The 112,303-nt window shown below is 65.1% G+C and carries 109 protein-coding genes, 3 tRNA genes and 1 riboswitch (1 of these 113 only partly in view); of the genes, 57 read left to right on the top strand and 55 right to left on the bottom strand.

All coding sequences use genetic code 11. The features are described from left to right. Window positions 1–669, bottom strand: the 5' portion of a protein-coding gene (locus tag E4K64_RS24345; protein WP_135165762.1) for an alpha/beta hydrolase family protein. Its footprint begins 231 nt before the window's first position; only the first 669 of its 900 coding nucleotides appear in the window; it begins with the start codon at window positions 667–669; the stop codon falls past the left edge of the window. A 266-nt stretch (window positions 670–935) separates the two neighbouring features. Between E4K64_RS24345 and E4K64_RS24340 the strand changes: the two genes are divergently transcribed. Beyond that, complete coding sequence (locus E4K64_RS24340) at window positions 936–1,445, top strand: GNAT family N-acetyltransferase (RefSeq protein ID WP_126256791.1); 510 nt, start codon at window positions 936–938, stop codon at window positions 1,443–1,445. Window positions 1,446–1,622: 177 nt separating this feature from the next. Beyond that, window positions 1,623–2,165, top strand: a complete 543-nt coding sequence (ppa, locus tag E4K64_RS24335; RefSeq protein ID WP_135165761.1) for an inorganic diphosphatase — start codon at window positions 1,623–1,625, stop codon at window positions 2,163–2,165. Between the two features lie 149 nt (window positions 2,166–2,314). On the opposite strand, the gene folD is transcribed toward ppa, so the two are convergent. From folD to E4K64_RS24315, 3 genes are read right to left on the bottom strand one after another with little or no spacing between them, the layout of a single operon-like run. Then, window positions 2,315–3,199, bottom strand: coding sequence for a bifunctional methylenetetrahydrofolate dehydrogenase/methenyltetrahydrofolate cyclohydrolase FolD (folD, locus tag E4K64_RS24325; RefSeq protein WP_135165760.1), 885 nt, complete (start codon window positions 3,197–3,199; stop codon window positions 2,315–2,317). Window positions 3,200–3,208: 9 nt separating this feature from the next. Further along, window positions 3,209–3,553: a DUF167 domain-containing protein gene (locus E4K64_RS24320; protein WP_126256794.1), complete on the bottom strand. Its 345-nt coding sequence runs from the start codon at window positions 3,551–3,553 to the stop codon at window positions 3,209–3,211. A gap of 15 nt (window positions 3,554–3,568) precedes the next feature. Next, window positions 3,569–3,859 (bottom strand): YggT family protein, encoded by a 291-nt coding sequence (locus tag E4K64_RS24315; protein ID WP_135165759.1) that lies wholly within the window; start codon window positions 3,857–3,859, stop codon window positions 3,569–3,571. A gap of 217 nt (window positions 3,860–4,076) precedes the next feature. Here E4K64_RS24315 and E4K64_RS24310 point away from each other — a divergent pair. Then, window positions 4,077–4,152: transfer RNA gene (locus E4K64_RS24310), tRNA-Ala, on the top strand. A 102-nt stretch (window positions 4,153–4,254) separates the two neighbouring features. On the opposite strand, the gene E4K64_RS24305 is transcribed toward E4K64_RS24310, so the two are convergent. The 7 genes from E4K64_RS24305 to E4K64_RS24275 form a co-directional block, all read right to left on the bottom strand. Further along, window positions 4,255–5,067, bottom strand: a complete 813-nt coding sequence (locus tag E4K64_RS24305) for an enoyl-CoA hydratase (RefSeq protein WP_135165758.1) — start codon at window positions 5,065–5,067, stop codon at window positions 4,255–4,257. Between the two features lie 113 nt (window positions 5,068–5,180). After that, window positions 5,181–5,975, bottom strand: coding sequence for a glutamine amidotransferase (locus E4K64_RS24300; RefSeq protein ID WP_135165757.1), 795 nt, complete (start codon window positions 5,973–5,975; stop codon window positions 5,181–5,183). A gap of 125 nt (window positions 5,976–6,100) precedes the next feature. Then, a complete protein-coding gene (locus tag E4K64_RS24295) occupies window positions 6,101–6,880 on the bottom strand; it encodes an SDR family NAD(P)-dependent oxidoreductase (RefSeq protein WP_135165798.1) in 780 nt (259 codons plus the stop codon). Between the two features lie 220 nt (window positions 6,881–7,100). Continuing rightward, window positions 7,101–7,589, bottom strand: a complete 489-nt coding sequence (locus E4K64_RS24290) for a tellurite resistance TerB family protein (protein ID WP_135165756.1) — start codon at window positions 7,587–7,589, stop codon at window positions 7,101–7,103. A gap of 177 nt (window positions 7,590–7,766) precedes the next feature. Continuing rightward, entirely contained in the window at window positions 7,767–9,176 is a 1,410-nt protein-coding gene (locus E4K64_RS24285) for an adenylate/guanylate cyclase domain-containing protein (RefSeq protein ID WP_135165755.1), read from the bottom strand. Between the two features lie 51 nt (window positions 9,177–9,227). Beyond that, window positions 9,228–10,598 (bottom strand): cytochrome P450, encoded by a 1,371-nt coding sequence (locus E4K64_RS24280; RefSeq protein ID WP_135165754.1) that lies wholly within the window; start codon window positions 10,596–10,598, stop codon window positions 9,228–9,230. Window positions 10,599–10,631: 33 nt separating this feature from the next. Then, the gene (locus tag E4K64_RS24275; protein WP_135165753.1) at window positions 10,632–12,002 is read right to left on the bottom strand and encodes a hydrolase; all 1,371 of its coding nucleotides are present in this window, start codon (window positions 12,000–12,002) and stop codon (window positions 10,632–10,634) included. Window positions 12,003–12,138: 136 nt separating this feature from the next. Here E4K64_RS24275 and E4K64_RS24270 point away from each other — a divergent pair, with 136 nt between their 5' ends. Continuing rightward, window positions 12,139–13,827, top strand: a complete 1,689-nt coding sequence (locus E4K64_RS24270) for an MFS transporter (protein ID WP_135165752.1) — start codon at window positions 12,139–12,141, stop codon at window positions 13,825–13,827. Between the two features lie 94 nt (window positions 13,828–13,921). On the opposite strand, the gene E4K64_RS24265 is transcribed toward E4K64_RS24270, so the two are convergent. Together E4K64_RS24265 and E4K64_RS24260 are read right to left on the bottom strand one after the other, a co-directional pair. Next, complete coding sequence (locus tag E4K64_RS24265; protein ID WP_135165751.1) at window positions 13,922–14,137, bottom strand: cysteine rich repeat-containing protein; 216 nt, start codon at window positions 14,135–14,137, stop codon at window positions 13,922–13,924. A 174-nt stretch (window positions 14,138–14,311) separates the two neighbouring features. Further along, a complete protein-coding gene (locus E4K64_RS24260) occupies window positions 14,312–14,605 on the bottom strand; it encodes a hypothetical protein (protein WP_135165750.1) in 294 nt (97 codons plus the stop codon). Between the two features lie 253 nt (window positions 14,606–14,858). On the opposite strand from E4K64_RS24260, the gene E4K64_RS24255 reads away from it, so the two are divergent. Continuing rightward, a complete protein-coding gene (locus tag E4K64_RS24255; protein WP_135165749.1) occupies window positions 14,859–15,908 on the top strand; it encodes a polysaccharide deacetylase family protein in 1,050 nt (349 codons plus the stop codon). Window positions 15,909–16,045: 137 nt separating this feature from the next. Here E4K64_RS24255 and E4K64_RS40505 read toward each other — a convergent pair whose 3' ends face one another. From E4K64_RS40505 to E4K64_RS24230, 5 genes are all read right to left on the bottom strand, one after another. After that, window positions 16,046–16,438: a hypothetical protein gene (locus tag E4K64_RS40505; RefSeq protein WP_167772228.1), complete on the bottom strand. Its 393-nt coding sequence runs from the start codon at window positions 16,436–16,438 to the stop codon at window positions 16,046–16,048. Window positions 16,439–16,807: 369 nt separating this feature from the next. Then, window positions 16,808–16,883: transfer RNA gene (locus tag E4K64_RS24245), tRNA-Thr, on the bottom strand. A gap of 100 nt (window positions 16,884–16,983) precedes the next feature. Then, window positions 16,984–18,756 (bottom strand): heme biosynthesis HemY N-terminal domain-containing protein, encoded by a 1,773-nt coding sequence (locus E4K64_RS24240; protein ID WP_135165747.1) that lies wholly within the window; start codon window positions 18,754–18,756, stop codon window positions 16,984–16,986. Window positions 18,757–18,792: 36 nt separating this feature from the next. Then, complete coding sequence (locus E4K64_RS24235) at window positions 18,793–20,001, bottom strand: COG4223 family protein (RefSeq protein WP_135165746.1); 1,209 nt, start codon at window positions 19,999–20,001, stop codon at window positions 18,793–18,795. A gap of 64 nt (window positions 20,002–20,065) precedes the next feature. Beyond that, window positions 20,066–20,812 carry a uroporphyrinogen-III synthase gene (locus E4K64_RS24230; RefSeq protein WP_135165797.1) on the bottom strand — a complete coding sequence of 249 codons (747 nt, stop codon included), beginning with the start codon at window positions 20,810–20,812 and terminating at the stop codon, window positions 20,066–20,068. A gap of 158 nt (window positions 20,813–20,970) precedes the next feature. Between E4K64_RS24230 and tsaD the strand changes: the two genes are divergently transcribed. The 3 genes from tsaD to E4K64_RS24215 all read left to right on the top strand — a co-directional run bounded on the left by tsaD (window position 20,971) and on the right by E4K64_RS24215 (window position 23,617). Next, window positions 20,971–22,038 carry a tRNA (adenosine(37)-N6)-threonylcarbamoyltransferase complex transferase subunit TsaD gene (tsaD, locus tag E4K64_RS24225; RefSeq protein WP_209311988.1) on the top strand — a complete coding sequence of 356 codons (1,068 nt, stop codon included), beginning with the start codon at window positions 20,971–20,973 and terminating at the stop codon, window positions 22,036–22,038. A gap of 182 nt (window positions 22,039–22,220) precedes the next feature. After that, the gene (locus tag E4K64_RS24220) at window positions 22,221–23,201 is read left to right on the top strand and encodes an NAD(P)H-dependent glycerol-3-phosphate dehydrogenase (protein ID WP_135165744.1); all 981 of its coding nucleotides are present in this window, start codon (window positions 22,221–22,223) and stop codon (window positions 23,199–23,201) included. Between the two features lie 2 nt (window positions 23,202–23,203). After that, entirely contained in the window at window positions 23,204–23,617 is a 414-nt protein-coding gene (locus E4K64_RS24215) for an EVE domain-containing protein (protein ID WP_126256823.1), read from the top strand. Between the two features lie 4 nt (window positions 23,618–23,621). On the opposite strand, the gene E4K64_RS24210 is transcribed toward E4K64_RS24215, so the two are convergent. Further along, window positions 23,622–24,701: an adenylate/guanylate cyclase domain-containing protein gene (locus E4K64_RS24210; RefSeq protein WP_135165743.1), complete on the bottom strand. Its 1,080-nt coding sequence runs from the start codon at window positions 24,699–24,701 to the stop codon at window positions 23,622–23,624. Between the two features lie 101 nt (window positions 24,702–24,802). Between E4K64_RS24210 and E4K64_RS24205 the strand changes: the two genes are divergently transcribed. Continuing rightward, a complete protein-coding gene (locus E4K64_RS24205; RefSeq protein ID WP_135165742.1) occupies window positions 24,803–25,258 on the top strand; it encodes an SRPBCC family protein in 456 nt (151 codons plus the stop codon). A gap of 138 nt (window positions 25,259–25,396) precedes the next feature. On the opposite strand, the gene E4K64_RS24200 is transcribed toward E4K64_RS24205, so the two are convergent. Beyond that, window positions 25,397–26,563 (bottom strand): DNA topoisomerase IB, encoded by a 1,167-nt coding sequence (locus tag E4K64_RS24200; protein WP_135165741.1) that lies wholly within the window; start codon window positions 26,561–26,563, stop codon window positions 25,397–25,399. A 402-nt stretch (window positions 26,564–26,965) separates the two neighbouring features. On the opposite strand from E4K64_RS24200, the gene acs reads away from it, so the two are divergent. Beyond that, window positions 26,966–28,912, top strand: coding sequence for an acetate--CoA ligase (gene acs / locus E4K64_RS24195; RefSeq protein WP_135165740.1), 1,947 nt, complete (start codon window positions 26,966–26,968; stop codon window positions 28,910–28,912). 421 nt (window positions 28,913–29,333) lie between these two features. Continuing rightward, the gene (locus E4K64_RS24190; RefSeq protein WP_135165739.1) at window positions 29,334–29,849 is read left to right on the top strand and encodes a L,D-transpeptidase; all 516 of its coding nucleotides are present in this window, start codon (window positions 29,334–29,336) and stop codon (window positions 29,847–29,849) included. A gap of 54 nt (window positions 29,850–29,903) precedes the next feature. Here the strand turns inward: E4K64_RS24190 and E4K64_RS24185 are convergent, their stop codons facing one another. Both E4K64_RS24185 and E4K64_RS24180 read right to left on the bottom strand, forming a co-directional pair. After that, a complete protein-coding gene (locus E4K64_RS24185) occupies window positions 29,904–30,494 on the bottom strand; it encodes a thermonuclease family protein (RefSeq protein ID WP_135165738.1) in 591 nt (196 codons plus the stop codon). Window positions 30,495–30,564: 70 nt separating this feature from the next. Beyond that, window positions 30,565–30,768, bottom strand: coding sequence for a DUF1674 domain-containing protein (locus E4K64_RS24180; RefSeq protein ID WP_135165737.1), 204 nt, complete (start codon window positions 30,766–30,768; stop codon window positions 30,565–30,567). Between the two features lie 188 nt (window positions 30,769–30,956). Between E4K64_RS24180 and E4K64_RS24175 the strand changes: the two genes are divergently transcribed. The 3 genes from E4K64_RS24175 (at window position 30,957) to purH (ending at window position 35,935) form a co-directional block, all read left to right on the top strand. Beyond that, the gene (locus E4K64_RS24175; RefSeq protein ID WP_135165736.1) at window positions 30,957–32,303 is read left to right on the top strand and encodes an RsmB/NOP family class I SAM-dependent RNA methyltransferase; all 1,347 of its coding nucleotides are present in this window, start codon (window positions 30,957–30,959) and stop codon (window positions 32,301–32,303) included. Window positions 32,304–32,459: 156 nt separating this feature from the next. After that, window positions 32,460–34,178 (top strand): heparinase II/III family protein, encoded by a 1,719-nt coding sequence (locus E4K64_RS24170; RefSeq protein ID WP_164718500.1) that lies wholly within the window; start codon window positions 32,460–32,462, stop codon window positions 34,176–34,178. 57 nt (window positions 34,179–34,235) lie between these two features. Further along, window positions 34,236–34,317, top strand: a riboswitch (ZMP/ZTP riboswitch). A 25-nt stretch (window positions 34,318–34,342) separates the two neighbouring features. Further along, window positions 34,343–35,935 (top strand): bifunctional phosphoribosylaminoimidazolecarboxamide formyltransferase/IMP cyclohydrolase, encoded by a 1,593-nt coding sequence (purH, locus tag E4K64_RS24165; protein ID WP_135165735.1) that lies wholly within the window; start codon window positions 34,343–34,345, stop codon window positions 35,933–35,935. 195 nt (window positions 35,936–36,130) lie between these two features. On the opposite strand, the gene E4K64_RS24160 is transcribed toward purH, so the two are convergent. Further along, window positions 36,131–37,519, bottom strand: coding sequence for an MFS transporter (locus E4K64_RS24160; protein WP_135165734.1), 1,389 nt, complete (start codon window positions 37,517–37,519; stop codon window positions 36,131–36,133). A 103-nt stretch (window positions 37,520–37,622) separates the two neighbouring features. Here E4K64_RS24160 and ggt point away from each other — a divergent pair, with 103 nt between their 5' ends. Further along, on the top strand, window positions 37,623–39,371 hold the full coding sequence (ggt, locus tag E4K64_RS24155) for a gamma-glutamyltransferase (RefSeq protein ID WP_209311986.1): 1,749 nt from the start codon (window positions 37,623–37,625) through the stop codon (window positions 39,369–39,371). Window positions 39,372–39,456: 85 nt separating this feature from the next. Here ggt and E4K64_RS24150 read toward each other — a convergent pair whose 3' ends face one another. Continuing rightward, a complete protein-coding gene (locus tag E4K64_RS24150; protein ID WP_135165733.1) occupies window positions 39,457–40,122 on the bottom strand; it encodes a glutathione S-transferase family protein in 666 nt (221 codons plus the stop codon). A 179-nt stretch (window positions 40,123–40,301) separates the two neighbouring features. On the opposite strand from E4K64_RS24150, the gene E4K64_RS24145 reads away from it, so the two are divergent. From E4K64_RS24145 to panE, 4 genes are all read left to right on the top strand, one after another. Further along, window positions 40,302–40,898: a DUF2239 family protein gene (locus E4K64_RS24145; protein ID WP_135165732.1), complete on the top strand. Its 597-nt coding sequence runs from the start codon at window positions 40,302–40,304 to the stop codon at window positions 40,896–40,898. 87 nt (window positions 40,899–40,985) lie between these two features. Continuing rightward, window positions 40,986–42,335 carry an MATE family efflux transporter gene (locus E4K64_RS24140; RefSeq protein WP_135165731.1) on the top strand — a complete coding sequence of 450 codons (1,350 nt, stop codon included), beginning with the start codon at window positions 40,986–40,988 and terminating at the stop codon, window positions 42,333–42,335. Between the two features lie 103 nt (window positions 42,336–42,438). Next, window positions 42,439–43,053 (top strand): 2-hydroxychromene-2-carboxylate isomerase, encoded by a 615-nt coding sequence (locus E4K64_RS24135; RefSeq protein WP_135165730.1) that lies wholly within the window; start codon window positions 42,439–42,441, stop codon window positions 43,051–43,053. A gap of 105 nt (window positions 43,054–43,158) precedes the next feature. Continuing rightward, the gene (gene panE / locus E4K64_RS24130; RefSeq protein ID WP_135165729.1) at window positions 43,159–44,082 is read left to right on the top strand and encodes a 2-dehydropantoate 2-reductase; all 924 of its coding nucleotides are present in this window, start codon (window positions 43,159–43,161) and stop codon (window positions 44,080–44,082) included. Window positions 44,083–44,268: 186 nt separating this feature from the next. On the opposite strand, the gene E4K64_RS24125 is transcribed toward panE, so the two are convergent. From E4K64_RS24125 to E4K64_RS24115, 3 genes are all read right to left on the bottom strand, one after another. Then, the gene (locus E4K64_RS24125) at window positions 44,269–44,862 is read right to left on the bottom strand and encodes a c-type cytochrome (protein WP_135165728.1); all 594 of its coding nucleotides are present in this window, start codon (window positions 44,860–44,862) and stop codon (window positions 44,269–44,271) included. A 188-nt stretch (window positions 44,863–45,050) separates the two neighbouring features. Continuing rightward, window positions 45,051–46,331, bottom strand: coding sequence for a PQQ-dependent sugar dehydrogenase (locus tag E4K64_RS24120; protein WP_135165727.1), 1,281 nt, complete (start codon window positions 46,329–46,331; stop codon window positions 45,051–45,053). Between the two features lie 381 nt (window positions 46,332–46,712). Then, window positions 46,713–47,699: an NAD-dependent epimerase/dehydratase family protein gene (locus E4K64_RS24115; RefSeq protein WP_135165726.1), complete on the bottom strand. Its 987-nt coding sequence runs from the start codon at window positions 47,697–47,699 to the stop codon at window positions 46,713–46,715. Between the two features lie 193 nt (window positions 47,700–47,892). Between E4K64_RS24115 and E4K64_RS24110 the strand changes: the two genes are divergently transcribed. Both E4K64_RS24110 and E4K64_RS24105 read left to right on the top strand, forming a co-directional pair. Beyond that, window positions 47,893–48,153, top strand: coding sequence for a hypothetical protein (locus E4K64_RS24110; protein WP_135165725.1), 261 nt, complete (start codon window positions 47,893–47,895; stop codon window positions 48,151–48,153). 3 nt (window positions 48,154–48,156) lie between these two features. Next, window positions 48,157–48,807, top strand: a complete 651-nt coding sequence (locus E4K64_RS24105; RefSeq protein WP_235884765.1) for a nucleotidyl transferase AbiEii/AbiGii toxin family protein — start codon at window positions 48,157–48,159, stop codon at window positions 48,805–48,807. 157 nt (window positions 48,808–48,964) lie between these two features. Here the strand turns inward: E4K64_RS24105 and E4K64_RS24100 are convergent. Beyond that, window positions 48,965–49,039, bottom strand: a tRNA-Gly gene (locus E4K64_RS24100). A gap of 274 nt (window positions 49,040–49,313) precedes the next feature. Between E4K64_RS24100 and trxA the strand changes: the two genes are divergently transcribed. Then, window positions 49,314–50,237, top strand: a complete 924-nt coding sequence (gene trxA, locus E4K64_RS24095) for a thioredoxin (protein ID WP_167772226.1) — start codon at window positions 49,314–49,316, stop codon at window positions 50,235–50,237. A gap of 85 nt (window positions 50,238–50,322) precedes the next feature. Further along, the gene (locus tag E4K64_RS24090; protein WP_135165723.1) at window positions 50,323–51,000 is read left to right on the top strand and encodes an LON peptidase substrate-binding domain-containing protein; all 678 of its coding nucleotides are present in this window, start codon (window positions 50,323–50,325) and stop codon (window positions 50,998–51,000) included. 30 nt (window positions 51,001–51,030) lie between these two features. On the opposite strand, the gene E4K64_RS24085 is transcribed toward E4K64_RS24090, so the two are convergent. Further along, on the bottom strand, window positions 51,031–53,328 hold the full coding sequence (locus E4K64_RS24085; RefSeq protein WP_235884764.1) for a bifunctional diguanylate cyclase/phosphodiesterase: 2,298 nt from the start codon (window positions 53,326–53,328) through the stop codon (window positions 51,031–51,033). Window positions 53,329–53,337: 9 nt separating this feature from the next. Here E4K64_RS24085 and E4K64_RS41230 point away from each other — a divergent pair, with 9 nt between their 5' ends. Continuing rightward, window positions 53,338–53,586 carry a hypothetical protein gene (locus tag E4K64_RS41230; protein WP_235884763.1) on the top strand — a complete coding sequence of 83 codons (249 nt, stop codon included), beginning with the start codon at window positions 53,338–53,340 and terminating at the stop codon, window positions 53,584–53,586. 127 nt (window positions 53,587–53,713) lie between these two features. Here E4K64_RS41230 and E4K64_RS24080 read toward each other — a convergent pair whose 3' ends face one another. The 3 genes from E4K64_RS24080 to E4K64_RS24070 all read right to left on the bottom strand — a co-directional run bounded on the left by E4K64_RS24080 (window position 53,714) and on the right by E4K64_RS24070 (window position 55,222). Continuing rightward, window positions 53,714–54,307, bottom strand: a complete 594-nt coding sequence (locus E4K64_RS24080; protein ID WP_167772225.1) for a cytochrome b/b6 domain-containing protein — start codon at window positions 54,305–54,307, stop codon at window positions 53,714–53,716. Between the two features lie 58 nt (window positions 54,308–54,365). Then, on the bottom strand, window positions 54,366–54,644 hold the full coding sequence (locus tag E4K64_RS24075) for a PepSY domain-containing protein (protein ID WP_167772224.1): 279 nt from the start codon (window positions 54,642–54,644) through the stop codon (window positions 54,366–54,368). Between the two features lie 227 nt (window positions 54,645–54,871). After that, complete coding sequence (locus E4K64_RS24070) at window positions 54,872–55,222, bottom strand: hypothetical protein (protein WP_135165720.1); 351 nt, start codon at window positions 55,220–55,222, stop codon at window positions 54,872–54,874. A 93-nt stretch (window positions 55,223–55,315) separates the two neighbouring features. Here E4K64_RS24070 and E4K64_RS24065 point away from each other — a divergent pair, with 93 nt between their 5' ends. Beyond that, window positions 55,316–55,849 carry a TetR/AcrR family transcriptional regulator gene (locus tag E4K64_RS24065; RefSeq protein WP_135165719.1) on the top strand — a complete coding sequence of 178 codons (534 nt, stop codon included), beginning with the start codon at window positions 55,316–55,318 and terminating at the stop codon, window positions 55,847–55,849. Between the two features lie 59 nt (window positions 55,850–55,908). Further along, window positions 55,909–56,106 (top strand): Trm112 family protein, encoded by a 198-nt coding sequence (locus tag E4K64_RS24060; protein ID WP_126256848.1) that lies wholly within the window; start codon window positions 55,909–55,911, stop codon window positions 56,104–56,106. 225 nt (window positions 56,107–56,331) lie between these two features. On the opposite strand, the gene E4K64_RS24055 is transcribed toward E4K64_RS24060, so the two are convergent. Continuing rightward, a complete protein-coding gene (locus tag E4K64_RS24055) occupies window positions 56,332–57,552 on the bottom strand; it encodes a ubiquinone biosynthesis hydroxylase (RefSeq protein ID WP_135165718.1) in 1,221 nt (406 codons plus the stop codon). A 154-nt stretch (window positions 57,553–57,706) separates the two neighbouring features. Between E4K64_RS24055 and tesB the strand changes: the two genes are divergently transcribed. Beyond that, complete coding sequence (tesB, locus tag E4K64_RS24050) at window positions 57,707–58,570, top strand: acyl-CoA thioesterase II (RefSeq protein WP_126256850.1); 864 nt, start codon at window positions 57,707–57,709, stop codon at window positions 58,568–58,570. 40 nt (window positions 58,571–58,610) lie between these two features. Here the strand turns inward: tesB and E4K64_RS24045 are convergent, their stop codons facing one another. Beyond that, window positions 58,611–59,501, bottom strand: a complete 891-nt coding sequence (locus E4K64_RS24045; protein WP_135165717.1) for a DUF4339 domain-containing protein — start codon at window positions 59,499–59,501, stop codon at window positions 58,611–58,613. A 236-nt stretch (window positions 59,502–59,737) separates the two neighbouring features. On the opposite strand from E4K64_RS24045, the gene E4K64_RS24040 reads away from it, so the two are divergent. From E4K64_RS24040 to xth, 9 genes are all read left to right on the top strand, one after another. Further along, window positions 59,738–60,076 carry a P-II family nitrogen regulator gene (locus E4K64_RS24040; protein WP_027535359.1) on the top strand — a complete coding sequence of 113 codons (339 nt, stop codon included), beginning with the start codon at window positions 59,738–59,740 and terminating at the stop codon, window positions 60,074–60,076. A gap of 48 nt (window positions 60,077–60,124) precedes the next feature. After that, complete coding sequence (locus tag E4K64_RS24035) at window positions 60,125–61,426, top strand: ammonium transporter (protein WP_135165716.1); 1,302 nt, start codon at window positions 60,125–60,127, stop codon at window positions 61,424–61,426. Between the two features lie 310 nt (window positions 61,427–61,736). Beyond that, a complete protein-coding gene (locus E4K64_RS24030) occupies window positions 61,737–62,075 on the top strand; it encodes a P-II family nitrogen regulator (RefSeq protein WP_008142813.1) in 339 nt (112 codons plus the stop codon). A gap of 37 nt (window positions 62,076–62,112) precedes the next feature. Continuing rightward, window positions 62,113–63,561: an ammonium transporter gene (locus tag E4K64_RS24025; RefSeq protein ID WP_135165715.1), complete on the top strand. Its 1,449-nt coding sequence runs from the start codon at window positions 62,113–62,115 to the stop codon at window positions 63,559–63,561. Between the two features lie 203 nt (window positions 63,562–63,764). Further along, window positions 63,765–64,169: a GFA family protein gene (locus E4K64_RS24020; protein WP_135165714.1), complete on the top strand. Its 405-nt coding sequence runs from the start codon at window positions 63,765–63,767 to the stop codon at window positions 64,167–64,169. Between the two features lie 323 nt (window positions 64,170–64,492). Continuing rightward, window positions 64,493–65,704 (top strand): aminotransferase class I/II-fold pyridoxal phosphate-dependent enzyme, encoded by a 1,212-nt coding sequence (locus E4K64_RS24015; RefSeq protein WP_135165713.1) that lies wholly within the window; start codon window positions 64,493–64,495, stop codon window positions 65,702–65,704. An 8-nt stretch (window positions 65,705–65,712) separates the two neighbouring features. After that, the gene (locus E4K64_RS24010; protein ID WP_135165712.1) at window positions 65,713–68,184 is read left to right on the top strand and encodes a DNA translocase FtsK; all 2,472 of its coding nucleotides are present in this window, start codon (window positions 65,713–65,715) and stop codon (window positions 68,182–68,184) included. A gap of 151 nt (window positions 68,185–68,335) precedes the next feature. After that, window positions 68,336–69,094: an outer membrane lipoprotein carrier protein LolA gene (locus tag E4K64_RS24005; RefSeq protein WP_135165793.1), complete on the top strand. Its 759-nt coding sequence runs from the start codon at window positions 68,336–68,338 to the stop codon at window positions 69,092–69,094. A 163-nt stretch (window positions 69,095–69,257) separates the two neighbouring features. After that, window positions 69,258–70,073 (top strand): exodeoxyribonuclease III, encoded by an 816-nt coding sequence (xth, locus tag E4K64_RS24000; protein ID WP_135165711.1) that lies wholly within the window; start codon window positions 69,258–69,260, stop codon window positions 70,071–70,073. A 53-nt stretch (window positions 70,074–70,126) separates the two neighbouring features. On the opposite strand, the gene E4K64_RS23995 is transcribed toward xth, so the two are convergent. Continuing rightward, window positions 70,127–70,570: a cyclic nucleotide-binding domain-containing protein gene (locus E4K64_RS23995; protein WP_028133428.1), complete on the bottom strand. Its 444-nt coding sequence runs from the start codon at window positions 70,568–70,570 to the stop codon at window positions 70,127–70,129. A gap of 58 nt (window positions 70,571–70,628) precedes the next feature. After that, window positions 70,629–71,315 (bottom strand): response regulator transcription factor, encoded by a 687-nt coding sequence (locus tag E4K64_RS23990; protein ID WP_007598630.1) that lies wholly within the window; start codon window positions 71,313–71,315, stop codon window positions 70,629–70,631. 237 nt (window positions 71,316–71,552) lie between these two features. Here E4K64_RS23990 and E4K64_RS23985 point away from each other — a divergent pair, with 237 nt between their 5' ends. Together E4K64_RS23985 and E4K64_RS23980 are read left to right on the top strand one after the other, a co-directional pair. Further along, window positions 71,553–72,089, top strand: coding sequence for a L,D-transpeptidase family protein (locus E4K64_RS23985; RefSeq protein ID WP_235884762.1), 537 nt, complete (start codon window positions 71,553–71,555; stop codon window positions 72,087–72,089). Between the two features lie 6 nt (window positions 72,090–72,095). Then, a complete protein-coding gene (locus tag E4K64_RS23980) occupies window positions 72,096–72,881 on the top strand; it encodes a 2-keto-4-pentenoate hydratase (protein WP_135165709.1) in 786 nt (261 codons plus the stop codon). 139 nt (window positions 72,882–73,020) lie between these two features. Here the strand turns inward: E4K64_RS23980 and E4K64_RS23975 are convergent, their stop codons facing one another. Next, window positions 73,021–73,710: a YggS family pyridoxal phosphate-dependent enzyme gene (locus E4K64_RS23975; protein WP_126256864.1), complete on the bottom strand. Its 690-nt coding sequence runs from the start codon at window positions 73,708–73,710 to the stop codon at window positions 73,021–73,023. Window positions 73,711–73,818: 108 nt separating this feature from the next. Here E4K64_RS23975 and E4K64_RS23970 point away from each other — a divergent pair, with 108 nt between their 5' ends. Beyond that, the gene (locus E4K64_RS23970; RefSeq protein ID WP_135165708.1) at window positions 73,819–75,522 is read left to right on the top strand and encodes a diguanylate cyclase domain-containing protein; all 1,704 of its coding nucleotides are present in this window, start codon (window positions 73,819–73,821) and stop codon (window positions 75,520–75,522) included. Between the two features lie 67 nt (window positions 75,523–75,589). Here E4K64_RS23970 and E4K64_RS23965 read toward each other — a convergent pair whose 3' ends face one another. Continuing rightward, entirely contained in the window at window positions 75,590–76,636 is a 1,047-nt protein-coding gene (locus tag E4K64_RS23965) for a GGDEF domain-containing protein (RefSeq protein WP_209311987.1), read from the bottom strand. A 188-nt stretch (window positions 76,637–76,824) separates the two neighbouring features. Between E4K64_RS23965 and leuS the strand changes: the two genes are divergently transcribed. The 3 genes from leuS (at window position 76,825) to holA (ending at window position 81,138) form a co-directional block, all read left to right on the top strand. After that, window positions 76,825–79,449 carry a leucine--tRNA ligase gene (gene leuS / locus E4K64_RS23960; protein WP_135165707.1) on the top strand — a complete coding sequence of 875 codons (2,625 nt, stop codon included), beginning with the start codon at window positions 76,825–76,827 and terminating at the stop codon, window positions 79,447–79,449. Then, the gene (gene lptE / locus E4K64_RS23955; protein WP_135165706.1) at window positions 79,436–79,987 is read left to right on the top strand and encodes an LPS assembly lipoprotein LptE; all 552 of its coding nucleotides are present in this window, start codon (window positions 79,436–79,438) and stop codon (window positions 79,985–79,987) included. Before leuS ends, lptE begins: the two co-directional genes overlap by 14 nt. A gap of 122 nt (window positions 79,988–80,109) precedes the next feature. After that, a complete protein-coding gene (gene holA / locus E4K64_RS23950; protein WP_135165705.1) occupies window positions 80,110–81,138 on the top strand; it encodes a DNA polymerase III subunit delta in 1,029 nt (342 codons plus the stop codon). 215 nt (window positions 81,139–81,353) lie between these two features. Here the strand turns inward: holA and E4K64_RS23945 are convergent, their stop codons facing one another. The 7 genes from E4K64_RS23945 to hemJ all read right to left on the bottom strand — a co-directional run bounded on the left by E4K64_RS23945 (window position 81,354) and on the right by hemJ (window position 90,238). Continuing rightward, a complete protein-coding gene (locus tag E4K64_RS23945; RefSeq protein WP_167772222.1) occupies window positions 81,354–82,241 on the bottom strand; it encodes a ParB/RepB/Spo0J family partition protein in 888 nt (295 codons plus the stop codon). Between the two features lie 149 nt (window positions 82,242–82,390). Continuing rightward, window positions 82,391–83,257: a ParA family protein gene (locus E4K64_RS23940; protein ID WP_135165703.1), complete on the bottom strand. Its 867-nt coding sequence runs from the start codon at window positions 83,255–83,257 to the stop codon at window positions 82,391–82,393. A 30-nt stretch (window positions 83,258–83,287) separates the two neighbouring features. Next, window positions 83,288–83,929 carry a 16S rRNA (guanine(527)-N(7))-methyltransferase RsmG gene (rsmG, locus tag E4K64_RS23935; RefSeq protein WP_235884766.1) on the bottom strand — a complete coding sequence of 214 codons (642 nt, stop codon included), beginning with the start codon at window positions 83,927–83,929 and terminating at the stop codon, window positions 83,288–83,290. Between the two features lie 167 nt (window positions 83,930–84,096). Continuing rightward, entirely contained in the window at window positions 84,097–85,977 is a 1,881-nt protein-coding gene (gene mnmG, locus E4K64_RS23930) for a tRNA uridine-5-carboxymethylaminomethyl(34) synthesis enzyme MnmG (protein WP_135165701.1), read from the bottom strand. Window positions 85,978–86,619: 642 nt separating this feature from the next. Then, window positions 86,620–87,978: a tRNA uridine-5-carboxymethylaminomethyl(34) synthesis GTPase MnmE gene (gene mnmE, locus E4K64_RS23920; RefSeq protein ID WP_135165700.1), complete on the bottom strand. Its 1,359-nt coding sequence runs from the start codon at window positions 87,976–87,978 to the stop codon at window positions 86,620–86,622. A 310-nt stretch (window positions 87,979–88,288) separates the two neighbouring features. Then, the gene (gene rho, locus E4K64_RS23915; protein WP_135165699.1) at window positions 88,289–89,554 is read right to left on the bottom strand and encodes a transcription termination factor Rho; all 1,266 of its coding nucleotides are present in this window, start codon (window positions 89,552–89,554) and stop codon (window positions 88,289–88,291) included. A 249-nt stretch (window positions 89,555–89,803) separates the two neighbouring features. Next, complete coding sequence (gene hemJ, locus E4K64_RS23910; protein WP_135165698.1) at window positions 89,804–90,238, bottom strand: protoporphyrinogen oxidase HemJ; 435 nt, start codon at window positions 90,236–90,238, stop codon at window positions 89,804–89,806. A 451-nt stretch (window positions 90,239–90,689) separates the two neighbouring features. On the opposite strand from hemJ, the gene E4K64_RS23900 reads away from it, so the two are divergent. Genes E4K64_RS23900 through dnaQ form a run of 4 tightly spaced genes read left to right on the top strand, consistent with a single transcriptional unit; the run spans window position 90,690 to window position 93,548 of the window. Beyond that, window positions 90,690–91,529 carry a pyruvate, water dikinase regulatory protein gene (locus E4K64_RS23900; protein WP_126256874.1) on the top strand — a complete coding sequence of 280 codons (840 nt, stop codon included), beginning with the start codon at window positions 90,690–90,692 and terminating at the stop codon, window positions 91,527–91,529. Between the two features lie 8 nt (window positions 91,530–91,537). Beyond that, window positions 91,538–92,146, top strand: coding sequence for a Maf family nucleotide pyrophosphatase (locus E4K64_RS23895; RefSeq protein ID WP_135165697.1), 609 nt, complete (start codon window positions 91,538–91,540; stop codon window positions 92,144–92,146). Between the two features lie 23 nt (window positions 92,147–92,169). Beyond that, a complete protein-coding gene (gene coaE, locus E4K64_RS23890; protein ID WP_135165696.1) occupies window positions 92,170–92,769 on the top strand; it encodes a dephospho-CoA kinase in 600 nt (199 codons plus the stop codon). Window positions 92,770–92,825: 56 nt separating this feature from the next. Then, a complete protein-coding gene (gene dnaQ, locus E4K64_RS23885) occupies window positions 92,826–93,548 on the top strand; it encodes a DNA polymerase III subunit epsilon (RefSeq protein ID WP_135165695.1) in 723 nt (240 codons plus the stop codon). Between the two features lies 1 nt (window position 93,549). Here dnaQ and secB read toward each other — a convergent pair whose 3' ends face one another. Continuing rightward, window positions 93,550–94,041 carry a protein-export chaperone SecB gene (gene secB / locus E4K64_RS23880; RefSeq protein WP_028133448.1) on the bottom strand — a complete coding sequence of 164 codons (492 nt, stop codon included), beginning with the start codon at window positions 94,039–94,041 and terminating at the stop codon, window positions 93,550–93,552. Window positions 94,042–94,455: 414 nt separating this feature from the next. On the opposite strand from secB, the gene E4K64_RS23875 reads away from it, so the two are divergent. From E4K64_RS23875 to E4K64_RS23865, 3 genes are all read left to right on the top strand, one after another. Beyond that, complete coding sequence (locus tag E4K64_RS23875; protein WP_135165694.1) at window positions 94,456–95,163, top strand: Tim44/TimA family putative adaptor protein; 708 nt, start codon at window positions 94,456–94,458, stop codon at window positions 95,161–95,163. Then, complete coding sequence (mltA, locus tag E4K64_RS23870) at window positions 95,141–96,682, top strand: murein transglycosylase A (RefSeq protein WP_167772221.1); 1,542 nt, start codon at window positions 95,141–95,143, stop codon at window positions 96,680–96,682. Before E4K64_RS23875 ends, mltA begins: the two co-directional genes overlap by 23 nt. A 63-nt stretch (window positions 96,683–96,745) precedes the next feature. Continuing rightward, window positions 96,746–97,276 carry a Smr/MutS family protein gene (locus E4K64_RS23865; protein WP_135165693.1) on the top strand — a complete coding sequence of 177 codons (531 nt, stop codon included), beginning with the start codon at window positions 96,746–96,748 and terminating at the stop codon, window positions 97,274–97,276. Window positions 97,277–97,455: 179 nt separating this feature from the next. On the opposite strand, the gene E4K64_RS23860 is transcribed toward E4K64_RS23865, so the two are convergent. From E4K64_RS23860 to hslV, 5 genes are all read right to left on the bottom strand, one after another. Then, window positions 97,456–98,580, bottom strand: coding sequence for a hypothetical protein (locus E4K64_RS23860; RefSeq protein WP_135165692.1), 1,125 nt, complete (start codon window positions 98,578–98,580; stop codon window positions 97,456–97,458). Window positions 98,581–98,802: 222 nt separating this feature from the next. Continuing rightward, entirely contained in the window at window positions 98,803–100,107 is a 1,305-nt protein-coding gene (gene hslU, locus E4K64_RS23855) for an ATP-dependent protease ATPase subunit HslU (protein WP_135165691.1), read from the bottom strand. 53 nt (window positions 100,108–100,160) lie between these two features. Then, window positions 100,161–100,778: a DUF2585 domain-containing protein gene (locus E4K64_RS23850; RefSeq protein ID WP_135165690.1), complete on the bottom strand. Its 618-nt coding sequence runs from the start codon at window positions 100,776–100,778 to the stop codon at window positions 100,161–100,163. Then, window positions 100,775–101,260, bottom strand: coding sequence for a GNAT family N-acetyltransferase (locus E4K64_RS23845; protein ID WP_135165689.1), 486 nt, complete (start codon window positions 101,258–101,260; stop codon window positions 100,775–100,777). Before E4K64_RS23845 ends, E4K64_RS23850 begins: the two co-directional genes overlap by 4 nt. Before the next feature lie 244 nt (window positions 101,261–101,504). Further along, a complete protein-coding gene (hslV, locus tag E4K64_RS23840) occupies window positions 101,505–102,065 on the bottom strand; it encodes an ATP-dependent protease subunit HslV (RefSeq protein ID WP_126256883.1) in 561 nt (186 codons plus the stop codon). A 249-nt stretch (window positions 102,066–102,314) separates the two neighbouring features. Between hslV and hisB the strand changes: the two genes are divergently transcribed. The 8 genes from hisB (at window position 102,315) to E4K64_RS23800 (ending at window position 107,603) form a co-directional block, all read left to right on the top strand. Beyond that, a complete protein-coding gene (hisB, locus tag E4K64_RS23835) occupies window positions 102,315–102,908 on the top strand; it encodes an imidazoleglycerol-phosphate dehydratase HisB (protein ID WP_135165688.1) in 594 nt (197 codons plus the stop codon). 64 nt (window positions 102,909–102,972) lie between these two features. Continuing rightward, on the top strand, window positions 102,973–103,503 hold the full coding sequence (locus tag E4K64_RS23830; protein WP_135165687.1) for a DUF2628 domain-containing protein: 531 nt from the start codon (window positions 102,973–102,975) through the stop codon (window positions 103,501–103,503). Further along, the gene (hisH, locus tag E4K64_RS23825; protein ID WP_135165686.1) at window positions 103,500–104,150 is read left to right on the top strand and encodes an imidazole glycerol phosphate synthase subunit HisH; all 651 of its coding nucleotides are present in this window, start codon (window positions 103,500–103,502) and stop codon (window positions 104,148–104,150) included. Before E4K64_RS23830 ends, hisH begins: the two co-directional genes overlap by 4 nt. A 172-nt stretch (window positions 104,151–104,322) precedes the next feature. Next, window positions 104,323–105,060 carry a 1-(5-phosphoribosyl)-5-[(5-phosphoribosylamino)methylideneamino]imidazole-4-carboxamide isomerase gene (gene hisA / locus E4K64_RS23820; protein ID WP_135165685.1) on the top strand — a complete coding sequence of 246 codons (738 nt, stop codon included), beginning with the start codon at window positions 104,323–104,325 and terminating at the stop codon, window positions 105,058–105,060. Between the two features lie 3 nt (window positions 105,061–105,063). Beyond that, window positions 105,064–105,837, top strand: a complete 774-nt coding sequence (hisF, locus tag E4K64_RS23815) for an imidazole glycerol phosphate synthase subunit HisF (RefSeq protein WP_131870592.1) — start codon at window positions 105,064–105,066, stop codon at window positions 105,835–105,837. Between the two features lie 78 nt (window positions 105,838–105,915). Beyond that, complete coding sequence (locus E4K64_RS23810; RefSeq protein ID WP_135165684.1) at window positions 105,916–106,239, top strand: phosphoribosyl-ATP diphosphatase; 324 nt, start codon at window positions 105,916–105,918, stop codon at window positions 106,237–106,239. A 24-nt stretch (window positions 106,240–106,263) separates the two neighbouring features. Continuing rightward, window positions 106,264–107,220 (top strand): type I pantothenate kinase, encoded by a 957-nt coding sequence (gene coaA, locus E4K64_RS23805; protein ID WP_126256889.1) that lies wholly within the window; start codon window positions 106,264–106,266, stop codon window positions 107,218–107,220. A gap of 101 nt (window positions 107,221–107,321) precedes the next feature. Continuing rightward, window positions 107,322–107,603, top strand: a complete 282-nt coding sequence (locus tag E4K64_RS23800) for a hypothetical protein (RefSeq protein WP_126256890.1) — start codon at window positions 107,322–107,324, stop codon at window positions 107,601–107,603. Here the strand turns inward: E4K64_RS23800 and E4K64_RS23795 are convergent. The 4 genes from E4K64_RS23795 to E4K64_RS23780 all read right to left on the bottom strand — a co-directional run bounded on the left by E4K64_RS23795 (window position 107,564) and on the right by E4K64_RS23780 (window position 112,278). After that, window positions 107,564–108,532, bottom strand: coding sequence for an AI-2E family transporter (locus E4K64_RS23795; RefSeq protein ID WP_235884761.1), 969 nt, complete (start codon window positions 108,530–108,532; stop codon window positions 107,564–107,566). The genes E4K64_RS23800 and E4K64_RS23795 overlap by 40 nt on opposite strands. 203 nt (window positions 108,533–108,735) lie before the next feature. Then, a complete protein-coding gene (locus E4K64_RS23790) occupies window positions 108,736–109,365 on the bottom strand; it encodes a histidine phosphatase family protein (protein ID WP_167772220.1) in 630 nt (209 codons plus the stop codon). 104 nt (window positions 109,366–109,469) lie between these two features. Beyond that, the gene (locus tag E4K64_RS23785; RefSeq protein ID WP_135165681.1) at window positions 109,470–111,695 is read right to left on the bottom strand and encodes an ATP-binding protein; all 2,226 of its coding nucleotides are present in this window, start codon (window positions 111,693–111,695) and stop codon (window positions 109,470–109,472) included. A gap of 115 nt (window positions 111,696–111,810) precedes the next feature. After that, on the bottom strand, window positions 111,811–112,278 hold the full coding sequence (locus E4K64_RS23780) for a hypothetical protein (protein WP_135165680.1): 468 nt from the start codon (window positions 112,276–112,278) through the stop codon (window positions 111,811–111,813). Between the last annotated feature and the right edge of the window lie 25 nt (window positions 112,279–112,303).

The raw sequence follows: 112,303 nt of genomic DNA, 5'->3' as shown, positions 1-112,303 counted from the left end.
GATACGCGCGCCCGTGCCGAACTCCGCTGCGGCAGCAAGAAGCGTATGGGGTGCGCAGATCCGGTTCGGCTCATCATTGGCATGGCCGCCGCGCCCCGGCGCAAACGCTGCGATGGCGGAGATCGTCTTCGGATCGGCACTGGCAAGCGCCAGCGCGCCCCAGCCGCCGGCGGAATGGCCGATCACGATGGCGGCCTCCTTGCGAATGAAATCCTGCTTTCGCAAATGATCCAGCGCGAGCCGGATTTGCTCGGCCGTTGCACGGCCCGAACGCGCGTAATCGGCCTCGTCACATCCGCCCTGATCCTCGACATAGCGGCCGCCGGTCGCACCATGGCCGAGCCGCTCCGGCACCAGCACGGCATAACCGCGCGCGACGAGATAGGCGGCAAGCGGACGGTATTCCGGCTGCGGCATTTGCGCACGACGCAAGCCATTCTGCGTCGAGGCGTGCGCGATGACCGCAAGCGGGAACGGACCTGCGCCGGCGGGGCGATACAGCACGGCATGGGCGGCAATGCCGGTATCCAGCGATGGCAAAAGCCATTTCTGTCGGCGAAGCGGCTCGCCCTCTTCGCCCGACGGGCCAAACGTGACCTGAGCGCACAGAGGCGGCGCAGTCAGCAAGGCCAGCAGAGGCAGGAGCGCGATGATGTTGAGGAGCCGCATGAATGGCCGAGGGCGACACGGAAAGCGACCGCCACACTAGTCGGAACGAATCACCCTGGGCGGACTTTTTGCGCTGCCATTGTCGTTCATTCATTGGCGCAGAACGAGTTTTGCACCGACGCACGGCATGCCGATGCCCTTTGAGTCGGCGTCTTGTCTTTTTTCGGCACAACAGGGCCAAGATACTGATGCACAAAGTCCACACGTTAACCGATAATTAACGATAGGTCTTGCCGCCGAGGCGGCGACTTGGTTTGATTGTGTCCATGAGCACAACCCTGATCGAGGTCCGGCCGGCCAAAGCTGCAGATGCAACTGCGGTGGCGTCCACTCATGACGAAGCCTGGCGCTCCGCCTATCAGGGCATCATTCCCGGCGCCGAGCTGGAAAAGCTGATCAACCGCCGCGGCCCGCAATGGTGGGACAGTGCGATCCGCAAGGGCAGCCGCGTCAGCGTGCTGGTGTTCGGCGACAAGATCGCGGGTTACGCGAATTACGGTCGCAACCGCGCTCGCAGCCTGCATTTCGACGGCGAGATCTACGAGATTTATCTGCGCCCGGAATTCCAGGGCCTCGGCTTCGGCCGTCGCCTGTTCGCGGCCGCCCGCCGCGACCTGATGCAAAGCGGGCTGAAGAGCATGGTGGTGTGGGCGCTCTCGGACAACGATCCGGCGACCGAGTTTTACCGGGCGCTCGGGGGCCGTATGGTGGCGCGCTCGTCGGAGCGTTTCGGGCCGAAGGCGCTCGACAAGGTTGCCTTCGCTTGGACCAATTGAGCTGCTGAAAGCAGAAGCGGCAGCGTTTCCCGTCCGTCGATACCGTTGCCTTTGAGCCGGTGATTTCCGGATTCATTATTTCACAAGAGCGCGATGGATCAGCGGGCCAAGCCCGCGTATGACAGCGCCAAAATCGCTGCCGGGCGCGATTTATCCTCGGCAACAACGGAGCCTTGAATGCGTATTGATGCGGTCTCGATCGGAAAGAACGTCCCCCACGACGTCAATGTCATCATCGAGGTCCCCGTGGGCGGCGAACCGATCAAATACGAGATGGACAAGGAGGCCGGCACGCTGGTGGTCGATCGCTTCCTTTACACGCCGATGCGTTACCCCGGTAACTACGGCTTTATCCCGCACACTCTGTCGGATGACGGCGACCCCTGCGACGTCCTGATCGTCAACACCCGCGCCATCATTCCCGGCGCCGTCATGAGCGTGCGCCCGGTCGGCGTGTTGTTCATGGAGGACGAAGCCGGCGGCGACGAGAAGATTCTGGCGGTGCCGTCGTCGAAGCTCACGCAGCGCTACGACAAGGTGAAGTCGTACTCCGACCTGCCCGACATCACGCTGCAGCAGATCCAGCACTTCTTCGAGCACTACAAGGATCTCGAGAAGGGCAAATGGGTGAAGATCCTGCGCTGGGGCGGCCCGGAGGACGCGCACAAGCTGATCCTCGAAGGCATGGACCGCGAGAAGAAGAAGAAGAAGAAGGGCTGAGTCAGCTCCCTCGCCCCGCTTGCGGGGAGAGGGTTGGGGTGAGGGGGAGTCTCCGCGAGGACGGTGAGAGTTGAACGCGCGGAGAGTCCCCCTCACCCGATCGCTTCGCGATCGACCTCTCCCCGCAAGCGGGGCGAGGTGAAGAAAGCCTACACCGCCGGCTTCGGCAGCCCCGCGATCGCGCAGGCCGCGCGCAGTGTATTCACCAGCAGGCAGGCCACCGTCATCTGACCGACGCCGCCCGGCACCGGCGTGATCGCGCCGGCCACCTCGAGCGCTTCCTGATAGGCGACGTCGCCGACGAGGCGCGTCTTGCCGTCCTCCTTCGGGATGCGATTGATGCCGACATCGATCACGGTCGCGCCCGGCTTCAGCCAGTCGCCGCGCACCATCTCGGGCCTGCCGACCGCGGCATAGACGAGATCGGCCTGCTTCACCAGCCCGGGCAGATCGCGCGAGCGCGAATGCGCGATCGTCACCGTGGCGTTCTCGTTCAGCAGCAATTGCACCAGCGGACGACCGACCAGATTGGAGCGGCCGATGACGATCGCGTTCATGCCTTCCAGCGAAGCGTGCACGCTTTTGGTCAGGATGATGCAGCCGAGCGGCGTGCACGGCGACAGCGCCTGGAAGCCGCCGGCGAGCCGGCCGGCATTGTTCGGATGCAGGCCGTCGACGTCCTTGGCGGGGTCGATGGCGTTGATGACGGCTTCCGTGTTCAGCCCCTTCGGCAGCGGCAGCTGCACCAGAATGCCATGCACCGCCGGATCGCGGTTGAGCTTTGCGACCAGCGCCAGGAGGTCTGCTTGCGAGACGTCGGCCGGCAGCTTGTGCTCGAAGGAGGCCATGCCGGCGGCCTGGGTCTGGGTGTGCTTGGAGCGGACATAGACCTCGCTGGCGGGATCGTTGCCGACCAGAACCACCGCAAGGCCCGGCACCAGATTGTGCTCGCGCTTGACCCGGGCGACCTCGTCGGCGACGCGGGCCCGAAGCTCCGCGGCGATGACTTTTCCATCGATGATCTTGGCAGTCATGTCAGTTCCTCAATCTGTCGATTTGGCTGAGACGAGCTGGCGCAGGGCTTCGCCCAGCCGTGCCGGATCGCCGTCGACCGCGATCTGCTTCAGCCGCGAGGTCGCTCCGGACAGCAGCCTCACGCTGGCCTTGGGAACGCCGAGCGATTTCGCCAACAGGACCAGGACGGCCTTGTTGGCCTCGCCGCCATCGGCGATGGCGCGCACCCGCACCTTGAGCACGCTGCGGCCATCGGCCAGCTGCTCGATCCCGTCGATGTCGTCGCGGCCGCCGCGCGGCGTCACCCGCAATGCGATGCTGATTCCTGCGGCCGCGTAACGCCAAGGCTCCTTGCCGGCTTCTCGGGCAACCAAGGCGCTCCAGCCCGCTCAGATCACGTTGGGGTAGATGTAGTACAGGATCACCCGCTCGATGAACATGATGATCAGAATCAGGATGATCGGCGAGATGTCGAGGCCGCCGAGGCTGGGCAGGAGATTGCGAATCGGCGCCAGCACCGGCTCGGTGATCCGGTACAGGAACTCCGCCACCGCCGACACGAACTGGTTGCGGGTGTTCACGACGTTGAAGGCGATCAGCCAGGACAGGATCGCGGAGGCGATCAGCAGCCAGACGTAGAGGTCGAGCACGATGATGACGATGTCGAGAACGGCACGCATGATTTTTCAGAACTCTGGCTTTTGAAGACTCTGGCTTTTGGAAACTCTGGCTGCGGTCGGATTGACGCCTTTGCTAGATATCGGTTCCCCCCCGCCCAAACAAGGGAAGTCGCGCCCCGAATGGCTAAAACCGGGTGACACCCGTCCTTGACTTGACCTTGGCGGGGACTTAAATGGCGCCCGGTTGTCGGCCGCGTTTACCAGAGCGGCCAGCAAAGGGGCCATAGCTCAGCTGGGAGAGCGCGTCGTTCGCAATGACGAGGTCGGCGGTTCGATCCCGCCTGGCTCCACCAGCCTTCGCAGGCTACGCCTGCTTCGGCTCGGCAAGCCCTTTCGTAGCGAAGGCTGCCGCGGCGTAGCCCGAAAGGCGAAGCCGGGCTCTCTCCGAAATCCCCCTACCTCCCCGTAAACCTCGGCGGCCGCTTTTCCATGAAGCTCGCCACCCCCTCCCGGAAATCGCTGCCAGCCAGCGCCACCATCATCTCCCGGTTGGCTTCGATCGTTGCCTCGGCCAGGGTCTGGAACGGCACCTCGTAGAGCTGGCGCTTGATCACGGCCATCGCACTCGGCGAGACGAAATCGGCGAGATCGCGGGCATAGGCGTAGGTCTCCTCGCGCAGCTTTTCAGGCGAGCAGAGCCGGTTGACCAGGCCGATCCGAAAGGCTTCCTCGCTCGACACGCGCCGCGCCGAAAGCAGCAGATCCATCGCATTGGCATGACCGACGATGCGCGGCAGCATCCAGCTGATGCCGTGCTCGGCGATCAGACCGCGCCGCGCGAAGGCTGTGGTGAACACCGTATTGTCGGCGGCAAAGCGCAGATCGCAATAGAGCGCGTGGACGAGGCCGATACCCGCGGTGGCGCCGTTGAGCATGGCGATGACCGGCTTCCTGATCGACGGATAATAGCCGTAGCGCGTCTGCCAGTCCGGACGGCGGTTCATGTCGAAGGGCGGCAGGTTCGAGGCGCGCCTGACGTCATCAGGGTCGAGCCCCTTCAACGCATCCATGTCGGCGCCGGCGCAAAACGCGCGGCCCGCGCCGGTGAGGATGATGACGCGGACATCGTCGTCGGCGCTTGACGCGTCCATCGCATGACGCACGTCGCGCTCCATGGTCGGCGTCCACGCATTCATGCGATCGGGGCGATTGAGCGTGATGGTCGCGATCTTGTCGCTCACCTCATAGAGAATGTGCTCGTAGGCCATGACGCTCTCCCTTGTCTGCCGGCACGCATTGGTGCGCGCTCGTTGGCGGAGAGCCTAGCATATCGGGGGACGGCGCGAGGACTTGCGCCAAGAGCCTGCGCGAAAGGCGCGGGTTACTCGGCGGCTTGGGCCAGCACCGGCCGCCGCTCCAGCCAGACATTGATAAAGTGATCGAGCCAGGCGCGCTCTGCGGCATCGTAGACGGCACGATCCGCAAAATGATGGTGCCGCTGCCGCGCACCGGGCGCGCTGAAGCCGTCATAGCCGCGCGTGGTCCAGCGATGCATCATCGCGTAGGTCACATCGGGGTGGAACTGCACGCCGAAGGCATTGCCGGCGCGGAACGCCTGCACCGGAAAATCGTCGCCCTCTGCAAGCAGCTCGGCGCCGGCAGGCAGCTCGAATCCCTCGCGATGCCAGTGATAGACCTGAGCCGGCCAGGCCGGGCAGAGCGCGCGGCCCGCGGCGGTCGGACGGATCGGGTAGTAGCCGATCTGGGTCAGCGCATCGGCATGCGGCGCGACGCGGGCACCGAGCTGCATCGCGAGCATCTGGGCGCCAAGGCAGATGCCGAGGAACGGCCGCTGTTCGCGCAACGGAATTTCGAGCCAGTCGATCTCGCGCCGGATGTAATCGTCGGGATCGTTGGCGCTCATCGGGCCGCCGAAGAATACGGCGCCGGCATGTTCGTCGAGCGTCTCCGGCAGCGGATCGCCGAAGCGGGGACGGCGAATGTCCAAGGAGTGGCCAAGCGCGCGGAGCGCATTGCCGACACGGCCCGGGGTCGAGCATTCCTGATGCAGGACGATCAAGACCGGCAATTGGCTTTCGGAGGCGGCAGTGCTCGGCGCCTTCTTTCGGAAGGGCACCAATTCTGCGCCACCAAACCTGTCCGTCCGGAACGACATGGCCTCTGCGAGTGCTATCGGTTCAGACCGCCAGCATAGCTAAGCGATGGTTAACATCGTGTGAGTTCGCGCACACATCGAAAGTGAAGCAAGCTCCGGGCCACTACGGAAGCGCCAGGATTTCTCTAATTCCTGCGCCTCTGGAACCGGCTCGTCGCGGCCAGGATGAAGCCGCGCGGGAAAAAGCGCAGCGCAAGCGGCACAATCTTGATGCCGAGACCGGGCAGCACTGCCCGTTTGTTGGCCATCAGGCCACGGTACGCTTCCTGCGCGACATCGGCGGCTGAAACATTGAGAAGGGCCGTATCGTGTTGGGACCCGACGCCGGCGCGCGCCTGGAATTCGGTGGGCACGGGGCCCGGGCAAAGCACGGTGACGCGAACGCCGCGCGGCGCGAGCTCCGCCCGCAGCGCTTCCGTGAAGGAAATCACGTAGGCCTTGGAGGCATAATAGACCGCCATGCCGGGGCCGGGCAGGAAGCCCGCGACCGAGCCCACATTGAGAAGACCGCCCTTGTTCCTGATCAACTGATCGGCAAAGCGCAGCGACAGATCCGTCAGGGCCCGCACGTTGACATCGACGATCCCGATCTGCTCGTCGCGATCGCGCTCGATGGCATCGCCGAACACGCCAAAGCCGGCATTGTTGACGAGGTGGTCGAGCTCAACGCCTTCGGCGGCGAGCGCCGCCGCGATGGTCTCGCCGGCGGCGGGGTCCTCGAGATCGCAGGCGATCACGATCGGCCTCTTGCCGCCCTTGGCAGCTAGCTCGCTCGCGAGCGCCTCCAACCGATCCGCGCGCCGCGCCGTCAATGCCAGGCGATGTCCGTTGGCGGCAAATACGCGCGCCAGCTCCGTGCCTATGCCCGCCGAGGCACCGGTGATCAACGTTACCCGCTCAGTCACGATCGAAGTCTCTTGAATTGAAGTCCTTGGCCCCGCAATGGCTGAACGAGAGCATAAGCCGTGCGCGACAGGCAAGCGGCGCTGGCGGAATGGCGGCTTGAGCGGGCGACAGGGGAGCAGGAAGGACAGGTATTTTGCAGGCGAATCCGCCAAGAGCCGGGGTTACATTAAAGTTTCGTCATGTGGCTCGCGTGGGAGGCAATCCACCAGGCGAGAGAGGTCAGCCACCGACGGCACCATCCTTCACCTGGCTAGCGGCGCGCTCGGCCACAATATGCTTCAGCTCGATCCGGTCCCGCTGGGAAATCCCGAGCAGATCGGAGGCGCGCCAGACGACATTGTCCTCGAACTCGCTGACCTGGCCGTCGGCATAGACCAGCTCCCACATCATCCGGACGATGCGCTTGCGACCCTCTTCGTCGAGCGAGCGCATGATGATGCTGGTGAAGTGATAGAGGTCCACCGCCTCGCCCTCGACCTCGGTGGCGTCCGCGATCAGGCGATCGGCCGTGCCTTGATCGAGCCCAAAATGGCTTTCGATCAGGCTGTGCAGCTTGCGCCGCTCGGCGGCCGTCGGCTGGCCGTCCAGCGAGACCACGTGGACCAGCAGCGCGGTCGCCGCCAACCGATAATCGCTGTCACCGAAGGTGCGGTTCTGGTCATGGGGGGCGACAATGTCGGCGATGAATTGGCGCAAGCCGTCGAGCATAAAGGTCCTACCGAAATCGATGCAGCCGCGAGGAGCGCAGCTGTTACCAGCATTATATGAGCAGGAAACTCAACCGGCGCAACGTGCGTCAGTTCCCCGCGCCGCATTACGTTTCGGCAATCTCTTCACCGTCATTCCGGGACGCGCAAAGCGCGAACCCGGAATGACGATCCGAACTCACGGAATCTCGTACACCACCATCTTGTCGGCGATGCCGCGCAGCGCCGCCTGTTTCTGGATCGGCTTGATCGCGCGCTGCTCCAGCACCTCCGCAACCGCGGGCGCGTCGAGCACCGGGCCGGTGATGTGGATTTCCTGCGCCGTCGACAGGCTCTGCACGCGGGCGGCGATGTTGACGGTCTGGCCGAAATAATCCTGCCGCTCGTTGAGCATCACCGCAAGACACGGGCCCTCATGGATGCCGATCTTGACGATGAGATCGTCGGTGCCGCGCTGCTTGTTGAGCTCGTCCATGGCCGCGCGCATCCGCAAGCCCGCGACGATGGCGTGCTCGGGACGGACGAAGGTCGCCATCACGGCATCGCCGATGGTCTTCACCACCGCGCCCTTCTCGGAGGAGATGATCTCGAGCAGCGCATGGAAATGCGCGCGCACGAGGTCGAAGGCGGCGAGATCGCCGACCCGTTCATAGAGCGCGGTCGAGCCCTTCAGGTCGGTGAACAGGAAGGTGAGCGAGGTGATCTGAAGCCGCTGATCGAGACTGAGATTGTCCGCCTTGAACACGTCGCGGAAGGTCTGGTTCGACAGCATCCGCTTGGCGGTGAGGAACGGCTTGCGCTTGCCGATGAGATGGTGGAGCGCTTCGGCGGCGATGAAGACCGACGGCAGCACGCGTACGCCGGCCTGGTTCTCCAGCGACAGCCGCAGCGGGCCGGGCCGCATGGTGGTGGTCCCGGTCGGGGCCTGCACCTTGTTGTACATGATGGCGAGCTGCTGCCGGTCCTTGGCCGGCTCGCCCTGGACGTCGATGAAATGGGCGGCGTGCGTCACCGGCTCGAAGATGATGACGAAGTCGCTCGGCAGCTGCAGCGACATGGTCGCCTTCTCGCCTGCCGGCAGCTCCATCGTGTCGAGCGTCACCTCATTGGCAAGGGTCGCGAACGATTCCTTGTTGAAGTCGACGCCGGAGCTCCAGAACACCTGCTTGAAATATTCCCACACGGGAAGCGTATCAGGGTCGTGCGCCGCGATGCGCCGGACGCGCGGGTTGACGGTGAAGGAGACCTCGACCTGATCGTCGACGGAGGCCTTGTAGCCGCAGGCGCAGAGTGCGCAATGATAATCGTCGGGCTTGAGCGCCTTCAGCGTCGAATGCGCGCCGAGCACGCCGCCGCATCCCGGGCACAGCACGTTCCAGCCGAGATCGAACAGCCCGAGCCGCGCCGAATGCAGGAAGGCGGAGATCGCGCGCTCTTCGTCGAGGCCGTGCTGGCTGGAGAAATCGAGGACGTTGACGCGGTTGAGTTCGTGATCCTCGCCCTCCTCGATGAGGCGTACGATCGCATCGACCACCTTCGCGTCGGCGGTCTGCTTCAGAACGGAAAACTGGGCCTGGATGTCGCTCATGGCAGGACTCTATCTCGTGCGGATCACGCCGCGGGCCAGGCAATGAGCCTGTCACCGACGCGTGATGCGGAACATGGGTGAATGGTCCGGCTGGGTCGTGACGACGCCGAGCGGGACCACGGGATTTGCGGTATCGGCGAGCTCGACACGGAAGGCGCCGATCAACCGGGCCAGTGCCAGCACGGATTCGGCTTGGGCGAACGGCGCGCCGACGCAGACGCGCGGGCCCGCGCCGAACGGCAGGTAGGCGAAGCGATCGGGCGCCTCTTTCGACATGAAGCGCTTTGGAATGAACGCGTTCGGCTGATCCCACAGCTTCTCGTGCCGGTGCAGCAGCCAGGGCGCGATCATGATGATGTCGCCCTTGCCGATCTCGATTCCGGCCGCATTGTCCTTGTCGCGCGCGGCACGCGCGACCAGGAACGCCGGCGGATAGAGCCGCATCGTCTCCTCGATCACCGCACGGGTGAACTTCTGCCGGTCGATGTCGGCGATGCTGTCGAGATGCTCGCCGTGCGTCTCGGAGGCGACTTCCTCCTGCGTCTCCGGGTCGAGCGCGAGCAGATAGAGCGCCCAGAACAGCGCCGTCGCCGTGGTCTCGTGACCCGCAAGGATCATGGTCGCGACCTCGTCGACGAGCTGCTCGTCGGAAAAGCCCTTGCCGGTCTCAGGATCGCGCGCCGCGTCCATGAGATCGAACAGGTCCCGCGGCGGCGCGCCGTCCTTCTTGCCGGCCGCGCGCCGCTCCGCAATCAGCATGGCGACGAACTCGGTCCAGCGCTTGCGGAAACGGGCGCGGGCGAAATCCATCGGGCTCGGCCAGGACACCGGCAGCACCATGTCGAGGAGATACGGGCGCCCCAACCGCGCGGCATATTCCATGATGAAATTGCGCAGGGTCGCGCCATGCCGGTCCATGCCGAACGAGAACATCGTGCGCCCGGCGATCTCCAGCGTCATGCGCTGCATGATCTCGCGCAGGTCGATATCTTCCCCCACCCGCGCGTCCAGCTTGGCTATGGTCTCGTCGAGCACCGCCGTCATGTGCGGAACGAGATTCGCGGTGGCGCGCGGCGTGAAGGCCGGCGCGAGGGTACGGCGCTGGAACGTCCAGGAATGACCCTCCGCGATCAGAAGCCCGTCACCCAGCACCGGACGCAGCATGCGGATGCCCGCCGGGGTTCGCGTGTAGTTCTCGTAATTGGTGAGCAGGACGTGCCGGATCGCGTCCGGCTGGTTCAGGATGAAACTGTTGCGGAGAAAGAAGCGGCCTTTGATGACGTCTTCCTCATAGGCGCGCTGGCCCCAGGTCGCGATCATGTTACGCCGGATCACGGCGAGACGGCCGAAGAACGACATGTCGTCGGGCGCACGCGGAGGAGCCGGAGGGATGATGGGCCGACGCACGCTGGCGATATTCATGGCTCTCTCCCGCAAGATGTACGCAGGCAACAGCTAGTAAGTCAGCTCGGCAATCGCAATCCGGTTCTCCTGGGCGGCCCAGGCCCGCGCCACAATCCGTTCTTCGCCGAATTGAGCCACGATGTTACGTCCAACCTCGCCGGCTGCAAGCCGCAATGTTGCCGCCGAATCGGTCGGCACGCCCGGCTTGACGTCGGCGGGCTCCCTGCCGTCCAGCAGCACCACGTCCCGCGGCAGGCCGAAATAGCCGCGCGGCCGCGACATGATGACGACCGCGCCGGCGTCCTTGTCGGCCGGCCCCAGCGGCCGTGCGGCGCGCAAATGGACGACGTCGGACGAGCGCGGGAACGGCGAGCGATAGATGTGCGTGATCGGCGCGCCCGGCGACGTCAGAACGAACTCGAGCGACCAGGAGGGCTCGATCTGCGCCGGGCCCCAGCGGCCGTCGGCGCCCGTGGTCGCGCTGTGCACGGCGCCGCCCTTGCGGTCGCCGGTATCAGGATCGACGCGGAAGATGTCGACGGTTGCGCCCGCCACAGGCCGATTGGTCGGCACGCCACCGGGCGTGCCGGTGACGAGGCCGCTCAGCCTGACGACCGGCTCCGGCACGATCGCGATGCGCGCGGGTTCCCGGCCGGCGATGAACTTGTAGATCTCGCGGAACGCCCTGGGGTGAAAGGCCACCTCGCGATGGTCGAGCGCACCGAGCACGAGATTGGTGGCGCCCTTCAGCTCCGGCCCTTCATTGGTGACGCCGGTCGGCGTGCCGGGCTTGCCGATGAAGCGGCCGTCGGCCTGGGCATATTTGTCCATGCCGTCGCTGCGCAGCGTCAGGAAGGCGACGCCCGGCGTCACCTCGCTCTCGCCCTCGTTAAGCGCGCGCAGGAACGCACCGCGGCCGTTGAACTCGCTGTTGGGCTGATCGTCGGTTGCGAACACGCCGTGATTGGGCGTGCCGCACAGAACGGCGTGACTGACGTCGCCGGCACCGCCATTCTTGATCACGTTGCGAATGGCATAGCCGCCGCGCGAGCTGCCGACCAGCGCGACACGCGCCGCGCCTGTCCGGCGCTTGAGCTCGGCGATGGCAGCTGTGAGCTCGCGGCGCTGGTCCTCGGTCGAGGAGCGGTTCGCCTGCTCGACCTTGTCGTCGCTGCGCGCATTGGGATCGGTGAAATTGATCGCCGCCATGCGCTCGCGCGCGATGCCGTTGGATTCCATCCGCCACAAGGTCGTCATCCAGAGCGCGTCATAGTCGCCATTGCCGTGCACGAACAGGATCGGCGGCACCTCATTGCCCGGCGTAGCGGCCGTGGTCTGGGCGATTGCGCCCGTCCGCAAGCTCGCAGTTGCGAAGGGCAAGCTGCCAGCCGCCAGCAAAATCGTCCGTCGCGACAGCTTCATCTGTTCCTCCCCGGCAAACCGTCTCTTTGCACCGCTTATAACGGCCTAATCACTGGACAGCGAAGGACTTTCGCAGGCATCAAAGAATTTGCCGGAATCGCCTGCACCACTTCTGCCAGCCCATTTGGAAGAGGATATGACCGAGCAGCCAAACCGTCAGAAAATGGCCGCCGACGGCATTACCGCGCCGCTGCGGTACACCGTGTTCCGGCGCATCTGGCTCGCCAGCCTGCTCTCCAATCTCGGCCTGCTGATTCAGGGCGTGGGCGCAGCCTGGGCGATGACACAGATGTCGGCATCGGCCGACCAGGTGGCGCTGGTGCAGACCGCCCTGATGCTGCCGATCATGCTGATCTCGATGCCGGCCGGCGCCATCGCCGACATGTATGACCGCCGTATCGTCACGCTGATCTCGCTGTCCGTCGCCTTGATCGGCGCGAGCGCACTCACCGTGCTGGCCGGATTCAATCTCATCACCCCGGAATCGCTGCTGGCCTTCTGCTTCGTGGTCGGCAGCGGCAATGCGCTGTTCGGCCCGGCGTGGCAGTCCTCGGTCAGCGAACAGGTGCCGCCCGAGGCGCTGCCTTCGGCCGTCGCGCTGAACGGCATCAGCTACAATATCGCGCGCAGCTTCGGTCCCGCGGTCGGCGGCGTCATCGTCGCCGCGCTTGGCGCGGTGGCGGCGTTCGCCTGCAACGCGATCCTCTATCTTCCGCTGCTGGTGGTGCTGCTGCTCTGGCGCCGTTCGGTCGAGCCCTCGCGCCTGCCGCGGGAAAAGCTCAACCGCGCCATGGTCTCGGGCTTCCGCTACATCACCAATTCGCCGCCGATCAAGATCGTGCTGTTGCGCACGCTGGTGATGGGCCTGATCGGCGGCGCCATCATGGCGCTGATGCCGCTGGTCGCGCGCGACCTCCTGCATGGCGGCGCGCAGACCTACGGCATCATGCTCGGCGCCTTCGGCATGGGCGCCGTGATCGGCGCACTGAATATCCACGAACTGCGCAAGCGCATGAGCGGCGAGTCCGCGATCCGCGCCTGCACCATCTCGATGGCGTTCGCGATGGCCGCGCTTGCCCTCAGCACGGAGCCGGTGCTGACGGCAGCGGCGCTGGTGCTGGCCGGCGCGGTCTGGATGGCCGCGATTGCGCTGTTCAACATCGGCGTGCAGCTCTCGGCGCCGCGCTGGGTTGCCGGCCGCTCGCTCGCGGCGTTCCAGGCCTCGATTTCCGGCGGCATCGCCATCGGCGCCTGGGGCTGGGGTCATCTCACCGACTACGCCGGTGTCGAGGTCGCGCTGCTGACCGCGGCCGGCCTGATGCTGATCTCGCCGCTGCTCGGGCTTTGGCTCACGATGCCGCGCGTCGGTGCCCGCAACGAGGATGCCGATGTGCTGGCCGATCCCGAGGTGAAGCTGTCCCTGACGGGGCGCAGCGGCCCCCTGGTGGTCGAGATCGAATATCGCGTCGCGCAGGAGAACGCGCGCGCCTTCCACAACGTGATGCAGGATGTGCAGCTCTCCCGCCAGCGCAACGGCGCCTATGGCTGGTCGCTCGCCCGCGACATCGCCGATCCCGAGCTGTGGACCGAGCGCTACCACTGCCCGACCTGGTTCGACTACTTACGCCAGCGCAACCGCTCGACCCAGTCGGAACGCGCGCTGCATCAGCAGGCGATCGATTTCCACGTCGGTCCCGAGCCGGTGCGGATCCGCCGTATGCTGGAGCGCCCGTTCGGTTCGGTGCGCTGGAAGGACGATACGCCGGACCGCGCCGATGGCGAGGTGCTGCCGGTGGTCGCGACCGCGGCGGGAAGCAGCACGTAGGTCCTGTCAGCGCGTAGCCCGCATGAGCGCAGCGACATGCGGGGCAAGAAGTCCCGGATATCGCTTCGCTCATCCGGGGCTACGACGTTTCGTCTCACTGCCCGTGCTCGGTCAGCACCTTGTCGCAGCCCTTGCTGAGGCGAGTGCGGTTCTGCTTCAGGCAGGCGAGCACGGCGCCGTCGCCATTGTTCATCACGGCGCGGCAGAAGCGGCTGACATCGCGCGCGCAGGCATCGTGGCCGGGCTGCTGCTGCGCGGATGCGCCCGAGGCGCACAGGAGCAAAGGAATGATGAAAAGAAATCTGGTCATCGCGTAATGCCTCTTACCCGCAAAGATGTGCGGGGAAGCTAGTGCGACGATGCCGCACCCGCAACGGCTTTATTGCCGAGCGGGAAGGGTGCCGCCGCGTGGCCCCGGCATGACGCCGGGGCACATCGCGGTGGGGGAGCTGACCGATGCGATGATCGTTGTCGCTGCGCGGTGTTACTGACTGTTCTGAGCGTCAGCGACCTTGCGCGAGGCGCCCTTGGCGAGATCCTTGTCCATCACCGCGCGGCAGCCGGCGCTCAGATCCGAACGATGCTTGATCATGCAGGCCGTGATCTTCGGGATGTTGGGGATTTCCGACGAGCACAGGCGGAAGGCATCGCCGGTGCACATCTGCTGCGCCTCGGCCGTGAAGGCGAAGCTCGAGCTCGTCGATGCGATCGAGACGATGGCGGCAATGCTCAGAGCCAGGCTGGTGTCGCGGAGACGGGCAGAAAAGGACTTGGTCATTTGAAGCTCCCATTGGCACCGCGCAGAGCGGGCCCGTTGTTGATGGGAACTACGATGCTCCGGCAAAACAGTTTCCACCGTGATGACCGTCACGCGCCTCACCCCGACTGTGACTTCGGTCACGTTGGCGCACCGCCCTGAAATTCCTCCACAACCGCCGTCGTGTTGGTGTCACGTTAACTGTTACTTCGCATTAATGGCGCGTCGCGCGGGAAATTCCGCAGGTTTGGTTGCGTAATTGGAAAGAGTAGCGATGCGTAATGCGTTGGGCCTGATGCTGGCCAGTGTAGTTGCGGCGGTCGTGATCGCCGCCGGCGGTTGGTTTTATTATTCCGCGCGCGCCGATCAGGGCGCTCCCAAGACAGTTGCTGCCCGTGCCGGCGATCCATTGCCGGCACCGGCGAAGCTCGCCGCCAGGGATGACGTCGAGACCACCGCGACGGTGGCGGCCAAGCCGGCGGCAGCCGCGCCGGCGCCCGCTCCCGTCATGCCGGTACAGCCGAAGCAGGCCTGCGCCAATCCGAACGCGCTCGGCGTCTCCCGCGTGGTCGAGATCGACACGACAGGCGGCCCCGGCTTCGGCTTCGATCATTTCAAGCAGTTCGACTTCCTCACTGAGAAGGAGGTCGTGCTGACCTTCGACGACGGTCCCTGGCCGGTCAACACGCCCGCGGTGCTGAAGGCGCTCGCGGACGAATGCACCAAGGGCCTGTTCTTCTCGGTCGGCAAGCACGCCACCTATCATCCGGAAATCCTGCGCCAGGTGCTGGCCCAGGGCCATACGGTCGGCACGCACACCTGGTCGCACGTCAATCTGAATGGCAAGAAGATGACCGAGCAGATGGCCAAGGACGAGGTCGAGAAGGGCGTCAGCGCGGTGAAATTCGCGCTCGGTGCCAACCCGGCGCCGTTCTTCCGCTTCCCGCAGCTTCAGCATAATCCGGCGATCGTGAGCTATTTCGGCACCCGCAACGTCGCGATGTTCTCGACCGACGTCGATTCCTTCGATTTCCGCAAGGGCGCCACGCCGGAGAAGATCATCGAGACGGTGATGACGCGGCTGGACAAGCTCGGCAAGGGCATCATCCTGATGCACGATTTCCAGAAGAATACCGGAATAGCGCTGCCGGCGCTGCTCGCGCGCCTCAAGGCCGGCGGTTACAAGATCGTGCAGATGAAGGCCAAGACGCCGCTGCAGACGCTGCCGGAATACGACGACGCGCTGATGAAGGACATGAAGGTGCCGACGGCCGGCACGAATACGCGTCCGATCGGAAGCGTGGTGCAGACAGTCTCGCAGTAAGCGCGATTGGTCAAAGTCAAACTCTTGCGTCATGGCCGGGCCCGTCCCGGCCATCCACGTTCTTGGATCAGGGGCGAAGACGTGGATGCCCGGGCCAAGCCCGGGCATGACGGCGAGATTGGGTAAAGGTCTGCGGCTTACCAATAGATGCCGTGGCGGTGCAGCTCGCTGATGATGCGGCGCTCGGTCCAGCTGCGCTTGGGCTTCGGCTTGTCCGCCCCTGCGGTTTTCCTGATGGCGGGCTTGGCGGTCGCGACCGGCGCCGCGGTGGTGGTCGCAGGCGCGGCAGCCGCAGGTGCGGCTGTCGTGGCCGGCGGCGCGGACAGCGTCACGGCCGGCGGACGATCGGAATATTTCGGCGCCTCGGCGGCCGGCGCAGCTTCGCTCGCCTGCGCCGTGGTGCTGGTCGGCGCGGTCAGCGGAGCGGGACTCTGAGCGCCCGCCGCAGACAGCGACAGGCTGCGGGAGCCATCGGCCTGGGCAGATCCGGCACTCAGGACCATGGCGGCAACCAGAATGATCTTGCGCATGTGAAGTCTCCCCGTGTTGGCGTGACCGGGACATTACGGGCAATGTGCTCGGGGTTAAGTGATTGGCCTCACATAAACGCGGACAATTTCGAACCGGCCGGCCGCGGTCAACACCCGCGCCAATAGACCCGCAGCGTCACGTCCGGAAAACTCATGTTGTCGAGCAGGCGCACGCCCTTTTCCGCGTCCATGCGAGCGACGGATCGTCGCCGAGCCCACCGCACCAGAGCCGCAAACGCGATCGACCTGGAGTGAAAACACTTGGAGTGAAAGCTTTGAAACCTCTCGACACCCCGATCGGCACGAGGTTGTCACCCATGTCTCAGGTACGTTTCGCTACCTATGTGTCCGGGTTGGACAGTCAGGCGCTGGTGCCGCAAGAGGGATTCGAACCCCCGACCCCGTCATTACGAATGACGTGCTCTACCGACTGAGCTATTGCGGCGAACCCTGCCGGGGCCTGGGCGATGCCGGCCCCGATACGCGCGCTCCTGATATCGGGCATGGCCCGAATTGGCAAGGACAAGCCGGCTTCGAATTGCGGCTCACGCGCCCCAGCGCGACCAGAACCCGCGCCAGCCCCCCGCCTGGGCCTTGGGTGTGCCGATTTGTTCCGTGAATTCATCGCTCGGCCCCTCGTCGTCGATCCCGGGGTCGTCGGGGGCCCGGACGAGGGGGATGACCGCCGGAATCGGCGCTGGAGCGGGTTTGCCGAGGTCGGCGCGGGTCCGGAACACCGGTGTGGCCGCCAGCGGCGATGATTCGGCGGGCTCGGGAGCCGCCTGGACCGGTTCGGCGGGCGTGACCGCCGGCTCGTCCTTCATCGTTTCCTTGATGGTTTCTTTGTCGACTTCCTTGGTCTCGGGGGGCGAATTGTCCTGCGCGGCCAGCGCTGGAGCGGGGACCGTCACCAGCGGTTCCGCCGGGGCTTCGCTGACCGCCACCGTCACGCGCTTCGGCGGCGGCGCCGCCAGCATGGCTTCCTCGAAGGCCGAAGATTCGATCGTGGTGCCCCTGTCCGAGGGCAGGCTCGCGACCGGTGTCTGCCACTGGAACGCATCGAGGCGGCCGGTGACCGGGGAGACCGGGCGCCAACGGTCGCTGACGTAACCGTCCGCGGTCCAGGCCGGATCGTGACGGGCGCGCACCGCGCGCAAGGTCCAGGCGCGGGCGCGGCCGCTATCGCCATGCTCGGCGCGCTCGATCTCGGCCATCAGCAGCGCGACGCGCTGGGTCGGATCCTTGAGATAAGGCGCGAGCACCTCGCGCGCGCGGGCGAACTCCGAAGCATCTATCGCAGCGCGGGCGATCGCGAGCTGCCCTTCGAAATGACCGGGCTTGTCGGCTGGCGTCTTCGCGGCGAGGGTCTCGACCCGCTGCAAGCGGTGCCATGCGGTATCCCCGAGCTTCACATGCGCATAGGCGTCCGCGAGATCGGGATGCGGATTGGCGAGCCAGGCGGCTTCCACCAGCTTCATGGCGCGGCGCACCTGATGCGCCTCGCTCTCGAATTTCGCGGCGAGCACCGCGGCCGGCACCAGGGTCGGCGCGAGCTTGATCGCCTCCATCACGCTCTCGCGCGCGACGTCGCGGTCCATGGTTTCCAGCTCCAGCGCGCGCGCGGTGAGCAGGACGCCGCGCTGCCGGCGATAGGTCTGCTTATCGATCTGCCCCGCGCGCAGATTCGAGTCGAGGATCGCGAGTGCCCCACTCCAGTCGCCGCGCGCGCAACGGAAGCCGAGCACCGCATGCGATGCCCAGGTCGAGGACGGCGACAGCTTGATCGCTTCCTCGGCGATCATCACCGCGCCGACTGCATCGTCGGCGCGCTGCGCCTCGATGAACAGGCCGCGCAGGCCGAGCAGGCGCGTGTCCTCGCGCTCGGCCATGACGCGGAAGACGCGCTGCGCCTCGTCGCGGTTGCCTTCGAGCTGTGCCGACTGCGCGTGCAGGAGCAGCGCGAGCGGATCGTTCGGCGCATGCCGCCGCGCCGCCTCGGCATGACGGCGGGCGAGCGCGGTGTCGCCATGACCGATCGCGAGCAGGCCGTGAGTGATGGCGTGGCGGCCCTTTGCGTGGCGCTTGTCGTGGCGGCGGCGCCGCAGGCGCTTCGGCGTGCGCCAGACCATCGTCAAAATGCTCCAGACCAGCACGACAGCCGCCGCAAAGAGGCCGAGCAGGAACACGAATCTGGGAAGCGTCGTCGAGATCCGGAAACTACCTGCGGTCAGGATGAGATCGCCCGGCTGGTCGGCAACCCAGGCCGCGCCGGCCGCCGCCAGCGCGATCAGGACGAGAAAGAGGACGATGCGAAGCATGACGATCCCTATTACGCGCCGATTGTTGCGCGAACGTTATTGAGCAGGCTTGGCCGGATCAGATTTGGCGAGATCCGCCATCGCATCGTCGGCAAATTTGCGTGAAGCCGCGAGCGCGGCGTCGCGTGCATCGGCCTTGTCGAGCCAGGCCTGTGCCGCGGTGCGATCGGCCTCCGGCAGCGTCTTGAGCTCGCGCCGCGCTTCCACGAAATCGTTGCGCAGCGCCGCGGCCGTCACCCGCGCGACGATCGCGCCGCGGTCGTTGCCGACCCCGTCGGTGCGCTCGATGCGGACGAGTTTCGACGCGCCGGCCTGAAGACGCTCGACGATGCCGGCACTCGCGGCCGGAGCTTCCGCCGGCGGCGACAGTTTCGGCACGATGGTGAGCAATTCGCGGCTCAGCGCGACCGGCGTCGGGATGCCCGACGATGCAAACGTGTCGAGCGGCTTCAGCGTGTCGGGCCTGGCTGCCAGCGACCGCGCCGCGGCCAATTGCTGTTGATAGGGATCGCCATGGCGAACAGCGACGTCGAGCAAAGCGGCCGCCACCACGTTGCGCAGCGGCTTGTCGTCCTTCGCCTTTGCATCGGCGATCTTCTCGCCCTGCTGCGCGAGCTCGGCCCGTTCGGCCCTGCTGGCGCGTTCGAGCTGCGCGATGCGATCGCTGAGCGCGGAAAGATCGGGCGCGGCAGCACCTGGCGCGGACTTCACGTCGTTCAGTGCAGCCGCTGTCTTGTCGGACTGCGTGCGCAGATTGGCGATGTCGCCGCGCAGGCTGCCGATCGATTTCTCGATCGCGTCGATTCGCGCCGCCATCGCCGGATCGGCGCCGGGCTTGCCGGCCTTGGCCTCGACCGCGCTGACGCGCCCGCTCAGCGCATCGACCGTCGCGCTGGTGACTTGCGGTGCGGCAGGCGGCGCCTGCACCGCAGGCCAGCCCAGCATCCAGCCGACCGCGATCACGATTGCAGCTGCAACAGCGCCGGAGAACGGCGCAATGGCCCAGGGCGAAATCGACGACGCCGGAGCCTGCGCTTCGATACGCTCCGGCTCTGCGTCGGCCTTGCCGGATTCTGCCTGTTCAGGCGCAGCGTGCTCCGGCGCGGGCGGGGCCTCGGGCTCGACCGCCGTTTCCTGCGGCTGGGTCGCGACTTCGGTGGCTTCAAGATCAATAGTCGGCGGAGTGCGCTTGGCACGTCCGCTGTCGGGCGCCAATCCTGCGTCTTCAGGCTTGTCGTCGGCCATCGTGACGGTTCCTCACACTTCCATATCAAGGTGAACTAGATTGCGTCGGATTCGGCCCGACCTCTTACGCCAAACGGGTCCGCAAAGCACGCTCCAAGGTGGCAAATAAGGCACTTTCGTCCGGGGTCGCGGCAACCAGAACCTGCGACGCGCCGGCCTCGCGCAGCGCGCCCGCGACCGCCTCGGACAGACAGCATTGCGGTATCGCCAGCGCCGAGATTTCGACGCCCTCGTCCCTGGCCGCATCCAGGAACGCCCGGGCGCTGCGCCGGGAGTAGTGCAGCACCGCCTCGACGCCGTGGGCGGCAAAGCCCTCGCAGACCTCGCGCGGCAGATGCTTGACCGGCGTCATGCGATAGGTCGTCTGCGTGACCACGGAGAAACCCTCCGCATCGAGCTCAGCGCCGAGGTCACGCGATAGATCCGCGCCCGCGAGATACAGCAGTGTGCTCTTTTTCTTCAGCACCTTGTCGCGCGCGCCCTGCATCACCTTGTCGCGCAGGGACGCGGCATCGCCACCGGCGACGATCACCCGGGTAAAGCCGGCGTCGCACGCCGCGGCGGCGGTATGCTCGCCGACCGCAAACAACGGCAGCTCCAGAAGACCAAGGTCGCGCAATTGCGGCGCGACGGCACGGATCGCATTGGCCGACGTGACGAGGACGGCACCGTAGCGCGCTTCACCTTTGTCATGGAAGGCGACCGGCTCGAACTTGAGCGCCGGCGCAAGCAGCACCGCATGGCCCCGCGCGCGCAGACTTGCCGCCGTCGCTTCATTGTCGGGATGCGGCCGTGTGACAAGAATGGACATCGCTGGTGTTCCCGAACCACGTGGCGGTGACGCACGACCCGGACGGCTTGCTTCGTGACGATTGCGCAATCTGGCCCCGGAATGCTACCGGACGTACCAGAACTCTGCTTTACGGATGAGCGCAAGGGCGCAAATTGGATAACAATTCGCCAATGCTGGTGCTGGGCATCGAAACCACCTGCGACGAGACCGCCGCGGCCGTGGTCGAGCGCGCGTCTGACGGCAGCGGCAAGATCCTGTCCAACATCGTGCGGTCGCAGATCGAGGAGCACGCCCGCTTCGGCGGCGTGGTGCCGGAGATCGCCGCCCGCGCCCATGTCGACCTGCTCGACGGCATCGTCGATCGCGCCATGCGCGAGGCCGGCATCGGCTTCGGCCAGCTCGGTGGCGTCGCGGCCGCCGCGGGGCCGGGCCTGATCGGCGGCGTCATCGTCGGGCTCACCACCGCCAAGGCGATCGCGATGGTGCACGACACGCCGCTGGTCGCAGTGAACCATCTGGAGGCGCATGCGCTGACGCCGCGCCTCACCGATGGCATCGCGTTTCCCTATTGCCTGTTTCTTGCCTCCGGCGGCCATACCCAGATCGTCGCGGTCACCGGAGTCGGCCAATATGTGCGGCTCGGCACCACCGTCGACGATGCGATCGGCGAGGCCTTCGACAAGGTCGCGAAGATGCTGGGCCTGCCCTATCCCGGCGGCCCGCAGGTCGAGCGCGCGGCGGCGAGCGGCGACGCCACGCGCTTTGCGTTCCCGCGGCCGATGCAGGGCAGACCCGATGCGAATTTCTCGCTGTCGGGATTGAAGACGGCGGTGCGCACCGAGGCGAGCCGGCTCGCCGAGATCACCCCGCAGGACATCAGCGATCTCTGCGCGAGCTTTCAGGCTGCAGTGCTCGAATCGACGGCCGACCGGTTGAGCGTTGGCCTCAGGCTGTTCCGCGAAAAATTCGGCGCGCCGCGCGCGCTGGTCGCGGCCGGCGGCGTCGCCGCCAATCAGGCGATCCGCGGCGCCCTCGATGACGTCGCACAGCAAGCCGGGACACAATTGATCATGCCGCCGCCCGCACTCTGCACCGACAACGGCGCGATGATCGCCTGGGCCGGTGCCGAGCGCCTCGCACTCGGCATGACCGACACGATGGACGCGCAGCCGCGGGCACGCTGGCTGCTCGACGCCAGCGCGACGGCACCGGCAGGCTACGGCAAGACCCGGGCGGGATATTGAATGCCGTGGTGCCGCCACAAGCCCCGCTTCACCTCGCCCCGCTTGCGGGGAGAGGTCGACGCGCGCAGCGCGGCGGGTGAGGGGGACTCTCCGCGAGTCTCGCTGGCACCGTCCCAGCGGAGAGCCCCCCTCACCCCGACCCTCTCCCCGCAAGCGGGGCGAGGGGGTAGGGGGATCGCGCCATGACCACGTTCCAATCCGTCGCGGTGATCGGGGCGGGCGCCTGGGGCACGGCGCTGGCGACCGTGGCGGCGCGGGCCGGGCGCGCCGTGACGCTGTGGGCGCGCAATGCCGAACATGCCGCGCGGATCGCATCGACGCGCGACAATCCGCGGCTGCCCGGCGTGCGGATCGCGGCGGAGATCGTCGTGACCAGCGATCTGGCGCTCACCGCGCGCGCCGACATGTTGCTGATCGCAACACCGGCGCAGCATTTGCGCGGCGCGGTCAACATGCTGGCCTCGCATCTGACAAGGCCGTTGCCGATCGTCGCCTGCGCCAAGGGCATCGAGCACGGCACCCACAAGTTCATGACCGACGTGATCGCGGAGGCCGCGCCGCACGCGCAGCCGGCGATCCTGTCGGGACCGAGCTTTGCCGACGACGTCGCGCGCGGCTTGCCGACGGCGGTGACGCTGGCGGCAAGGGACGAGGCGCTGGCGAGCGGCCTGGTGCAGGCGCTGGGCTCGCCGACATTCCGCCCCTATCACTCCACCGACATCCGCGGCGTCGAGATCGGCGGCGCCGCCAAGAACGTGCTGGCGATCGCGGTCGGCATCGCGGTCGGGCGCAAGCTCGGGGCCTCCGCCCAGGCGGCGCTGACGACGCGCGGCTTTGCCGAGCTGACGCGCCTCGGCCGCGCCTTGGGCGCGCGCAGCGAGACACTCGCGGGCCTGTCGGGTCTCGGCGATCTCATCCTGACCTGCGCGAGTCCGCAATCGCGCAATTTCGCGCTCGGGCTCGCGCTCGGCCGCGGCGAGCAGCCGCCCGCCGGCAAGCTCGCCGAGGGTGAGTACACCGCGCCGGTGCTGATCGAGCTCGCAGCTTCGCGAAACATCGAGATGCCGGTATCAGAAGCGGTCGCCTCGATCCTGAGCGGCCGGAGCACGATCGACGCGGCGATTTCGGGGCTGCTGACGCGCCCCTTCAAGTCTGAGGAATGAACATGGCGTACTGGCTGGTGAAATCCGAACCGTCGGTGTGGTCCTGGGACCAGCAGGTGGCGAAGGGCGCCAAGGGCGAGGCCTGGACCGGTGTGCGCAACTACACCGCGCGCCAGAACCTCGTTGCCATGAAGAAAGGCGACAAGGCGTTCTATTATCATTCCAACGAAGGCAAGGAGATCGTCGGCATTGCCGAGGTCATCAAGGAGGCCTATCCCGATCCGACCGACAAGACCGGCAAATTCGTCTGCGTCGATATCAAGGCCGACAAGCCCTTGAAGAATCCGGTGACGATGGCTGCGATCAAGGCCGAAAAGAAGCTGGCCGACATGGCGCTGGTGAAATATTCGCGGCTCTCGGTGCAGCCGGTGACGGCGGAGGAGTGGAAGCTCGTCTGCAAGATGGGCGGGATGTAGTTCCTCACGTCTTTGGCAATGTGAACACCTGGCACGGCGCTGCAATGCCGCGCAGCGAATGCGACCCGAGCGCGACCAGCTTCATGTCCGTCTCGGCGGCAAGCGCGCCCGACACCAGCACAGCCCGCCCCAACGGCTTGCACAATCCTTCGAGGCGGCTGGCGAGATTGACGGCTGGACCGATCGCGGTGAAATCGAGCCGGTTCGCGGCACCGATATTGCCCCAGAGCATCTCGCCGAGATGGAGCGCAGCACCGAACGCCAGCGGCGGCAGGCCCTTGGCGCCGCGCTCCGCGTTGAGATAGGCCATCCCGGCCTCGGCTGCGCCGGCAGCACGCAGAGCGGCCTCGCAGGCAGGGCGCGGCGATGCCTCGACCACCGGAAAGATCGCGAGCACGCCGTCGCCGATGAATTTCAGGACCTCGCCGCCGAAGGCGTGAACAGCGCCGGCGATGCGATCGAACCAGGCGTCGAGCGCGGCGATGACCTCGCCAGGTGGTGAGGTTTCCGACAGGGTCGTGAAATTGCGCAAATCCGCATAGAGCAGCGCGGCCTGAATGGTCTCGCCGAGATCGCGCCGCAAGGGTGCCGCCAGCACCCGCTCGGCGCTGCGCCTGCCGAGATAGGCGTCCAGCGTTGCCCGCAACGTGGCGCGCGCGGCGAGCACGGCAAGCGGCGTTGCGGCGAAACGCGCGGCCTGGCGCAGTTGCCCGATTTCATCTGCGGTGAACGGCCGCGGCCCGATCCAGCTGAGCAGCGGCCCATCTTGCCGTCCGACGATGTCTTCGTGCAGCTCGCCGCGCACGATGTCGCGCAGCCAGCGGCGACCGGCATCGTTCGGCGGATCCGGAGCCAGCCCGCCAGGCGCGAAGCCGAGCGCTTCGATCACCTGGCCGCTGTCGGCCCGCCATAGCCATGTCCGCTTCGCGATCAGCGGATGCGGCACCTCCAGCGTGAGGGCGCCCGCCGCAAGCGGCACGCCGTCGGCCACGAGATGAGCGCCGAGTTCCGCGAGCAGGCGGTCGGCCCCGGCACTATCCGAGGCGACATCGACAAGCCAGGCGAGCGTCGGGGAGAGCTGCATGGCCCGATCATGGCGAAGGCGGGCCGGGTTTGTCACGGCCAATCCTTGACGGGCCGCCCACGCGCCGCCATGTCCCAGTGTCAGCGAAGGAATGATCGCCCATGACTGAACCGTTCATCGTGCGACGCGAGACCCAGATCGCGGCACCGCGCGCTACCGTTTTCGCTTACCTGACCGACCCCGAGAAGATCCTGAGCTGGATGGGGTCGGAGGTGACCACGGAGCCGCATCCCGGCGGGCTCTATCTGCTCAAGGGCGTCGGTCCGCGCGGCGGCGTCGCCCGCGGCGCCTTCCGCGAGGTCGTGCCGGTGCATCGTCTGGCCTACACGTTCGGCTGGGAGGGCGGCCAGGAAGTGCCGCCGGGCTCGAGCCTGATCGAGATCGACCTGATCGAGCGCGATGGCGGCACGCTGCTGCGCATGACCCATAGCGGCCTGCCGAGCGAAGCGCAGGCGGCTTCGCATGCGACGGGGTGGGCGCATTATCTGGAACGGCTGACGATCGTGGCCGCAGGCGGCGATCCCGGTCCCGATAACGGCGTCTCGACCAAGTCGTAGCTCTGTCGGGTGGGCAAAGCGAAGCGTGCCCACGTCTTACGTAATCACTGAGAGGTGGTGGGCACGCTACGCTTTGCCCACCCTACAGCTACGGCACTACGGCACCCGCGCCTATTTTCACCTCCAACGGCAGTGTCGTTACACCGCCGCCGTCGCGACCACCTGCTGCAGGAGCTGCTCGCGCCGCGCCTGCGAGCGCTGGCCCTTCATGGTCGCGGCAAAGCGTTCGAGGATGCCTTCCTCGAAAGCGGTGACGATGGTGTCGTGGACATAGCTCTTGCGGCAGATCGCCGGCGTGTTGGAGAGCTTGTCGGCGGCAGCGCGGATCGCGTCCAGCACCTGCTTCTTGCGGCCGCGCTGGCTGGTCGCCGGCGTGATCCGCGACAGGGATTCCACGACCACGGCGGAGGCCATCAGCGTGCGAAAATCCTTCAGCGAGATCTTGATTCCGGCGATCTCGCGCAGGAACGCATTCACCTGCGTGGTGCTGACCGCGCGCACGATGCCGTTGGCGTCCCGATACTGGAACATCCGCTTGCCGGGGACGCCCTGCAAAATACCGATGGCGCGCACCAGCTTGGCCGCGTCGCATTCCTTGCGCACTGCCTTGCCGCCCTTCGCCTTGAAGGTCAGCACGAAGCAATCGTCTTCCAGCGTGACGTTGGACTTGAGCAGTGTGGTCGCGCCGCGGGTGCCGTTGAGGCGGGCGTAGGATTCGTTGCCGGGGCGGATCGCGGTGCGCGCGATCAGCTCGATCACGGCCGAGAGCGCGAATTCACGCGTCGGCTCGTCGCCCGACAGGAACGCCGAGACCTTGCGCCGGATCTTGGGCAGCGCGCCGACGAGCTTCTCCAGGCGATGCGCCTTGCGATGCTCGCGGACCTTCTCCCAATCGGCGTGATAGCGATATTGCAGCCGGCCCGCGGCATCGCGGCCCACGGCCTGAAGATGCGAGCTCGGATCGGCCGAGTAGCGCACCTCGCGATAGGCCGGCGGCACCGCCATGGCGTGCAGCCGGCGGATGGTGCGGGCGTCGCGGATGTGTGCGCCGTTGGGGCGGACGAAGGAATAGCCCTTGCCGCGCCTGATGCGGCGAATGGTCAGCTCGTTCTGGTCGCCGAGCCGCAGGCCGAGTTCCCTGGCAAGCGCCTCGACCGTCGCCGGCGCCGTGTCAAAGGTCTTTTTGGGGCTGGGACGCCTGAAAGGGGCCGATTTGGGCCATTGTCCGAGGGCTTTGGCCAGCGCAATGGCAGCAGGATCGGCTGAAGCGGGCCGTATCGTCCCGAGATTCTGCTGATCCATCATAGTCTTATGCCTTAGCCCTGTCTGTTATCGGTCAATGCCGTAATTCTGATGTTTGTTCCGAAGGGCCTCTTTGGACCCGGGTTGGCCATTTAGGGTGTTCCGAACCGCATTGCGAGTCCCGAATCAGTGACGAGAGGTTGCCAAATACCGTCCGCGTCGCATGGGCGCCCTGCACCAGCTGATTCCTGAGAGTTGGGTAAAGGCCTCAACGCCGCCCGTGGGGCCTGTTTCAGATCTGCGACAGTCGCCGCAGGCGGGCTTGATCCTCCGCATGGCGGGCGGCCCGCCGAAGGTCCAGCTTGTGCTCCTTGTCGGGTCCGGTTAGCCCGACGCATAATCAGTCAATGATCAAGTCGGCTCGCCGGTCGCTAGCGTTCGGCCTGCCGTATGTGGAGGGAAAGCATGTCCGAGAAGATCTACGACGTCCCTGCGGAGTGGGCGAAGCGCGCCTGGGTCGACCAGGCCAAGTACAAGGAGATGTACGCTCGCTCGATCTCGGACCCGAACGGTTTCTGGGCGGAGCAGGCCAAGCGCATCGATTGGATGCACGCGCCGACGAAAATCGAGAACGTCTCGTTCGCACCCGGTAACATCTCGATCAAATGGTTCGAGGACGGCATTCTCAACGTCGCCTACAATTGCATCGACCGGCATCTCGCCAAGCGCGGCAACCAGACCGCGATCATCTGGGAAGGCGACGATCCCTCGCAGTCCAGGCACATCACCTATCGAGAGCTGCACGACGAGGTCTGCCGGATGGCCAACATCCTGCGCACCCGCAACGTCAAGAAAGGCGACCGCGTCACCATCTACCTGCCGATGATTCCGGAAGCGGCCTATGCGATGCTCGCCTGCGCGCGCATCGGCGCGATCCACTCCGTGGTGTTCGCGGGCTTCTCCCCGGACAGCCTCGCCCAGCGCATCAACGACTGCAAATCCAAGATCATCATTACCGCGGACGAAGGCCTGCGCGGCGGCAAGAAGGTGCCACTGAAGGCCAATGTCGATGCGGCGCTCGCCAAGGCCGACGGCGTCGACTGGGTCGTCGTGGTCAAGCGCACCGGCGGCAAGGTCGACATGAACCCGACGCGCGACCTCTGGTATCACGAGGCGGCGGCAATGGTGACGACGGAATGCCCGCTCGAGCACATGCACGCCGAGGACCCGCTGTTCATCCTCTACACGTCGGGCTCGACCGGCCAGCCCAAGGGCGTGCTGCACACCACGGGCGGCTATCTCGTGTTCGCCTCGATGACACATCAATACGTCTTCGATTATCACGACGGCGACATCTACTGGTGCACCGCCGACGTCGGCTGGGTCACCGGCCACAGCTACATCCTCTACGGTCCGCTGGCGAACGGCGCGACCACGCTGATGTTCGAAGGCGTGCCGAACTACCCGGATAATTCCAGGTTCTGGAACGTCATCGACAAGCACAAGGTCAACATCTTCTACACCGCGCCGACCGCGATCCGCGCGCTGATGCAGTCGGGCGACGAGCCGGTGAAGAAGACCTCGCGCGCGAGCTTGCGTCTGCTCGGCTCGGTCGGCGAGCCGATCAACCCGGAAGCCTGGGAGTGGTATCACCGCGTCGTCGGCGACGACCGCTGCCCGATCGTCGACACCTGGTGGCAGACCGAGACCGGCGGCATCCTGATCACGCCGCTGCCGGGCGCGACCAAGCTCAAGCCCGGCTCGGCAACCCAGCCGTTCTTCGGCGTGGTGCCCGAGATCGTCGATGCCGACGGCAAGGTGCTGGAGGGCGAAACCTCAGGCAATCTCTGCCTCACCCGCTCATGGCCGGGCCAGATGCGCACCGTCTATGGCGACCATGCCCGCTTCGAGCAGACCTATTTCTCGACTTACAAGGGCAAGTACTTCACCGGCGACGGCTGCCGCCGCGATGCCGACGGCTATTACTGGATCACGGGTCGCGTCGACGACGTCATCAACGTCTCCGGGCATCGCATGGGAACCGCGGAAGTCGAGAGCGCGCTGGTGGCGCATGAGAAGGTCTCGGAGGCCGCGGTGGTCGGCTTCCCACACGACATCAAGGGCCAGGGCATCTATGCCTATGTCACCCTGATGGCCGGCGTGCAGCCGACCGAGGATCTGCGCAAGGAGCTCGTCACCTGGGTGCGCAAGGAGATCGGCCCGATCGCCTCGCCCGACCAGATCCAGTTCGCGCCGGGCCTGCCCAAGACCCGTTCCGGCAAGATCATGCGCCGCATACTGCGCAAGATCGCCGAGGACGAGCCGGGCAGCCTGGGCGACACCTCGACCCTGGCCGATCCCGCCGTGGTCGATGACCTCGTCAAGAACCGGCAGAACCGGAAGCCGGCGTAACCAAAGTCTCGTGCCCCGGACGCAGCGCAGCACGTCAGTGATGCGCTGCCGAGTCGGGGCCCATCTATCCAAACGCGAAGAACTGGGTCCCGGATCGGCGCTCCGCTTCGCTGCGCTTGTCCGGGACACGAGAGCGGGTGTTGAGCTCGCCTCCAACCAACAGCCGTTCACAGCCTCACGCGCTTGTCAGCGCGCGCGGCGGCGCGCCCGCCTATTTCCCGCCGGGTGTTGTTTTCAGGTCATTTACTTTATTTCGAACATTTCCTTTGTTCCCCCTGCTGGCCGGCCTTCGGTGGCCGCGCGTGGAAACCATCCGGTTAACGAGCGCGGTTAAGAATGTCCCCTGACGAGGACTTGGCGCGGCGGCGATTGCGGGTTCTGCGTCATTTTGGACGATCCGATTGTGCAAGGGGGAAGATCGATGTCGATGAGGATTGCGGTGGCGATGGCCGCCACCATCGGAGCTGGGGTCTTGATGTCGACGGCGGCAGAAGCGCGGCCGGAAATGGTGGGCACGCACCTCGCGGACTATTCGCCGGGCACGATCGTGGTCAAAACCAGCGAGCGCAAACTCTATCTCATTCTCGATAACGGCCACGCCGTGCGCTATCCGGTCGGCGTCGGCAAGTCCGGCAAGCAATGGGCCGGCACCACGAAGATCGACGGCAAGTATCTCAACCCGGCCTGGGCGCCGCCCGCCGAGGTGAAGCGCGACAAGCCGAACATTCCCGACGTGATTCCGGGCGGCTCGCCGCGCAACCCGATGGGCGTCGCGGCGATGACGCTGGCCGGCGGCGAATACGCCATCCACGGCACCAACGTGCCGGGTTCGATCGGCGGCTTCGTCTCCTATGGCTGCATCCGCATGCTCAACGACGACATCACCGATCTCTATGGCCGCGTCTCCGTCGGCACGACGGTGGTCGTGACGCGCTGATCCCGCGATCGGCTGCGACAAGAACGAGCCGCGTCTTTGGACGCGGCTTTTTTGTTACCAGAAGCGCCAGCTGCGTGCGCACCAGCCGTCGCGATGGCCGCCGTTGTAGCTTCGCGCATAACCGCCGGCGAGCAACGCCGCCGCAACGTTCGCGGTCCGCCGCGTCGCGACGTCGGCAAGCACGCGGCCGTATTTGTCGGGGCCGAGATTGGTGATGGTCACCCCGCCCTGGCCGAGCAGATCGCGCAACGCGCGGGCCGCGGCTTCCGCCTTGTCCAGCTCCTCCTGGCAGGAGGCCTTCAGTTCGGGCGCATCGATGCCGCGCAGCCGAACGCGCGCGACGAGATCGCCGCCGTTGTGCTGGTGCACGCGCGCCAGAAACGTGTCGCCGTCGACGGTGCGAATGACCTCGACCGGTTGGCGGGCTCCGGCCGCGCCGGACTGCTGCAGGATGATTTCGGCATTCCGCGATTGTTCGTCATTCACTCGTGGAACAGGCCACATCGTTCCCTGGCGGAAGCCGAGCACGACGGCCGTCACAACGCCGACAACGAACATCCACGGCAACAGTCCGGAGAAGCGACGGCCGAACGGCGAGCCGCTGTATGAAGTCCGGTATGGACGGCTGGGATCGAAGCGCGACATCCGCGCACGCTAGGGCTGAGTCGGCTGAACCGGCAAGATAGCTTGTGAGGAGCGCGCGTAAGGCGCCACTTCAAAAGTCGGAGGCGATGCCCTTGCGCTCCCAGTCGCCGTAGCGGGTCGGCTCGGGTCCCTTCGGTCCCTGCAGCTCCTTCGCCTTGGCCTCGCTGCTGGCCTCCGCGGCGGAAGCCCGCCGGCGTGCCTCGGCTTCGGCCAGCGCGCGCTGGGCTGCCGGCGTGAGCGGCTTGCGATCGGGAACGGGAGGCTGGTCACTCATCGTCCGGTCTTCTAGCGCAGGAAAAGCCGCAATGCGACGTGCAATAACGCATTCCTGAAATCAGGCCCGGAGGGCTGAAAAAGCCGGAAGCGATTCTTACATTTGGCATATTCGCGTGTCAGAGATCAGTCTCTTGAGGCATGCGCCATTGCGGCGGAACTGCCGCTCGCTCAGAACCTTGCTTCCGCATGCCATCTCAACGTTTTGCTCCTCCGCCCGAAGTGCCAGGCCTTGCGGCACGACGGATTGCCGCCGATATCGTCGACGGCGTGCTGCACAAGCACCGCACACTTGACGATCAGCTCGACGGCAGCGGGGCCCATCCCGGACTGAAGACGCTGCCCGACCGCGACCGGGCGTTGATGCGTCGCCTGGTCGCCACCGTGCTGCGCCGGCTCGGCACGCTCGGCCACGTGCTGTCGCGGCTGCTCGACAAGGGCATTCCCTCCGACGCGCCGCGCGCGCAGAGCGCGCTGCTGATCGGCGCGGCGCAGATCCTCTGGATGGACGTGCCGGATCACGCCGCCGTCGACCTCTCCGTTCGGCTGGTACAGTCCGACCGGCGCGCCGCGCGCTATGCCGGTCTCGTCAATGCCGTGCTGCGCCGCTGCGCGCGCGAGGGCAAGGCGCTGGTCGAGGAAGTCGCCACGCAATCGCTGGACCTTCCGCCATGGCTGCTCGCGCGCTGGAGCGCGCATTATGGCGAAGCCACCGCACGAGAAATGGCGCTGGCGCTCGGCCACGAGCCCTCGCTCGATCTCACCGTGAAGTCGGATCCCGCGCAATGGGCGAGCCGCCTGCACGGCGAGACGCTGCCGACCGGGACGGTGCGGATGCTGCTGCACGGCTCGGTGACCATGCTGCCCGGCTTCACCGAGGGACAATGGTGGGTGCAGGACGCCGCCGCCGCGCTGCCGGCCCGGCTGTTCGGCGACGTCGAAGGCAAGTCCATTGCAGATCTCTGCGCCGCCCCTGGCGGCAAGACCGCGCAACTGGCGCTGGCAGGCGCGCAGGTCACGGCGATCGACCGCTCGCCGGCCCGGGTGGCACGACTGCGCGAAAACCTGGCGCGGCTGTCGCTCCAGGCCGAAACCGTCGTCGCTGACGCCGTGGAATGGGCCGGCCCCGCCGAGAGCTTCGACGGTGTCTTGATCGATGCGCCCTGCACCTCGACCGGCACGATCCGCCGCCATCCCGATGTGGCCTGGCTGCGGCAGGAATCCGACATCGCCCCCCTGACCGCGCTCCAGCAACGGCTGCTGCGAAAATCGGTGTCGCTGCTCAAGCCGGGCGGTACGCTGATCTACTGCACCTGCTCGCTGGAACCCGAGGAAGGCGAGCAGGCCGTGGCGACGCTGCTGGCGGCCGAGCCTGCGCTTCGCCGCGTCCCGATCGAGGCGTCGGAGGTCGCGGGCCTGGACGAAATCGTCACGCCGGAGGGCGATCTGCGCACCTTGCCCTGCCATTTGCCGAACCCCGATCCCAAGCTCGGCGGACTCGACGGATTTTTCGCGGCCCGGCTCGTTAAATCCTGATTTTGCACTGGATTTTGCGACGTGGCGCTGATTCGCGCCGTTCAAGGTGGTGTCAGACGACCGATTTTGGGATTAATAGGGATTCGTCGCTAATCCTCTCCCCCTTCAAGGCAAGGCGTGTCGGTCGCTCAACGCAGACGTATCTCGACGCTGGTCATGAACCGCTTCGCGCGGAACATGCTCGCGCGCGCGAGCGGCGGTTCGGTTGCGCTGTCGCGGGTCTGGCCCAGCCGCACCGACCGGCTGATCATCGCGCCGCACGATCTGCGCACCGCGGATGCGACCCGCGCCGCCGAAATCTATGCCGGCCGCTTCGTCTTCGCCGGCAAGATCGTCAATTGCCACGGACGCTCGATCTTCGATCTCGAGCCGCCGTCGGAGGATTGGGAGGTTGCGCTGCTCGGCTTCGGCTGGCTGCGCCATCTGCGCGCCGCCGACACCGCGCTGACACGGGCGAATGCGCGCGCCCTGATCGAGGACTGGATCGCCAACCCCGCCAACAAGCGTCGCCCGGTCGCGCGCCGCGCCGACGTGCTGGCGAGGCGCGTGATCTCGCTGCTGTCGCAGGCGCCGCTGGTGCTGAGCGAGACCGACAACAAATTCTACCGCCGTTACTTGCGCGCCCTCGCCCGCGAGATCCGCTTCCTGCGCTACACCATGGTCGACATTCCGGACGGAGTGCCGAAGCTGCAAGTGCTGATCGCGCTGTGTTACGCGGCGCTGTGCCTTGCCAACCAGACGCGTCACATCCGCAGCGCATCGAAGAAGCTGTCGGACGAATTGCAGCGGCAGATCCTGCCCGATGGCGGACACATCTCCCGCAACCCGGGCGCGCTGATCGAACTCCTGATCGACCTCTTGCCGCTGCGGCAGACTTTTGCCGCGCGCAACATCGCGCCGCCGCCGGCGCTGCTCAACGCAATCGACCGCATGATGCCGATGCTGCGCTTCTTCCGGCACGGCGACGGCAATTTCGCGCTGTTCAACGGCATGAGCGCGACATCCTCGGATCTGCTCGCCACCCTGCTCGCCTATGACGACACCCACGGCGCGCCGATGGCCAACATGCCGCATACCGGCTTTCAGCGCCTCGATGCCGGCCAGACCACTGTGATCATCGACACCGGCCCGCCGCCGCCGGCCGGCGTCAGTCACGACGCCCATGCCGGCTGCCTGTCATTCGAGTTGTCCTCCGGCATCAGCCGGATCGTCACCAATTGCGGCATGCCGACCACGGGACGCGACAATTGGCGGCCGTTCGCACGCGGCACCGCGGCGCATTCCACGCTGACCTATCACGACACCTCGTCCTGCCAGTTCATCGAGATGTCGGCGATGAAGCGCCTGTTGCACGGCTCGCCCGTCACCAGCGGACCCGTCGAGGTCGAGAGCTATCGCGAGATCGTGCAGAACGGCACGCTGCTCACGACCTCGCATGACGGTTACCTCTCGAAATTCGGCGCGATCCACCGCCGCGTGCTGATGATCGCCAATGACGGCGCGCGCATCGACGGCGAGGACACGCTGTCGCCGCCGCAGGGCGGACGCTTTAAGGGCGCGAATGCCGATTTCGCGCTGCGCTTCCATCTGCATCCCGCCGTGAAGGCCAGCCGGCTCTCGGACGCCCGCGGCGTGATGCTGGTGCTGCCGAACCGCGACGTCTGGACCTTTGAAGCATTGGACGACAAGGTCGACCTCGAGGACAGCGTATTCCTGGCCGGCAATGACGGCCCGCGCCGCACCGCGCAGATCGTGATCCGGCAGGATGCGCGGCAGGCGCCCTCGATCCGCTGGAGTTTTGTGCGTTCGACCGCCTCGCCGGCGGTGACCAATGCCCGCCGGAATGCGCGCCGCGAGCCGGAACTCCCGCTGTAAACGTGCGATTCAGTCCGATCCGGCCGTTGTGAAAACGGCCGAAAGCTGCTATCGAGCCGTCGCTCGCGCGACTGGCGACCTTGGATGGAGCACCATCGGGAAGCGCGGGCCACATCCGCCGCGCGCCTGGGCATAGACACTCCTTAAGACAGAGGATCTTGCTCATGACTGACCATCCCCGCCGCGTCACCCGCGCCCTTCTCTCCGTCTCCGACAAAACCGGCCTGATCGAGTTCGCCAAGGCGCTGGCCGCGCACGATGTCGAGCTGGTCTCGACCGGCGGCACCGCGAAAGCGATCGCCGCGGCCGGGCTGAAGGTGAAGGACGTCTCCGACCTCACCGGCTTCCCCGAGATGATGGACGGCCGCGTCAAGACGCTGCATCCGAAGGTGCATGGCGGCCTGCTCGCGATCCGCGACAACAAGGAGCATGCGGAGGCGATGAAGTCGCACGGCATCGCGCCGATCGACCTGCTCGTCGTCAACCTCTATCCGTTCGAAGCCACCGTCGACAAAGGTGCCGGCTTCGAGGACTGCATCGAGAACATCGACATCGGCGGCCCCGCGATGATCCGCGCCGCCGCCAAGAACCACGACGACGTCGCCGTCGTGGTCGAGGCGCAGGACTATCAGGCCGTGCTCGACGAGCTCGCCGCCAACAAGGGCGCGACCACGCTGAAGCTGCGCCGGCGGCTTGCGGCAAAGGCCTATGCACGCACCGCGGCCTATGACGCCGCGATCTCGAACTGGTTCAACCGGCAGCTCGAGATCGACGCGCCCGACTTCCGCGCTTTCGGCGGCAGGTTGATCCAGTCGCTGCGCTACGGCGAGAACCCGCACCAGACCGCGGCGTTCTATGCGACGCCCGACAAGCGCCCGGGCGTCTCGACCGCGCGGCAGCTTCAGGGCAAGGAGCTCTCCTACAACAACATCAACGACACCGATGCGGCCTATGAATGCATCGGCGAGTTCGACACCAGGCGCACCGCGGCCTGCGTCATCGTCAAGCACGCCAATCCCTGCGGCGTTGCCGAAGGCGCGAACCTGGTCGAGGCCTATCGCAAGGCGCTGGCCTGCGATTCCACCTCGGCCTTCGGTGGCATCATTGCGATGAACCGTGCGCTTGACGCCGACACCGCGCGCGAGATCACCAAGATCTTCACCGAGGTGATCATTGCGCCCGACGCCACCGAGGAAGCGATCGCCATCATCGGCGGCAAGAAGAATTTGCGCCTCTTGCTCGCCGGCAGCCTGCCCGACCCGCGCGCGCCGGGCCTGACCGCCAAGACGGTGGCCGGCGGCCTGCTGGTGCAGAGCCGCGACAACGCCGTGGTCGACGACATGACCTTCAAGGTCGTGACCAAGCGGGCGCCGACCGAGGCCGAGATGCGCGACCTCAAATTCGCGTTCCGCGTCGCCAAGCACGTTAAGTCCAACACCATCATCTATGCCAAGGATCTCGCCACCGTCGGCATCGGCGCGGGCCAGATGAGCCGGGTGGACTCCGCCCGGATCGCGGCGCGCAAGGCCCAGGACGCGGCCAACGAGCTGAAGCTCGCCGAGCCGCTCACCAAGGGTTCGGTTGTGGCCTCGGATGCCTTCTTCCCGTTCGCCGACGGCATGCTCGCCTGCATCGAGGCCGGCGCTACCGCCGTGGTGCAGCCCGGCGGCTCCATGCGCGACGACGAAGTGATCAAGGCCGCCGACGAGCACGGCATCGCCATGGTGTTCACGGGCACGCGGCACTTCAGGCACTGAATTTCGGTGCACTGAACTCTCAACGGGGTCGTCCCCCGCGAACGCGGGGACCCATAACCCCAGGGAGAAATTACGGTGCGAGCTGGCAACTGCGAGTCTTTGCCAAATCACGTCCTGTGATTATGGATCCCGGATCTGCGCTCCGCTTCGCTCGCTTGTCCGGGACGACGGCGGGGATTGGTGCGACAGCGGGTCTCAGGACTTCCTCACCCGCATCAACAATCCCAGCCCCGCGACGAAGAACACCACCAGCACGGCCATGCCGGCCTTCTGGCTAGCGGTCGCAGCCGTAATCATGCCGATCAGCAGTGGCCCGGTGAAGGACGTCACCTTCCCGGTCAGCGCGAACAAGCCAAAATATTGCGCGATACGGTCTTTCGGTGCGAGGCGGATCAAGAGCGTGCGTGAGGCGGCCTGGAGTGGACCGCCGGCCGCGCCGATGAGGCAGCCCAGCACCAGATAGGCGCGCTCGGCCGCGCTCGAGAACAAGGGCGCGCCGGCTTGCGGCGGCGCCACCTTGACGAACAACACGCTGTCCTTGTCGACCAGGAGGATCGCGGCCACCGACAGCAGCAGGACCAGCAGACTTCCGGCGATGACGCGCTTCGGCCCGAGACGATCATCCAACTTGCCGCCGAACCATGCGCCGAACGCGCCGGCGATCGCGAGCATGATGCCGAAGGTGCCGATCTGGATGGTGTGCCAGCCGAACGTGCCCGCGGCATAAATGCCGCCGAAGGCGAACAGCGACACCAGGCCGTCGGTGTAGATCATGTTGGCGAGCAGGAACGCCGCAAGCGACTTCTGCTTCGGCAGGCCTTTGATCGATCGCCTCAGCTCCGACAATCCTTCGTGCAGCGCGTCGCGCAGCGGGCGCTTCGCCGGGTAATCCGGCGTGAACAGGAACAGCGGCGTCACGAAGATCACGAACCATATTCCGGTCAGCGGTCCGACGATGCGATCGCCCTGATGGCTGACCGGATCGAGCCCGAACAACGGCGTCAGGCCCAGCAATGTGCGGCCGGTCTCGGGATTGGCGGCGAGGAGGCCGAGCACGATGATCAGGCTGACGATGCCGCCGACATAGCCGGTCGCCCAGCCGGTGCCGGAGAGCCGGCCGATTCGCTCCGGCGGCACCAGGGTCGGCATCATCGCGTTGTTGAAGACGGTGGCGAATTCCGCTCCGACGCTGGCGAGCGCGACCGCAGTGAGCAGCAGAGGAATGATGGCGTGATCGCCGGGCCTGCCGATCCATAGCGTGCACGATGCCAGCACCAGCACCACGCCGAATCCCGCGATCCACGGCTTCCTTCGGCCAGAGGCGTCCGCGATGGCCCCCAGCACCGGCGACAACAGCGCGATCGCAAGTCCCGCAGCCGCCATCGCAAATGCCCACAGCGATTGGCCGGCGGCGGGATTCGGCGCAATGCTGGTGGCGAAATAGGGCGCGAACACGAAGGTCGTGATCAACGTGAAATAGGGCTGCGCGGCCCAATCGAAGAAGATCCAGCTGACGACGGCAGCGCGTGGCGGATAGGTCCGCTGCGCATCGGCCATGCGCGCATCCGGGGCGATCGTCGTCATCACGCAGGCCTCATCACGAACAGTTTTGCCTCTGTGTAGCCAAACCGTATAGCATTGCAGCGAGGCGTGTGAACCGGTCCGAAGCCCCAGCGGAAATTTGATCATGTCGTCATATTCGACTCGGCGGACATTTTTCGCTTTCGTGGCCGCTCTGGCGTTCGGTCTCGCACCCGCCACAGCCCAGGATGCGCGACAGGCCTATGTTCCAGCCGCGCCCGACACGGTGCGCGCCATTGCCGCCGAGCACGGCATGGTGGTCGCGCAGGAGAAGCTATCCGCGCAAGTCGGTGCCGAGATCCTGCGGCGCGGCGGCAACGCGGTCGATGCTGCAGTCGCGACCGGCTTTGCGATGGCCGTGACCTATCCACGCGCCGGCAATATCGGCGGCGGCGGCTTCATGGTGATCCATTCCGCCGACCGCAATGAAGACGTCACGATCGATTACCGCGAGACGGCGCCGGCGGCGACCACGCCGCAGATCTTCCTCGGCGCCGACGGCAAGCCAGATCCGGCGAAGTCACGGGATTCCGCGCTCGGCGTCGGCGTGCCCGGCACGGTCGCGGGACTCAGTCTGGCACTGGAGAAATACGGTTCGGGCCAGCTCACGCTGGCGCAATTGCTCGAGCCTGCGATTGCGCTCGCCCGCGATGGCTTCGTCGTCAGCGACGACATCGCCGATACGCTTCCCGGTTGGCACCGGCGGCTGGCACGCTGGCCTTCCGCCGCCAAAATCTTCTCGCGGCCCGATGGCACGCCGCTTCGTGAGGGCGACAGGCTGGTCCAGGGCGAGCTCGCCGAAACGCTGTCGGCCGTCGCTGCACAGGGGTCGCGCGGTTTCTATGAGGGACCGGTCGCGGAAAAGCTCGCCAAAGCCGTGGCTGATGCCGGCGGCATCATGACGCCGGGCGATTTGAAGGCCTACCAGGCCGTGATCCGCGCGCCGGTGCGGGGCACCTATCGCGGCTACGACATCGTGTCGATGCCGCTGCCTTCGTCCGGTGGCATCGTCCTGGTCGAAACGCTCAACATCCTCGAGGGCTTTCAGCTTGCCGATTTGAAGCAGGGATCGCCGGCATCGCTGCATCTCCTGATCGAGGCGATGAAGCGGGCCTATGCGGACCGCGCGCGCTATCTCGGCGATCCCGCCTTCGTCAACGCGCCGATCGAAACGCTCACCGCGAAGCACTACGCCGCCAAGCTGCGCTCCAGCATCCCGGCCGATCGCGCCACGCCCTCGAAAGAACTCGCTGCCGCGGCCCCCTCGCCGCGCGAGGGCAGCAACACCACGCATTTCTCCGTGGTGGATTCCCGCGGCAACGCCGTCAGCAACACTTACACGCTGAACTTCAGCTACGGCGTCGGCCTCGTTGCCGACGGCACCGGCGTGCTGCTCAACAACGAGCTCGACGATTTCACCGCCGCGGTCGGCGCCTCCAATGCCTATGGCCTCGTCGGCTTCGAGGCCAATCTGCCCGGACCCGGCAAACGTCCGCTGTCGTCGATGTCGCCGACCATCGTGCTCAGGGACGGCAAGCCGGTGCTGGTGACGGGCTCGCCCGGCGGCAGCCGCATCATTTCCAGCGTGCTGCAGGTGATCGTGAACGTCCTGGACTTCAAGATGGATGTTGCCGCCGCCGTCGCGGCGCCACGGCTGCATCACCAATGGTTGCCGGACGAAGTGCGCGTCGAGCGCGGCTTTCCCAACGACGTGCTGCTCGAGCTGAAAGCGATGGGCCATGCGATCGTCGAGCCGATGGGGCAGACATCGGCCAATTCGATTCTCGTGACGCCGAACGGGCCGCTCGGCGCGCCCGACCCCCGCACGCGGGGCGCAGAAGCGGCCGGCCATTGACCACGTCCTTTTGCATGGCCAAGTGTGCAATTGCGCACCCTCTCGTTCGGTGCTGCGCACCGGCCCGGAATGACGGGAGAGAGACTTACCGCCCCACCTCGTACGGCCCACCCTTTTCCAGCGCACGCGCATAGGCCGGGCGTGCGTGGATGCGATCGAGGAATGCCATTGCCTTGGGATGACCCTGCTCGAGCCCGCCGCGCGCTTGCGCCGCTTCGAGCGGGAAGCTCATCTGGATGTCGGCTGCGGTGAATTCGTTGCCGGCGAACCACTCGCTCTTGCCAAGCTCGCCTTCCCAGTAATCCATGTGCTGCTTGAGCTGCGGATTGACCAGCGTGGTCAGCGCCTGGTTCGAGACCTTGCGCACCAGCGGACGAAGCAGCGCCGGCGCGCGCTTCGGCATCAGCGTGAACAGCAGCTTCAGCAGCAGCGGCTGCATCGCCGACCCCTCGGCATAGTGCAGCCAATAGGTGAAGCGCAGCCGCTCCGGCGTGTTCGGCGGCGGAATCAGCCGGCCATTGCCGTAAGTCGCGATGAGATATTCGATGATCGCACCCGACTCGGCGATAATGTTGCCGTTGTCGGTGATGACGGGCGACTTGCCGAGCGGGTGGATGGCGCGCAGCTCCTTCGGCGCGCGCATGTCCGGCTGGCGCTGGTAGCGCACGATCTCATAAGGCACGCCCAGCTCCTCGAGCAGCCACAGCACGCGCTGCGAGCGGGAATTGTTGAGGTGATGAACGGTCAGCATCGGTGTGGTCCCCAGGGCTGGACGTGGTGGCTAGGCGCGGTGGCCAAGCGTGGTCGGTCGGCGGCGCCGTTGGTGCCAGCCCGGGGGCACAATGTCGAGCCGTGGGTGCGGATATTTTCACCCGGGTATATTGACCTCGATAATTTACCCGGGTATAAAATAGCCCCGACGTCATCAATATGGCAATGATTTCAATGCAACGGACTTTCACCGCCTTCCAGGGACCGCGTCGCCTGGTGTCCGGGCCCGCAGGCGAAGTCGCGCTGGTCGTCAAGCGGGTGGCGCAACGGCCGAACGAGGCCATCGTCATCTTCGAGGACGCCACCGGCCGATCGATCGATTTCGATCTGCGCGGCGGGGATCGCGAGGTGCTGGCGCGGCTGGCCAAGCTTGTCCCGCCGCCGGTTGAGGAGAGCACGCCGCCGAGCGAGCCGCGCGGCCGCGGCCGACCCAAGCTCGGCGTCGTCGCGCGCGAGGTGACGCTGTTGCCGCGGCACTGGGAGTGGCTCGGCGCGCAGCCGGGTGGCGCCTCGGTCGCGCTGCGCAAGCTGGTCGACGAGGCGAGGCGCGCGAGCGGCGACAAGGACCGCGAGCGGCAGGCGCGCGATGCGGCCTATCACTTCATGTCGACCATGGCCGGCAATCTGCCGCGGTTCGAGGAAGCTTCGCGGGCGCTGTTCGCAGATGACCGGCGGCGCTTCACCGCAATGATCGCCGACTGGCCGGCCGACATCCGCGACCACATCGTCAAGCTCGCCTACAGCGACCGCGCGTAGCCGCGCGGCGCTCTTCACAAACCCATCGACGGCCGAGCCGCGCATTGTGCGGCAACGGCTCCGCACGCCCTGACGAAAGACACATTCATGTCCACCACCAAACCGCTTTGGAAAACATTCCTCCGCTTCCTCGCGCCCTTGATGCTGAGCAACGCGCTGCAATCGCTGTTCGGCACTGTCAGCAACGTCTATCTCGGCCAGATGATCGGCGTCGACGCGCTGGCGGCGGTCTCGGTGTTCTTCCCCGTGATGTTCTTCCTGTTCGCCTTCGTCATGGGCCTCAGCACCGGCGCGACCGTGCTGATCGGCCAGGCCTTCGGCGCGCGCGAGCTCGACAAGATCACAAGCATCGCGGGCACGACGCTTGCGATCGGCCTTCTGCTCTCCACTTCGGTTGCGCTGATCGGCGGGCTCTTCAGCCGTCAGCTGATGATGGTGCTCGCCACGCCCGCGGACATTCTCGATCAGGCCAGCGCCTATGCGCGGATCATGCTGCTCACCATGCCGCTCGGCTTCGTCTTCCTGCTGATGACGGCGATGATCCGCGGCGTCGGCGACGCGCTGACGCCGCTGCTGGCGCTGGCGCTGTCGACCGCGATCGGCCTGATCCTGACGCCGATGCTGATCCACGGGTCGTTCGGATTGCCGACGGCTGGCATCGCCAGCCCGGCATGGGCGGCCGCGATCGCGAATGCGCTCACGTTGATCGCGCTCGCCGTCTATCTGCTGCGGAAGAAGCACGCGCTCGCGCCGGACGCGGCTCTGCTGCGTCGGTTGCGGCTCGATGGCGCCATGCTCGGCAAGATTCTCGGCATCGGATTGCCGAGCGCCATCGGCATGGTGGTGATGGCGATCGCGGAGCTGGTCCTGCTCGGCCTCGTCAACGGCTTCGGGTCGGACGCCACAGCGGCCTATGGCGCCGTCAACCAGGTGATGGGCTACACGCAGTTCACGGCGATGTCGATTTCGATCGCGGTCTCGATCCTCGGCGCGCAGGCGGTCGGCGGCGGCGACAGAACCCGGCTCGACGGCATCGTGCGGACCGGGCTCGCTTTCAACTTCGTCCTGACCGGCGGGCTCGTGGCGCTGATCTATCTGGCGCCGCGCGCCATCCTCGGCATCTTCATCATCGACGCCACCGTGCTCGATCTGGCGAAAGGCCTGCTCGACATCGCCCTGTGGAGCTCGGTGCCGTTCGGCCTGGCCACGGTGTTCTCCGGGGCCATGCGCGCGGCGGGCGTCGCGCTGACGCCGATGCTGCTCTCGATCTTCGCCATCGTCGCGATCGAGCTGCCGGCCGCGGTGATCCTGAGCCGCACGATCGGCCTTGAGGGCGTATGGGCCGCCTATCCCATCGTGTTCTGCGCCATGTTCGTTTTGCAGATGGGCTATTACCTCACGGTCTGGCGCAAGCGCGCGATCCGGCGTCTGATCTGACGCTCAAAGTATTACGACCATCATTAAACGGTGGACCTGTGGCGCGCCCTGCGCCACAATAGAAGAAAAGCCAGACCAGAAAGTCAGGTCAGGGAGAAAGAGTTTGACCCGCATTGCCCCGCAGTTCCTGTTCGATTTCGGCAGCCCGAACGCCTATCTCAGCCATCTCGCGATCCCCGCGATCGAGCAGCGCATCGGCGTCAAGTTCGAATACGTCCCGATCCTGCTCGGCGGCATCTTCAAGGCGACCAACAACAGGTCGCCGGCCGAGACGCTGGCCGGGATCAAGAACAAGCGTGAATTCCAGCAGGTCGAGACCGAACGCTTCATCAAGCGCTTCAAGGTCCAGCCCTATGTCTGGAATCCCCATTTCCCCGTCAACACGCTGAACCTGATGCGCATGGCGATCGCGGCGCAAGCGGAAGGCGTGTTCGAGGCCTATGTCGAGGCCGCCTTCCACCACATGTGGCGCGAACCGAAGAAGATGGACGATCCTGAAGTCGCGGCGAAGGTGCTGGCGTCCTCCGGCCTCGATGCCCAGAAGCTGTTCGCCCGCGCGCAGGAGCCCGAGCTGAAGGGCAAGCTGATCAGGAACACCGAGGAGGCCGTCGCCCGCGGCGCGTTCGGCTCGCCGACCTTCTTCGTCGGCAACGAGATGTTCTTTGGCAAGGAACAGCTCCGCGAAGTCGAGGAGATGGTGCTGGAAGGGGACAAATAGGGAATGGCGAATAGCGAGTCGTGAAATTGTGACTCGTCATTTGCGGCCTCTCGCCCTATTCGCTATTTCCCACTCGCCATTTGCCTCGTTCAACGGAGCTCTCGCATGCGTATCCTCGTGGTCGGCGCCGGCGCCATCGGCGGCTATTTTGGTGGCAGGCTGTTGCAGGCCGGCCGCGACGTCACCTTCCTGGTCCGTCCGCGCCGGGCCGGCGAGCTCGCCAGCGCCGGGCTCGTCATCAAGAGCCCGAATGGCGATGTGACCTTGAAGAATCCGCCGACCGTGCAGGCCGACGCGCTCAAGGACAAGTTCGACGTCGTGCTGCTCAGCTGCAAGGCGTTCGATCTCGACAACGCCATCAAGTCGTTCGCGGCCGCCGTCGGGCCGAACACCGCCATCATCCCCATGCTGAACGGCATGAAGCATCTCGACATTCTCGACCAGACCTTCGGTGCCGAGCGCGTGCTCGGCGGCCTCTGCGCCATCGCCGCGACCTTGAACGAGCAGCGTGAGGTGGTGCAGCTCCAGCCGATGCAGGCGATCAGCTACGGCGAGCGCGACGGCAAGCTGTCCGACCGCGTCAAGGCGATCGACGAAGCCTTCAAGAGCGGCATCACCGGCGCCGCCGCCAGCCAGAACATCATGCAGGACATGTGGGAGAAGTGGGTGTTCCTCTCCTCGCTCGCAGCATCCACCAGCCTGATGCGGACCTCCGTCGGCAACATCCTCGCAGCGCCCGGCGGCCGGGATTTCCTGCTCGGCATGCTGGATGAGACCAGCGCAATCGCCACCGCGTCGGGCTACCCGCCGGGCGGACCGTTCTTCGAGCGGGTGAAGGGCAATCTCACCACCGAGGGCTCGCCGATGACGGCCTCGATGTTCCGCGACATCAAGGCCGGCCTGCCGGTCGAGGCCGATCACGTCATCGGCGACCTCATCGCGCGCGCCGACGCCGACAAGGTGCCGGTGCCGAAGCTGCGGATCGCCTACACGCATTTGAAGGCGTATGAGAAGCAGCGGGCGGGGTAGCTGAGGCCGCACACTCGGTGTCGTCCCGGGGCGCGCGGAGCGCGAACCCGGGACCCATAACCACAGAGAGTAGTTATGGAGCGAAGTGGTGACTCCGAGTCTTCGCAAAAACGCCATCCTGTGGCTATGGATCCCGGGCTCGCGCTTTGCGCGCCCCGGGATGACGAGCCGTGTTTGCAGGCCGCGCTATTTCAGATGCGCGAGATAGTGCGAGACGGCGGTGATCTCTTCATCGCTCATGCGGTAGGCGATGTCGGCCATCGCGGCGACGCCGCCGCCGACGCGCTGGCCTGCCTTGTAGTCGTGCAGCGCCTTGACCAGATATTCCTCGCGTTGACCTGCAAGCCGCGCGACGGCCTTGGTTCCGGCGAAGCTGTCCGTGTGGCATGAGGCGCAGCGGCGGCCGGCGGCAACTTGCGCGCCCTTTTTCGACAGGTCCGGATCGGCATCTTCCGGACCCTTCGGCGGCGCCATTTGCGAGAAATAGGCACCGAAAACGCGGATGTCCTCGTTGGTGATCTCCTCGGCGATCGGCTTCATCTGCTCGTTCTTGCGCGCGCCGGCGCGGAAGAACACCAGCTGCCACTGGATGAATTGATCGGGCTGCCCGGCGAGCGAGGGGACGTTCTCGGTTTGCGAAATGCCGTTCTCGCCGTGACAGCCGGAGCAGGCGGCGGCCTTCTCCTTGATCGCGGAATTCTCGGCAGCACCCGCCGGAACGGCACCGAGCGCCAGGAGCGCAAGCGCGCTGATTGCGTGCGAGATGAATGGCCGGCGCATGATGGAATTCCGATCTGATCAACGGCGTCGCTTCCGGGGCGTGCGGAGCACGCGCCCTGGATCCATAACCACGGCTTGGGGTTATGGGTTCCGGACTTGCGCTGGCGCGCAATCCGGAACGACGGCATCGGCTTTGAAATGAAGGAGGCTGCGACGGTCGCCCGCTCGCAGCCTCTCGTGACGTCGCGTTACTTCTTGCTGTAGCTGATGCGATAGATCGCGCCGGCCCAGTCGTCGGCAACCAGGATCGATCCGTCCTTGGCAAGAAGAATGTCGTTGGGACGGCCGAGATAGCCCTGGTCGCCCTCAAGCCAGCCGGAGGCGAAGATCTCCCGCTTGGGATTCTTGCCGTCCGGCCCGACGATCACGCGCACGATGCGCGCGCCCTGGTACTTGTGACGATTCCAGGAGCCGTGCTCGGCGATCAGGATGTTGTTCTTGTACTCGGCGGGGAATTGGTCGCCGGTGTAGAACTTCATGCCGAGCGGAGCGACGTGGGCGCCGAGATTCAGCACGGGCGGCGTGAACTCCGAGCATTTGTGGCCCATCGCGAACTTGTCGTCGGGCAGATTGCCCTGGTGGCAGTAGGGATAGCCGAAATGCTCGCCGATCCGGTTGATCATGTTCAGCTTGTCCGAGGGCAGATCATCGCTGATCCAGTCGCGGGCATTCTCGGTGAACCAGAGCTTGCCGGTGCGCGGATCGACGTCGCCGCCGACCGAGTTGCGCACGCCGAGCGCCCAAATTTCGGCGTTGCCGGTCTTGGGATCGACGCGGCGGATCTGCGAGACGCTGGTCGGCGGGATGCCGATATTGAAGGGCGGCCCGAACGGCAGGAAGAACCAGCCTTCCTTGTCGACCGCGATGTACTTCCAGCCATGCGCGGCATAGGACGGCATGTCGTCATAGACGACCTTGCCGTCGCCGGGATTGTCGAGCTTGTTTTCGATGTCGTCGTAGCGGAGCAGCTTGTCGACCGCGATGACGTAGAGCGCGCCGTCCTTGACGGCGAGCCCCGTGGGCATGTTCAGCCCCTTGAGGATGGTCTTGACTTCCTTCTTCCCGCCACTGTCCTTGATGGCATAGACGTTGCCGAGGCCGAACGAGCCGACGAAGAGGGTGCCCTTGTCACCCCAGGCCATCTGACGCGCCGCCAGCACGCCCGAGGCGTAGACCTCGATCTTGAAACCCGCCGGCAGCTTGATCTTCTTGACGATGTTGGCGAGCTCGGCGTCGGAGGCGCCGGTCGGCGGCCCCGAGGGCGGCGCGAGACCCTTCTGCGCCTCGGTCTCATCGCCCAGGAACCAGTCATCCGGCGGATGGGTCCAGAACTCCTTGGTCCCGGATTCGTATTTCTTCAGCGCCCGGTTCTTGTCCTGCTGCTGCGCATTGCCGGCGCTGGTCCCCGCGAGAAGAGCAGCCGCTGCAAGCGCCAGAACGGATTGAAAGACGGATCGATGGAATGTCATCGCGTCACTCCCCTGAGGCAGCCGTAAGGGCTGCGCATTATTTTCTTTTGCTAGTCGAGAGGCGAAGTTTTGGTCCGTCGTAACGACAGACGCAAAAAAGGTTAGCACATCTGCAAGCGCTGAGAAGCGCGGCACACGCACCGCGGTTGCGCCGCATAAAAATTGAGACGGAATGTCAACGAGGCCAAACGCGCGGCGAGGGCGCTCTCGCTGCAACGCGGAATCAAGACGGCGCACGCCTCATGTGCGGGGCAGGGAGGAGGCCGGGCAAACACAAAACGCGAAAACAACCCCATGCACAGTAGAACGGCGCAAGTCGCGCCGCTCGGGATGAGACCCGCCAGGCATTTGACTCGTCGAGCAAAATATCAATCGCGGCGCTTAGCTGGCGACCGGGTAGGGTCCATCCTCGAACACCGTGTCATGATAGCCTTTGGACCCGATCTCGCGCGCCAGCGCACTGCGAAAATCGCGCCCCTCGCGCAGGCTGCGTAGCACATGCGCGAAGTCGAATTCGGGCCGCCAGCCCAGCTCGCGCCGCGCGCGTTCGTTGACATAGACGCGGTCGATCGCGGCGAACAGGTTCCAGCCGTGCGCCGCATAGAGCCGCGCGCATTCCGGATAGAGCTCGCGCACGACGCTGGCGGCATCGCGTGCAAGCGCGGCGAGATGGCGCGGCTCGAACGGGCTGGTCGCCGAAATGATGTAACGGGCGAAACCGATCTTTGGCGCACGCTCGGCGGCGAGCAGATGGGCGCTCACCGCGTCCGCGATATCCAGCCGGCGATAGAGCAGCTCGTTGGCCTGCGCGTTGTCCAGCGCGTAAGCCGACCGCATAGCGGGATCGTCGTCGTCCTCCGGAAAGAAGCGCGAAGTCCGCAACACCACGACCGGCAATCCGCGCTCGCGGAAGAACAGCTCGCACAGCGTCTCCGCCATCAGCTTGGTGGTGCCGTAGATATTTTTCGGAACGGGCGGCAGATCCTCGGTGACCCAGACCGCCGCCTGTCCCGCCTCCGGCCGAAGCTGCGAGCCGAACGCGCTGGTGGTGCTGGTGAAGACGAAGCTCTTCACGCCGGCCGCCGCGGACGCCTCGAGCAGATTGAGCGTGCCTGATACGTTGGTGTCGACAAAATCCTGCTTGGAGTGGGTCGCCACATGCGGCTTGTGCAGCGTCGCGGTATGGATCACCGCCGCGACGCCGTCCATCTGGCGCCGCACGAAGCCGGGATCGACGATCGAGCCGACCGCGTCAGTGAAGGGCGATGGCTTCAGATCGAGCCCACGCACGGGCGCCCCGCGACCAAGCAGGGTGCGGATAATGGCTTCACCGAGATGGCCGGCGCTGCCTGTGACCAGAGTTGCCATTTAAGACCGATTGAACCCACCCGCCAACGACGGAAAACCGCCGTCCGTTCCGAGCATTCGATTGAGGCGTTACCGCAAATCTACCGTGCAGCCAGAACGAAAAAAGAACAAATTGACTGCGAAAGCTGTTGGGAGGAGTGTAGATGCACCCAAGTCGCTCCTATATTGATAGGGTACCGAGATAGTGACGCGGATGAAGAGTCCTCTTCTAGTTCTGTCGACTGTGAATGCGCCGTATAGCAAGAAGCTGGACGCGCAGCAGCTTGTCCATTGTCTGCTGGACCCCGCTTCGGCGAAGGCGGCGTGCGGTCCCATGTCGTCGTTTTTTGGGGATGTTGAACCCGAACTGCAAATCGCGTTCGCGGAGACATATGGCATCAGCCACGATCAACTGGTTGCCGCAGCGAAGGCCTTTGCCGAATTTTCGGGGCAATCCTACCCACTCGCGGCGTGACCGATGAGCGCTCAATCCGATTGGGCGCAACTTTTCCGCATTGCCTGCGCGATGATCCGGCAGGTCAACGCCGAACAGAACATCATTGATCGTTGGACGTTCGGCGGCGGCACAGCGATGATGCTGCAAATCGATCATCGGATAAGTCAGGATGTCGATATCTTTCTCCCGGACCCTCAAGTTCTGCCCTTTCTCGATCCACAGAAGCACGACTTCAATTTCGAGGTTAGGCCTGCCGACTACAATGGCGATGGCGCACGGTCTCTGAAGCTTGGCTTCGAATTTGGTCAGATCGATTTCATCGTCGCATCATCGCTCACGTCCTCGCCGACGACGCAAGCGACAGTAGAAGGCGAAATGATCCTTCTGGAGACAATTCCAGAGATCATTGCAAAGAAGATCTATCACAGAGGTAACAGCATCACGCCACGCGATATCTTTGACATCGCAGCGAGTAGCGAAGTGCACGCGGAATCCATAATCAAGGAGCTGGCGCGCTATCGCGACCGGGTCGCAAGTACGCTGGCCGCAATCGAAAAGCTTAAGCCGGACTTTGTGGGCGCGGCGATCAATCAGCTCGCGATCAAAGACGCCTACAAGCTGATCGCGAACACGGCGCTGGAAAAGACCAAGGGCCTCCTTCGCGCTGTATAGGCAGGGGCGAGGCGTCCCGAATTGCGGGGTGACGCCCATTGCAGCTTCTGGGACGTCGGGTAGCGCGACCTACGACCCCCACACCAAGAAATGGCGCGTCAAGCGCTCGCCCCGCCGAGGGCGATAGCCAACTCATTTTGGATGCTCTGGGAAAAATTGGAGCGGGCGAAGGGGCTCGAACCCTCGACCCCGACCTTGGCAAGGTCGTGCTCTACCACTGAGCTACACCCGCATCCTGTGTCGGTCGCGTGACGCGCCGGCAACGGCTGTCGTATGCCAAAAGCGGGAGGGGAATGCAACAGCTACCGGCGGCATAGATGCGCAATCCGGGGCCCAATATCGACCCTGATGCGGCCAAACAGCCCGAAAACGCCCCGGAACGGGCGAATCGGCCGCGGCGGATTGAAATTCGGCCCATTCGGCCCAATCTAGGAGCCGACAGCGCAGCACAGGAAGCGGCGGCGTGCTAAAGAGCCGCCATTCCGGACATCAGACGAGGGGATCCCGTGACGATCATCGACCAGGGTAACGGAGCCGCAAACCCGGCCGCCGCAGATCTGATCAAGGACACCACCACCCAGACCTTCGTGAAGGACGTCATCGAGGAATCGAAGCGCCAGCCGGTGCTGATCGATTTCTGGGCGGAGTGGTGCGGCCCCTGCAAGCAGCTCACGCCCGTGCTGGAAAAGGCAGTCAGGGCGGCCAAGGGCAAGGTCAAGCTGGTCAAGATGAACATCGACCAGCACCCGGCGATCCCCGGCCAGATGGGCATCCAGTCGATCCCGGCCGTGATCGCCTTCGTCAACGGCCAGCCGGCCGACGGCTTCATGGGCGCGGTGCCCGAGAGCCAGCTCAATGCCTTCATCGAAAAGCTGACCAAGGGCGTCGTCGCGCCGGGCGAGGTCAACGTCGCCGAGATCGTGCAGGAGGCCGAGGCGGTGCTCGCCGAGGGCGACGCGGCCGCGGCAGCGCAGATCTATGCCGAAGCGCTCCAGCATGATTCGACCAATATCGCGGCCCTGGCCGGCCTTGCGAAGTGCTACGCCGTCGCCGGCGCGATGGAGCAGGCCAAGCAGACGCTGGCCATGGTGCCGGAATCCAAGCGCAACGACCCCGCGGTGAAGGCCGTGCAGACCACGATCGATCTCGCCGAGCAGGCCCAGGCGCTCGGGCCGGTCGCGGAGCTGGAACAGAAAGTCGCCGCAAACCCGCTCGATCATCAGGCCCGATTCGACCTGGCGACCGCGCTCAACGCGCAAGGCGACCGCACTGCTGCCACCGCGCAGCTGCTCGAGATCGTCAAGCGCGACCGCAAGTGGAACGATGACGGTGCCCGCAAGCAGCTGGTGCAGTTCTTCGAGGCCTGGGGCGGCACGGATGATGCAACCGTCGAGGGACGCAAGCGCTTGTCGACGATCCTGTTTTCGTAAGGCCCTCATTTGAGCATGATCTGCTCGGAAAACCGCTGCACACTTTTCCGGATCATGCACTAGCAAGGCCAGGGGGACCGGGCAGATGCCGATCAACATCGAATATCGCGGCCCCGCCGACCTCCCGGAGATCATTCCGGTGTTTCCGCTGCCGGGCGCGCTGCTGCTGCCCCGCGGCCAGATGCCGCTCAACATCTTCGAGCCGCGCTACCTTGCGATGGTCGACGATTCCTTCCGCGACGGCCATCGCCTGATCGGCATGATCCAGCCCGACGTCGCGCACTCGCCGAAGGATTCCGACAAGTCGACGCTGTTCCGGGTCGGCTGCGTCGGCCGCATCACCCAGCTCGCCGAATCCGGCGACGGCCGCTACATCCTCGAGCTCACCGGCGTCTCGCGCTTCAAGGTGGTCGAGGAGCTCGACGTGCTCACCGCCTACCGGCAGTGCAAGGTGGATTTCTTCGCCTTCGCCAATGACTTCACCGCGCGCATGGGCGAGGAGGAGGTCGACCGCGAGGCGCTGCTGGCCGTGCTGGCGGACTTCCTGAAAGCCAACAATCTCAAGGTCGACTGGGAGGGCGTCGAAAGCGCGCCCAACGAAGCGCTCGTCAACGCGCTGGCGATGATGTCGCCCTATGGCCCCGCCGAGAAGCAGGCCATGCTGGAGGCGCCCGACCTGAAGACCCGCGCCGAGATCCTGATCGCGGTCACCGAGATGGACCTCGCCAAGAAGCGCACCAGCGGCGATCCGCCGCTGCAGTGAGGACGGCGGTCAGCGCTACTGCATCGCGCTTCAGGCTGCGTAGATTGCCGCTTCGGCCTTGCGCTGCGCCGGTGGCGCGATCCTGGAGGCCTGCAGGGGCCGGCTGAAATAATAGCCCTGCGCCTCGACACAGCCCTCCTCGCGCAGGATGGCCAGCTGCTCCGCGGTTTCGACGCCTTCGGCCGTGGATGTCTTGCCGAGGCTCGTGGCGAATCGCACCACTGCGCGAGCGATCCGATCAGACTCTTCCGTCGCACTGGCCAGCTCGCTGACGAAGCTGCGGTCGATCTTCACCTTGTCGAACGGAAACTTCTGCAGGAAGCTCAGCGACGAATAGCCCGTGCCGAAATCGTCGAGGGCAATGCGCACGCCGAGCTCGCGCAATTGGCCGAGCGCGGCGAATACAGCCCCGCTGTCGTGCATGATGACGGTTTCGGTGACTTCGAGCTCAAGCCTGTGGGAGGCAATTCCCGAATTTGCCAATGCGCCGACAATCGAGGAGACGAGCTCCTTGCCTCTGAATTGCGCGGGAGACAGGTTTATCGCGATCTTCAGATCGGAAGGCCACTTGGCTGCTTCGGCGCAGGCGGTCCTCAAGACCCATTCGCCAATGGGCAGGATCAGGCCGGTTTCCTCCGCGAGCGGAATGAACTCGCCCGGCAAGACCAGACCACGCTCGGGGTGATGCCACCGCAACAACGCCTCATAGCCGCAGATTCGTCCGCTCTCCACACTCACGAACGGCTGGTAATGGAGCTCGAATTCGCCCCGCGCCAGCGCCCTGCGCAGATCCTTTTCCAGGTTGCGCCGGACGTGCATGAGCTGATCGAGCTCCGGCTCGAAGAAGCGGAATGCGCCGCGTCCGCCGCCCTTCGCCGCATAGAGGGCAAGATCGGCGCTCTTGAGGATCGTGTCTGAATCGGCCCCGTCGCGGGGCGCAATCGCGATCCCGATGCTGGTGCCCACGACGACTTGGTGATCGCCGAGATCAAACGGTTCGCAGAGCGCAGCCTTGATCGTCTCGGCCAAAGCCGCCGCGTCCATCGCCGGGCTTGTCACGTAGTCGACGACGGCAAATTCGTCGCCGCCCAGTCGAGCGATGAACGACGTCTCCCTGCCACAATCCTGCAAGCGGGCCGCGACTGAACGTAGCAGCGAGTCGCCTGTTGGGTGTCCGAGCGTGTCGTTGATCTCCTTGAAGCGGTCGAGGTCAAGCATCAGGACCGCCAGATGGAGATTCCCGTCACGGGTGTCGGCCAGAGCATGCTCCAGGCGCGCTCTGAGCAGGACGCGGTTCGGCAGCTCCGTCAGGGCGTCGTGTTGCGCCATATAAGTGATCTTCGCTTCGGACCGCTGTTGCTCCGTGACATCGAGGTGCGTGGCCACCCAGCCGCCGCCTGCCATCGGCTGTCGCGTCACGCAGATCAGCCGGCCGTCGGCGAGCGCGTCGATCCGGCTCGAAACTGCATGGATCGGCAATGCATCGAGTTTGGCGATCTGCCGTTCGGCAGCAAAATCGCTGGCGTCCCCTTCGAGTACGCCGTTCATGATGCGATGTCTGATGATGTCGCGGTGCGCAGTTCCGGCGCGCAACAATTCCGGCGGCAGCCGGTACAATCTGGCGTAGCGCTCGTTGCATATGACGAGGCGCTTCTCGGCATCGAACATGCAAAGGCCCTCGACCATGTGGTTGATGGCCGTGTCCAGCCTCAGCTTCTGCTGGCTTAGATCGTTCTGCGAGCCTTCGAGCTGCTGACGGGCGACCGAAAGCTGGCTGATGATCTCCTCGAACCTGGCGGTTCTGCTTGCCAGGCGACGGTCGGCCAGCACGCCGATCAGGCTCATCCCCAGCACGGACAGTGCGACGCCGGCGATCGCAAGCGCGAGAACGGCCGGAGACAGCGACAGGGCGCTCGTCGCGCGCGTTGGATCCGGCGTGATATGCACCGCACCCATCGCCGTGAAGTGATGCGATATGATGGCAAGCGTCAGCAGGACTGCCGCCGCGAGCGTTCCCTGGTAGTTCCGATACTTGATCGCGACAGCCAAAGCGGCATAGCCGAAGCACATGCCGAGAACGATCGAGACGAGCACGAGATCCAGCGACCACGCGACTCGGCCCGGCACTTCGAGCGCCCACATTCCGAGATAGTGCATGCTGGCAATGCCGCCGCCGATGATGATGCCGCCTGTCCCCGGGCGCCACCGGCCGGAATCGCCGGCCGCAATGCCGAAGCCCATTGAAGTCAGAAACATTGCGGTAGCCAGCGAAAGCGACGTCAGCACGATGCCGTAGCCGGTCGCAACGCCCGGCTCGTAGGCGAGCATGGCGACGAAATGCGTTGCCCAGATGCCGTAACCGATGGCGGCGCCGGCAATCGCGATCCAGATCAGGCGCGTTCTTGCGCGCGCCGCGATCGCACGACGGAAAATACTGACCGCGACGATGCTGGCGACGAAGCAGACCAGGCCAGCGAGCACGACGAGCCGAAGATCATGCTCGACGGTAAGGCAAGACAAGACGCGAAACATCCGGGCCGCTCCATCCGCAACATTGTCGATTTAGAAACGGGCCAATCGCGTTAATTTTGTGCCGTGACTGATTGGATGCTTATCGACGCATTAAGCTCATCCGCGCAATTTGAAATTGCCGACCGTTGGGGGCGCGACGACGCCGCGCCGGAAGCGCTACGACGCGACCGGCAGCGAACGTCTAAAGGCGATTGCGAATGTGCTTGCGGCCGGTGAGCATTGCGCGGGTCAGATTCTCGCGCTGGAGCATCCCCATCAGCAGCACGCCGACCACATGCAGCACGACCAGGACGATGACCGCGTCCGACGAATAATGGTGGGTGTCCTCGACCCACCACACGCCGAAGAACGTGACGGTGACCGACATCGCGCCCGTGATCGTCGAGACCACGAGCGAGACCAGCAGCGCCACCAGCATCACCGTGCCGGCGGGATTGAGTCCGATATAGCGGCCGGTGATGCCGCGGCGCAGATTCCAGAGGTAGCTTGGCGCGGCCCGGAGCCTGGCCCTGATCATGCGGAAACGCGAATAGCGGCTTCCCCAGAAACCCCAGACGAGCCGGAAGACGAGGAGTCCGAGCACCGCATAGCCGACGATGCGGTGAAGCCGATCGTAGACGGTCGGCGTGAACCACGCGGCCAGAACGCAGGCCGCGAGGCTCCAGTGCCAGAGGCGCAGCGGGAGGTCCCAGACTGCGACCGTCCGCGAGGCGGTTCGATCTGCGGGGGTCCTGTCGGACGCCCCGCGCGCTTCTGGGATCGCTTCTTCAATCAAGCGAAGACCATCCTCGAGCCCTGCTTTGCGCAGTCGCGCAATCGCGCTACTTGACGATTTACTTCGCGACGGTCTTCTTCAGGCTGAGGTCTTCGGGGCTGTAGAACAGCTCGTAAAGCTTGCCTTCCTTGACGCCGTAAACCTCGTAGCACGAGCCTTCGATCTTCGAGCGCCGCACTTCGTAACCGAGCGCCTTGGCCTTGGCTTCGGCTTCGCTGGCCGGCTTCCACGACGCCTTGTCGAGCTTGGTGCAGTCCTTGAAGCCGTCGGCCATGGCGGCCGACCCCATGCCCATCCCGACCGTCAGTGCAATGGCAACAACACGAATGACCTTCACGAACATCTCCTCCTCTGTCGTGCGCGCTGCGCGAGCCGCGAAGCGGGTTCGAAGGAAGCAAAGGGGGAGGTGAAGTCAATCCGGTATGGGCCTCGATCACGTTAGATAAGTTCTAAGGAATCGTTTTAGACGAGTTCTAACGTGCGTGACAACGCGAATGCTGTCGGGGCGCAGCGTGGATTCGAGCCGCTGCTGCGGCCTGACGCCTCGCGGCCCGAGTGCGGGCGCTAGTAGCCGGCCACGGCGAGCGCGACGACGGCGCCCATGCCGACCCAGCCGAAATGCCGACCGCGCGTCGCGAGGGCGTTGGCCAAGGCCGCAGAGCCGAACACGACCGCGAAGGTGGCGACGATCCAGTGCCGGGCGGGGCTCGAGTCCATCCAGGGCGCGGCGAGCAGCAGCACGCCGCCGCCGATCCATGCCACCGTGCCGGCCTGCCACACCAGCCGGATCAGCGTGCGCAATCGCGGCGGCTCGATGCTGGCGCGCGCGAACACCTTCGTCTCGCCGAGCATGCCGTGGATCAACGCGATCACGATCGCCGCGAGGCCGGAACATTGCAGGAGCAGGTCGCGCATGGGAATATCTCCATACAGTGATGTATGGTTATGCACCCGTTTGCTTCGAACTGTCAATACACTAGTGTATGGTCGAGCCTTGGAAAACCCGACATGACCACCGAACAGCTCTCCGCCGACGACTGGATCAAGCAAGGCCTCAAGGCGCTCGCCAGGAGCGGCTTCACCGCGCTCAAGGCCGACCCCCTGGCAAAGGCCATGGGGGTGTCGCGCGGCAGCTTCTATTGGCATTTCGCCGATCTCGGCGCGTACCAGGCCGCCGTTTTGAAGCGCTGGCGCGAGATCGCGGCCGAGCAGATCATCGCCGACGTCGAGGCGGGCGGCGACGAGCCGCTGAGGGCGCTGCTGCGCAGGTCGTTCGGCGCGCAGCTCGATCTCGAACGCGCGGTGCGCAACTGGGCGGCCTTCGACGCGGCGGCACAAGGAGCCGTGCGCGCAATCGACCGCCGCAGGCTGGATTATATCGAGCAGCTGCTGGCCAGGCGCGGGCTCGAGGCGGCGATGGCGCAGGCCCGCGCACAGATCCTCTACTGGACGTTTCTCGGCTTTGCCCTGTCGGGCGCGCCGGTGCCGGCGGCACGGCTCCAGGCCCTGCTCGACGAGGTCCTCACGATGGTCTCGGCTTGAGCCCGCGATGGGCGGGCGCGAATTTCTGTGCTAGAGGCAGCCGATCGCCGGAGACCCCCATGAACGCGTCCACCGAACGTGCCGAAGCCAGCGTCGATCCCAAATTGCTGGAGATTCTCGTCTGCCCACTGACCAAGGGCCCGCTGGAGTTCGATGCCGCGAAGCAGGAGCTGATCTCGCGCAGCGCCAAGCTGGCCTACCCGATCCGCGACGGCATCCCGATCATGCTGCCGGAAGAGGCGCGGAAGATCGATTGACCTTGTAGTCCGGGCGGAGCTTCATCGTTTAGAACGGTGACCGCGCCACACTCTCGATGTCATCCCCGCGAACGCGGGGATCCATAACCACAGGAAGTGGTTGTCGGACGAAGTGGTAACTCCGAGTCTTCGCTAAATTCCTGCTGCGGCGTATGGGTCCCGGATCCGCGCGCGCTTAGGGCGCGCTTGTCCGGGACGACAGCGGAAATTGGAGAGCCAGCGCGGCTACAACGCCTCGCCCTTCAGCAATCTCGGCACCTCGCCCGTGAGTCCGGCGGCCTGGCGGATGAACAGGTTCTTCAGCGGCGGGGCGCGGTCGACCAGGCCGAGGCCGATGTCGCGGACGGTGCGCAGCAGCGTCGACTGGTTCGAGAACAGGAAGTTGAGCGAGTTGGTGGCAACGCCCATCGCCATGGTGTCGAAGCGGCGCCAGCGCTGGTAGCGCTCGAGCACGTCGGCCCCGCCGATATCCATGCCGAGCCGCGCGGCATCGACGACGACCTCGGCCAGCGCCGCGACATCCTTCAGGCCCATGTTGAGGCCCTGGCCCGCGATGGGGTGGATGACATGGGCGGCGTCGCCGACCAGCGCGAGGCGGGTGGCGATGAAGGAGCGCGCGACGAAATAGGACAGCGGGAACGCGCGCGGCTTGTCGAGCGCCTTCACCTCGCCGAGATGCAGGCCAAACCGCTGCTCGAGCTCGGCGTGAAATTCCTCGTCGCTGAGCGCAACGATGCGCGCGGCCTCGGCCCGGCGCTCGGTCCACACCAGCGAGGAGCGCTTGCCCGAAAGCGGCAGGATCGCGAACGGACCTGCCGGCAGGAAGTGCTCCTCGGCGCGGCCCTCGTGATCGCGCTCGTGGCCGACGGTGACGACGATGCCGGCCTGGTCATACTCCCAGCCATGGGTCGGAATGCCGGCACGCTCGCGCAGTTTTGACCGCGCGCCGTCGGCGGCGACCAGCAGGCTGGCGGCGATCACGCTGCCGTCGCCCAGCGTCACGTCGATACCCTCGTCACGCGCCTCATAGGACGCCACAATGGTGGCACGCAGGTCGATGCCCTCGGCCTCCGCGCGCGCCGTCAGCGCATCGATCAGGCGGCGGTTCTCGACCATATGCGCGAACGGCTCGCCCGGCGCGACGTCGCCGGCGAAGTTGAGGAACACCGGACGGGTGGCGTCCTCCAGCTTGGAATCGGTGACGACCATGTCGAGGATCGGCTGCGCCTCGCTCCTGACGTCGTCCCAGGCGCCGATCGCCTCGAACAGGCGGCGGCAGGCGGCCACGATCGCGGTGGCGCGGGGGTCGCGGCTCGGCCGCGTGCTGAGCGCGGGATCGGCGACGATGACGGGAATCTCGGGCCCGAGCCCCTGGCGCAGCGCCAGGGCCAGCGCGAGGCCGGCAAACGCGCCGCCACCAATGACAATGCTACCCTGTACCGACATACCCAAATTCCCGGTCAATTCTCGGTCTTGCTAGCAGACTTGAGCTGGGCGAAACAGTGCGGTGAAACGGGGGCGGCGAGCCCTTCGTTCCGTCATTCCGGGTTCTTCGCTGTCGCGATGCCCGGAAATGACGAGACATTTGAGAGTTCATTCCATGTCCAAAAGCCTGATCGACCTCATTTCGATCCTCGACCTCGAGCAGCTCGAGGTGAACCTGTTCCGCGGCAACAGCCCGAAGACGAGCTGGCAGCGCGTGTTCGGCGGTCAGGTGATCGGGCAGGCGATGGTGGCGGCCTGCCGCACCGTCGAGGGGCGCCTGCCGCATTCGCTGCATTGCTATTTCATCCTGCCGGGCGACCCTCAGATTCCGATCATCTACCAGGTCGAACGCCTGCGCGACGGCAAGAGCTACTCCACCCGCCGCGTCACCGCGATCCAGCACGGCAACGCGATCTTCTCGATCATGGTCTCGTTCCATGCCGAGGAGGAAAGCGCCTTCGATCACCAGGACAAGATGCCCGACGTGCCGCCGCCGGAGAAGCTCACGGCGGAGGAGGTGGCGAAGCAGCCGATGTTCAAGGAGATGCCGGAGTTCATCCGCCGCTACTATGAATCGGATCGGCCGATCGAGCTGCGTCCGGTCGAGCTCGGCCGTTATTTCGGCCAGAAGATCGACGACGGCCGTATCCATGTCTGGATCAAGACCGCGGCGAAGCTGCCCGACGATCCGGCGCTGCACATGTGCGCGCTGGCCTACGCCTCGGATTTCTCGCTGCTGGACGCCATCATGGCGCGCTATGGCCGCACGCTGTTCGACAAGCGCATGATGCCAGCAAGCCTCGACCACGCCATGTGGTTTCACCGCCCGTTCCGCGCCGATGAATGGCTGCTCTATGCTCAGGACTCGCCGAGCGCCCGCGGCGGCCGCGGCTTGACGCGCGGCTCGATCTTCAAGCCCGACGGCACGCTGGTCGCCTCCGTCGCGCAGGAAGGCTCCGTGCGCGAGCGCAAGGGATGATCACCTCGAACGCGAGGTCTCGCGTTCGAGGCTTTCCGGATCACGCACCAAGAGAGCCGCGCGGCGCGAGCACGGTCTGCGACGCAAACCAGTTCATGATCCAGCGATACACCCACGGAATCGGGATGATCAGGCTGAACAGGATCGCAGCGACGATCCCGCGCCAGAGGATGTCGAGACCGCTGCCCTTGAACACGATCTCGCGCCGGGTGCCTTCGATGCTGCGGCAGAACCAGCGCATCTGCGCTGCAGCGACCCAGGCCCAGCCGATGATGGTGATGATGGAAATCGCGAACAGCAGATTCCAGCCGATATAGGCCCAGACCGAGCCGGTGAAGCTCAAGCCCAGCGGCTGCCCGTTGGAGGCGAGGTTCGCGACCATCCATTTGATCAGCAGCCAGTAGAGCACGATCTGCGCGACGAACAGCAGGTTGCTCAAGATCTCGCTGCCGATGAAGCCGAGGGCGATCGCCAGAGCGATGAAGCCGAAGAACCAGGGCACCAGCGTCATCGCGTTGCCGGTGAAGCTGAGATTGGGTCGTCCCGGGACTTTGACGCAGGGCACGATCCAGTTCGTGTACCAGACGAACAGCCACGGCACCGGGATGATGAAGCACGAGCCGATCACCAGCACGAGCGTGCGCCAGGTGAACTCGAGGATGCCGAAATCGACGGCCAGCGATCCTCCGCTTCCGCCACCGGCATAGCCACCGGAGCCCGTCATCGGCGGGCCGCCCGCCGGCATCATCGGCGGCGCGCCGCCGCCCCCGACCAGGCCGGGAATTTCAGCGGCCTTCTGCCAGCCGGCCATGCCCTCGGTCCACACCAGGGTGTCCGGGCGCACGACCCCCTGGGCGACGAGATCGCGGAATTGCCCTTCCGGAAAGGGCCCCTGCTGCTTGCCCTCGGATGCGTAGAACCAACTCGCCATGAAGCGTCCCCTCAAAATACTTATGTCCCGCCTGGCCGGCCCGGGTTCACCGCATCCATGCCAAAAATGCATTGTGAAGGATGAACGGTTGCCCTGTACAGAGGCGGCCGTTCACATGGCCAAACGTTTTTCCGCTTCAGTCTGCAAGTTTTTTGTGCCATTTGCCCGGAAAGATGCCAGATTGACGCAGCGCCGGGGACATGCGGCGCAGCGCATCCCGGGGAATAGGCCTGACCATGAAACTCGTCGTCGCGATCATCAAACCCTTCAAGCTCGACGAGGTCCGCCAGGCCCTGACGGCGATCGGCGTCCACGGCATGACCGTGACCGAGGTAAAGGGCTATGGCCGGCAGAAGGGCCACACCGAGATCTATCGCGGTGCCGAATATGTCGTGAACTTCCTGCCCAAGCTGCGCATCGAGATCGCGGTCGCCTCCGACATCGCCGACAAGGCCGTGGGTGTGATCACCGCCTCCGCACGCACCGGGCAGATCGGCGACGGCAAGATCTTCGTGACGCCGATCGACCACGCGCTGCGCATCCGCACCGGCGAAACCGACAGCGACGCGCTCTGACAACGAGGCCATAGGCTGCGACGTCATTTCTATGCTGGGGGAAACGAGATGGCCGGATTGTTGCGCCGCGCGGCGTGTATCGCTGCGCCGATCGGGTTTGTGTCGGTCACGACATCATCGGCGCAAGCCGCGGCAAATGAGATCAACGCCGCCGACACCGCCTGGATGATCGTCGCCACCGCGCTGGTGCTGATGATGACAATCCCGGGCCTCGCGCTGTTCTATGCCGGCATGGTGCGCAAGAAGAACGTGCTCGCCACCATGGCGCAGAGCCTCGCCGCGGTCGCGCTGATCTCCATTCTCTGGGTCGCGTTCGGCTATTCGCTGTGCTTCGTCGGCGATGGCCCGTGGATCGGCACGCTCGACCGCTGGTTTCTCGCCGGCATGACCATGGACAGCGTCAATCCGGCAGCGAAGACCATCCCGGAAGCGCTTTTCATGCTGTACCAGATGACGTTTGCCATCATCACGGTGGCGCTGGTCGCGGGCTCGGTCGCCGACCGGATGCGGTTCTCCGCCTATCTCCTGTTCTCCGTCGCCTGGTTCATCTTCGTCTACATTCCGCTGGCGCATTGGGTCTGGGGCGGCGGCTTCCTCAACAGCATGGGCGTGCTCGACTTTGCCGGCGGTCTCGTGGTGCACCTGTCGGCCGGCACCGGCGGCCTCGTTGCAGCGAAGGTGATGGGGCGTCGCCACGGCTACGGTAGCGAAAATCTCTCGCCGTTCGATCTTTCGCTTGCGGTGATGGGCACCGGTCTGTTGTGGGTCGGCTGGTTCGGCTTCAACGGCGGCTCGGCCGGCGGGGCCAATTCGCGCGCGGTGATGGCGATCATCGCAACGCACCTCGCCGCCTGCGCCGGCGCGTTGACCTGGGGCGCGATCGAATGGTCGACGCGGCGCAAGCCCTCCGTGCTCGGCATGATCTCCGGCGCGGTGGCCGGGCTTGGCACCATCACGCCGGCCTCCGGATTCGTGGCGCCCTGGCACGGCATCGTCATCGGCATCATTGCCGGTGCGATTTGCTATTGGGCCTGCACCTGGCTGAAGCACCGCTTCGACTACGACGATTCCCTCGACGTGTTCGGCGTCCACGGCATCGGCGGCCTGACCGGGACCCTGCTCGCCGGCGTGTTCGCCACCAGCGCCATCGGCGGCACCGCCGGCCTGTTCGAGGGCCATCCGCAGCAATTGCTGATCCAGTTCTATGGGGTCGCCGTCACCTTCGTCTGGTCGGCAGGCGTGAGCTTCATCCTGCTCAAGCTGGTCGGCCTGTTCGTGCCCTTGCGCGTATCCCGTGAGCAGGAGCTCGAGGGGCTGGATATTTCGCAGCACGGCGAAGCCCTGCAATAGAGCGCCGACGCTACTTAATTACCATTTCGCTGCCCGACACATGAGCAACATTGTGTCGGCAGCCTGTCGTGCTTGTATTTTGAGCAGGCTTGACCACGTTTTGGGCGCGACGGAATAGCGCACCGCACCGCGATACCCGTCAAACGCGAAAACCCCCGTCTTCATAGTCCGTTAGGCAACACGCCCGATCTGGCACGGCATTTGATTCTAAGGGTCCTGGCTGTGCCCGCGTAGTGAACTTCTCCCTCGTGGCGAACCAGTCGAGAACGCCCGGCCATGTCCGGACCGGGCCCAAGCGGGGATAGGACCCATGAAAATTGTTATGGCGATCATTAAGCCATTCAAGCTGGAAGAAGTCCGTGACGCCCTGACCGCCATCGGCGTTCATGGTCTCACGGTGACGGAAGTCAAGGGATATGGCCGCCAGAAGGGCCATACGGAAATCTATCGCGGCGCCGAATATGCCGTGAGCTTCCTGCCCAAGATCAAGATCGAGGTCGCTGTCGCCTCCGACCAGGTCGACAAGACCATCGACGCCATCACGTCCGCCGCGAAAACCGGACAGATCGGCGACGGCAAGATCTTCGTCATCAACCTCGACCACGCGGTGCGCATCCGCACCGGCGAGGCCGATGCTGCGGCCCTCTGATTTCGCGCTCAACCTTATCCAAGCAGGAGTGAATATTATGACGTTCAAGCGTCCCTATGGCGCGGGATTGGCGGCTCTCGCAGTCGGCCTGTTCGCTGCGACCGCAGCCTACGCCGAGCCAACGGTCAACAAGGGAGACAACGCCTGGATGCTGACATCGACAGTGCTGGTGCTGTTGATGACGATCCCCGGCCTCGCCCTGTTCTACGGCGGTCTCGTCCGCTCCAAGAACATGCTCTCCGTCCTGATGCAGGTGTTCTACACCGTCTGCATCGTCACCGTGATCTGGGCCGTCTACGGCTACAGCCTCGCCTTCACCGGCGGCTCCGACTTCATCGGCGGCTTCTCCAAGGCCTTCATGATGGGCGTCACCACCGACTCGAAGGCCGCGACCTTCTCGGTCGACGCCAACATCTCGGAGCTCATCTACATGTGCTTCCAGATGACCTTCGCGGCGATCACGCCCGCCCTCATCGTCGGCGCCTTCGCCGAGCGCATGAAATTCTCGGCGATCGCCCTCTTCATCCCGCTCTGGGTCACGCTGATCTACTTCCCGATCGCGCACATGGTTTGGTACTGGCCGGGCCCGGACCTGATCCAGGACGCTGCCAAGGCTCTCGCCGCGGCCACTGACGCGGCGGCAAAGACCGCGGCGCAGGCCAAGCTCGACGAGATCAACGCCGACGCCGGCTGGATCTTCAAGAAGGGCGCGATCGACTTCGCTGGCGGCACCGTGGTGCACATCAACGCCGGCATCGCAGGTCTCGTCGGCGCTCTCCTGATCGGCAAGCGTGTCGGTTACGGCAAGGAGCTGATGGCCCCGCACTCGCTGACCATGTCGATGATCGGCGCCTCGCTGCTCTGGGTCGGCTGGTTCGGCTTCAACGCCGGCTCCAACCTGGAAGCCAGCGGCGGCGCTGCGCTTGCCATGACCAACTCCTTCGTCGCCACCGCGGCCGCCGCGCTGTCGTGGATGTTCGCGGAGTGGATCATCAAGGGTCATCCGTCGGTGCTCGGCGTCATCTCCGGCGCTGTCGCGGGCCTCGTGGCCGTCACCCCTGCCGCCGGCTTCTCCGGCGTGATGGGCGCGATCGTCCTCGGCCTGGTCGTCGGCGTGGTCTGCATGTTCTTCTGCACCGTCGTGAAGAACGCGCTCGGCTATGACGACTCCCTCGACGTGTTCGGCGTGCACTGCATCGGCGGCATTGTCGGCGCCCTCGGCACCGGCATTCTCGTCAACCCCGCCCTCGGCGGTGCCGGCATCATCGACTACACCGCGATCCCGCCGAAGGTCGCCGATTACGACTTCGCAACGCAGATGATGGCCCAGATCTGGGGCGTCGGCACCACGCTGGTGTGGTCGGGCATCGGCTCGGCGATCCTCTACAAGGTCGTCGACGTGATCGTCGGTCTGCGCACCAATGTCGAGAGCGAGCGTGAAGGTCTCGACATCACCGAGCACACCGAGCGCGCCTACAACATGTGACTCCTCCCGGGCGCGGTCTCCTTCGGGGATCGCGCCCATAACTACGGTTCGGGCACATACCCGGCAATGCCCTGACCGTCGAGGGGCTCCAGCGCAAGCTGGAGCCCCTTTCTTTTGCCCAGGACGCCGAAGAAAAGGATTGCCATTCCGCGCCGCCGGCGCAGAAATATCGACCACAAGAAACAACAATCGGGGAGGTTGTCATGCGTTTGGAAGGCGGATGCTATTGCGGCGAAGTGCGCTACGTGGCCGAGGGCGATCCGATGATGCAGGCCCAGTGTCATTGCCGCGAGTGCCAGTACATCTCGGGCGGCGCGCCCAACACCTTCATCGCGATGCCGGCGGCCGGCTTCAGCTACATCCTGGGGCAACCCAAGCAGTTCACCCGCAAGGATCTCGAACGCGCCGTCACGCGCGAATTCTGCGTCGAATGCGGTACCCACCTGGTGACCAAGGTCCCGGGCCTGCCGGCGGCGGTCGTGAAGGTCGGCACGCTGGACGAGCCAAAGCAGTTCCAGCCGCAGATGGCGATCTACACCTGCGACATGCAGGAGTTTCATACGATCCCCGCGGGGATGAAGACGTTCGGGAAGCTGCCGGGGCGCTGAGGCCGCGATGGCGGTGCTCTCCCTCCCCCGCTTGCGGGGGAGGGCCGGGGAGAGGGTGTCTCAACATAGGGACCAGTCCCTATGCGGAAAGAACCCTCACTCGCGCCTTCGGCGCGACCTCTCCCGCAAGCGGTAGAGGTGAGCAACCAGCCCCAACGGCAGCCGCACCCCGTTGTTATCGGGCCTCAATATTCCTGCTCTGGACGGAGGCGGCGGCCGATGGTTAATCGCGTCTTAACCTCGCCCTATCTATGGTGAACTGAACCGCTTCCCGCCGGCGCCGTGGTGCGCGACCGGCCGTTCCAAGAGTACTGGCGCCCAGAATGGTCATGACCGCTTCATCCCGCGCGCCGCAGGCCGGTGGAAGCTCCAACGAACGCTCGCCCTTCGTCCGGCTGAACGAGCTGCTGGCGCCGCATCAGCCCGGCAAGCCCTTGATTTCGCTCGCGGTCGGCGAACCGCAGCATCCCGTGCCTGATTTCGTCGGCCCGGTGCTGGCCAAGCACATCGCCGATTTCGGCCGTTACCCGATGAACCAGGGCACCGACCCGTTCCGCCAGGCAGCAAGCACCTGGCTGTCGTCGCGCTTCGAGCTGCCGCGGCCGCTCGACCCCAAAAGCGAGATTCTCGTCCTCAATGGCAGCCGCGAGGGGCTGTTCCTTGCCGCCCTCGCGGCAAAGCGCTACGTCGGCCCGCGTCCCGGCACGCCCGCCATCCTGATGCCGAACCCGTTCTATCCGGTCTATGGCGCCGGCGCCTTGGCTGCAGCCTGCGAGCCGGTCTATCTGCCGACCACGATCGAAAACGGCTTCCTGCCTGATCTCGACGCCATCGACGAGGCGACGCTGGCGCGCACCGTGGCGTTCTATCTGGCCTCGCCGGCCAACCCGCAGGGTTCGGTCGCCTCGCGCGATTACTTCACGCGGCTGAAGCGGCTCGCCGATCGCTACGGCTTCATGATCCTCAGCGACGAATGCTATTCGGAGATCTACACCCGCGAAGCACCGGGCAGCGCGCTCGAATGTGCCGGCCCCGATTTCACCCGCGTGGCCGCGTTCCAGTCGTTGTCGAAGCGCTCGAACCTGCCGGGCCTGCGCGTTGGCTTCGCCGCCGGCGACAAGACATTCATCGGCATGTTCCTGGAGCTGCGCAACATCGCCGCGCCGCAGGTGCCGGTGCCGCTCCAGCATGTCGCGACGTTTGCCTACGGCGACGAAGCGCATGTCGAGGAGAACCGCAGGCTGTACCGGATCAAGTTCGATCTCGCCGACCAGATCATCGGCAACCGTTACGGCTATCGCCGCCCCGATGCCGGCTTCTGCGTCTGGCTCAATACGTCCGCGATCGGCGACGACGTGTCCGTGACGCTCAAGCTGTTCAGGGAGGCCGGCGTCCGCGTGGTGCCCGGCAGCTTCCTGGCGCGGCAGCAGCCTGACGGATTCAATCCCGGCGCAGGCTACATTCGCCTCGCCCTGGTGCAGGATAGCGAGACCACGGCGCAGGCGCTGCATCGCCTGGTCGAGACTCTGGGTTAGGCGGGCCCATGAGCATGTCGGCAATCGAACGCGTCATTCCACTGGTCGGCCATCTGCCGCCATCGATCCGCGAGGGTCTGGCGCGGCGCATGCGCGAGCTCACCGGTCTCGGCCTGATCGCGCTCGCGGGCCTTGCCTCGGCCGCGCTGATGACCTGGTCGGTGCAGGATCCCAGCCTCAGCCACGCCACCTCGAGGCCGATCCGCAACATCCTCGGCTATGCCGGCGCGATCGGCGCCGATCTCGCGATGCAGATCCTCGGGCTCGGCGCCATCATGCTGGTCCTGACCGTCGCGGTCTGGGGCTGGCGCATGATGACGCATCGCCCATTCGACCGCGAAGCGCTGCGGCTCGGCTCCTGGGTCCTCTGCGCGGTGCTCGCGGCGGGCTTCGTCAGCTGCTGGCCGCATGGCGGCGCATGGCCGCTGCCAACCGGCCTCGGCGGCGTGGTCGGCGACGCCCTGGTGCGCGCGCCCGCGGTGATTTTCGGACCCGCCGGCACGATCTACCGCATCGTGCTCGGCACGATCCTGTTCGCCGCCATGGCCGCGACCTTCCTGATCGCCTGCGGTCTTGGCGCCCGTGAGCAGGACGAGGAGCACACCGAGATCGAGGACGACGACAAGCCGCTCGACGAAGACGAGGAGGGCGATCGCGGCTCGGTGTCGCTGGGCTGGCTGTTCCATGCGCTGATGAGCACGAAGGCGCGGCTGATCTGGCTGTGTGGTGCCGCCTACCGTTCGCTGGTCTCGAGCGGACCGAAGACCAAGGCCGTGTCGTTCAACCGCCAGGAGCCGAATCTCGGCGGCGGCCGCGCCGCGCCCTCGATCTCGCCGCAGTCCGAAGACGAGGACTACGAGGATCAGCACGAAGACGAGGAGGAAGAGGAAGAGGAGCCCGTCGCGCGCGCCCCGCGCAAGAAGGCTGCGCCGAAGGCTCCTGCCAAGAAGTCCTCCGACAAGTTCGATCTTCCCTCCGTCTCCATGCTGGCCGCGCCGAAGGCGGGCGATCGCCAGCCGCTCAGCAAGGCCGAGCTGGAGACCAATTCGCGCTCGCTCGAAGGCGTGCTGCAGGATTTCGGCGTGCGCGGCGAGATCGTGAAGGCCAATCCGGGCCCTGTCGTCACGCTGTACGAGCTGGAGCCCGCGCCCGGCATCAAATCGTCGCGCGTGATCGGACTTGCCGACGACATCGCCCGCTCGATGAGCGCGCTGTCGGCGCGCGTCGCCGTGGTGCCGGGCCGCAATGCCATCGGCATCGAATTGCCGAACGCGCATCGCGAGAAGGTCTATTTGCGCGAACTGCTGGTCGCGAAGGAAGCGACCGAGACGGTGGCGAAGCTGCCGCTCTGCCTCGGCAAGACCATCGGCGGCGATCCCGTCATCATCGACCTCGCGCGCACGCCGCACATGCTGATCGCCGGCACCACCGGCTCGGGCAAATCGGTCGCCATCAACACCATGATCCTCAGCCTGGTCTACCGGCTGCGCCCGGACCAGTGCCGCCTGATCATGGTCGATCCGAAGATGCTCGAACTCTCCGTCTATGACGGCATTCCCCATCTGCTCACGCCCGTCGTGACCGACCCGAAGAAGGCGGTGGTCGCGCTGAAATGGGCCGTGCGCGAGATGGAAGAGCGCTACAAGAACATGGCCAAGCTCGGTGTGCGCAACATCGACGGCTACAACACGCGCCTGCTCGAGCTGAAGGCCAAGGGCGAGGAGCCGACGCGCACGGTGCATACCGGCTTCGACAAGGAGACCGGCAAGGCGATCTACGAGGAAGAGAAGCTCTCGCTCGATCCACTGCCCTACATCGTCATCATCGTCGACGAAATGGCCGACCTGATGATGGTCGCCGGCAAGGACATCGAAGGCGCGGTGCAGCGCCTCGCGCAGATGGCACGCGCCGCCGGCCTGCACGTGATCCTGGCGACGCAGCGTCCGTCGGTCGACGTCATCACCGGCACCATCAAGGCGAACTTCCCAACCCGCATCGCCTTCCAGGTGACGTCCAAGATCGACAGTCGCACGATCCTGGGCGAGATGGGTGCCGAGCAGCTGCTCGGCCAGGGCGACATGCTCTACATGGCCGGCGGCGGCCGCATCAGCCGCGTGCACGGACCCTTTGCGTCCGACGAGGAAGTCGAGAAGGTGGTGCGTCACCTCAAGACGCAGGGGCAACCGGAATATCTCGAGGCGGTGACCGCCGAAGAGCCGAGCGAGGACGAGGACGGCGGAGCCGTGTTCGACGCAAGCGGCATGGGTGCGGACGGCGGCGGCGATCTCTTCCAGCAGGCCGTTGCGATCGTCAAGCGCGACCGCAAGGCCTCCACCAGTTATATCCAGCGCCGCCTGCAAATCGGCTATAACCGCGCCGCATCGCTGATGGAGCGCATGGAACTGGAAGGCATCGTCGGACCCGCCAACCACGCCGGCAAGCGCGAGATTCTGGTCGAGGAAGAAGACAGCCATATGTGAGGCGGTCGCCTCAAAACATCATTTCACGCAAAATCGATATCTGCTTTTGCCCGAAATCACGCTAAAAAGGCGCCCAGCCATACAGGACGACGCGTTGATCAGACATCCGGACATTCGATTCGCTGCCACCATCGCTGCGAGAAGCGCGCGCGTGGCTGGCGTGCTGCTCGTCACTGCCGCGATGGTGACCGCGACGTCGCTCGCGCAGACCGTGCCGGTGCCGAAGCCCGCGCCGAAGGGCCGCGATGGTGCTCAATCCGGAGGCGGTGGACCCGCGGTCACCGGCGCGACGCAGACGCCACCCACTCCGGTGATCCCGGATCCGCGCCGCAACGTACCGAGCAGCATCTTCCAGACCTTCGATGCCAACCAGAAGGCGCAGGCGGCCAAGGTCAGCGCTTATCTGTCGTCGCTGCAGACGCTGGTCGGAAATTTCGTCCAGGTCGGCCCCGACGGCAGCAAGACGCAGGGCGATTTCTACATTCAGAAGCCGGGCAAGGTGCGTTTCGAATATGATGCGCCGAGCCCGATCGACATCGTCGCCGACGGATCGTCCCTGGTGGTGCGCGACCGCAAGCTTGCGACGCAGGATGTCTATCCGCTGTCGCAGACGCCGCTGCGCTTCCTTTTGTCCGACCGCATCGACCTGATGAAGGACACCAACGTCGTCAACGTCTCCGCCGACGACGTCTTCGTCAGCGTCACCATCGAGGAGAAGCAGGCGCTGGTCGGCACCAGCCGCTTGCTGCTGATGTTCGGCGCCAAGGACGGCCAGCTCAAGCAATGGACCGTCACCGATCCGCAGGGCTACGACACCACGATCGCGGTCTACAATCTGGATTCGAGCAAGAAGCTCGATCCCGGCATGTTCAAGATCGATTTCACCAATTACGGCCCGTCGCCGGGCTGAACGCTCCGCTGCCGTAGGGTGGGCAAAGGCGCGTTTGCGCCGTGCCCACCATCTTTCCTCCTCGCAATTGGCACGTGGGCACGCTTCGCTTTGCCCACCCTACGATTCCAGCCCTGTGGACAAGCATTTTCCTCGCGCCGATCCATGCTAAGACGCATTTCCCATGCGTCTTTCCCTGACAACCTGGAACATCAATTCGGTGCGGCTGCGCATCGATCTGGTCGCGAAATTCCTCAAGAGCGCGCGGCCGGACGTGCTGTGCCTGCAGGAGACCAAGTGCATCGACGACGCCTTTCCGCTGAAGCGCTTCAAGCGGCTCGGCTATGAGCACGTCGCGCTGAATGGGCAGAAGGGCTATCACGGCGTCGCCATCGTCTCGAAGATTCCGTTCGACTCGAAGGATATCCGCACCTTCTGCGACAAGGTGGATTCGCGCCACATCTCCGTCTCGTTCGGCGAGAAGGCTCAAATCGCCAAGCCGCTGGTGCTGCATAATTTCTACGTGCCCGCCGGCGGCGACATTCCCGATCCCGCGCTGAACGAGAAGTTCGACCACAAGCTCCGCTTCCTGGACGAGATGAAGGCGTGCGAGCCGCTGCATCCGCGCGGGGAGGATCGCCACATCCTGGTCGGCGATCTCAACGTCGCCCCGCACGAGAACGACGTGTGGTCGCACAAGCAGCTGTTGAAGGTGGTCTCGCATACGCCGGTGGAAACCGAGAAGCTCAAGGCCGCGCTCGAAGCCGGCGAATGGGTCGACGTCGCGCGCGACCGCATTCCGATGTCCGAGAAGGTCTATACGTGGTGGAGCTACCGCTCGCCCGATTGGACCGTCGGTGACCGCGGCCGCAGGCTCGATCACATCTGGGTCTCACGCGCGTTGAAGGACGCGGTCAGCGATTTCAAGATCCTGCGCGATGCGCGGAGCTGGGAGCGGCCATCGGACCACGTGCCCGTGACGGTGACGCTGGAGGTGTAGCGCCTGCCGTCATTCCGGGCTCGCGACTTCGTCGCGCCTCGGAATGACAAGGGCTACGACGTCAGCTTGGCGCCTGCCATCAATATGTCGCTGGCGATCTGGCTGGAGCGCACCGCGAATTCGTCGCGCAGGCGCACGGCGGCGGCGGGGTCGCTTTCGAGCACGCGCTGGAACAGGCTGCGGGCGACGCGGATGACGGAGGAATGCTCCAGCGCGATCGCGCTCGACGGCCGCTTCATCGGCACCACCAGCGCGAGCTCGCCGATCAACGCGCCGGGACCGGCGATCATCTCGGCGCCGGCGCCGTCTTCGACCCGGAAGGCGCCGCGCTGCACCACGAAGCCGGCATCGGCGTCATCGCCGAGATTGAACAGGGTGTCGCCGCGGACGAAGTCACGCTGCTCGGAGCCGATCGCCAGCATGCGCAACGAGGCGTCGCCCAACAGGCGCAGTGTCGGGACCCGCTCGAGAAGCGCAACGTCGTCGTCGATTGACATTCAGATCCGAGGCTCAAGGGCATGCGATCTAAAACGATTCGCACGCCCTTCGAGCGTATCACGGCACCAGCTTGTAGCCACCGGCTTCCGTGACCAGGATTTCCGGGTTGGCGGCGTCCTTCTCGATCTTCTGGCGCAGGCGGTAGATGTGGGTTTCCAGCGTGTGGGTGGTGACGCCGGAATTATAGCCCCAGACCTCCTGGAGCAGGGTCTCGCGGGAGACCGGCATCTGGCCGGCCCGGTAGAGGAAGCGGAGGATGGCGGTTTCCTTCTCCGTCAGCCGCACCTTGCGCGCATTGGCTGCGGTGAGCATTTTCGAGCCGGGACGGAAGGAATAGGGGCCGACCGAGAACACCGCGTCCTCGCTGGCCTCGTGCTGGCGGAGCTGGGCGCGAATGCGGGCCAGCAGGACAGCGAAGCGGAAGGGCTTGGCCACATAATCGTTGGCGCCGGATTCCAGCCCCAAAATCGTGTCGGAATCGGTGTCGTGCCCGGTCAGCATGATGATCGGGGCCTTGAAGCCGCCCTTGCGCAAGGAGCGGACCACCTCACGACCGTCGGTGTCGGGCAGGCCGACATCCATCAGAACGAGATCGGGGGCATTGGCCTTGGCGGCGCTCGCGCCCTTGGCGCCGGTATCGACGGCGGAGGCTTCGAATTCTTCGTGTAGCGATAATTGCTCCACCAACGTATCGCGCAGATCGGTATCGTCATCCACGATCAGGATCTTGCGGGCATTGGCCATAGGGGATCATCCTTTTGGGGTCCGGCTCGGCGGCGCATCCATGCCGCACCCAGCCGTGAGGGGAAGTTTAGGGGTCGCTGTTGTTATTGTTGTTCGTGTTGAAGTAATGGGCTGTCACCGATTCACAAGCCAGAACCACTCTAACTCAAAATAGCAGGGCGTTTTGATGAATGTCCTGTAATGAATTCGACATTGCACGTTCACATGAAAAACAGAGCTGCTTCAGTCGGTTACACCATGAATCGAAGTGCCGGACCGCTCTCCGCGATCCGCGTTAAGCCTGCCGCCGGCAATCCCAGGCGAGGCTGGCTGACGGCGGGACCGCTGACCATTCCGGTCGCGCTGGGGCGGGGCGGCATCCTCGCCAACAAGCGCGAGGGCGACGGCGGCACCCCCAGGGGCAGCTTCCGCCCCCGGCGATTGTGGTGGCGGGGCGACCGGCACAGCCGCCCGCAAAGCTTCCTGCCGGCCCGGATCATCACCGGCGAGGACGCCTGGTGTGAGGATCCCCGAGACCGCCATTACAACCAGGGAATCCGGCTGAGCGAAGGGCAGGGCGGCGACCGGCTCAAGCGCGCCGACCATCTCTATGACTTCATCATCGAGATCGACCACAACACGCGGCCACGGATCGCCGGCCGTGGCAGCGCGGTATTCCTGCACTTGGCCCGTGACAATTTCGGTCCGACCGCGGGCTGCGTCTCGATGACGAAATCGGCGATGCTGCAATTGCTGCGGCGCCTGGGCCCGCGAACGAAAATCATCATCGGGTGAGGATGCATGCTCGACAGGGATCAGATCGCAGCCGCTTCGCGCGTGCTCGTTCAACATTGGCGCGACGGCTCCAAGCTTGAGGCGATGGACGCGCGGTTGCGGCCACAGAGCCGCACTGAGGGCTACGCCATCCAGGCTGCGCTCGAGACCTACTCGCCTGGAAAGCTGTTCGGCTGGAAGATCGCAGCCACCAGCGTATCAGGACAGCAGCACATCAATGTCACGGGACCGCTGGCCGGCCGCATCATGAGCGACACGGTCATTGCCGACGGCGGGACTGCGTCGATGAAGGGCAACGAGATGCGCGTCGGCGAGCCTGAATTCGCCTTCCGGATGGGACGCGATCTGCCCCCGCGCGCAGCGTCGTACACGGCCTTCGAGGTATTGGCCGCCGTCGACAGCTTCCATCCCGCGATCGAGATTCCGGACTCGCGCTTTGCCGATTTCGCCCGAGCCGGCGAGGCGCAGCTGATCGCCGACAATGCCTGCGCGCATCTGTTCGTGCTGGGCGCGGCGACCGCTGCGAATTGGCGCGCGATGGATCTCGTCGAGGAGCGGCCGCAGATCACGCTGCGCGGCGAGCGCTATGTCGGCCACGGCAAGAACGTGCTCGGCGACCCCCGCGCCGCGCTCGCCTGGCTTGCCAATGAGCTCTCCGGGCTCGGCATCACCTTGCGGGCAGGGCAGGTGGTGACCACCGGCACGTGCCATCCGCCGCTGCCGATTGCGGCCGGCGATCATCTTGCGGTGGACTTTGGGGTGCTGGGTAAAGTGTCGGTGGGGTTTGCGTAGACAGCTCCGCCGTCATTGCGAGGAGCCCTTGCGACGAAGCAATCCAGACTACCTCCGCGGAAAGATCCTGGATTGCTTCGCTACGCTCGCAATGACGAACTCAAGAACTCGGTTGTGGCACGGCCCTCGCTTACGACAATCACCTGTGCCCGAAGATCGCGCTGCCCACACGCACATGGGTGGCACCCAGCATGATCGCGGTGGCGAAATCCGCGCTCATGCCCATCGAGAGATTGGTCAATCCGTTGCGCGCGGCGATCTTGGCGGTCAGCGCGAAATGCGCCGCCGGCGGTTCGTCGACCGGCGGGATGCACATCAACCCGGAGATCGTCAGCCCATAGGTGTCGCGGCAGCTGGCGAGGAAGGCGTCGGCCTCTCCCGGCGCCACGCCGGCCTTCTGCGGCTCTTCGCCGGTGTTGATCTGGACGAAGAGCTGCGGGTGCTTGTTCTGGGATTCGATTTCCTTGGCTAACGCTTGGCAAATGCTCGGACGGTCCACCGAGTGGATGGCATCGAACAACGCGACCGCCTCTTTCGCCTTGTTGGATTGCAGCGGTCCGATCAGATGCAGCGCGATGCCCGGGTAAACAGACGTTAACGCGGGCCACTTGCCTTTGGCCTCCTGCACCCGATTCTCGCCGAATACGCGCTGTCCGGCCTCGATGATCGGGGTAATGGCATCCGCGGCGAAAGTCTTGGACACGGCGATCAGCGTCACGGAGGCGCGATCGCGCCGCGCATCCTTGCAGGCGCGGGCGATTTCGGCTTCGACCGCGGCGAGCGCGTTTGGTGAATGGCCGGTTACCGGCGCGGCGTTGGCTTCTGTCATGACGTCGATTGGCTGTAGTCCTAACCGAGGTAAGTCCAATTTTACCGAGTTCAAGAAAGAGTTTTTGAACCCTTCGCTTTACCTTGCCCTGCGGGGTGGGTAACGAAGATGGCAAGCATAAGTCTCAACCGCAAGCGAGCGAAACTCAAGCAGGTTCTCGGAATCCGGGCGCGGCTGGCGTTGCTTGCGGTGATTCTGGTGGCGCCCTTGATGTTCGAGCGTATCCGCTCGCTCGAAGACACCCGCGGGCGGCAGATCGCGCAGGCCACGGCCGAATTCACCACCATCGCAAGACATAGCGCCGATGCGCAACGCGAGGTGATCTCGTCGGTCGAGACCATCCTGAAAGCGGAAGCTTTCATCCGCGCCTCCGCCGGCGGCGTCACCAAGAGCTGCGACGTGCTGCGCGCGAGCCTGCCGTCGAACCTGCCCTGGATCCGCACGCTCTTGATCGCGGGCCAGGACGGACGCATCCAATGCGCCACCAACAACATGTATGTCGGCCTCGACCTCAGCGACCGGCCCTATTTCCAGCAGGCCCAGGAGAGCGGCCGCTTCGTGCTGAGCGATTTCATCCTGTCGCGCCCGGCACCGACGCCGACCGTGATGGCGGTCTACCCGGTGTCCGCGTTCAGCGGCGTCGCCGATGCCGTCGTGCTCGCCACGGTCAACCTCGACTGGATGTCGAAGGTGATGAGCAATCTGGGCGGTCGCGCCGGCATCACCGCCGTGCTGGTCGACAGCGCAGGCACCGTGCTGGCCGCGCCGGCCGATCAGCACAGCACGATCGGTCGTCCCCTCGACAGCATGCCGCTGATGGCGGCCATCGCCGACCGGGCGCTGCGGTCGGACCAGGACGAGGGCTCACTGTCTTTCCTCGCCGCCGACGGCTCGCGCCGCGCGGTCAGCTACATCCGCATCGCCGGCACCAATGCCCGCCTGATCGCCAGCATCGACGAAGACAAGGTGTCGGCGGCGGTCAGCCGCGACATCCGCACCGCCTATCTCCAGCTCGCTTTCGTCGTCGTTTTCGTCCTGCTCGGCGCGCTGATCGCTGCCGAGAAGCTCGTCATCAAGCCGATCGAGATGCTCGTCGACATGGCCAAGCGCCTCGGCGAGGGCGATCTGTCGGCCCGCGCGGCGCGCAATCGCCTGCCGGCCGAATTCGTGCCGCTGGCCCGCGCCTTCAACGCGATGGCCGCGCAACTGAGCCAGCGCGAACGCGAGCTGATCGCGAGCAACGACCGGCTCACGGTGATGGCCTCGATCGACATGCTGTCCGGCCTCGCCAACCGCCGCGGCTTCCAGAGCCGGCTCGACTTCGAATGGATGCGCGCGCAGCAATATGGCAGCGACCTCGCGCTTCTGATGATCGACGTCGACCATTTCAAGCTGTTCAACGACACCTATGGTCATCTCGAAGGCGATTCCTGCCTGACCAGGCTCGGCGAATCGCTGTCCGGCATCGCCGCCGACACGATGGGCTTTGCGGCACGCTATGGCGGCGAGGAATTCTGCCTGTTGCTGCCGAACACCGATGTGGCTCGCGCCGTGAAAATCGGCGAACAGGTGCGCGCGACGGTGCTGAAGCTGTGTCTGCCGCACATCACCTCGGCCCATATGATCGTTACCGTCTCGATCGGCGTTGCCGCGACAAAGCCCAACGAAAGTCTGCGTCCCGGCGATCTGATCGAAGCCGCCGACGCCGCGCTCTACGCCGCCAAGCACCGCGGCCGCAACAATGTCGTCGAGCACGGCATCCAGGCGATCGAGAGCGGCGCCGCGGATATAATGATGGCGGCCAGCGCCTAGCGGGCTGTTGCTTCACCTCGCCCCGCTCGCGGGGAGAGGGAGCGCACCGTCATCGTCTCGCCCGAACCTAGCCCGCAGCTTGCGCGCGATCGAGCTCGGTCTCCGTCACGACGCGATTGCGGCCGCCGCCCTTGGCGAGATAGAGGGCGCGGTCGCAGCGCTCGATGAGATCGGTGATCGCTTCGCCCGGCCGGTACTGCGCTACGCCGATCGACACGCTGATGTTGGGCAGGATCTCGCCGGTTGAGCGGCGCGTGATCGTGCATTCGGCGAGCGCGCGCCTGATGCGCTCGGCGATCTCGGCGCAACTGGCGAGATCGGCGGCCGGCAGCACCGCGATCAGCTCCTCGCCGCCATAACGGGCCGGCAGATCCTGAGGGCGAACCTTCTCGCGCAACACCTTGGCCATCAGGCGCAGCACCTGGTCGCCGACGCCGTGGCCGAAATTGTCGTTGAAAGATTTGAAGTGGTCGATGTCGAGCATCAGCACGCTGAGCGGCTCGCCCCAATCCGCGGTCGCCTGCGCCTTGCGCAGGAATTCGTCGAGCGCCCGCCGGTTTGCAAGGCCTGTCAGCGTGTCGGTCCGGGCGCGCTCCTCGGACCTCGTGAGCGAATCCCTGATGACGTCGAGCTCGCGGGTCTTCTCCGCAAAACCTGCCTCGAGCTGGGTCGCCTTCGTGGCGGCCCGGGCCAGCTCGTTCATGAGCTGGGCGACCAGCGCCTTCGGATCGACGCCAGCCTTGCCCTGGTCCGCCACCGCGCTGATGACCCGCATCTGCGAATGGTTGTCAGCGATCGCGGTCGCCAGAAATTCCCTCGCCGTACCCATGAGCGCATGCAGCCGCTCGGAGGTGTCGACGGCGGTGGCGCTCACCTGGGGCGCGACATAGGTCTCGAACAGGTCCTGATTGGTTCTGGCGTCAAAGGGACGATTGTGGTCGATCAAAAGATCGATCGCGTTGCGCAGATCGTCATGGCTGCCCGCGAAATATTGGTACCAGACCGCAAAATTGGTCGGGGTCGGCGTGATCCGCTGTTCGGCCATGCTACGCATCGCCCGTCCGGCGATGGAGGCGGCATAGTCGTAGTCGGGATCGTCGAAGCTCGAATCCATCGCGGTCGTCCTGTCGGGCCGCAACATGGCATCGAGCCCTTAATCGCGCCCCAACATCGATCCTCGTAGTTATGCGGAGGCCGACGGTCATGGTTCCAGATCGCGGCAACCCATTGACCCCTTGAGGACTTCTATGGCCTAGTCCGCCGTCTTGAGACGGCCGGACCCACAAAAACCCCAACGATTCCATGACCTCCGAACGCTATAACGCCCGCGACGCCGAACCGCGCTGGCAACGCCTCTGGGACGAGCAGGCGATCTTCGTCTCCAAGAACGATGATTCGCGGCCGAAATATTATGTGCTCGAGATGTTCCCCTACCCGTCCGGGCGCATCCATATCGGCCATGTCCGGAATTACACGCTCGGCGACGTGCTGGCCCGCTTCATGCGCGCCAAGGGGTTCAACGTGCTGCACCCGATGGGGTGGGACGCCTTCGGCCTGCCGGCCGAGAATGCCGCGATCGAGCGCAAGGTCGCGCCCAAGGCCTGGACCTACGACAACATCGCCGCGATGAAGAAGCAGCTCCGCTCGATCGGGCTGTCGCTGGACTGGTCCAGAGAGATCGCGACCTGCGATCCCTCCTATTACAAGCATCAGCAGAAGATGTTCCTGGACTTCCTGCGCGAAGGCCTCGCCGAGCGCGAGAAGCGCAAGGTGAACTGGGATCCCGTCGACATGACCGTGCTCGCCAACGAGCAGGTGATCGACGGCCGCGGCTGGCGTTCGGGCGCTGTCGTCGAGCAGCGCGAGATGAATCAGTGGGTCTTCAAGATCACGAAATACTCGCAGGAGCTGTTGTCGGCGCTGGATACGCTGGACCGCTGGCCGGACAAGGTGCGGCTGATGCAGCGCAACTGGATCGGCCGCTCCGAAGGCCTGCTGATCCGCTTCGCGCTGGATGCGGCGACGACGCCGGCCGGCGAGAGCGAGCTGAAGATCTTCACGACGCGCCCGGACACGCTGTTCGGCGCGAAATTCATGGCGATCTCGGCGGATCATCCGCTGGCACAGGCCGCAGCCACGAAGAACCCCGAGCTTGCCGCGTTCATTGCCGAGATCAAGAAGATCGGCACCGCGCAGGAGATCATCGACACTGCGGAGAAGCAGGGCTTCGACACCGGCATCCGCGCGGTGCATCCGTTCGATCCCTCCTGGAAGCTGCCGGTCTATGTCGCCAATTTCGTGCTGATGGAATACGGCACCGGCGCGATCTTCGGCTGCCCCGCGCACGACCAGCGCGACCTCGACTTCGTCAACAAGTACAATCTCGGCAACACGCCCGTGGTGTGTCCGGAGGACCAGGACCCGAAGTCGTTCGTCATCACCGACACCGCCTATGACGGCGACGGCCGCATGATCAATTCGCGCTTCCTCGACGGCATGACCATCGAGCAGGCCAAGGAGGAGGTGGCGAAGCGCCTCGAGACCGAGCTGCGCGGCAACGCGCCGGTCGGCGAGCGGCAGGTCAATTTCCGCCTGCGCGACTGGGGCATTTCGCGGCAGCGCTATTGGGGCTGCCCGATTCCCGTCATCCATTGCCCGAAATGCGACGTTGTGCCGGTACCGGATGCCGACCTGCCGGTGAAGCTGCCTGACGACGCGACCTTCGACCGGCCGGGCAACGCGCTCGACCATCATCCGACCTGGAAGCACGTCACCTGCCCCAAATGCGGAGGCAAGGCCCAGCGCGAAACCGACACCATGGACACCTTCGTGGATTCGTCCTGGTACTTTGCGCGCTTCACCGATCCCTGGAACGAGAACGCGCCGACCACGCCCGCGGTCGCCAACCGGATGCTGCCGGTCGACCAATATATCGGCGGCGTCGAGCACGCCATCCTGCATCTGCTCTACAGCCGCTTCTTCACCCGCGCCATGAAGGCGACCGGGCACATCGCGCTGGACGAGCCGTTCGCCGGCATGTTCACGCAGGGCATGGTGGTGCACGAGACCTACCAGAAGGCCGACGGTACCTATGTGCAGCCGGCCGACGTGAAGGTCGAGGTTGGCGGCAATGGGCGCCGCGCGACGCTGCTCAGCACAGGCGAGGACATCACGATCGGCCCGATCGAGAAGATGTCGAAGTCGAAGAAGAACACGGTCGACCCCGACGACATCATCGAGACCTACGGCGCAGACGTCGCCCGCTGGTTCATGCTGTCGGACTCCCCGCCCGACCGCGACGTGATCTGGAGCGACGAGCGCGTCCAGGGCGCCTCGCGCTTCGTGCAGCGGCTGTGGCGGCTGGTCAACGATTCCGTCGAGCTCGGCAAGGGCGCGCCGACGGCCCGGCCGGCCAGCTTCGGCCCGGATGCCACCCTCTTGCGCAAGGCCGCCCATGGTGCGCTGGACAAGGTGACCACCGGGATCGAGCGGCTGCACTTCAACGTCTGCCTCGCCCATATCCGCGAATTCGCCAATAGCTTCTCGGAGATCCTGCAGCGTCCCGGCCAGCCGTCCGCTGACCTGGCCTGGGCGATCCGGGAAGCCGGCCAGATCCTGGTCCAGCTGTTCTCCCCGATGATGCCGCACCTCGCCGAGGAGTGCTGGCAGGTTCTGGGCCAGAGCGGGCTGGTTTCCGAGGCCAATTGGCCCCAAATCGAACGCGATTTGCTGGTTGAAGACAGCGTGACCCTGGTGGTCCAGGTCAATGGCAAGAAGCGGGGTGAGGTCACAGTTGCAACAGCGGCCCAGAATCCGGAAATCGAGGCTGCCGTTTTGGCCCTCGATGCGGTAAAGCTGGCCCTGGACGGCAAGCCCGTCCGCAAGGTGATCATCGTCCCCAAGAGGATCGTGAATGTTGTCGGCTAGGATCCGCATCGCAGCCCGCTTGCTGGCGGTCGCCGCCCTGGCCGCGTTGACGGCCGGCTGCTTCCAGCCGATGTATGCCGAACGAAACGACGGCACTCCCGGCCTGCGCGAGAAGCTGATGGGCGTCGAGCTGCCCCCGATCAGCAAGCCCAATGCCTCCCGCGAGGCCCGCGTCGGCGTCGAAATCCGCAACGCGCTCGCCTTCAAGCTTTACGGCTCGGCGACGGGCATGCCGCCGACCCACCGGCTGGACATCCGCTTCACCACCAGCCGCTCCTCACTGATCGTCAGCACCGCGACGGGACTGCCGACCAGCGAAAATCTCGGCATCGACGCGCAATACAATCTGATCGACGTCGCAACCGGCAAGTCCGTCGTGACCGGCTCGACTTTCTCGCGCGTGTCCTACGACATGCCGGGATCCTATCAGCGCTTCTCCCGCACCCGCGCCGTGCGCGATGCGGAGGACCGTGCCGCCAACGAGATTGCCGAGAACATCACGACCCGGCTCGCCTCGTTCTTTACCGCTGGGACTTAAACACTCCCCGGGGCGCCCGCAGGGCGAACTATGGTGCGCAATTGCGCACCTGAGAATCTCGATCCAAAATCTCCGGATTCCAGGTTCGCGCGCTGCGCGCCCCGGAATGACGATGGGGCCCGATGGTCGCGCTACGCGGAAAAGAGATCGACAGCTTCCTCGCCCGCCCCGATGCGGGCCGTCCGATCATCCTGCTCTACGGTCCCGACGCCGGCCTCGTGCGCGAGCGTGCCGATGCGTTGATCGCTTCCAGCGTCGATGATCCCAACGATCCGTTCTCGCTGGTCAGGCTCGACGGCGACGAGCTTTCCGCCGAACCCTCGCGCCTCGTCGACGAGGCGATGACGGTGCCGCTGTTCGGCGGCCGCCGCGCGATTCGCGTTCGCGCCGGCTCGCGCAGCTTTGCCGGCGGAATCGAGACGCTGGCCGAGATGAACGTGAAGGATTGCCGCATCGTGATCGAGGCCGGCGAGCTCCGCCCGGAATCGCCGCTGCGCAAGGCCTGCGAGCGCGCCAAGACGGCTGTGGCGATCGGCTGCTATCCCGACACCGAGCGCGATCTCGCCAGGCTGATGGACGACGAGCTGCGGATCGCCAACCTGCGTATCGCGCAGGACGCCCGCGCGGCGCTGATGTCGTTCCTCGGCGGCGACCGCCAGGCCTCGCGCAACGAGCTGCGCAAGCTGACGCTCTACGCCCACGGCAAAGGCGAGGTTACGCTGGACGACGTGATGGCCGTGGTTGCGGACGCGTCCGAGCTGAAGCTCGACCCGATCGTCGACGGCGCCTTCGCCGGGCGGCCCGACATCGTCGAGACCGAGTTCGCGAAAGCCATGATCGCCGGCACCTATCCCGGCGTGATCATCTCCGCCGCGCAGCGCCAGGCTGCCTGGCTGCACAAATCCGCGCTCGCCATCGCCGACGGCCAGCCCGCCTCCGCCGTGCTCGATGGCGGCTTTCCGCGCCTGCATTTCTCACGAAAGCCCGCGGTCGAAACCGCGCTGCGCAATTTCAGCGTGGCGAAGCTCGCCGCCGTCATCGAGCAGCTCGCGACCGCGGCGCTCGACACCCGCAAGCAATCGACGCTCGCCGCCGCCATCGCCCAGCGCACGCTGATGGCGATCGCCGCGAACGCAAAGCGGCGGGGCTGAGCTCTCTCAGAGCCACTGCGAATACAACAAAGCAAGCCGCCAAATCCGTCATCCTGAGGCGCGAGCGGCACGATGCTACGCATCGTGCCGGGAGCCTCGAAGGATGAACGGCCGCGCTGCTGCAGCCGGGCCGTCGCCCTTCGAGGGCCGCTGAAGAAGCGGCCACCTCAGGGTGACGGGAGAGAGATCGGTGCCCGCGCCACGAGACAGCGGAGTTACAGCGCGCCCTTGGCCAGCCGCTTCATCACCTCGTCGAGCTGATCGAGGTTGCGATAGTTGATCTGGACCGAGCCGCCGGGGTCACGGTGATTGACGGTGACCTTGAGGCCGAGCGCATCGCTGACGCGCTTCTCCAGGTCGATCGTGTCGGGGTCCTTTTCCTTCCCTCCAGACGCGCGCGCCTTTTGCGGCTTGCGCTCCGGCACGCCCTCTTCATGCGCGAGCGCTTCGGCCTGGCGGACATTGAGTCCCTCCTCGACGATGCGCTTGGCGGCGGCGAGCGGATCCGGCACGCCGATCAACGCGCGGGCGTGACCGGCCGTCAGCTCGCCGGTCGCGATGAAGGCCTGCACCTCCGCCGGCAGCTTGGTCAGCCGCATCATGTTGGCGACGTGGCTGCGGCTCTTGCCCACGACCTTTGCGATGTCGTCCTGGCTGCGTTTGAACTCGTTGGCGAGCGCGTGATAGCCCTGCGCCTCTTCCATCGGGTTGAGGTCCTCGCGCTGCACGTTCTCGACGATCGCGAACTCCAGCGCATCGCTGTCGCTGATGTCGACCGGGACGATCGGCACCTCGTGCAGACCGGCCATCTGCGAAGCGCGCCAGCGCCGCTCGCCGGCGATGATCTCGTAGCGGTCCTGTGCGCCCTTCACCGGACGCACCACAATCGGCTGGATCACGCCATGCTGCTTGATGGACTCGCAGAGCTCCTTCAGCTCGGCGTCCGAAAAGGTGCGGCGCGGATTGCGCGGATTGGCCTTGATGAATTCGATCGGCACCTTGCGCTGCGCGCGCGGACGATCGACATGCTGAGCCTCGCCGCCGACGTCACCGATCAGACTTGCAAGTCCCCGGCCCAGTCGCGAACGCGCTTCATCGGCCATCGCCAGCTCCCTTGGATTCACGGTGCAGCACTCCAGAACTGAATTGTCGTAAGTTGTAGGATGGGTAGAGCGCAGCGAAACCCATCGCTGTATGCGCTTTGGGTGATGGGTTTCGCTGCGCTCTACCCATCCTACGGATCAACGTCGCTTCAATGCGTCGTACGCAGCTCGCGCTCGCGCTGGATCACTTCGGTGGCGAGCCGCAAGTAAGCTTCGCTGCCGACGCATTTGAGATCGTAGACCAGCACCGGCTTGCCGTAGGACGGCGCCTCCGAGATGCGCACGTTGCGCGGGATCATCGTCTTGTAGACCTTCTCGCCCATGAACTGCCGGACGTCGGCGACGACCTGGTTCGAGAGGTTGTTGCGGGAGTCGAACATGGTCAGCACGATGCCGTGGATCGACAGGTTCGGATTCAACGTCGAGCGCACCTGCTCCACGGTCTGCAGCAATTGCGACAGGCCTTCGAGCGCGAAGAACTCGCACTGCAGCGGCACCAGGATCGCGTCGGAGGCCGCCATCGCGTTCACCGTGAGCAGGTTCAGCGAGGGCGGGCAGTCGATCAGCACATAGGTGTAGTCGGCATCCGGCGAGACGTTGTTGTTGAGCGCGCCGATGGCGTCGCGCAGCTTGAAGGCGCGGCCAGGCGTGGTGCCGAGCTCGAGCTCGAGACCGGAGAGATCCATGGTCGAGGGCGCGATATGCAGCCGCGGCACCGCGGTCGAGACCACGGCCTCGCGCAAGGCGGCTTCGCCGATCAGCACGTCATAGGTCGAGCAGGAGCGGTTGCGACGGTCGATGCCGAGGCCGGTCGAGGCGTTGCCCTGGGGATCGAGATCGACGATCAGGACGCGCTCGCCGATCGCCGCGAGTGCCGTGCCCAGGTTGATCGCTGTGGTTGTTTTTCCCACGCCGCCCTTTTGATTCGCCAGCGCCAGGATGCGCGGGTGGCCATGCGGCACCTCCGCGGTCGGTTCTTGCGTCTTGTCTTGCTGCGGCTCGTCAATCACGGTCATCGAAATTTCCCCACTCAACCCCTGAGCGCCTCAGCTGCGCCGTTCGGCGGCATTGAGCTCCACGATCCAGCCGTCACCCGTGCGGCTCTGGTGCAGCTGAGGCTCAATATTCCAATATTTAGCGGCTTCGGTCAATTCAGCCTCTACATCTTGGCCCTTGAGAAACAGCGCCGTCGCGCCTTGGCGCATCAGCGGCTCCGCAAAGCCGATGAGTTGGTGTAGCGGAGCCAACGCACGCGCGGTCACGCAATCGACGGGGCCGGTGATTCTATCCACATTATCCCCGATCTCAGCGAGATGTACGACTCCCGGCGATGAGGTGATGCGAATTGCTTCGCGCAGGAAGGCCGCCTTCTTGGCGATCCGCTCGACGAGATGGACGCTGGCACCCGGCATCCCGGCCATGGTGCAGGCCAGGACGACGCCGGGAAACCCGCCGCCGCTGCCGAGATCGGCCCAGCGTCTGGCCGTGGGCGCGAGATCGACCAGCTGGAGCGAGTCGGCGATGTGCCGGGTCCAGAGGTGCGGCAAGGTCGAGGGCGCGACCAGATTGGTCTTGGCCTGCCACTCCCGCAGCAGCGCGATGTAGCGGTCGAGCCGCGCTTCCGTTTCATGTGAAACAGGCGCGAGCTTCAGCGCCGCGCGCTTATCGGCGGCGATGACGGAATCCAGCGCCTGATCGTTGGCGCGGGCTTTGTCGATGTTCGGATTGGCCGGCGCGTGGTCCAATCGGCGACCCTCGCCCTCACCTGTTCCGGGTCGTCGTGATAGCGGTCTGTCCCCGCCCGGTCCGCGCTGTTTCACGTGAAACGCCTATGCGATTGGCTGATGCGATTGCCTTATGCAATTGCCTTGGAGCTCTTCCGTGCCTCACGCCGGAGATAGGCCGCGAGGATGCCGAGCGCAGCCGGTGTCATGCCGTCGATCCGGCCGGCCTGGCCGACCGTGAACGGCCGCGCCTTCTCCAGCTTGGCCCGCACTTCGTTGGAAAGACCGGGGACGAGGCTGTAATCGACCTCCGACAGCACCATCCCCTCGTCGCGCCGGAAGGCCTCGACGTCGGCGCTCTGCCGCTCGAGATAGACATCGTACTTGGCGTCGATCTCGAGATGGGTCGCGATCACGGGATCGATCCCCGCCAGCTCCGGCCAGATCGCCCGGACCTGGCTCCAGCCGATCTCCGGATAGGCCATCAGCTCGAAGGCCGACCGGCGCTGGCCGTCCCGGTTCAGGGACAATCCGTGCTTGATGGCCTCGGTTGGGGTGATCGTCAGCGACTTCGAGAGCGTCCGGGCCGCATTCAGGGCGTCCATCTTGGCGCGGTGGTGCAAGGTCCGGGCGCTGCCAACGCACCCCAAGGCGATGCCTTTCTCGGTCAGACGCTGATCCGCATTGTCAGCCCGCAGCGTAAGCCGGTATTCGGCCCGCGAGGTGAACATCCGATACGGCTCGCTGATCCCGCGGGTGACGAGATCGTCGATCATCACACCGAGATAGCCGTCGGCCCGGTCGAACACCGTCAGTGCCGCCCCGCTCGCAGCAAGCGCCGCGTTCAGGCCTGCGACGATGCCCTGCCCGGCGGCCTCTTCGTATCCGGTGGTGCCGTTGATCTGCCCGGCCAGGAACAGACCGCGCAGACGCTTGGTCTGCAGGGTCGGATCGAGCTCGCGGGGATCGATGTGGTCATACTCGATGGCATAGCCCGGACGGACCATCTTCACCCGCTCCAGGCCAGGGATGCTGGCGAGGATCGCGAGCTGGACTTCCTCGGGAAGCGAGGTCGAGATGCCGTTGGGATAGACCGTGCTGTCGTCGAGCCCTTCCGGTTCCAGGAAGATCTGGTGGCCATCGCGGTCGCCGAAGCGGACGATCTTGTCCTCGATCGACGGGCAATAGCGCGGCCCGGAGCTCTTGATCTGGCCGGAATACATCGGAGAGCGATGGACATTGGCCCGGATCACCTCGTGGGTTGCGGCGGTGGTCCGGGTGATCCCGCACTGGATCTGCGGGGTCGTGATCCGCTCGGTCATGACCGAGAATGGCTCCGGCGGCTCGTCTCCGGGCTGCATCTCGACCGCGGACCAGTCGATCGTGGTGCCGTCCAGACGCGGCGGGGTGCCCGTCTTGAGCCGTCCCAAGGTGAAGCCGGCACGCTCAAACGACGAGGAAAGGCCCATCGCCGGGGCCTCACCGACACGGCCGGCGGGCCAATTCTTCTCGCCGAGATGAATGAGGCCGCGGAGGAAGGTACCGGTGGTGACCACCACGGCCCCTGCCCGAAGCTCGCGGCCGTCGGCGAGACGCAGTCCCGTCACCCGGCCCTCGGCCACGATCAGCTCATCAGCCTCGCCTTCAATGACCGAAAGGCCCTCGGTCTCGCGGATCGCGGCCTGCATGGCCGCGGCATAGAGCTTTCGATCGGCCTGAGCCCGGGGACCACGGACAGCCGGACCTTTGCGACGATTGAGCACGCGAAACTGGATGCCGCCGGCATCGCCGACCCGGCCAATCAGACCGTCGAGCGCATCGACCTCGCGCACCAGATGGCCCTTGCCGAGACCACCGATGGCGGGATTGCAGGACATCGCCCCGATGGTCGAGAAACGGTGCGTGACCAGAGCGGTCCTTGCGCCCATCCGCGCGGACGCCGCCGCGGCTTCACAGCCGGCGTGGCCACCGCCAATCACGATGACGTCGAAGCTCTCTCGCTCGGTTCGCATGGGCGGACTTCTAGCTCACAGGCGGGAATGCCGGAAGTGGAAACTGGGAGGCAAACGTGTTTCACGTGAAACGATGGAGGGTGAAACTGATTTCGCGAAAACAACCCCATGCACAGTAGAATGGGCATTGTTCCGACTGCTTTTCCAGGCGGAGAAACCGCAAGTCCGGTTGCGTTTCACGTGAAACAAGCTCGGGGCCGCGGGGGCGGGGCAGGACAGCCGCGGATGGTGGGTCAGGCGGCGTGGCTTTAGCTCATCCGTCCTTGGGCGTTGGGACCGCTGTAGCCCGGCCGACCGACACTGAGCGAAAGAGGTCACGTTTGGTCGAATACGATAAGGCCATCACCTCTCTCACGCAGCGAACGCACTTCAGAATCTTCCGCCCCTTTCCCGGACAAGCAGCGACGCGCGCGTTGCTGCGCAGAGCCGGGATCCAGAAGCTCCGAACTCTTGCGACCGTGGGCCCGGCTCAGCAGCGCACCGTCGAAGAGACGCTGCGCTGCGTCCGGGGCACGTGGTGAGAGAAGAGAGAGCAGCCACCGGCCGGTCCCCGTTCCTGTTTCACGTGAAACACGGGTTCCGCCTTTCACGTGAAACACCAAGAAGTGGAACAAGCGCTAGTCCTACAATGAAGAACTAGATCTACTTTCCAATACAGAACTTCTGGAAGATCGCCCCAAGGACGTCCTCGACGTCCACCCGGCCCAGCAGCCGGCCGAGCGCATACGCGGCGGCCCGCAATTCCTCGGCGGCCAGCTCCTCGCCCTCTTCTACAAGCTCGAGGCTCCGGCGCAAGCTGTCCGAGGCCCGGCTCAACAGCTCCCGCTGGCGCGCCCGGGTCACCATGGCGCCCTCGCTGGCTCCGAAGAACTCGGCCGCGAATTCGACGAGGGCCTGGACCAGATCGGGGATGCCGTCGCCTTCACGCGCCGAGATCGCAAACTCGCCGCGCGCCACAGCGCCCCCGGCCCCACCCAGATCGATCTTGTTGCGGATGATCCAGATCGGGCCGCTGGACCGATCGCCGTCCTTCCCGGAATTCCGAAGCACCCGCATCGTCTGGGGATCGACGGCTTGCCCGGACTCGACCAGCCACAACACCAGGTCAGCATCCTCGGCCCGCGCCCGCGCCCGGCGCACGCCCTCCTGCTCGACCGGATCGTCGGTCTCGCGGATGCCGGCGGTGTCGATGATCGTGACGGGATAGCCGTCGAGGTCGAGCTGGACCTCGATCACGTCGCGCGTCGTGCCGGCATGCGGCGAGACGATCGCGACCTCGCGGCGCGCAAGCTGGTTCATCAGCGTCGACTTGCCGACATTCGGCTCGCCCGCGATCGCAACCACGAGCCCGTCGCGCAGGCGTTCGGAATGTCCCTGTGCCGCAAGGACATTTGCAATTTCGTCGTGCAGCGCCTTGATCGCCTCGACGGCCGGCGCCATCAATTCGGCCGGTACATCGCCCTCGTCGGAGAAATCGATGCCGGCTTCGATCAGCGCCGACGCCTCGATCATGCGCTCGCGCCAGTCGCGCGCGCGGTCGCCGAGCAGGCCCTGCAATTGCCGCAGCGCCTGGCGCCGCTGGCGGTCGGTGTCGGCGTGAATGAGATCGTCGAGACCCTCGGCTTCCGTGAGGTCGAGCTTGCCGTTCTCGAATGCCCGCCGCGTGAACTCACCCGGTTCGGCCGCGCGCGTATTCTGAATAACAGAAATCGAGGCAAGGAGCGCCGCCAGCACCGCGCGGCCGCCATGGACGTGAAATTCGGCGATGTCCTCGCCGGTCGCGCTGGCCGGTCCTGGAAACCAGAGCACGACAGCATCGTCGATCGGCTGGCCCGCCCCGTCACGGAGCAGCCGGCGGCTAGCCAGCCGCGGGGCCGGCAGCTTGCCGGCAAGCGTCGTCAGCACCAGGCTGGCCTGTGGGCCCGACACGCGGACGATGGCGATCGCGCTCGGGGCCCGACCGGACGACAATGCAAAGATGGTCTGGTCTCGCGGATGCATGGCCTATTTGTCCAGCTGCCGATCAAAAGGCAAATGTCCGCTCGGGCGACAGACAGCAGGGTTTGCTGCACCGTCTAAGCCCCTCTTATTGCAGCGCAGCATAATAGGGAATTTGCTGCATTATTCCCAGCGGCTATCCACGTGGGCAGCGGACCGCCACCTATTACGTAGCTAAATCAACACATTAAGTGGACCGCTGCCCCGGCCTCACCTCGCATTTCATGCTGCGCATCCGCTGCAACAAACCTGCACAATAAAAAGGGCGCCCGGAGGCGCCCTCTGAACTTACGCAGGTTATGCTGCACCGCACTCAAGTGTTCATGGACTCGAAGAACTCCGAATTGCTCTTGGTCGAGCGCAGCTTGTCGAGCAGGAAGTCGATCGCGTCCATCGTGCCCATCGGATTGAGGATGCGGCGGAGCACATACATCTTCTTGAGCACCTGCGGGTCGGTGATGAGCTCTTCCTTGCGGGTGCCGGAACGCGAGATGTCGATCGCCGGGAACGTGCGCTTGTCCGAGACCTTACGGTCCAGGATCAGTTCCGAGTTACCGGTGCCCTTGAACTCTTCGAAGATGACTTCGTCCATGCGGCTGCCGGTGTCGACCAGCGCGGTCGCGATGATGGTCAGCGAGCCGCCCTCCTCGATGTTGCGGGCGGCACCGAAGAAGCGCTTCGGGCGCTGCAGCGCGTTGGCGTCGACACCGCCGGTCAGCACCTTGCCGGAGGACGGCACCACGGTGTTGTAGGCGCGGCCGAGACGGGTGATCGAATCGAGCAGGATCACGACGTCGCGGCCATGCTCGACCAGGCGCTTTGCTTTCTCGATCACCATCTCGGCGACCTGGACGTGGCGCACCGCCGGCTCGTCGAAGGTCGACGACACGACCTCGCCCTTCACCGAGCGCTGCATGTCCGTGACTTCTTCCGGACGCTCGTCGATCAGCAGCACGATCAGGTAGCACTCGGGATGATTGTGCGTAATCGAGTGCGCGATGTTCTGCATCAGCACGGTCTTACCCGTGCGCGGCGGCGCCACGATCAAGGCGCGCTGGCCCTTGCCGATCGGAGCGACGATGTCGATCACCCGTGCAGAAAGGTCTTTCCGCGTCGGATCGTCGATTTCCATGCGGAAACGCTGATTCGGAAACAGCGGTGTGAGGTTGTCGAAATTGACCTTGTGCTTGGCCTTTTCCGGGTCCTCGAAATTGAGCGTGTTGACCTTCAGCAGCGCGAAATAGCGCTCGCCCTCTTTCGGGCTGCGGATGTGGCCTTCGATGGTGTCGCCGGTGCGCAGGCCGAAACGGCGGATCTGCGACGGCGAAACGTAGATGTCGTCCGGGCCCGGCAGATAATTAGCATCGGGCGAACGGAGAAAGCCGAAGCCGTCGGAGAGAACCTCGACGACGCCCTCGCCGACGATGTCGGTTTCGGCGAGCGCAAGTTGCTTGAGGATGGCGAACAGCAGCTCCTGCTTGCGCATCGTGCTGGCGTTCTCGACCCCATGCTCTTCCGCGAACGAGACGAGCTCGGCCGGCGTCTTCGACTTGAGGTCCTGAAGTTTAATTTCCCGCATTGGGGTGGTCCTGTGGGGTAACCTTGGAAGGGGGGTGCGAGGAGGCTCTGAAATGCGGACGTGAGAAGGTAAGGTCCGCAGGTCTGGCAAGGTTAAGTGCCGGTGAGGCTTCAAACCTGATGCGGTGTCCGGCCTCTGGAAAGCTCAGACACAACCACATCCGCCTGCGTTGGGTGGGATGTCGCCAATATAGAAAATCGCTTCCTGCTCCGCAAGCCGAAGCGCTGGGCTTATCGTCACGGGCCTTGCCTAGAACGGCTTCACGATCACCATGATGACGATGAAAATCATCAGAACGGTCGGCACCTCATTGATAATGCGATAGAATTTCTGGGTGCGCGGGCGCCGGTCGGCGGCGAAATCCTTCAGCCAGCGGGAAAAAAAGCCGTGGACCGCAGACATCGCCAGGACCAATGCCAGTTTTACGTGCAGCCAGCCGAATGAGAACCAATGGCCGGACCAGGCGAGATAAAGCCCGGCGAGCCAGGTGACGGTCATGGCAGGGTTGATGATGGCCTTGAGGAGCCGACGTTCCATCACCTTGAACGTTTCCGACTGCTTCGAGCCGATCTCGGCCTCGGAATGATAGACGAACAGTCGCGGCAGATAGAGCATGCCCGCCATCCAGGCGATGACGGCGATCACGTGCAGCGCCTTGATCCAGAGATAGACGTCTTCGAACATTTTCGGGGGTCCGGCTCTGCGCAGTGAACTGGGGATAGTAAGAACTCGTTAAGGTCTCACCGTGCACACATATCCGTCCGTAGCGCCTTCCTCAAATCTAGAATCTTAGATTCTTAAGGTTTGAGTCTATGTGACCGTGGATTGGACTCATGCAATTCCATCCGCGAGTTGACGCGCGCTTGTTCACATCCATCCACATATCCCGATAAGGTCTGCCGACTTCCGATAAGTCTGGCGGCTGCAAAGACTTGCGCGATTCTGTCGGCAGCTTATCAAGGCGGTTGTCCGCGCAATCCCGTTTCCGGCCCGACCGGGCGGCAAACTTGTTCTGAGGGGCAGCGGTGTGAACAAAATTGGCACTTGTCCCGCCCCCGGTGTCGCGCAACCCTTTCCGAGAGGTTAAGCTCCACAGAAATCCACAATCCACACCGCCCTCATACAAAGAGTTTTTGTGCCGACCTCGAACAATTATTTCCATCTGCACCTTGTCTCCGACTCCACCGGCGAGACGCTGATCACCGTGGCGCGCGCGGTTGCGGCCCAATACGCCAACGTCACGCCGGTCGAGCATGTCTACCCGCTGGTGCGCAGCCAGAAGCAGCTGGATCGCGTGCTCGACGAGATCGAGGAAGCCCCGGGAATCGTGCTGTTCACGCTGCTGGAGAAGGATCTGGTCTCCAGGCTCGAGGACAAGTGCAAGGAGATCAACGTTCCGAGCCTGTCGATCATCGGCCCGGTGATGCAGCTGTTCGAAGCCTATCTCGGGGCTGCGACCACGGGCCGCGTCGGCGCCCAGCACGTCCTCAACGCGGAATATTTCAAGCGCATCGACGCGCTGAACTACACCATGATCCACGACGACGGCCAGCATGTCGAAGGCCTCAACGATGCCGACGTGGTCCTGGTCGGCGTCTCCCGCACCTCGAAAACGCCGACCTCGATTTATCTCGCCAATCGCGGCATCCGCACCGCCAACGTGCCGCTGGTTCCCGGCATTCCGGTGCCCTCGCAATTGGAGACGCTGACGCGGCCGCTGGTCGTCAGCCTGCACGCGACGCCGGAACGCCTGATCCAGATTCGTCAGAACCGCCTGCTCTCGATGGGAGCGGAGTCCGGCAGCGAAACCTACACCGACAAGCAATCGGTCACCGAGGAGGTCGCGTTTGCGCGCAAGCTCAGCGCCAAGCACGATTGGCCGCTGCTGGACGTCACGCGCCGCTCGATCGAGGAAACCGCGGCAGCGATCATGAAGCTCTACAGCGATCGCCAACGCAACCGGCCTTCCGAATAGGTGTCGCGATGGGGCTGTGGCTCGGCACATCTCCGTTGATCCTGGCCTCGCAGAGCAGCGCGCGTAAAATGCTGCTGGCCAATGCCGGGCTGGAGTTCAGGGCTGTTACCGCCGATATCGACGAACGCGGTATTCAAGCCGCCTCGGAGCTTTCAAATCCGTGCGAGATCGCTCTGTTGCTCGCGCGCGAAAAGGCCAAGGCGGTCTGCGCCCGTCATCCCGGCAGCTACGTGATCGGCGCCGATCAGACCCTGGCTCTTGGCAACCGCCTCTTCAACAAGCCCGCCGGCCGCGACCAGGCATTGGCGCAATTGCGCGACCTCGCCGGCAACAGCCATGAGCTGAATTCCGCGATCGCTATGGCGCATGACGGCAAGATTGTTTTCGAAGAAGTCTCGATTGCCCGCATGACCATGCGTGCGATGACCGAGGCGGAGCTGTCGGCCTATCTCGACGCTGCCGGCGACGCCGTCACGACCAGCGTCGGCGCCTATCAGCTCGAGGGGCTGGGCGTCCATCTGTTCGAGCGCATCGAGGGCGACCATTTCACCATTCTCGGCCTGCCGCTGTTGCCGCTGCTTGCGTTTCTGCGGCGTGAGCGGCTAGTTGCGGTGTGACTGACGGAGATGGCTGCGCGCTGATGCGGATACTGGGACTGACCGGCTCGATCGGGATGGGAAAATCCACCACCGCGAAACTGTTCGCGGAGGCCGGTGTGCCCGTCTACGATGCCGATGCCGCGGTGCATCAGCTCTATAAGGGCGAAGCAGCGCCCGCGATCGAGGCTGCCTTTCCCGGTACCACCGTGAACGGCAAGGTTGACCGGTCAAAGCTGTCGGCGCGCGTCGTGCATGATCCCGCGGCGATCAAGCAGCTCGAGCAGATCGTGCATCCGATGCTCGGCGCCTCCCGGCAAAAATTCTTCGCCGAGGCCGAGGCGGCCAAGGCGCCGGTCGTGGTGCTCGACATCCCGCTGCTGTTCGAGACCGGCGGCGAGAAGCGGGTCGACGCCGTGGTCGTGGTGTCGACCTCGCCGGAACTCCAGCGCGAGCGGGTGCTGGCGCGGGGCACGATGGACGAAGCCAAACTCGATGCCATCATCGCCAAACAGACGCCGGACGCCGAGAAGCGCAAGCGGGCCGATTTCGTGGTGGATACCTCGCACGGACTTGAGCCGGTGCGGGCGCAAATCGCGCAGATCCTGGCCGAGGTCGTTAAGATGCCGCAGCGGCGAATCTGATTCGCCGCCTCATAACGGCTCTCACGATACTGATCTCAAGACACTGATCTCAAGACATGCGCGAAATCGTCCTCGACACCGAAACCACCGGCCTCGATCCGCTTCGCGGCGATCGCCTGGTCGAAATCGGCTGCGTCGAGATCCTCAACCGCATGCCGACGGGCCAGACCTATCACGTCTATATCAATCCTGAGCGGGACATGCCGGCGGAAGCCTTCGCGGTGCACGGGCTGTCGGCCGAATTCCTGTCGACCAAGCCACTATTCCACGAGGTCGTCGATGGGTTTCTGGAGTTCATCGGCGACGACCCGCTGGTGATCCACAACGCCTCGTTCGATATCAGCTTCATCAATGCCGAGCTCGACCGGATCAAGCGCGCAGCGATCCCGCGGGAGCGGCTGGTCGATACCCTGCTGCTGGCACGGCGCAAGCATCCGGGCGTGTCGAACCGGCTCGACGATCTCTGCTCGCGCTATGCGATCGACAATTCGCACCGCACCAAGCACGGCGCGCTGCTGGACGCCGAGCTGCTGGCCGAGGTCTATGTCGACCTGGTCGGAGCCCGGCAGTCGCAGCTGCTTCTGGCGTCGGAGAGGGAAGAGATTCGCGTCAACGCGGCGGGCGATACGCCGCGGCGGCAGCGCCTGGTGCCGCTCGCGCCGCGGGTTTCGGATGCCGAGAGAGAGGCCCATCGGGCCTTCATCGCAACGATGGGTGAAAAGGCGATCTGGAACGAGTATCTCGCCGCTCCAGTCGCCCCTCCGGCCGGTTCAGCTTGATTTAGGCCTGGCCGGTCTGGCCACCGCCCTGGGCGGCCATTTGCCGCTCCATGTTCTGGCGATAGAGACCGACGAAGTCGACCGGATCCAGCATCAGGGGCGGGAACCCGCCGTCGCGCACCGCGGTCGCGATGATCTCGCGCGCGAACGGGAAGAGCAGGCGCGGGCACTCGATCATGACCAGCGGATGCAGATTCTCCTTCGGCACGTTGGCGATGCGGAACACGCCGGCATAGGCGAGCTCGAACGAGAACATGATCTTGCCCGCAGTGTCGGCCTTGCCCTCGACCGACAGCGTCACCTCGAATTCCTGCTCGCTGAGATTGTTGGCGCTGACGTTGATCTGGATGTTGATCTGGGGCGGCTGGCTCTGCTGCTGGAGCGAGCCCGGCGCGTTCGGATTTTCGAACGACAGGTCCTTGGTATATTGCGCCAGCACGTTGAGCTGGGGAGCCTGGGCCGCCTCGGGAGGGGTGCCGTTACCGTTGGTCATGAGAGTCTCTCCTTACCCGATTGGGGCTGAATTTCGCGGCGGTTGGCTAACATAGGGCCGCCTCGTTCCACAAGGACGAACGGTCCCGGGGGCGGGGATTCGGTCCGCGCCGACACCTTTGACGGTCACCCTGCCTTTTCCGTAAAATTGCGCCTTAAACGATTGAAGATACGCGATTTCCGGGCAGGATCGGGTTTCCCCTTAAGCATAAAACGCGCTACACTCGGTGCTGTGCCAAAAGGCGCCATTGGCCCGGCAAGATTTCGTGCCTACATCCCAAGGACCTGATGTGGACCTAAATTGGCGATGTAGACTTGCCGTTCCCGTAGGGAACGGTCTACTGGCCGGATTGATTTTCCCGGCGACGACCCCGAAAGCGAAGACCCAGAGCAAAGACCAGAAAGCGAATCTGACGTGGACATCTACACCATTATCTTCCTGGCGCTGGCGGTCTTCATCTTTCTGCGGCTGCGCAGCGTGCTCGGGCAGCGAACCGGCAACGAACGGCCGCCGTTCGATCGGACCGCGGCCCGCAATGCGCTGGGGGGTGCCCAGGACAACAACGTCGTGACCATGCCGGGCAAGGTGATCGACCAGGCACCTCTGGCGCCGTCGGCCGACCCGACCCCGCCCTCCGACCGCTGGAAGGACCTGGCCGAGCCCGGCACCACGCTGGCGCAGGGCCTGGATGCCATCGTCGACAAGGATTCCACGTTCGACCCGCGTCATTTCATCTCGGGTGCCCGCGGCGCCTACGAGATGATCGTGCTGGCCTTTGCCAATGGCGACCGCCGCGCGCTGCGCGACCTGCTGTCGTCGGAGGTCTACGAAAGCTTCGACGCCGCGATCAAGGAGCGCGAGAAGAACGAGCAGAAGACCGAGACCCGCTTCGTCTCGATCGACAAGGCCGAGCTCGTCGGCGCCGAGCTGCGTGACCGTACCGCCCAGCTCACGATCCGTTTCGTCTCGCAGATGATCTCGGCCACCCGCGACAAGGCCGGCAACATCGTCGACGGCAGCGCCGATACGGTCGCCGACATCACCGACATCTGGACTTTCGCCCGCGACGTTACCTCTCGCGATCCGAACTGGAAGCTGGTTGGCACCGGAAGCGCGAATTAAGATCTTTCTGAAGACCAGCGCGACCGCGCTTTGCGCAGGCGCCGTCGCGCTGTCATCGTTTTCGCTCGGCGCCGAGGCGGCGCGGCGCCACTATCGCAACCATCACCATCATCATCCGCCGCAATTGCCTGCCGCTCCGGTGCGGGCCTTGCCCTACCCGCAGCTCCCCCTGCCGTTCGACATTCCCGGCGCGCAATATTTGCCGCTCTCCTGGGCTGACGTGAAGGGCTGGGGCGATGACAATCACCTCGCCGCTTACAAGACATTCCGTGCCAGCTGCCGCTCGATCAACGCGCAGAACGGCGCGGCTGAACCCAAGGCGCTCGGCGGTTCGCTGAACGAGCCTTGCCGGGTCGCCAGATCGCTCGAGATCGGCGACGACGCCAAGGCCAAAACCTTCTTCGAGGAGAACTTCGCGCCGCTGCGGATTTCGCGCCTTGGCGAACCCGATGGTTTCGTCACCGGCTATTATGAGCCGGTGCTGGAGGGATCGCGCACTCAGACCGACGTCTACAACGTTCCGGTCTACCGCCGTCCCTCGAATCTGTTCGTGCGCGGCTACAAGCAGGATTCGTTGAGCCTGCCCAACAAGGGTCCGGTCTACCGCAAGATCGGCCGCCGCAAGCTGGTGCCCTATTACGACCGCGGCGAGATCGAGGACGGCAAGATCGCCGGCCGCGGGCTGGAGATCGCCTGGCTGAAGGACCCGACCGATCTGTTGTTCGCGCAGATCCAGGGCTCGGCGCGGATCAAGTTCGACGACGGCAGCACGGTCCGGCTGAATTACGATGCCTATAACGGCTATCCCTACACCGCCGTCGGACGCATCCTGATCGAGCGCGGCATCATTCCGAAGGAAGAGATGTCGATGCAGAAGATCAGGGAATGGATGGCGCAGAATCCTGACGGCGCTAAGGAGCTGCGCCGTGCGAACCGCGCCTATATCTTCTTCCGCGAGGTCAACCTCTCCGACAAGGAGGAGGCGGTGGGCGCGCAAGGCATTCCGCTGACGGCGGGACGTTCGATCGCGGTCGACAAGTCGCTGCATGTCTATGGCACGCCGTTCTTCATCGAGGGCGAGCTGCCGATCGAATCCGAGCGCGCAAAGACGCCGTTCCATCGGCTGATGATCGCGCAGGACACCGGGTCGGCCATCATCGGCCCCGCGCGCGCCGATCTGTTTTTCGGCGCCGGCCAGGAGGCGGGCCGGGTCTCCGGGCGGCTGCGCCATCCCATGCATTTTGTCATGCTGGTGCCGAAGGGCCTCGATCCCTCGGTTCGCGCCGCGCGCCTGCCGGTGCCCGATCCGCGTCCCTCGGAGAAGATCGCAAAGCTGTTTCCGCAAACCGATCCGGGCAAGGGGACCGCGAAGCCGGCCGCTGTCGCCGGCGCAATGGATAACAAGAGCGAAACGGTTGCCATCGCAGGTCCTGTCCCGCTGCCGGTGCCGCGCCCGGCGATTGAGCCTGCCTCGGAGCCGCAGCGGCCCGTGAAGAAACGTCCCCCTCGACAGCAATGAAGCGATCGCCCCGTCCGCCCGTGCTCGAGCCTCGCCCCTCGCCCCTCGCCGCGCCGCCGCGCGCTGAGCGAGGAGGAGCGCGCGCTGTGGGATACGGTCGCCAAGCAGGTCAAGCCGCTGCGGAAGCAGCGCGCGGCGAAAGCGCATGCCGCTCCGCGCACCGAGCCTTTGCCCGCAGCATCTGTCTCGCGGCCTGCGTCATCGCCACGGCCGATTGCCGCCGCGCCGGCGCCGCGTGCCGCGAAAGCGGCCGTCCCGCCCTTGGCGCCGCTCGGCAAGCGCGAGCGCACAAAATTGTCGCGCGGCCGCAGTGAGATCGAGGCGCGGCTCGATCTGCACGGCATGACGCAGACGCGCGCCCATCGCGCGCTGACCGGCTTTCTGCACCGCGCCCATCACGACGGCCTGACCTTCGTGCTCGTCATCACCGGCAAGGGCCGCAGCGGCGGCGAAAGCGGCGTGCTGCGGCGCCAGGTGCCGGAATGGCTGAGCCTGCCGGAATTCCGCGCCTTCATCGTCGGCTTCGAGACGGCGCATATCGGCCACGGCGGCGAGGGCGCGCTGTATGTGCGGATCAGGCGGGCGAGAGTTTAGCAGTCCCGACGTGTGCGGTCTCTCTTGCCTCTCCCGCTTGCGGGAGAGGCCGACGCGCCCGGGCGATGCGAAGCATCGTCCCGCGCGGCGGGTGAGGGTTCTCTCCTCTTGGGGAATCCCTATGCGGAGAGAGCCCTCTCCCCAACCCTCTCCCGCAAGCGGGAGAGGGAGCGCACCGTCTAGAACGGCCGGATGATGCCGACGCGCGGGATCAGCGTGAGGACCAAGCCGAAGATATTCGTCTTCTGATCTTTCGCCGGAATCAACTCCGTCTCGCGTGCCGCCGGCAGCATCTTCACGGCGTGCAGGATCAGGAACATGCAGACCGCCCAGTTCGAGATCCAGCGCGAATAGTCGAACACCATCGCGAACATCACGAGGTAGCCGAGGCTGACGCCGGCCAGCGCCGCGATCACCAGGCGGCGGTGCATCTCGCTGGCAAGCGCCCCGATCAGCTTGGCAAAATAGCGCCACAGCGGCGTGTGCAGCCAGATCAGCAGCGCGAACACGGGCACGCCGAGGATGTTGTGCGGCAGGCGGCCCCAGGTGTCCGAAATCTCCTTCGCCAGCGGCTGATACCAGATATAGGCGAATTGCAGGAGGTCGTTTCGGGACGGATCGGCCATGCGCGTTTTCAAATAGGCGACGAAATCCGCTTCCGGGATCGGCATCGTTCCCCAAAATTGCGCGGCAAGGAACAGCGCGGAGACGATGAACAAGGCAACGATGCCGAAGGCGACATTGCTGCGATCGAGCCCGTAAGCGAGATAATGCCTGACCAAGACGATGGTGAAGATCGTCGGCACATACATCAGCAGATGAATGTGGTGGATCAGCACGAGGATGACCGCGAACAGCGCTGCCGTGGCGACGAACAGCAGCGAGCGCGCCGGCATCAGCAGCAGGACGAGCGCCAGCGCACAGCCGTAGATGTCGAAATGGCCGAGCGTGTGCATGAAGTTCTTCAGGAAGAACGGCGATCCCGCCATGAAGACGAACAGCGGCAGCGTCCTCGCGGTGAAGCCGAACGTTTTCTGAAAGAGTCTTGAGAACAGCGCTGATGTCACCAGCCATGTCACGCCGCCGAGCGCAAAGATCAGCCAGACCGGCACCTTGTCCGTGACCAGCGCGACGATGGCTCCGATCAGCGCGCGCTTGATGAAGCCGAAATGGTAGTCGACCAGGAGGTGGATGTAGGGGACGTAGGGCGGCAGCTGGATCTTGTGAACGAACACGCCGACGATGACCGCCGCGTTGATCGCGAGCAGCAGCCGCCAGGGATTTTGCCAGATGTTAGCGGGCACGTGGCACCCGCCGCGCGCCAAACTCCGCTGTCGTCCCGGGCAAGCCACCGGGTCCGCGCAAAGCGCGGCCCGATGACAGGCTCCGCGCGACCCGGGACCCATAACCACAGAAGGTCGTGTGTGCCGGGATCGGAGCCGCCATCTGTTCTAACAAGGACCGCTTGTGGTTGGGTCCCGCGTTCGCGGGGACGACGCCGGAATGAATAGCGCGGGCCTGGCGATTTACAAAATGAACCGGCTCAGATCCGCGTTCTTGGCGAGGTCGCCGACGTGCTTCTGCACGAAATCGGCGTCGACCTTGACGGTCTCGCCGCTGCGGTCGGGGGCGGTGAAGGAGATCTCGTCCAGCACCCGCTCCATCACGGTTTGCAGCCGCCGCGCGCCGATGTTCTCGACGGTGGAATTGACGGCAACCGCGACATCGGCGAGCGCATCGATGGCGCTGTCGGTGATGTCGAGCGTCACGCCCTCGGTCTGCATCAAGGCGATATATTGCTTGATCAGGGAGGCCTCGGGCTCGGTCAGGATGCGGCGCATGTCGTCGCGGGTCAGCGCCTGCAATTCGACGCGGATCGGCAGCCGGCCCTGCAATTCCGGCAGCAGGTCGGACGGTTTTGCGACGTGGAAGGCGCCGGAGGCGATGAACAGGACGTGGTCGGTCTTCACCGCGCCGTGCTTGGTCGAGACCGTGGTGCCCTCGATCAGGGGCAAGAGATCGCGCTGCACGCCCTCGCGCGAGACGTCGCCGCCGACGCGGCCGTCACGGGCGCAGATCTTGTCGATCTCGTCGAGGAATACGATGCCGTTGTTCTCGACCGCGCTGATCGCCTCCAGCGTCAGCTGCTCGGTGTCCAGCAGCTTGTCGGATTCTTCGTTGACGAGGATCTCGTGCGAGCTCTCGACCGTCAGCCGCCGCGTCTTGCTGCGGCCGCCGAGCTTGCCGAAGATGTCGCCGAGCGAGATCGCGCCCATCTGCGCGCCCGGCATGCCGGGGATCTCGAACATCGGCATGCCGCCGCCTGAGGACTGCGTCTCGATCTCGATTTCCTTGTCGTTGAGCTCGCCGGCGCGCAGCTTCTTGCGAAAGGATTCGCGCGTCGTGGACGAGGCATTGGGGCCGACCAGCGCGTCGAGCACGCGCTCCTCGGCGGCGAGCTGGGCACGCGCCTGCACGTCCTTGCGCTTCTTCTCGCGGACCTGGGCGATCGCGACCTCGACGAGATCGCGCACGATCTGCTCGACGTCCCGGCCGACATAGCCGACCTCGGTGAACTTGGTCGCTTCCACCTTCAGGAACGGTGCGTTCGCGAGTTTTGCCAATCGCCGCGCGATCTCGGTCTTTCCGACGCCGGTCGGGCCGATCATCAGAATGTTTTTCGGCAGCACCTCCTCGCGCAAGGAGCCGGACAGCTGTTGCCGCCGCCAGCGGTTGCGCAGCGCGATCGAGACGGCGCGCTTGGCATCGGCTTGGCCGACGATGAAACGGTCGAGTTCGGAAACGATTTCACGCGGAGAGAAGTCTGTCATGGGACCTTAGCTAGGGTCAGTTGCGGGGTAGGACAAGCCGCTTTTTTCGACCGTCAGATGATCGGCGGGCCGGATTGCCATTGCTTCACGGCCTCGATCGGATGGATCAGCATCAGGATGTTGAGCGTCAGATTGTCGCGAATGTGAAGCGCCAGCATGATCTCGAAGGCGAGCCCGAGCAGGACGGTCGCAGTGACAGGCAGCGCTCGCGCGGCGAGGAACCCGAGCACCATGGCCAGATTGTCGGAGACCGAGTTGACGATGCTGTCGCCGAAATAATCCAGCGAGATCGTGCCGGCGCGGTAGCGCTCGATGATGAAGGGCGAGTTCTCGACGATCTCCCAGGCGCCTTCGATCAGCATGGCGACGATCAGCCGTGCCGGCCAGGAGAGGGGCAGGAACGGCAGGCGCGCGAACAGCAGCCAGGTCAGGCCGTAGAACAGGAAGCCGTGCAGAACGTGCGAGAAAGTGTACCAGTCGGCGATGTGCTGGGAGTTCTCCGAACTGTTCACCACGCCGTGCCACAGCTTGACATAGCCGCAGGTGCAGATCGGCACACGGCCCATCGCAAGCAGGATCGCGGCTTGCAGCGCCAGCAGCAGCAGCGCGATGCCGGCCCAGGCGAGCGGCGGAAACGAGACCTTGCTCTCGCGCGCGTGGACCAGCGTCATGGTTCACGCACCATCAGCAGCGCGGGCCCATCCGGCGTCTCCACCACGCGGTCGCGGACGAAACCGGCCTTCTCATAGGCACGCAAGGCGCGGGCGTTGAGCGGATCGGGATCGGTGACCATGCGCGGCAGGCCGCTGCGAAACTGCTCATCGACAAACTGGCGGATGAAGGCCGAGCCGTGACCGCGTCCGATCATGTCGCTTTCGCCGATGAACTGGTCGATCCCACGCGTGCCCTCCGGTTGCGGCCCAAAGCCCGTATTCCAGGCGGTGAGGCGGTAGCACTGAAGATAGCCCAGGGGCTGCTGGCCGGCCAACACGATGAACTGGTCCATGGCCGGTTCATCGAGATCGCCGCTGACGAGCGCAAACTGCTCGTCCGGATCGCCCCACCAGTCCCGCACATGGGCCTCGCCCAGCCATCGCCGGATCAGCGGCAGGTGGGCGGCGGTCATGGGATGGAAGGTGTAGGTGGTGGTCATAGCTTGAGCCGAAGGCGAATTGAGTTCGGCCGATGACGGGGCTCTCTCCGTTCCCTCCCCCCTTGTGGGGGAGGGGCAGGGAGGGGGGTGCCCCACGGGGATTCTTTCCGTGGCGCGACCGCACTTGGTGCATCATCAACAACCGATACCTTTTGCTGGGCTACCCCCCTCCCCAGCCCTCCCCCACAAGGGGGGAGGGAGCGCACCTGCGTCGGAGCGACGGCTGAGCTCATGTCCAACAAGCCTACCCCGTCGCCAGGCTCTCGATGGTCAAGCTGCGGTTGGTGTAGACGCAGATATCGGCGGCGATGTCCATGGAGCGGCGGACGATGGTCTCGGCGTCCTTGTCGGTGTCGAGCAGGGCCCGTGCCGCCGCCAGCGCGTAATTGCCGCCGGAGCCGATCGCCATCACGCCGGCCTCGGGCTCCAGCACGTCGCCGGTGCCTGTCAGCACCAGGGAGACGTCCTTGTCGGCCACGATCATCATGGCCTCCAGCCGCCGCAAATAGCGGTCGGTGCGCCAGTCCTTGGCCAGCTCCACCGCGGCCCGGGTCAGCTGCCCCGGATATTGCTCGAGCTTGGCCTCCAGCCGCTCGAACAGGGTGAAGGCGTCGGCGGTTGCGCCGGCAAAGCCGCCGATCACGTCGCCCTTGCCGAGCTTTCGCACCTTCTTGGCGTTGGACTTGATCACGGTCTGGCCGATCGAAACCTGGCCGTCGCCGCCAACCACCACCCTGCCGCCCTTGCGGACCGTCAAGATCGTGGTGCCGTGCCAGCCAGGGGAGCTGTTCTGGGAATCCTGCATGAATGATCCTCGTTGTCCGCTTGATTTAGGCGGTCGCGGACAAGGGGACAACCTGGGCACAACGGGCCGTTCCGGGCCGAATTTCGCTCACCATAGGCAGAAGTAGAGGCCCGGCCGGCCGTTCCCGCAGTAGCGAAGGTGTCATTTGGCTGTTAAGAGACTGGCGTTTTCGGCCCCGAGCATGATCCCGGAAAAGCGGGTACCGGTTTTCCGAGCAGGATCATGCTCAAATAGAAGCGAAAGCCTTCAATGCGCACCGCGACGATCAAGCGCAAGACCAAGGAAACCGAGATCGAGGTCTCCGTGAACCTCGATGGCACCGGCGTGGCCAATATCGCGACCGGCATCGGCTTTTTCGACCATATGCTCGATCTCCTCGCCCGCCATTCCCGCATCGACCTCACGGTCAGGGCGGTGGGCGATCTGCACATTGATTATCACCATACCACCGAAGACACCGGCATCGCGCTCGGCCAGGCGGTCAAGCAGGCGCTCGGCAACATGGCGGGCATCACCCGCTATGCCGGCGTGCACATGCCCATGGACGAGACGCTGTCGCGCGTGGTCATCGACATTTCGGGCCGCCCGTTCCTGGTGTTCAAGGCCGACTTCCCCCGCGACAAGATCGGCGAGTTCGACACCGAGCTGGTGCGCGAGTGGTTCCAGGCCTTTGCCATCAACGCCGGCGTGACTCTGCACGTCGAGACCCTATATGGCGATAACAGCCATCATATCGCCGAGTCTTGCTTCAAGGGTCTGGCGCGGGCGCTGCGCACGGCGGTCGCGATCGATCCGAAAGCGGCGGGCGAGATCCCGTCCACCAAGGGCTCGCTCGGCGGCTGACGTCTCTCCCCGGCGGCACGCGCCGCCTGCGGTATCACTGACTTGCTAGGAACGGGGCATCACCATGCCTGTCTACACAGTTCATGCGCCCTCCCCTGCCGGAGCCGATCTGCGCGCGACCGACAAGTTCGTGTTCGTGCGCGACGGTTTCCATTTCTGGGCGATGATCTTGGGACCGTTCTGGCTGCTGTGGCATCGGCTGTGGCTGGCGCTGATCGGCTATCTGATCTTCGTCGCCGCGTTCAATGCGGGGCTGTCGAGCCTCGGTATCGGACGTGCTTCGATCTTCTTCGCCGATGTCATCGTCGCGCTGCTGATGGGTCTGGAGGCCTCGAGCCTGCGGCGCTGGACGCTGTCGCGCGGCAAATGGCGCCAGCTCGACGTGGTGGTCGGCGACGACGAGGACACCGCCGAGCGCCGCTTTTTCGAGCGCTGGAGCCAGAAGCAGCACGGCATCGTCAACGATCAATGGGCCGTCGATCGCGGCGGTCCGCCGCCGACCCGCAATGTGCCGGGCCAGCAATTCTCGAATCCGCCGCCGATTCCGGCCGGCGGCATCATCGGGTTGTTTCCAGAACCGGGAGGGTCAAGATGAGCGTCGCCATCATCGATTACGGTTCCGGCAATCTGCATTCCGCCGCAAAGGCTTTCGAGCGCGCCGCGCGCAGCCTGGACAACCCGCAAAAAGTCTTCGTTACCAGCGATCCCGACCAGGCTTACGAGGCTGATCGTCTGGTGCTGCCGGGCGTCGGCGCGTTCGCCGATTGCCGGCGCGGGCTCGATGCCGTCAACGGCATGGTCGAGGCGATCACGGAAGCGGTGCGCGTCAAGGCGCGGCCGTTCTTCGGCATCTGTGTCGGCATGCAGCTGATGGCGAGCCGCGGCAAGGAGCACGTCATCACCGAGGGCCTGAACTGGATCGGCGGCGACGTCGAGAAGATCACGCCGCGCGACGAGAGCCTGAAGATCCCGCACATGGGCTGGAATACGCTCGACCTGCTGCAGGAGCATCCGGTGCTGAACAAGCTGCCGCTCGGCCCGAAGGGCCAGCACGCTTATTTCGTGCACTCCTATCACCTCAATGCGGCCAACGAGGCCGACGTGCTCGCGCGCGCCGATTACGGCGGGCCCGTCACCGCGATCGTGGGCAAGGACACCGCCATCGGCACGCAATTTCACCCCGAGAAGAGCCAGCGCTTCGGCCTGGCCCTGATCTCGAACTTCTTGCGATGGAAACCGTGATGGCCGCTTCGCTCTCTCTTGTCACCTCCCCCCTTGTGGGGGAGGTCGAACGCGCAGCGTTCGGGAGGGGGGTAAGCCCCGACGGCGGTGCCCGCGGCTACCCCTCTCCCCAACCCTCCCCCACAAGGGGGGAGGGAGCGCACCGTGTGCGCGGAAAAATCCTGGCTCAATCATGATTCTGTTTCCCGCGATCGACCTCAAGAACGGCCAGTGCGTGCGCCTCGAGCAAGGCGACATGGCGCGCGCGACCGTGTTCAACCTCAATCCGGCGGCGCAGGCGCAGAGCTTCGTCGAGCAGGGCTTTGAGTATCTCCACGTCGTCGATCTCGATGGCGCCTTTGCCGGCAAACCGGTCAATGCCGAGGCCGTCGAGGCGATGCTGAAGACGATCAGGATTCCGGTGCAGCTCGGCGGCGGCATTCGCGATCTCAAGACCGTCGAAGCCTGGCTCGACAAGGGCATCACCCGCGTCATCATCGGCACGGCGGCGGTGCGTGATCCCGAGCTGGTGAAATCCGCCGCCAAGAAATTCCCCGGCCGCGTCGCGGTCGGGTTAGATGCCCGCGACGGCAAGGTCGCGGTCGAAGGCTGGGCCGAGACCTCGCAAGTGACCGTGCTGGAGATCGCAAGGCGGTTCGAGGATGCTGGCGTCGCCGCCATCATCTTCACCGACATCGCGCGCGACGGCCTGCTCAAGGGCCTGAATCTGGACGCGACCATTGCGCTCGCGGACGCCATCTCGATTCCAGTGATCGCCTCCGGCGGACTCGCCTCGATCGAGGACGTCAAGGCGATGCTCACGCCGCGTGCGAACAAGCTCGCCGGCGCGATCGCCGGACGTGCGCTCTATGACGGCCGCCTCGATCCCGCGGCCGCCCTCACTTTGATCCGCGACGCGCGCAGGAGCTGACACATGTTCAAGGTGCGCGTGATCCCCTGCCTCGACGTCAAGGACGGCCGCGTCGTCAAGGGCGTCAACTTCGTCGATCTCAGGGATGCCGGCGACCCCGTCGAGGCTGCGATCGCCTATGATGCGGCCGGCGCCGACGAGCTCACCTTCCTCGACATCACGGCGACCCATGAGAACCGCGGCATCATGCTGGACGTGGTCCGGCGCACGGCGGAGGCCTGCTTCATGCCTGTGACCGTCGGCGGCGGCGTGCGTGAGGTCAACGACATCAAGACGCTGCTGCGCGCCGGTGCCGACAAGGTCTCGATCAACAGCGCCGCCGTGGCGCGGCGCGAGTTCGTCAAGGAAGCTGCCGAAAAATTCGGCGAGCAGTGCGTGGTGGTCGCGATCGACGCCAAGCGCGTCAAGCGCCCCGGCGGCGACCGCTGGGAGATCTTCACCCATGGCGGGCGCAACTCGACCGGCATCGATGCCATCGAGTATGCCCAGGAAGTGGTCGCGCTCGGTGCCGGTGAAATCCTGCTCACCTCGATGGATCGTGACGGCACCAGGCAGGGGTTCGACATTCCGCTGACCCGGGCGATCGCCGACAGTATTCCCGTTCCCGTGATCGCCTCGGGCGGCGTCGGCAATCTCGACCATCTCGTCGACGGTATTCGCGACGGGCACGCCACGGCCGTGTTGGCGGCCTCGATCTTCCATTTCGGGGAATTCACCATCCGTGAAGCCAAGGAGCATATGGCGCGGCGCGGGCTGCCGATGCGCCTCGATGCCTGACGACTCCTGCTTGCAAAAATGCTACACAAGCCGGTGGGCGACGGCCTCTGTGGCCCCATGTGTTTCCGAGTAAATCCGATGCCGCGTTTCACGATTCATGATCTGGCCGAGACCATCGACGTCCGCGCGGCGGAAGGCGGCGAGGCGTCCTATACCCGCAAGCTGCTCGACAAGGGCGCCGAGCATTGCGCCAAGAAGTTCGGTGAAGAGGCAATCGAAACCGTAATCGCAGCAGTCGAAAACGATCGCGCGCATATGATCGCTGAAAGTGCCGACCTGCTCTATCATTTCCTTGTGCTTCTGAAGGCACGCGGCATAAAGCTGGAGGAGGTCGAGGCGGCGCTGGGTGAGCGCACTTCGATGTCAGGGTTGGAAGAAAAGGCGTCGCGCAAGCGCGATTGATCGAGGCAACGGAAAGGCGGCGTCATGGATATCCGCGCACCCGAGCAGCAGTATAATCCCTACCGGGTCTATACGCGCGAAGAATGGGCGCGCCTGCGTGACGACACGCCGATGACGCTGGAGCCGGGCGAGTTCGACCGGCTGCGTTCGCTGCACGATCGCCTCGACTTGCAGGAAGTCGAGGACATTTACCTGCCGCTGTCGCGCCTGCTCTCGATCTACGTCGATGCGATGCAGCGCCTGTATTACGCCGAGCGCCAGTTCCTCAACATCCGCGACCGCAAGGTGCCCTACATCATCGGCGTCGCCGGATCGGTCGCCGTCGGGAAATCCACCACGGCCCGCGTGCTCCAGGCCCTGCTGGCGCGCTGGTCGCCGCGCCCGAAGGTCGAGCTGATCACCACCGACGGGTTTCTCTATCCGAACGCCGTGCTCGATCGGCAGGGCATCATGCAGAAGAAGGGTTTCCCTGAGAGCTACGACCTTCCGCTCCTGCTCAGCTTCCTCTCCGATATCAAGTCCGGTCGCGGTCATGTGCGTGCGCCGGTCTATTCGCATCTGACCTACGACATCGTGCCGAACCAGTGGGCCGAGGTCGATCAGCCCGACATCCTGATCGTCGAGGGCGTCAACGTGCTGCAGACCGGCAAGCTGCCGCGCGACGGCAAGGCGGTGCCTGTGGTCTCCGACTTCTTCGACTTCTCGGTCTATATCGACGCCGACGAGGCGGCGCTGCGGCAATGGTACATCAAGCGCTTCCTGGCGCTCCGCGACACCGCGTTCACCAACCCGAAATCCTACTTCAACCGCTACGCGCTGCTGTCGGACGAGGAAGCCACCGCCACCGCCATCGCGATCTGGGAACGCACCAACCTCGCCAATCTCGAGGACAACATCCTGCCGACCCGGCCCCGCGCGACGCTGATCCTCAAGAAGGGCGCCGACCATACGGTGGAGAGCGTGGCGTTGCGACGGCTGTAATCGCGCCGGTTGACGAGCTCCTGGTTCGTCCGGGCAGAGTGTCTTTTGTTGCAGACCGGCAAAAGGTATTCGACTATGAGCGTACGAAACGCGAGGACGCCATGGTTGACCGTCTCAGAAGTGCTGCCGAGTTGCTTGAAGCGCCGAGCTGCCCGGACTGCCATATCGAGATGAAATGGTTCCGCTCAGAACTGCTCGCGGACGAGCCGGTTCCGATCATCGCGCATCTCTTCGTGTGCCCTCATTGCAAGCGCGCCGCCCAGGCGGATACGGTCTTCAAGCCAACCCCGGTGAAGCCGGATAAGCTCTCCGCGCCGCGGTTCGCTGCCTACGCCGTGACAGTTCATTCCCGGACCTTCTGCCGTTCTTTCGAGCCGGCGTAGATGTGCCACGTCGTCAGGAACATTGCGGCGACGAGCGGGCCGATGACGAAGCCGTTGGCTCCGAAGGTCGCAAGGCCGCCCAGGGTGGCAAGCAGCACGACATAGCTCGGCATCTGGATCGACTGGCCGACCAGGATCGGGCGGAGAAAATTGTCGGCGAGGCCAATCACGAAGGTACCGAAAGCGAGCAGAATGAGGCCCTTCGTGACTGCGCCTGCCACAAGCAGATAAAGTGCGGCCGGAACCCAAATCAGGGCGGAGCCCAGCACGGGCAGCAGCGAAACCAGCGCCATGAGCGCGCCCGCCAGCAGCGGCGCAGTCAAGCCGAGCAGCCAGAAGATGAGCCCGCCAAGCGCCCCCTGTATCAGGGCGACGAGAACGATCCCCTTGATCGTTCCGCGAACCGCGAGGGTGAACGCATCGAGGATCTCGGCGGTCTGGCTCGGGCGCAGCGGGAGCGCGTCGCGAATGCGTGCGCTCAGGTCTTCGCCGTCGCGCAGCAGGAAGAACAGCAGGTACAGCATCACGAGCAGGCTCGCGACGAACTCCAGCGTCAACTGGCCGATGTTGATCGCATGCCCGGCCAGTTGCTGGCCGGCCGGGACCACCAGGCTCGACAGGCGTTCTTTCAGGGCCGAGAGATCAATCCCGGCCAGGCGACCCGAGATGGAGGCGGCCCAGTCCGGCAGCGCGGCCTTCAGTTGCTGCAGCGGATGAGCCAGATTGATCTCGCCGGCCTGAACGCGCTGATATAGCTCGCCGCCCTGGTCGACGAGCGAAGCGATCACGATCCCGACCGGGATCAGGACCAAGACGACCACCACGATGACGGTGGAAAGTGCGGCAAGGTTGCGCCATTCCGGAAACCTTTCCAGGAAACGGCGATAGACGGGCGCGAAGATGATCGCCAGCAGCGTGGCCCATAGCAATGCGCCGGAGAACGGCCAAAGCAGCCAGCCGAACGCGAGGGTGATGAGGCCGAGCCAGATGAGGAATGAGCGGTCTTCCGATGTTCTCACGTGTCGCCGGGCTCCAGTCGCACCTCACGGCACGTTGGTAGCACAGGATCGTGGCGGAGCGGCAAGTCTCGCCACGCCTCCGTTGTGCCGGCGGCTGGATCGGATGCGGCCTGTCACTGGCCGGTCTTCGCAGTCCAATCCGCGATCTTGATGCGTCCTGCAAAGGTGGCGGGGCCGGACCCGCCGGCCTTGTAGACGAAAGCCTCGCCTTCCTGGACGTCGCCGGCGTCCTTGCCAAAGGCATCGGCGATGTTGGTCTTGTGAGTGACCAGAAACGTGTTGGCGCCTGCCTTCGGCGGCGCATCGACGAGCTGACGCACCGCCTGTCCGGCCTTTGCATTGGCGCCGGTCGGGTTTGCCATTCCCGACGCGCTGGCATTGCTGCTGTCCGTCAAGGCATCGACCGGCTTGACCTCGCGGCCGGAGATCAGCTTGCCGGCCTCGATCGCGCGGTTCAGCCGGCTGGTGTAGACCTCGCCGATCGGGATCGCGAGCTCCTTGACCGCCGCCCCGATCTGGCGCGCCATCTCCCTGCCCTTGTCGCTGAGCTGACGCTGGGCGCTCATGTCGTCGAACTTGAACGGGTAGATATCCTTTTGGCTGTCGTCGGTGGCGGTGTGCCGAAAGATCAGTACAAAGCCGCCTTGCTTGAGCGAGGCGATGAGTTCAGGCGTATCGGCCGCGGCGTGTCGGGAGAAACCGGCGAGAACAACAATCAATGCGAGGCGGCAAAGCAAATTCATGCGCAAAATCCTCTATGGCAAATGCCCCCGAGGATGGTGACGCGTAACGCGGTCGATTTCAATTCTAGATGGCGGCCCGATTCGGGTTCCCGCGAGGTTCCCGATCAGACCGACAGCCGCTGTGATGCCGCGAGCCCTGCCAGCGCTTCGTCGAGCTTGTCGCGATCGAGCGGTTTGATCAGAAATCCGGTCATGCCCGCCTCGAAGCAGGCATAGCGATCCTCCACCAGCGTATTGGCGGTGAGCGCGAGGATCGGTGTGTGACGGCTGCCCATGGCCGCCTCATGCGCACGGATGCGCTTCGTCGCCTCGATACCGTCGAGCTGCGGCATCTGGATATCCATCAGCACGAGATCATAAGGCGTGCCGGCCGACGAAGCGGCGAGCCAGGATTCCAGCGCGGCCTCGCCGTGGACGGCGATGACGACGCGATGGCCGAGCTTCGTCAGCAGCGAGCGCATCAACAGCGCGTTGATCTCGTTGTCCTCGGCGACGAGGATCGAGAGGCCCTTCGCTTGTGTCGCACGGGCAGCTTCGGCCATCGGTTCCGGCGCGAGCTCGGGCGAGGCGATCTCCGGCGTCAGCGCAAGGCGCGCGGCGAGCGAGGCCGTCCGCAGCGGCTTCACCAGAAACCCGGTGAAGGCCGGCGACAGCTTGTCATGGCGCGAGCTCGACGTCAGCAGCACGAGGCGCTGCAGCGAATGTGCGCGGGCCAACTCGCCCAGATGGTCGGCCATGGCAGGGCCGATCGCGCGATCGATCAGCACCGCGTGCCATGAGCGTTCCGGCAGCAGCGCTTCGGCGACCGCCGCGTCCGCAACCAGGCAGGTCTGGCCGCCCCAGCGCTCAAGGCGCCGCGCGATCAGCGCGGCTTCGATGCCGTCGGCGACGACGAGGATCGATTTGCCGGCAAGGTCGGGGCTCGGAAAGGCCGTCTGTCCCGCGCTGGCTTGCGCGGCCGGAAGCGGCACTGCGATCTCGAAGGTCGAGCCTTTGCTCGGCTCGCTTTCGAGCGTGATGCGGCCGCCCATCCGCTTGACGATGCGCTCGCTGATGGCAAGGCCGAGCCCGGTGCCGCCATAGGTGCGGGCGACGCGCTCGTCGGCCTGCTCGAATTCGCGGAAGATGCGCTGCTGTGCCTCCGGCGCGATGCCGATACCGGTGTCGCGGACCAGGAAGCTGATCTCGTTCGGCCAGATGCCGGGCTCGACGATCAGCGCGACGCCACCGCTTGCGGTGAACTTGATGGCGTTGCCGGCGAGGTTGAGCAGCACCTGGCGCAGCCGCGCGGGATCGCCGACCACCTCCAGCGGCAGTCGCTCGTCGACATAGGCGGCGATCTCGAGCGACTTCGCCTGCGCTCGCGGCGCGAGCAGCTCGGTGATCTCCTCGATCAGGGTCGAGAGCGCGAAGGGGCGCTGCTCGAGATCGAGCTTGCCGGCCTCGATCTTGGAATAGTCGAGCAATTCCTCGATCAGCGCCATCAAGGCTTCGCCCGAGGTCTTGACCGCCTTGGCATAGGTCGCCTGCTCCGGCGTCAGATTGGTGTCGAGCAGGAGGCCGCCCATGCCGATGATGCCGTTGAGCGGCGTGCGGATCTCGTGCGAGGCCATCGCGAGGAAGCGCGATTTGGCGCGGTTGGCGGCATCGGCCTGGTCGCGCGCGTCGGACAAGGCGCGCTCGGTTTCGGTGCGGTCGGTGACGTCGCGCCCCACGCTCTGCAATTCGGCGGGCTGGCCGGCATCGAGGCGGACATAGCCCTCGCGCCAGGCAATCCAGCGCGCGCCGAGCGGGGTCGCGATCTTCTGGTCGTGGATGCGCGTGCCGCTGCTCTCGCGCGCGCTGTCGCCCTGCTCCAGCACGTCGAAATCGAAACGCGTGCCGACCAGCGCGCCGCGCGTCTGTCCCGCGAGCGCGCAATAGGCCTCGTTGGCGAAGGTGATGCGGCCGCTGGTGTCGCGCAGCACGATGAGATCGCCCTGCTGCTCGAACAGGCTGCGGGCGCGTTCTTCCGCTTCCTTCAGCTCCCAATTGCGGTCGATCAGGGTCTCGTTGTGGGCCGCGAGCGTACGCAGCCGCTTGGCCACGAAACGCAGGCGCATGCTCAGCGTCGCAAGCCCGAGGCAGGCGAGCGCGAACAGGAAGCTCGCGCCGATCGCAAAGGTGTGGGGATCGTAGCCGGAGTTTTCCGACCGGCTGCCGGACACGAACCCATAGGCGCCGCCGAAGGTCGCCGAGAAGATCATGAAGGAGCGGATCGCGAAGGCGATGCGGGGGTGCTGTCGCCTGAAACGGCGCATGCGCACCTTGATCCGGAACGTCCGACCCATCGTTACCGACCCTTGCCTGAAACCCGCCGCCGCATGCGACGATGTCGCGTCGACCTTGCGAACAGTTTGAGGCTTTGGCTCAGCCTCCAAACAGGGTTGACGAAGTGTTAACGCTTCAGAGCGAAGCGGCCTGGAGCTGGTGGTGACTGCCGTGGGCGCCGACGATCAGCGCCGCCGCCTCGCGCAGCGAGACCGACTTCGAGCGCACATAGATGCGGTAATCCGCCGGTCCCTCGCTGGAGAGATAGATCACCTCGCCGCCATCGACGGGCTGAGCGGCAATCGAGACGAGGCGCCTCGAGGGATTGGCCTGACAGGTCTCCGGCTCGGAACCGAGGCCGTCGTCGACCAATGCGAAGTCCGCGGCGTCAGCGTCGTCGGTGATCTGCACCCGGACCGTGGCCTGCGCGGGATCTTCGGTGAAGGCGACATGCATGCCGGCGGTCCAGAACAGCGAGGTGAGCTCGACTGAGATCTCGCCCACGGCGATGCAGGGATGCGAGACCGATCCGATCTCGGCGCGGGCAAACACCGCAGCCGCCAGCAGGGGAACAACCGAGGCAAGGATCTTGAAACGCAACATGGCACTCTACTCGCCGGGCCCTCGG

Origin of the sequence: Bradyrhizobium frederickii (assembly GCF_004570865.1) — a bacterium.
Lineage (GTDB): Bacteria > Pseudomonadota > Alphaproteobacteria > Rhizobiales > Xanthobacteraceae > Bradyrhizobium > Bradyrhizobium frederickii.
This window is presented reverse-complemented; position numbering and strand designations above follow the sequence as displayed.

Coding starts and splice junctions, on each gene's coding strand:
- coaA (WP_126256889.1), top strand. CDS start 106,264: ATGGATATCCGCGCACCCGAGCAGCAGTATAATCCCTACCGGGTCTAT.
- E4K64_RS24230 (WP_135165797.1), bottom strand. CDS start 20,812: ATGTCCATTCTTGTCACACGGCCGCATCCCGACAATGAAGCGACGGCG.
- E4K64_RS24070 (WP_135165720.1), bottom strand. CDS start 55,222: ATGCGCGACCTGCTCCTGCAATGTTCCGGCCTCGCGGCGATCGTGATC.
- E4K64_RS24015 (WP_135165713.1), top strand. CDS start 64,493: ATGGTCATGACCGCTTCATCCCGCGCGCCGCAGGCCGGTGGAAGCTCC.
- E4K64_RS24190 (WP_135165739.1), top strand. CDS start 29,334: ATGTCGATGAGGATTGCGGTGGCGATGGCCGCCACCATCGGAGCTGGG.
- acs (WP_135165740.1), top strand. CDS start 26,966: ATGTCCGAGAAGATCTACGACGTCCCTGCGGAGTGGGCGAAGCGCGCC.
- E4K64_RS23940 (WP_135165703.1), bottom strand. CDS start 83,257: ATGACCGTGATTGACGAGCCGCAGCAAGACAAGACGCAAGAACCGACC.
- E4K64_RS24010 (WP_135165712.1), top strand. CDS start 65,713: ATGAGCATGTCGGCAATCGAACGCGTCATTCCACTGGTCGGCCATCTG.
- E4K64_RS24280 (WP_135165754.1), bottom strand. CDS start 10,598: ATGAATATCGCCAGCGTGCGTCGGCCCATCATCCCTCCGGCTCCTCCG.
- E4K64_RS24265 (WP_135165751.1), bottom strand. CDS start 14,137: ATGACCAGATTTCTTTTCATCATTCCTTTGCTCCTGTGCGCCTCGGGC.
- E4K64_RS24120 (WP_135165727.1), bottom strand. CDS start 46,331: ATGACATTCCATCGATCCGTCTTTCAATCCGTTCTGGCGCTTGCAGCG.
- E4K64_RS24235 (WP_135165746.1), bottom strand. CDS start 20,001: ATGGCCGACGACAAGCCTGAAGACGCAGGATTGGCGCCCGACAGCGGA.
- leuS (WP_135165707.1), top strand. CDS start 76,825: ATGACCTCCGAACGCTATAACGCCCGCGACGCCGAACCGCGCTGGCAA.
- mnmE (WP_135165700.1), bottom strand. CDS start 87,978: ATGCATCCGCGAGACCAGACCATCTTTGCATTGTCGTCCGGTCGGGCC.
- E4K64_RS24060 (WP_126256848.1), top strand. CDS start 55,909: ATGAACGCGTCCACCGAACGTGCCGAAGCCAGCGTCGATCCCAAATTG.
- E4K64_RS24290 (WP_135165756.1), bottom strand. CDS start 7,589: ATGCTCGACGGCTTGCGCCAATTCATCGCCGACATTGTCGCCCCCCAT.
- mnmG (WP_135165701.1), bottom strand. CDS start 85,977: ATGCGAACCGAGCGAGAGAGCTTCGACGTCATCGTGATTGGCGGTGGC.
- E4K64_RS24285 (WP_135165755.1), bottom strand. CDS start 9,176: ATGAGCGACATCCAGGCCCAGTTTTCCGTTCTGAAGCAGACCGCCGAC.
- E4K64_RS24185 (WP_135165738.1), bottom strand. CDS start 30,494: ATGTCGCGCTTCGATCCCAGCCGTCCATACCGGACTTCATACAGCGGC.
- E4K64_RS24160 (WP_135165734.1), bottom strand. CDS start 37,519: ATGACGACGATCGCCCCGGATGCGCGCATGGCCGATGCGCAGCGGACC.
- secB (WP_028133448.1), bottom strand. CDS start 94,041: ATGACCAACGGTAACGGCACCCCTCCCGAGGCGGCCCAGGCTCCCCAG.
- E4K64_RS24105 (WP_235884765.1), top strand. CDS start 48,157: ATGAGCGCTCAATCCGATTGGGCGCAACTTTTCCGCATTGCCTGCGCG.
- E4K64_RS24090 (WP_135165723.1), top strand. CDS start 50,323: ATGCCGATCAACATCGAATATCGCGGCCCCGCCGACCTCCCGGAGATC.
- E4K64_RS23850 (WP_135165690.1), bottom strand. CDS start 100,778: ATGACGCTGGTCCACGCGCGCGAGAGCAAGGTCTCGTTTCCGCCGCTC.
- E4K64_RS23965 (WP_209311987.1), bottom strand. CDS start 76,636: ATGGATTCGAGCTTCGACGATCCCGACTACGACTATGCCGCCTCCATC.
- E4K64_RS24205 (WP_135165742.1), top strand. CDS start 24,803: ATGACTGAACCGTTCATCGTGCGACGCGAGACCCAGATCGCGGCACCG.
- E4K64_RS24255 (WP_135165749.1), top strand. CDS start 14,859: ATGCGTAATGCGTTGGGCCTGATGCTGGCCAGTGTAGTTGCGGCGGTC.
- hisH (WP_135165686.1), top strand. CDS start 103,500: ATGAGCGTCGCCATCATCGATTACGGTTCCGGCAATCTGCATTCCGCC.
- E4K64_RS24150 (WP_135165733.1), bottom strand. CDS start 40,122: ATGCTGACCGTTCATCACCTCAACAATTCCCGCTCGCAGCGCGTGCTG.
- E4K64_RS24220 (WP_135165744.1), top strand. CDS start 22,221: ATGACCACGTTCCAATCCGTCGCGGTGATCGGGGCGGGCGCCTGGGGC.
- E4K64_RS23995 (WP_028133428.1), bottom strand. CDS start 70,570: ATGTCAATCGACGACGACGTTGCGCTTCTCGAGCGGGTCCCGACACTG.
- E4K64_RS24055 (WP_135165718.1), bottom strand. CDS start 57,552: ATGTCGGTACAGGGTAGCATTGTCATTGGTGGCGGCGCGTTTGCCGGC.
- E4K64_RS23970 (WP_135165708.1), top strand. CDS start 73,819: ATGGCAAGCATAAGTCTCAACCGCAAGCGAGCGAAACTCAAGCAGGTT.
- E4K64_RS24270 (WP_135165752.1), top strand. CDS start 12,139: ATGACCGAGCAGCCAAACCGTCAGAAAATGGCCGCCGACGGCATTACC.
- E4K64_RS24125 (WP_135165728.1), bottom strand. CDS start 44,862: ATGCGCCGGCCATTCATCTCGCACGCAATCAGCGCGCTTGCGCTCCTG.
- hslV (WP_126256883.1), bottom strand. CDS start 102,065: ATGCAGGATTCCCAGAACAGCTCCCCTGGCTGGCACGGCACCACGATC.
- E4K64_RS23800 (WP_126256890.1), top strand. CDS start 107,322: ATGGTTGACCGTCTCAGAAGTGCTGCCGAGTTGCTTGAAGCGCCGAGC.
- hisB (WP_135165688.1), top strand. CDS start 102,315: ATGCGCACCGCGACGATCAAGCGCAAGACCAAGGAAACCGAGATCGAG.
- E4K64_RS24030 (WP_008142813.1), top strand. CDS start 61,737: ATGAAAATTGTTATGGCGATCATTAAGCCATTCAAGCTGGAAGAAGTC.
- E4K64_RS23895 (WP_135165697.1), top strand. CDS start 91,538: ATGGGGCTGTGGCTCGGCACATCTCCGTTGATCCTGGCCTCGCAGAGC.
- E4K64_RS24025 (WP_135165715.1), top strand. CDS start 62,113: ATGACGTTCAAGCGTCCCTATGGCGCGGGATTGGCGGCTCTCGCAGTC.
- E4K64_RS24300 (WP_135165757.1), bottom strand. CDS start 5,975: ATGTCGTTCCGGACGGACAGGTTTGGTGGCGCAGAATTGGTGCCCTTC.
- E4K64_RS24275 (WP_135165753.1), bottom strand. CDS start 12,002: ATGAAGCTGTCGCGACGGACGATTTTGCTGGCGGCTGGCAGCTTGCCC.
- E4K64_RS40505 (WP_167772228.1), bottom strand. CDS start 16,438: ATGCGCAAGATCATTCTGGTTGCCGCCATGGTCCTGAGTGCCGGATCT.
- E4K64_RS24140 (WP_135165731.1), top strand. CDS start 40,986: ATGTCCACCACCAAACCGCTTTGGAAAACATTCCTCCGCTTCCTCGCG.
- E4K64_RS23830 (WP_135165687.1), top strand. CDS start 102,973: ATGCCTGTCTACACAGTTCATGCGCCCTCCCCTGCCGGAGCCGATCTG.
- E4K64_RS41230 (WP_235884763.1), top strand. CDS start 53,338: ATGCGTTGCCCAGATGCCGTAACCGATGGCGGCGCCGGCAATCGCGAT.
- E4K64_RS23985 (WP_235884762.1), top strand. CDS start 71,553: ATGAATCGAAGTGCCGGACCGCTCTCCGCGATCCGCGTTAAGCCTGCC.
- hisF (WP_131870592.1), top strand. CDS start 105,064: ATGTTCAAGGTGCGCGTGATCCCCTGCCTCGACGTCAAGGACGGCCGC.
- E4K64_RS24180 (WP_135165737.1), bottom strand. CDS start 30,768: ATGAGTGACCAGCCTCCCGTTCCCGATCGCAAGCCGCTCACGCCGGCA.
- E4K64_RS24035 (WP_135165716.1), top strand. CDS start 60,125: ATGGCCGGATTGTTGCGCCGCGCGGCGTGTATCGCTGCGCCGATCGGG.
- folD (WP_135165760.1), bottom strand. CDS start 3,199: ATGACTGCCAAGATCATCGATGGAAAAGTCATCGCCGCGGAGCTTCGG.
- E4K64_RS24065 (WP_135165719.1), top strand. CDS start 55,316: ATGACCACCGAACAGCTCTCCGCCGACGACTGGATCAAGCAAGGCCTC.
- dnaQ (WP_135165695.1), top strand. CDS start 92,826: ATGCGCGAAATCGTCCTCGACACCGAAACCACCGGCCTCGATCCGCTT.
- E4K64_RS23780 (WP_135165680.1), bottom strand. CDS start 112,278: ATGTTGCGTTTCAAGATCCTTGCCTCGGTTGTTCCCCTGCTGGCGGCT.
- hslU (WP_135165691.1), bottom strand. CDS start 100,107: ATGACAGACTTCTCTCCGCGTGAAATCGTTTCCGAACTCGACCGTTTC.
- holA (WP_135165705.1), top strand. CDS start 80,110: ATGGTCGCGCTACGCGGAAAAGAGATCGACAGCTTCCTCGCCCGCCCC.
- hemJ (WP_135165698.1), bottom strand. CDS start 90,238: ATGTTCGAAGACGTCTATCTCTGGATCAAGGCGCTGCACGTGATCGCC.
- E4K64_RS23945 (WP_167772222.1), bottom strand. CDS start 82,241: ATGGCCGATGAAGCGCGTTCGCGACTGGGCCGGGGACTTGCAAGTCTG.
- E4K64_RS24115 (WP_135165726.1), bottom strand. CDS start 47,699: ATGGCAACTCTGGTCACAGGCAGCGCCGGCCATCTCGGTGAAGCCATT.
- lptE (WP_135165706.1), top strand. CDS start 79,436: ATGTTGTCGGCTAGGATCCGCATCGCAGCCCGCTTGCTGGCGGTCGCC.
- purH (WP_135165735.1), top strand. CDS start 34,343: ATGACTGACCATCCCCGCCGCGTCACCCGCGCCCTTCTCTCCGTCTCC.
- E4K64_RS23810 (WP_135165684.1), top strand. CDS start 105,916: ATGCCGCGTTTCACGATTCATGATCTGGCCGAGACCATCGACGTCCGC.
- E4K64_RS24085 (WP_235884764.1), bottom strand. CDS start 53,328: ATGCTCGCCTACGAGCCGGGCGTTGCGACCGGCTACGGCATCGTGCTG.
- xth (WP_135165711.1), top strand. CDS start 69,258: ATGCGTCTTTCCCTGACAACCTGGAACATCAATTCGGTGCGGCTGCGC.
- E4K64_RS24210 (WP_135165743.1), bottom strand. CDS start 24,701: ATGCAGCTCTCCCCGACGCTCGCCTGGCTTGTCGATGTCGCCTCGGAT.
- E4K64_RS24200 (WP_135165741.1), bottom strand. CDS start 26,563: ATGATGGATCAGCAGAATCTCGGGACGATACGGCCCGCTTCAGCCGAT.
- E4K64_RS24110 (WP_135165725.1), top strand. CDS start 47,893: ATGAAGAGTCCTCTTCTAGTTCTGTCGACTGTGAATGCGCCGTATAGC.
- E4K64_RS23785 (WP_135165681.1), bottom strand. CDS start 111,695: ATGGGTCGGACGTTCCGGATCAAGGTGCGCATGCGCCGTTTCAGGCGA.
- E4K64_RS23790 (WP_167772220.1), bottom strand. CDS start 109,365: ATGAATTTGCTTTGCCGCCTCGCATTGATTGTTGTTCTCGCCGGTTTC.
- E4K64_RS24340 (WP_126256791.1), top strand. CDS start 936: ATGAGCACAACCCTGATCGAGGTCCGGCCGGCCAAAGCTGCAGATGCA.
- tesB (WP_126256850.1), top strand. CDS start 57,707: ATGTCCAAAAGCCTGATCGACCTCATTTCGATCCTCGACCTCGAGCAG.
- ggt (WP_209311986.1), top strand. CDS start 37,623: ATGTCGTCATATTCGACTCGGCGGACATTTTTCGCTTTCGTGGCCGCT.
- E4K64_RS23975 (WP_126256864.1), bottom strand. CDS start 73,710: ATGACAGAAGCCAACGCCGCGCCGGTAACCGGCCATTCACCAAACGCG.
- E4K64_RS24020 (WP_135165714.1), top strand. CDS start 63,765: ATGCGTTTGGAAGGCGGATGCTATTGCGGCGAAGTGCGCTACGTGGCC.
- rho (WP_135165699.1), bottom strand. CDS start 89,554: ATGCGGGAAATTAAACTTCAGGACCTCAAGTCGAAGACGCCGGCCGAG.
- E4K64_RS24145 (WP_135165732.1), top strand. CDS start 40,302: ATGGCAATGATTTCAATGCAACGGACTTTCACCGCCTTCCAGGGACCG.
- E4K64_RS23845 (WP_135165689.1), bottom strand. CDS start 101,260: ATGACCACCACCTACACCTTCCATCCCATGACCGCCGCCCACCTGCCG.
- E4K64_RS24040 (WP_027535359.1), top strand. CDS start 59,738: ATGAAACTCGTCGTCGCGATCATCAAACCCTTCAAGCTCGACGAGGTC.
- E4K64_RS24260 (WP_135165750.1), bottom strand. CDS start 14,605: ATGACCAAGTCCTTTTCTGCCCGTCTCCGCGACACCAGCCTGGCTCTG.
- E4K64_RS24305 (WP_135165758.1), bottom strand. CDS start 5,067: ATGGCCTACGAGCACATTCTCTATGAGGTGAGCGACAAGATCGCGACC.
- E4K64_RS24170 (WP_164718500.1), top strand. CDS start 32,460: ATGAACCGCTTCGCGCGGAACATGCTCGCGCGCGCGAGCGGCGGTTCG.
- E4K64_RS24240 (WP_135165747.1), bottom strand. CDS start 18,756: ATGCTTCGCATCGTCCTCTTTCTCGTCCTGATCGCGCTGGCGGCGGCC.
- E4K64_RS24315 (WP_135165759.1), bottom strand. CDS start 3,859: ATGCGTGCCGTTCTCGACATCGTCATCATCGTGCTCGACCTCTACGTC.
- E4K64_RS23980 (WP_135165709.1), top strand. CDS start 72,096: ATGCTCGACAGGGATCAGATCGCAGCCGCTTCGCGCGTGCTCGTTCAA.
- E4K64_RS24215 (WP_126256823.1), top strand. CDS start 23,204: ATGGCGTACTGGCTGGTGAAATCCGAACCGTCGGTGTGGTCCTGGGAC.
- hisA (WP_135165685.1), top strand. CDS start 104,323: ATGATTCTGTTTCCCGCGATCGACCTCAAGAACGGCCAGTGCGTGCGC.
- panE (WP_135165729.1), top strand. CDS start 43,159: ATGCGTATCCTCGTGGTCGGCGCCGGCGCCATCGGCGGCTATTTTGGT.
- E4K64_RS24045 (WP_135165717.1), bottom strand. CDS start 59,501: ATGGCGAGTTGGTTCTACGCATCCGAGGGCAAGCAGCAGGGGCCCTTT.
- E4K64_RS23990 (WP_007598630.1), bottom strand. CDS start 71,315: ATGGCCAATGCCCGCAAGATCCTGATCGTGGATGACGATACCGATCTG.
- ppa (WP_135165761.1), top strand. CDS start 1,623: ATGCGTATTGATGCGGTCTCGATCGGAAAGAACGTCCCCCACGACGTC.
- coaE (WP_135165696.1), top strand. CDS start 92,170: ATGCGGATACTGGGACTGACCGGCTCGATCGGGATGGGAAAATCCACC.
- E4K64_RS24175 (WP_135165736.1), top strand. CDS start 30,957: ATGCCATCTCAACGTTTTGCTCCTCCGCCCGAAGTGCCAGGCCTTGCG.